This is a genomic window from Haloarcula rubripromontorii (genome assembly GCF_001280425.1).
In the GTDB taxonomy this organism is placed as follows: domain Archaea; phylum Halobacteriota; class Halobacteria; order Halobacteriales; family Haloarculaceae; genus Haloarcula; species Haloarcula rubripromontorii.
The window spans coordinates 277985-388036 of record NZ_LIUF01000003.1; the positions used below are offsets into that span (position 1 = coordinate 277985).

General features: G+C 63.3%; 118 protein-coding genes and 3 tRNA genes (2 of these 121 only partly in view). 62 read left to right on the forward strand and 59 right to left on the reverse strand.

The window, feature by feature from the left end; translation table 11 throughout:
- Positions 1-1681, forward strand: partial view of a CDC48 family AAA ATPase gene (locus AMS69_RS11030; protein WP_053968128.1) — the 3' portion only. Its footprint begins 437 nt before the window's first position; 1681 of the gene's 2118 nt are visible here — the last part of the coding sequence; its start codon lies beyond the left edge, outside the window; the stop codon is at positions 1679-1681.
- 271 nt (positions 1682-1952) lie between these two features.
- Here AMS69_RS11030 and AMS69_RS11035 read toward each other — a convergent pair whose 3' ends face one another.
- The 5 genes from AMS69_RS11035 to AMS69_RS11055 form a co-directional block, all read right to left on the reverse strand.
- Positions 1953-2966 carry a DUF4349 domain-containing protein gene (locus tag AMS69_RS11035; RefSeq protein ID WP_053968129.1) on the reverse strand — a complete coding sequence of 338 codons (1014 nt, stop codon included), beginning with the start codon at positions 2964-2966 and terminating at the stop codon, positions 1953-1955.
- 78 nt (positions 2967-3044) lie between these two features.
- Positions 3045-3863 (reverse strand): carbon-nitrogen family hydrolase, encoded by an 819-nt coding sequence (locus AMS69_RS11040; protein WP_053968130.1) that lies wholly within the window; start codon positions 3861-3863, stop codon positions 3045-3047.
- On the reverse strand, positions 3860-4291 hold the full coding sequence (locus AMS69_RS11045; RefSeq protein WP_053968131.1) for an SRPBCC family protein: 432 nt from the start codon (positions 4289-4291) through the stop codon (positions 3860-3862). Before AMS69_RS11045 ends, AMS69_RS11040 begins: the two co-directional genes overlap by 4 nt.
- Positions 4292-4358: 67 nt before the next feature.
- Complete coding sequence (locus AMS69_RS11050) at positions 4359-4586, reverse strand: DUF7123 family protein (protein ID WP_004592831.1); 228 nt, start codon at positions 4584-4586, stop codon at positions 4359-4361.
- A gap of 63 nt (positions 4587-4649) precedes the next feature.
- A complete protein-coding gene (locus tag AMS69_RS11055; protein ID WP_238378383.1) occupies positions 4650-4880 on the reverse strand; it encodes a DUF7525 family protein in 231 nt (76 codons plus the stop codon).
- Positions 4881-4967: 87 nt separating this feature from the next.
- Here AMS69_RS11055 and AMS69_RS11060 point away from each other — a divergent pair, with 87 nt between their 5' ends.
- Complete coding sequence (locus AMS69_RS11060; RefSeq protein WP_053968133.1) at positions 4968-6149, forward strand: LEA type 2 family protein; 1182 nt, start codon at positions 4968-4970, stop codon at positions 6147-6149.
- A gap of 117 nt (positions 6150-6266) precedes the next feature.
- Here the strand turns inward: AMS69_RS11060 and AMS69_RS11065 are convergent, their stop codons facing one another.
- The 5 genes from AMS69_RS11065 to AMS69_RS11085 all read right to left on the reverse strand — a co-directional run bounded on the left by AMS69_RS11065 (position 6267) and on the right by AMS69_RS11085 (position 10871).
- Positions 6267-7301 carry a phosphate uptake regulator PhoU gene (locus AMS69_RS11065; protein ID WP_004592822.1) on the reverse strand — a complete coding sequence of 345 codons (1035 nt, stop codon included), beginning with the start codon at positions 7299-7301 and terminating at the stop codon, positions 6267-6269.
- A 98-nt stretch (positions 7302-7399) separates the two neighbouring features.
- Positions 7400-8470 carry an ATP-NAD kinase family protein gene (locus AMS69_RS11070; RefSeq protein ID WP_053968134.1) on the reverse strand — a complete coding sequence of 357 codons (1071 nt, stop codon included), beginning with the start codon at positions 8468-8470 and terminating at the stop codon, positions 7400-7402.
- A gap of 196 nt (positions 8471-8666) precedes the next feature.
- A complete protein-coding gene (locus AMS69_RS11075) occupies positions 8667-9362 on the reverse strand; it encodes a competence/damage-inducible protein A (protein ID WP_053968135.1) in 696 nt (231 codons plus the stop codon).
- 80 nt (positions 9363-9442) lie between these two features.
- A tRNA-Glu gene (locus AMS69_RS11080) sits at positions 9443-9517 on the reverse strand.
- Positions 9518-9656: 139 nt separating this feature from the next.
- On the reverse strand, positions 9657-10871 hold the full coding sequence (locus tag AMS69_RS11085; RefSeq protein ID WP_053968136.1) for a helix-turn-helix transcriptional regulator: 1215 nt from the start codon (positions 10869-10871) through the stop codon (positions 9657-9659).
- A gap of 318 nt (positions 10872-11189) precedes the next feature.
- Between AMS69_RS11085 and AMS69_RS11090 the strand changes: the two genes are divergently transcribed.
- The 4 genes from AMS69_RS11090 to AMS69_RS11105 are packed head-to-tail and all read left to right on the forward strand — an operon-like array spanning position 11190 to position 15160.
- Complete coding sequence (locus AMS69_RS11090) at positions 11190-12305, forward strand: branched-chain amino acid ABC transporter permease (protein WP_053968137.1); 1116 nt, start codon at positions 11190-11192, stop codon at positions 12303-12305.
- Entirely contained in the window at positions 12302-13585 is a 1284-nt protein-coding gene (locus AMS69_RS11095; protein ID WP_053968138.1) for a branched-chain amino acid ABC transporter permease, read from the forward strand. Before AMS69_RS11090 ends, AMS69_RS11095 begins: the two co-directional genes overlap by 4 nt.
- Entirely contained in the window at positions 13578-14408 is an 831-nt protein-coding gene (locus AMS69_RS11100; protein WP_053968139.1) for an ABC transporter ATP-binding protein, read from the forward strand. The genes AMS69_RS11095 and AMS69_RS11100 overlap by 8 nt, the downstream gene beginning before the upstream one ends.
- A complete protein-coding gene (locus AMS69_RS11105; RefSeq protein ID WP_053968140.1) occupies positions 14405-15160 on the forward strand; it encodes an ABC transporter ATP-binding protein in 756 nt (251 codons plus the stop codon). Before AMS69_RS11100 ends, AMS69_RS11105 begins: the two co-directional genes overlap by 4 nt.
- Positions 15161-15182: 22 nt before the next feature.
- Here AMS69_RS11105 and AMS69_RS11110 read toward each other — a convergent pair whose 3' ends face one another.
- The 3 genes from AMS69_RS11110 to AMS69_RS11120 all read right to left on the reverse strand — a co-directional run bounded on the left by AMS69_RS11110 (position 15183) and on the right by AMS69_RS11120 (position 18947).
- A complete protein-coding gene (locus tag AMS69_RS11110) occupies positions 15183-16568 on the reverse strand; it encodes an ABC transporter substrate-binding protein (protein WP_053968141.1) in 1386 nt (461 codons plus the stop codon).
- A gap of 187 nt (positions 16569-16755) precedes the next feature.
- Positions 16756-17367, reverse strand: a complete 612-nt coding sequence (gene sod, locus AMS69_RS11115) for a superoxide dismutase (protein WP_053968142.1) — start codon at positions 17365-17367, stop codon at positions 16756-16758.
- A 182-nt stretch (positions 17368-17549) separates the two neighbouring features.
- On the reverse strand, positions 17550-18947 hold the full coding sequence (locus AMS69_RS11120) for a cryptochrome/photolyase family protein (RefSeq protein ID WP_053968143.1): 1398 nt from the start codon (positions 18945-18947) through the stop codon (positions 17550-17552).
- Between the two features lie 106 nt (positions 18948-19053).
- Here AMS69_RS11120 and AMS69_RS11125 point away from each other — a divergent pair, with 106 nt between their 5' ends.
- Both AMS69_RS11125 and AMS69_RS11130 read left to right on the forward strand, forming a co-directional pair.
- Positions 19054-19848, forward strand: a complete 795-nt coding sequence (locus tag AMS69_RS11125; protein ID WP_053968144.1) for an enoyl-CoA hydratase/isomerase family protein — start codon at positions 19054-19056, stop codon at positions 19846-19848.
- 148 nt (positions 19849-19996) lie between these two features.
- On the forward strand, positions 19997-20515 hold the full coding sequence (locus AMS69_RS11130) for an Lrp/AsnC family transcriptional regulator (RefSeq protein WP_053968145.1): 519 nt from the start codon (positions 19997-19999) through the stop codon (positions 20513-20515).
- Positions 20516-20573: 58 nt separating this feature from the next.
- On the opposite strand, the gene AMS69_RS11135 is transcribed toward AMS69_RS11130, so the two are convergent.
- Together AMS69_RS11135 and AMS69_RS11140 are read right to left on the reverse strand one after the other, a co-directional pair.
- Positions 20574-20855 (reverse strand): UPF0058 family protein, encoded by a 282-nt coding sequence (locus AMS69_RS11135; RefSeq protein WP_004517945.1) that lies wholly within the window; start codon positions 20853-20855, stop codon positions 20574-20576.
- 71 nt (positions 20856-20926) lie between these two features.
- Positions 20927-21142, reverse strand: a complete 216-nt coding sequence (locus tag AMS69_RS11140; protein WP_004517946.1) for a ribbon-helix-helix domain-containing protein — start codon at positions 21140-21142, stop codon at positions 20927-20929.
- Positions 21143-21401: 259 nt separating this feature from the next.
- Between AMS69_RS11140 and AMS69_RS11145 the strand changes: the two genes are divergently transcribed.
- Both AMS69_RS11145 and menD read left to right on the forward strand, forming a co-directional pair.
- Positions 21402-22739 (forward strand): isochorismate synthase, encoded by a 1338-nt coding sequence (locus tag AMS69_RS11145; protein WP_053968146.1) that lies wholly within the window; start codon positions 21402-21404, stop codon positions 22737-22739.
- Positions 22736-24514, forward strand: coding sequence for a 2-succinyl-5-enolpyruvyl-6-hydroxy-3-cyclohexene-1-carboxylic-acid synthase (gene menD / locus AMS69_RS11150; protein ID WP_053968147.1), 1779 nt, complete (start codon positions 22736-22738; stop codon positions 24512-24514). The genes AMS69_RS11145 and menD overlap by 4 nt, the downstream gene beginning before the upstream one ends.
- Before the next feature lie 4 nt (positions 24515-24518).
- Here menD and AMS69_RS11155 read toward each other — a convergent pair whose 3' ends face one another.
- Positions 24519-25472, reverse strand: a complete 954-nt coding sequence (locus tag AMS69_RS11155) for a J domain-containing protein (protein ID WP_053968148.1) — start codon at positions 25470-25472, stop codon at positions 24519-24521.
- 34 nt (positions 25473-25506) lie between these two features.
- Entirely contained in the window at positions 25507-25764 is a 258-nt protein-coding gene (locus tag AMS69_RS11160) for a hypothetical protein (protein ID WP_053968149.1), read from the reverse strand.
- 89 nt (positions 25765-25853) lie between these two features.
- On the opposite strand from AMS69_RS11160, the gene AMS69_RS11165 reads away from it, so the two are divergent.
- Entirely contained in the window at positions 25854-26771 is a 918-nt protein-coding gene (locus AMS69_RS11165) for a 1,4-dihydroxy-2-naphthoyl-CoA synthase (RefSeq protein WP_053968150.1), read from the forward strand.
- A gap of 21 nt (positions 26772-26792) precedes the next feature.
- Here AMS69_RS11165 and AMS69_RS11170 read toward each other — a convergent pair whose 3' ends face one another.
- From AMS69_RS11170 to AMS69_RS11190, 5 genes are read right to left on the reverse strand one after another with little or no spacing between them, the layout of a single operon-like run.
- Complete coding sequence (locus AMS69_RS11170; RefSeq protein WP_004517952.1) at positions 26793-27143, reverse strand: helix-turn-helix transcriptional regulator; 351 nt, start codon at positions 27141-27143, stop codon at positions 26793-26795.
- Positions 27144-27170: 27 nt separating this feature from the next.
- Positions 27171-27908 (reverse strand): NRDE family protein, encoded by a 738-nt coding sequence (locus AMS69_RS11175; protein WP_053968151.1) that lies wholly within the window; start codon positions 27906-27908, stop codon positions 27171-27173.
- Positions 27909-27956: 48 nt separating this feature from the next.
- Positions 27957-29456, reverse strand: coding sequence for a class I adenylate-forming enzyme family protein (locus tag AMS69_RS11180; RefSeq protein ID WP_053968152.1), 1500 nt, complete (start codon positions 29454-29456; stop codon positions 27957-27959).
- The gene (locus AMS69_RS11185; RefSeq protein WP_053968153.1) at positions 29449-30495 is read right to left on the reverse strand and encodes a mandelate racemase/muconate lactonizing enzyme family protein; all 1047 of its coding nucleotides are present in this window, start codon (positions 30493-30495) and stop codon (positions 29449-29451) included. Before AMS69_RS11185 ends, AMS69_RS11180 begins: the two co-directional genes overlap by 8 nt.
- Positions 30492-31451, reverse strand: a complete 960-nt coding sequence (locus AMS69_RS11190; protein WP_053968154.1) for a 1,4-dihydroxy-2-naphthoate polyprenyltransferase — start codon at positions 31449-31451, stop codon at positions 30492-30494. The genes AMS69_RS11185 and AMS69_RS11190 overlap by 4 nt, the downstream gene beginning before the upstream one ends.
- 134 nt (positions 31452-31585) lie before the next feature.
- Between AMS69_RS11190 and AMS69_RS11195 the strand changes: the two genes are divergently transcribed.
- Positions 31586-33205 (forward strand): long-chain-fatty-acid--CoA ligase, encoded by a 1620-nt coding sequence (locus tag AMS69_RS11195; protein ID WP_053968155.1) that lies wholly within the window; start codon positions 31586-31588, stop codon positions 33203-33205.
- 157 nt (positions 33206-33362) lie between these two features.
- On the forward strand, positions 33363-35609 hold the full coding sequence (locus tag AMS69_RS11200) for a hybrid sensor histidine kinase/response regulator (RefSeq protein WP_053968156.1): 2247 nt from the start codon (positions 33363-33365) through the stop codon (positions 35607-35609).
- Positions 35610-35717: 108 nt separating this feature from the next.
- On the opposite strand, the gene AMS69_RS11205 is transcribed toward AMS69_RS11200, so the two are convergent.
- From AMS69_RS11205 to AMS69_RS11220, 4 genes are all read right to left on the reverse strand, one after another.
- Positions 35718-36152: a hypothetical protein gene (locus tag AMS69_RS11205; protein ID WP_053968157.1), complete on the reverse strand. Its 435-nt coding sequence runs from the start codon at positions 36150-36152 to the stop codon at positions 35718-35720.
- A 187-nt stretch (positions 36153-36339) separates the two neighbouring features.
- Positions 36340-36642 (reverse strand): hypothetical protein, encoded by a 303-nt coding sequence (locus AMS69_RS11210; RefSeq protein WP_053968158.1) that lies wholly within the window; start codon positions 36640-36642, stop codon positions 36340-36342.
- On the reverse strand, positions 36635-37651 hold the full coding sequence (locus AMS69_RS11215; RefSeq protein WP_053968159.1) for a DUF7490 domain-containing protein: 1017 nt from the start codon (positions 37649-37651) through the stop codon (positions 36635-36637). Before AMS69_RS11215 ends, AMS69_RS11210 begins: the two co-directional genes overlap by 8 nt.
- A gap of 76 nt (positions 37652-37727) precedes the next feature.
- Positions 37728-38510: a DUF2797 domain-containing protein gene (locus AMS69_RS11220; RefSeq protein ID WP_080508826.1), complete on the reverse strand. Its 783-nt coding sequence runs from the start codon at positions 38508-38510 to the stop codon at positions 37728-37730.
- A 47-nt stretch (positions 38511-38557) separates the two neighbouring features.
- On the opposite strand from AMS69_RS11220, the gene AMS69_RS11225 reads away from it, so the two are divergent.
- The gene (locus tag AMS69_RS11225; RefSeq protein WP_053968161.1) at positions 38558-39013 is read left to right on the forward strand and encodes a YbhB/YbcL family Raf kinase inhibitor-like protein; all 456 of its coding nucleotides are present in this window, start codon (positions 38558-38560) and stop codon (positions 39011-39013) included.
- 6 nt (positions 39014-39019) lie between these two features.
- Here AMS69_RS11225 and AMS69_RS11230 read toward each other — a convergent pair whose 3' ends face one another.
- The gene (locus AMS69_RS11230; protein ID WP_053968162.1) at positions 39020-39946 is read right to left on the reverse strand and encodes an NAD-dependent epimerase/dehydratase family protein; all 927 of its coding nucleotides are present in this window, start codon (positions 39944-39946) and stop codon (positions 39020-39022) included.
- A 117-nt stretch (positions 39947-40063) separates the two neighbouring features.
- Here AMS69_RS11230 and AMS69_RS11235 point away from each other — a divergent pair, with 117 nt between their 5' ends.
- The 13 genes from AMS69_RS11235 (at position 40064) to AMS69_RS11295 (ending at position 49675) form a co-directional block, all read left to right on the forward strand.
- Complete coding sequence (locus tag AMS69_RS11235; protein WP_053968163.1) at positions 40064-40717, forward strand: DsbA family protein; 654 nt, start codon at positions 40064-40066, stop codon at positions 40715-40717.
- Positions 40714-41256 carry a tRNA (cytidine(56)-2'-O)-methyltransferase gene (locus AMS69_RS11240; RefSeq protein ID WP_053968164.1) on the forward strand — a complete coding sequence of 181 codons (543 nt, stop codon included), beginning with the start codon at positions 40714-40716 and terminating at the stop codon, positions 41254-41256. Before AMS69_RS11235 ends, AMS69_RS11240 begins: the two co-directional genes overlap by 4 nt.
- Before the next feature lie 55 nt (positions 41257-41311).
- Positions 41312-42664: a sulfatase gene (locus tag AMS69_RS11245; protein ID WP_053968165.1), complete on the forward strand. Its 1353-nt coding sequence runs from the start codon at positions 41312-41314 to the stop codon at positions 42662-42664.
- Positions 42661-43218, forward strand: coding sequence for a dihydrofolate reductase (locus AMS69_RS11250; RefSeq protein WP_053968166.1), 558 nt, complete (start codon positions 42661-42663; stop codon positions 43216-43218). Before AMS69_RS11245 ends, AMS69_RS11250 begins: the two co-directional genes overlap by 4 nt.
- 182 nt (positions 43219-43400) lie before the next feature.
- A complete protein-coding gene (locus AMS69_RS11255; RefSeq protein ID WP_238378384.1) occupies positions 43401-43568 on the forward strand; it encodes a hypothetical protein in 168 nt (55 codons plus the stop codon).
- 174 nt (positions 43569-43742) lie between these two features.
- Positions 43743-44273 (forward strand): transcription factor E, encoded by a 531-nt coding sequence (tfe, locus tag AMS69_RS11260; RefSeq protein WP_004592762.1) that lies wholly within the window; start codon positions 43743-43745, stop codon positions 44271-44273.
- Complete coding sequence (locus AMS69_RS11265; protein WP_053968168.1) at positions 44273-44944, forward strand: DUF2110 family protein; 672 nt, start codon at positions 44273-44275, stop codon at positions 44942-44944. Before tfe ends, AMS69_RS11265 begins: the two co-directional genes overlap by 1 nt.
- Positions 44945-44953: 9 nt before the next feature.
- Positions 44954-45736, forward strand: a complete 783-nt coding sequence (locus AMS69_RS11270) for a DUF5803 family protein (RefSeq protein ID WP_053968169.1) — start codon at positions 44954-44956, stop codon at positions 45734-45736.
- An 80-nt stretch (positions 45737-45816) separates the two neighbouring features.
- Complete coding sequence (locus AMS69_RS11275; RefSeq protein ID WP_053968170.1) at positions 45817-46659, forward strand: NOP5/NOP56 family protein; 843 nt, start codon at positions 45817-45819, stop codon at positions 46657-46659.
- Positions 46656-47288, forward strand: a complete 633-nt coding sequence (locus AMS69_RS11280; protein ID WP_053968171.1) for a fibrillarin-like rRNA/tRNA 2'-O-methyltransferase — start codon at positions 46656-46658, stop codon at positions 47286-47288. Before AMS69_RS11275 ends, AMS69_RS11280 begins: the two co-directional genes overlap by 4 nt.
- A gap of 106 nt (positions 47289-47394) precedes the next feature.
- Positions 47395-48474 carry a glutamate--cysteine ligase gene (locus AMS69_RS11285; protein ID WP_053968172.1) on the forward strand — a complete coding sequence of 360 codons (1080 nt, stop codon included), beginning with the start codon at positions 47395-47397 and terminating at the stop codon, positions 48472-48474.
- Between the two features lie 90 nt (positions 48475-48564).
- Entirely contained in the window at positions 48565-49116 is a 552-nt protein-coding gene (locus AMS69_RS11290) for a winged helix-turn-helix domain-containing protein (protein ID WP_053968173.1), read from the forward strand.
- 70 nt (positions 49117-49186) lie between these two features.
- Positions 49187-49675 carry a phosphopantetheine adenylyltransferase gene (locus tag AMS69_RS11295; protein ID WP_053968174.1) on the forward strand — a complete coding sequence of 163 codons (489 nt, stop codon included), beginning with the start codon at positions 49187-49189 and terminating at the stop codon, positions 49673-49675.
- Here AMS69_RS11295 and AMS69_RS11300 read toward each other — a convergent pair whose 3' ends face one another.
- The gene (locus AMS69_RS11300; protein ID WP_053968175.1) at positions 49676-49984 is read right to left on the reverse strand and encodes a cyclin; all 309 of its coding nucleotides are present in this window, start codon (positions 49982-49984) and stop codon (positions 49676-49678) included.
- A gap of 86 nt (positions 49985-50070) precedes the next feature.
- On the opposite strand from AMS69_RS11300, the gene AMS69_RS11305 reads away from it, so the two are divergent.
- From AMS69_RS11305 to AMS69_RS11325, 5 genes are all read left to right on the forward strand, one after another.
- Positions 50071-50155, forward strand: a tRNA-Leu gene (locus AMS69_RS11305).
- Between the two features lie 481 nt (positions 50156-50636).
- Positions 50637-50906 carry a hypothetical protein gene (locus AMS69_RS11310; protein WP_053968176.1) on the forward strand — a complete coding sequence of 90 codons (270 nt, stop codon included), beginning with the start codon at positions 50637-50639 and terminating at the stop codon, positions 50904-50906.
- Between the two features lie 2 nt (positions 50907-50908).
- Complete coding sequence (locus AMS69_RS11315) at positions 50909-51247, forward strand: hypothetical protein (RefSeq protein ID WP_053968177.1); 339 nt, start codon at positions 50909-50911, stop codon at positions 51245-51247.
- Between the two features lie 19 nt (positions 51248-51266).
- A complete protein-coding gene (locus AMS69_RS11320) occupies positions 51267-51623 on the forward strand; it encodes a hypothetical protein (protein WP_053968178.1) in 357 nt (118 codons plus the stop codon).
- A 170-nt stretch (positions 51624-51793) separates the two neighbouring features.
- On the forward strand, positions 51794-52021 hold the full coding sequence (locus AMS69_RS11325; RefSeq protein WP_238378385.1) for a DUF7511 domain-containing protein: 228 nt from the start codon (positions 51794-51796) through the stop codon (positions 52019-52021).
- A gap of 136 nt (positions 52022-52157) precedes the next feature.
- On the opposite strand, the gene AMS69_RS11330 is transcribed toward AMS69_RS11325, so the two are convergent.
- Positions 52158-52242: transfer RNA gene (locus AMS69_RS11330), tRNA-Leu, on the reverse strand.
- A 131-nt stretch (positions 52243-52373) separates the two neighbouring features.
- On the opposite strand from AMS69_RS11330, the gene AMS69_RS11335 reads away from it, so the two are divergent.
- The 3 genes from AMS69_RS11335 to AMS69_RS11345 are packed head-to-tail and all read left to right on the forward strand — an operon-like array spanning position 52374 to position 54631.
- Positions 52374-52877 carry a helix-turn-helix domain-containing protein gene (locus AMS69_RS11335; RefSeq protein WP_053968180.1) on the forward strand — a complete coding sequence of 168 codons (504 nt, stop codon included), beginning with the start codon at positions 52374-52376 and terminating at the stop codon, positions 52875-52877.
- A 38-nt stretch (positions 52878-52915) separates the two neighbouring features.
- A complete protein-coding gene (locus AMS69_RS11340; protein ID WP_053968181.1) occupies positions 52916-54043 on the forward strand; it encodes an acyl-CoA dehydrogenase family protein in 1128 nt (375 codons plus the stop codon).
- Between the two features lie 45 nt (positions 54044-54088).
- Positions 54089-54631 carry an HAD family hydrolase gene (locus AMS69_RS11345; protein WP_053968182.1) on the forward strand — a complete coding sequence of 181 codons (543 nt, stop codon included), beginning with the start codon at positions 54089-54091 and terminating at the stop codon, positions 54629-54631.
- Here AMS69_RS11345 and AMS69_RS11350 read toward each other — a convergent pair.
- Positions 54610-54837, reverse strand: a complete 228-nt coding sequence (locus tag AMS69_RS11350) for a DUF5822 domain-containing protein (protein WP_053968183.1) — start codon at positions 54835-54837, stop codon at positions 54610-54612. The two genes, AMS69_RS11345 and AMS69_RS11350, sit on opposite strands and share 22 nt — an antisense overlap.
- 97 nt (positions 54838-54934) lie before the next feature.
- On the opposite strand from AMS69_RS11350, the gene panB reads away from it, so the two are divergent.
- Positions 54935-55744 (forward strand): 3-methyl-2-oxobutanoate hydroxymethyltransferase, encoded by an 810-nt coding sequence (gene panB / locus AMS69_RS11355; protein ID WP_053968184.1) that lies wholly within the window; start codon positions 54935-54937, stop codon positions 55742-55744.
- A 22-nt stretch (positions 55745-55766) separates the two neighbouring features.
- On the opposite strand, the gene coxB is transcribed toward panB, so the two are convergent.
- Positions 55767-56486 carry a cytochrome c oxidase subunit II gene (gene coxB, locus AMS69_RS11360; RefSeq protein WP_053968185.1) on the reverse strand — a complete coding sequence of 240 codons (720 nt, stop codon included), beginning with the start codon at positions 56484-56486 and terminating at the stop codon, positions 55767-55769.
- Between the two features lie 177 nt (positions 56487-56663).
- Between coxB and AMS69_RS11365 the strand changes: the two genes are divergently transcribed.
- Both AMS69_RS11365 and AMS69_RS11370 read left to right on the forward strand, forming a co-directional pair.
- Entirely contained in the window at positions 56664-58946 is a 2283-nt protein-coding gene (locus AMS69_RS11365) for a DUF6789 family protein (protein ID WP_053968186.1), read from the forward strand.
- Positions 58947-58949: 3 nt separating this feature from the next.
- Complete coding sequence (locus AMS69_RS11370; protein WP_053968187.1) at positions 58950-59474, forward strand: hypothetical protein; 525 nt, start codon at positions 58950-58952, stop codon at positions 59472-59474.
- A 17-nt stretch (positions 59475-59491) separates the two neighbouring features.
- Here AMS69_RS11370 and AMS69_RS11375 read toward each other — a convergent pair whose 3' ends face one another.
- Positions 59492-60307, reverse strand: a complete 816-nt coding sequence (locus AMS69_RS11375) for a cytochrome c oxidase subunit 3 (protein ID WP_053968188.1) — start codon at positions 60305-60307, stop codon at positions 59492-59494.
- Positions 60308-60412: 105 nt separating this feature from the next.
- Between AMS69_RS11375 and bioB the strand changes: the two genes are divergently transcribed.
- From bioB to bioD, 4 genes are read left to right on the forward strand one after another with little or no spacing between them, the layout of a single operon-like run.
- Positions 60413-61528, forward strand: a complete 1116-nt coding sequence (bioB, locus tag AMS69_RS11380; RefSeq protein WP_053968189.1) for a biotin synthase BioB — start codon at positions 60413-60415, stop codon at positions 61526-61528.
- Between the two features lie 2 nt (positions 61529-61530).
- Positions 61531-62613 (forward strand): transcriptional regulator, encoded by a 1083-nt coding sequence (locus AMS69_RS11385; RefSeq protein ID WP_053968190.1) that lies wholly within the window; start codon positions 61531-61533, stop codon positions 62611-62613.
- Between the two features lie 21 nt (positions 62614-62634).
- Positions 62635-63837, forward strand: a complete 1203-nt coding sequence (locus tag AMS69_RS11390) for an aminotransferase class I/II-fold pyridoxal phosphate-dependent enzyme (RefSeq protein WP_053968191.1) — start codon at positions 62635-62637, stop codon at positions 63835-63837.
- The gene (bioD, locus tag AMS69_RS11395) at positions 63834-64562 is read left to right on the forward strand and encodes a dethiobiotin synthase (RefSeq protein ID WP_053968192.1); all 729 of its coding nucleotides are present in this window, start codon (positions 63834-63836) and stop codon (positions 64560-64562) included. The genes AMS69_RS11390 and bioD overlap by 4 nt, the downstream gene beginning before the upstream one ends.
- A gap of 194 nt (positions 64563-64756) precedes the next feature.
- Here bioD and AMS69_RS11400 read toward each other — a convergent pair whose 3' ends face one another.
- Together AMS69_RS11400 and acs are read right to left on the reverse strand one after the other, a co-directional pair.
- A complete protein-coding gene (locus AMS69_RS11400; RefSeq protein WP_053968193.1) occupies positions 64757-65833 on the reverse strand; it encodes a phosphotransacetylase family protein in 1077 nt (358 codons plus the stop codon).
- Complete coding sequence (gene acs, locus AMS69_RS11405; protein ID WP_053968194.1) at positions 65830-67935, reverse strand: acetate--CoA ligase alpha subunit; 2106 nt, start codon at positions 67933-67935, stop codon at positions 65830-65832. The genes AMS69_RS11400 and acs overlap by 4 nt, the downstream gene beginning before the upstream one ends.
- Before the next feature lie 133 nt (positions 67936-68068).
- Here acs and AMS69_RS11410 point away from each other — a divergent pair, with 133 nt between their 5' ends.
- Together AMS69_RS11410 and dpsA are read left to right on the forward strand one after the other, a co-directional pair.
- On the forward strand, positions 68069-68458 hold the full coding sequence (locus tag AMS69_RS11410; RefSeq protein WP_053968195.1) for a hypothetical protein: 390 nt from the start codon (positions 68069-68071) through the stop codon (positions 68456-68458).
- 178 nt (positions 68459-68636) lie between these two features.
- On the forward strand, positions 68637-69170 hold the full coding sequence (gene dpsA, locus AMS69_RS11415) for a DNA starvation/stationary phase protection protein DpsA (protein WP_053968359.1): 534 nt from the start codon (positions 68637-68639) through the stop codon (positions 69168-69170).
- Positions 69171-69309: 139 nt separating this feature from the next.
- Here dpsA and AMS69_RS20630 read toward each other — a convergent pair whose 3' ends face one another.
- A complete protein-coding gene (locus AMS69_RS20630; protein ID WP_004961340.1) occupies positions 69310-69459 on the reverse strand; it encodes a hypothetical protein in 150 nt (49 codons plus the stop codon).
- A gap of 148 nt (positions 69460-69607) precedes the next feature.
- Here AMS69_RS20630 and AMS69_RS11420 point away from each other — a divergent pair, with 148 nt between their 5' ends.
- Together AMS69_RS11420 and AMS69_RS11425 are read left to right on the forward strand one after the other, a co-directional pair.
- Entirely contained in the window at positions 69608-70192 is a 585-nt protein-coding gene (locus AMS69_RS11420) for a DUF7547 family protein (RefSeq protein WP_053968196.1), read from the forward strand.
- 78 nt (positions 70193-70270) lie between these two features.
- Positions 70271-70750: an HTH domain-containing protein gene (locus AMS69_RS11425; RefSeq protein WP_053968197.1), complete on the forward strand. Its 480-nt coding sequence runs from the start codon at positions 70271-70273 to the stop codon at positions 70748-70750.
- A gap of 148 nt (positions 70751-70898) precedes the next feature.
- Here the strand turns inward: AMS69_RS11425 and AMS69_RS11430 are convergent, their stop codons facing one another.
- The 4 genes from AMS69_RS11430 to AMS69_RS11445 all read right to left on the reverse strand — a co-directional run bounded on the left by AMS69_RS11430 (position 70899) and on the right by AMS69_RS11445 (position 74486).
- On the reverse strand, positions 70899-71279 hold the full coding sequence (locus tag AMS69_RS11430; protein WP_053968198.1) for a Zn-ribbon domain-containing OB-fold protein: 381 nt from the start codon (positions 71277-71279) through the stop codon (positions 70899-70901).
- Positions 71276-72427 carry a thiolase family protein gene (locus AMS69_RS11435; RefSeq protein ID WP_053968199.1) on the reverse strand — a complete coding sequence of 384 codons (1152 nt, stop codon included), beginning with the start codon at positions 72425-72427 and terminating at the stop codon, positions 71276-71278. Before AMS69_RS11435 ends, AMS69_RS11430 begins: the two co-directional genes overlap by 4 nt.
- A 64-nt stretch (positions 72428-72491) precedes the next feature.
- Positions 72492-73319: a DUF7551 domain-containing protein gene (locus tag AMS69_RS11440; RefSeq protein ID WP_053968200.1), complete on the reverse strand. Its 828-nt coding sequence runs from the start codon at positions 73317-73319 to the stop codon at positions 72492-72494.
- Between the two features lie 6 nt (positions 73320-73325).
- Positions 73326-74486, reverse strand: a complete 1161-nt coding sequence (locus AMS69_RS11445; RefSeq protein ID WP_053968201.1) for an ABC transporter substrate-binding protein — start codon at positions 74484-74486, stop codon at positions 73326-73328.
- 143 nt (positions 74487-74629) lie between these two features.
- Between AMS69_RS11445 and AMS69_RS11450 the strand changes: the two genes are divergently transcribed.
- Positions 74630-74815, forward strand: a complete 186-nt coding sequence (locus tag AMS69_RS11450; RefSeq protein ID WP_053968202.1) for a DUF7836 family putative zinc-binding protein — start codon at positions 74630-74632, stop codon at positions 74813-74815.
- Here AMS69_RS11450 and AMS69_RS11455 read toward each other — a convergent pair.
- The 3 genes from AMS69_RS11455 to AMS69_RS11465 are packed head-to-tail and all read right to left on the reverse strand — an operon-like array spanning position 74812 to position 77453.
- On the reverse strand, positions 74812-75123 hold the full coding sequence (locus AMS69_RS11455; RefSeq protein ID WP_053968203.1) for a hypothetical protein: 312 nt from the start codon (positions 75121-75123) through the stop codon (positions 74812-74814). The genes AMS69_RS11450 and AMS69_RS11455 overlap by 4 nt on opposite strands.
- A 1-nt stretch (position 75124) precedes the next feature.
- Positions 75125-76708 (reverse strand): acyl-CoA carboxylase subunit beta, encoded by a 1584-nt coding sequence (locus tag AMS69_RS11460; RefSeq protein WP_053968204.1) that lies wholly within the window; start codon positions 76706-76708, stop codon positions 75125-75127.
- A gap of 1 nt (position 76709) precedes the next feature.
- The gene (locus AMS69_RS11465; RefSeq protein ID WP_053968205.1) at positions 76710-77453 is read right to left on the reverse strand and encodes a beta-ketoacyl-ACP reductase; all 744 of its coding nucleotides are present in this window, start codon (positions 77451-77453) and stop codon (positions 76710-76712) included.
- Between the two features lie 217 nt (positions 77454-77670).
- Here AMS69_RS11465 and AMS69_RS11470 point away from each other — a divergent pair, with 217 nt between their 5' ends.
- Genes AMS69_RS11470 through AMS69_RS11495 form a run of 6 tightly spaced genes read left to right on the forward strand, consistent with a single transcriptional unit; the run spans position 77671 to position 85419 of the window.
- Complete coding sequence (locus AMS69_RS11470; RefSeq protein ID WP_053968206.1) at positions 77671-78834, forward strand: alpha-1 4-glucan-protein synthase; 1164 nt, start codon at positions 77671-77673, stop codon at positions 78832-78834.
- 55 nt (positions 78835-78889) lie between these two features.
- The gene (locus tag AMS69_RS11475) at positions 78890-80074 is read left to right on the forward strand and encodes an extracellular solute-binding protein (RefSeq protein ID WP_053968207.1); all 1185 of its coding nucleotides are present in this window, start codon (positions 78890-78892) and stop codon (positions 80072-80074) included.
- A 1-nt stretch (position 80075) separates the two neighbouring features.
- Positions 80076-81698, forward strand: a complete 1623-nt coding sequence (locus AMS69_RS11480) for an ABC transporter permease (protein WP_053968208.1) — start codon at positions 80076-80078, stop codon at positions 81696-81698.
- Positions 81698-82828 (forward strand): ABC transporter ATP-binding protein, encoded by a 1131-nt coding sequence (locus AMS69_RS11485; RefSeq protein WP_053968209.1) that lies wholly within the window; start codon positions 81698-81700, stop codon positions 82826-82828. The genes AMS69_RS11480 and AMS69_RS11485 overlap by 1 nt, the downstream gene beginning before the upstream one ends.
- The gene (locus tag AMS69_RS11490; protein WP_053968210.1) at positions 82825-84831 is read left to right on the forward strand and encodes an ArnT family glycosyltransferase; all 2007 of its coding nucleotides are present in this window, start codon (positions 82825-82827) and stop codon (positions 84829-84831) included. The genes AMS69_RS11485 and AMS69_RS11490 overlap by 4 nt, the downstream gene beginning before the upstream one ends.
- A gap of 9 nt (positions 84832-84840) precedes the next feature.
- Positions 84841-85419 carry a gluconate 2-dehydrogenase subunit 3 family protein gene (locus tag AMS69_RS11495; RefSeq protein WP_053968211.1) on the forward strand — a complete coding sequence of 193 codons (579 nt, stop codon included), beginning with the start codon at positions 84841-84843 and terminating at the stop codon, positions 85417-85419.
- A gap of 27 nt (positions 85420-85446) precedes the next feature.
- Here the strand turns inward: AMS69_RS11495 and AMS69_RS11500 are convergent, their stop codons facing one another.
- The 13 genes from AMS69_RS11500 to AMS69_RS11560 all read right to left on the reverse strand — a co-directional run bounded on the left by AMS69_RS11500 (position 85447) and on the right by AMS69_RS11560 (position 99866).
- Positions 85447-86160: a dolichyl-phosphate hexose transferase gene (locus AMS69_RS11500; protein WP_053968212.1), complete on the reverse strand. Its 714-nt coding sequence runs from the start codon at positions 86158-86160 to the stop codon at positions 85447-85449.
- 49 nt (positions 86161-86209) lie between these two features.
- A complete protein-coding gene (locus AMS69_RS11505; protein ID WP_053968213.1) occupies positions 86210-86986 on the reverse strand; it encodes a helix-turn-helix transcriptional regulator in 777 nt (258 codons plus the stop codon).
- Between the two features lie 431 nt (positions 86987-87417).
- Entirely contained in the window at positions 87418-88470 is a 1053-nt protein-coding gene (trmB, locus tag AMS69_RS11510) for an HTH-type sugar sensing transcriptional regulator TrmB (RefSeq protein ID WP_053968214.1), read from the reverse strand.
- Between the two features lie 176 nt (positions 88471-88646).
- Positions 88647-90023 carry an ABC transporter substrate-binding protein gene (locus AMS69_RS11515; RefSeq protein WP_053968215.1) on the reverse strand — a complete coding sequence of 459 codons (1377 nt, stop codon included), beginning with the start codon at positions 90021-90023 and terminating at the stop codon, positions 88647-88649.
- 275 nt (positions 90024-90298) lie between these two features.
- A complete protein-coding gene (locus tag AMS69_RS11520; protein WP_053968216.1) occupies positions 90299-91363 on the reverse strand; it encodes a glucose 1-dehydrogenase in 1065 nt (354 codons plus the stop codon).
- Between the two features lie 40 nt (positions 91364-91403).
- Positions 91404-92480, reverse strand: coding sequence for a Gfo/Idh/MocA family protein (locus AMS69_RS11525; RefSeq protein ID WP_053968217.1), 1077 nt, complete (start codon positions 92478-92480; stop codon positions 91404-91406).
- Positions 92481-92509: 29 nt separating this feature from the next.
- Entirely contained in the window at positions 92510-92713 is a 204-nt protein-coding gene (locus AMS69_RS11530) for a hypothetical protein (RefSeq protein ID WP_005534343.1), read from the reverse strand.
- A 1-nt stretch (position 92714) separates the two neighbouring features.
- A complete protein-coding gene (locus AMS69_RS11535) occupies positions 92715-93911 on the reverse strand; it encodes an ABC transporter ATP-binding protein (RefSeq protein WP_053968218.1) in 1197 nt (398 codons plus the stop codon).
- Between the two features lie 4 nt (positions 93912-93915).
- Positions 93916-94917 (reverse strand): carbohydrate ABC transporter permease, encoded by a 1002-nt coding sequence (locus tag AMS69_RS11540; protein ID WP_053968219.1) that lies wholly within the window; start codon positions 94915-94917, stop codon positions 93916-93918.
- Between the two features lies 1 nt (position 94918).
- A complete protein-coding gene (locus tag AMS69_RS11545) occupies positions 94919-95899 on the reverse strand; it encodes a carbohydrate ABC transporter permease (protein WP_053968220.1) in 981 nt (326 codons plus the stop codon).
- Between the two features lie 78 nt (positions 95900-95977).
- Positions 95978-97507, reverse strand: a complete 1530-nt coding sequence (locus AMS69_RS11550) for an extracellular solute-binding protein (protein WP_053968221.1) — start codon at positions 97505-97507, stop codon at positions 95978-95980.
- 232 nt (positions 97508-97739) lie between these two features.
- Positions 97740-98816, reverse strand: coding sequence for a TrmB family transcriptional regulator (locus AMS69_RS11555; protein WP_053968222.1), 1077 nt, complete (start codon positions 98814-98816; stop codon positions 97740-97742).
- A 60-nt stretch (positions 98817-98876) separates the two neighbouring features.
- Positions 98877-99866 (reverse strand): aldo/keto reductase, encoded by a 990-nt coding sequence (locus tag AMS69_RS11560; RefSeq protein WP_053968223.1) that lies wholly within the window; start codon positions 99864-99866, stop codon positions 98877-98879.
- A 95-nt stretch (positions 99867-99961) separates the two neighbouring features.
- Here AMS69_RS11560 and AMS69_RS11565 point away from each other — a divergent pair, with 95 nt between their 5' ends.
- The 5 genes from AMS69_RS11565 (at position 99962) to AMS69_RS11585 (ending at position 103772) form a co-directional block, all read left to right on the forward strand.
- A complete protein-coding gene (locus AMS69_RS11565) occupies positions 99962-100798 on the forward strand; it encodes a hypothetical protein (RefSeq protein WP_077067788.1) in 837 nt (278 codons plus the stop codon).
- 326 nt (positions 100799-101124) lie between these two features.
- Positions 101125-101763 (forward strand): transcriptional regulator GfcR, encoded by a 639-nt coding sequence (gene gfcR, locus AMS69_RS11570; RefSeq protein ID WP_053968225.1) that lies wholly within the window; start codon positions 101125-101127, stop codon positions 101761-101763.
- Between the two features lie 106 nt (positions 101764-101869).
- On the forward strand, positions 101870-102067 hold the full coding sequence (locus AMS69_RS11575) for a DUF5800 family protein (RefSeq protein WP_004518030.1): 198 nt from the start codon (positions 101870-101872) through the stop codon (positions 102065-102067).
- Positions 102068-102222: 155 nt separating this feature from the next.
- Positions 102223-103389: a thiolase domain-containing protein gene (locus tag AMS69_RS11580; protein WP_053968226.1), complete on the forward strand. Its 1167-nt coding sequence runs from the start codon at positions 102223-102225 to the stop codon at positions 103387-103389.
- Positions 103386-103772, forward strand: a complete 387-nt coding sequence (locus tag AMS69_RS11585; protein WP_053968227.1) for a Zn-ribbon domain-containing OB-fold protein — start codon at positions 103386-103388, stop codon at positions 103770-103772. Before AMS69_RS11580 ends, AMS69_RS11585 begins: the two co-directional genes overlap by 4 nt.
- Position 103773: 1 nt before the next feature.
- On the opposite strand, the gene AMS69_RS11590 is transcribed toward AMS69_RS11585, so the two are convergent.
- The 3 genes from AMS69_RS11590 to AMS69_RS11600 form a co-directional block, all read right to left on the reverse strand.
- Positions 103774-104715: an alpha/beta fold hydrolase gene (locus AMS69_RS11590; RefSeq protein ID WP_053968228.1), complete on the reverse strand. Its 942-nt coding sequence runs from the start codon at positions 104713-104715 to the stop codon at positions 103774-103776.
- 101 nt (positions 104716-104816) lie between these two features.
- Complete coding sequence (gene meaB, locus AMS69_RS11595; protein ID WP_053968229.1) at positions 104817-105869, reverse strand: methylmalonyl Co-A mutase-associated GTPase MeaB; 1053 nt, start codon at positions 105867-105869, stop codon at positions 104817-104819.
- On the reverse strand, positions 105866-106288 hold the full coding sequence (locus AMS69_RS11600; protein ID WP_004592670.1) for a cobalamin B12-binding domain-containing protein: 423 nt from the start codon (positions 106286-106288) through the stop codon (positions 105866-105868). Before AMS69_RS11600 ends, meaB begins: the two co-directional genes overlap by 4 nt.
- Positions 106289-106560: 272 nt before the next feature.
- Between AMS69_RS11600 and AMS69_RS11605 the strand changes: the two genes are divergently transcribed.
- The 4 genes from AMS69_RS11605 to AMS69_RS11620 are packed head-to-tail and all read left to right on the forward strand — an operon-like array spanning position 106561 to position 109493.
- Positions 106561-107235 carry a glycosyltransferase family 2 protein gene (locus AMS69_RS11605; protein ID WP_053968230.1) on the forward strand — a complete coding sequence of 225 codons (675 nt, stop codon included), beginning with the start codon at positions 106561-106563 and terminating at the stop codon, positions 107233-107235.
- A gap of 2 nt (positions 107236-107237) precedes the next feature.
- Positions 107238-107624: a DUF2304 domain-containing protein gene (locus AMS69_RS11610; protein WP_053968231.1), complete on the forward strand. Its 387-nt coding sequence runs from the start codon at positions 107238-107240 to the stop codon at positions 107622-107624.
- Entirely contained in the window at positions 107617-108474 is an 858-nt protein-coding gene (locus AMS69_RS11615) for a polysaccharide deacetylase family protein (RefSeq protein WP_053968232.1), read from the forward strand. The genes AMS69_RS11610 and AMS69_RS11615 overlap by 8 nt, the downstream gene beginning before the upstream one ends.
- Positions 108471-109493 (forward strand): lysylphosphatidylglycerol synthase transmembrane domain-containing protein, encoded by a 1023-nt coding sequence (locus tag AMS69_RS11620; protein WP_053968233.1) that lies wholly within the window; start codon positions 108471-108473, stop codon positions 109491-109493. The genes AMS69_RS11615 and AMS69_RS11620 overlap by 4 nt, the downstream gene beginning before the upstream one ends.
- A 26-nt stretch (positions 109494-109519) precedes the next feature.
- Here the strand turns inward: AMS69_RS11620 and AMS69_RS11625 are convergent, their stop codons facing one another.
- Positions 109520-110052: the final stretch of an ArnT family glycosyltransferase gene (locus AMS69_RS11625; protein ID WP_053968234.1), read on the reverse strand. It continues 1255 nt past the right edge of the window; only the last 533 of its 1788 coding nucleotides appear in the window; the start codon falls outside the window, past its right edge; its stop codon occupies positions 109520-109522.

Genomic DNA, 110052 nt, shown 5'->3' on the forward strand with positions numbered 1-110052 from the left:
GGGGCCGGTTCGGGTCACCGGCACGACGGCAGTGACTGTGCTGCCCGGTCTCGACGGCGGCAGCGATACCGGCCAGTCGTCATCTGATGAGGTAACAGCGGCGAACACACCGACCGCCGAGACGGAGTCCGGGGTGAGCTACGAGGATATCGGCGGCCTCGACGAGGAACTGGACCGCATCCGCGAGATGATCGAGATGCCCCTCTCGGAGCCCGAGGAGTTCCGCCGACTGGGCATCGACCCCCCGAGCGGCGTCCTGCTCCACGGCCCGCCCGGAACGGGCAAGACCCTCATCGCCCGCGCCGTCGCCAACGAGGTCGACGCCTACTTCGACACCATCTCCGGCCCCGAAATCGTCTCGAAGTACAAGGGCGAAAGCGAGGAGCGCCTGCGCGAGGCCTTCGAGACGGCCGAGGCGAACGCGCCGGCTATCCTCTTCGTCGACGAAATCGACTCCATCGCGGGCTCTCGTGACGAAGACGCCGACATGGAGAACCGCGTCGTCGCCCAGTTACTCACACTGATGGACGGCCTCGAAGACCGGGGTCGGGTCGTCGTCATCGGGGCGACGAACCGCGTCGACGCCATCGACCCGGCGTTGCGCCGCGGCGGCCGCTTCGACCGCGAAATCGAGATCGGCGTCCCCGGCGAGGGCGGCCGTCGCGAGATCATGGATGTTCACACGCGGGACATGCCGCTCCACGAGGACGTGGATCTGGACCGCATCGCCGCACAGACCCACGGCTTTGTCGGGGCGGACCTCGCGTCGCTGACCACTGAAGCCGCGATGGCCGCACTCCGGGCGGACCGCGATGACGGTGATGTCCACCAGGACGACTTCGAAAGTGCACTCGCCACCGTCGACCCCAGCGCGATGCGGGAGTACGTCGCCGAGTCGCCGACGGCGACGTTCGACGACGTGGGCGGCCTGTCCGAGGTCAAACAGACGCTGACGGAAGCCATCGAGTGGCCGCTGTCGTACGGAGAACTGTTCACCGCGACGAACACCGACCCACCGAGCGGCATCCTGCTGTACGGCCCGCCGGGGACCGGCAAGACGCTGCTCGCCAGAGCCGTCGCCGGCGAGAGCGATGTGAACTTCATTCACGTCGCCGGCCCGGAAATCATGGACCGCTACGTCGGTGAGAGCGAGGAAGCCGTCCGGGAACTGTTCGAGCGCGCGCGACAGACTGCCCCGAGCATCATCTTCCTCGACGAAATCGACGCCATCGCCAGCCACCGCGGCCAGGGCAACGAAGTTACCGAGCGCGTCGTCTCGCAACTGCTTGCCGAACTGGACGGCATCACCGAAAACCCCAATCTGGTCGTGCTGGCCGCGACCAATCGCCGGGACATGATCGACGACGCGCTACTGCGGCCGGGCCGCCTCGAACAGCACGTCGAGGTCCCGAACCCCGACCGGACGGCCCGCGAGGAGATTCTCGCCGTCCACACCACCGGGAAACCGCTCGCTTCTGACATCGATATCGGAGACCTCGCCGAGGAGACTGACGGTTTCTCTGGCGCAGAACTGGAGGCCGTCGTCCGTGAAGCGTCGATGTTGGCCATCCGGGAGGTGGCGTCCGCCTACGGGCCTGAAGAAGCCACCGAGAACGCCGATGAAGTGACGATTACGCTCGCACACTTCAGCGAAGCGCTGGAACGGGAACGCGCGCGGTAGCCACGAGCGACACGGTCGGGTTACGCCGTTTTACCGCAACTGCTGGTGAGTGGTATCTTCTGGCGCGGTCATCTGAAAGGCGAGGAGAGGCGAAAGGGTCGACTCCGGGAGAGGAGTGAAAAGGCTGTCCGGACAGCCTTGGCGGACGAGCGACGCCGAGTGGCCGAGCAGCGAGACGGGCGTTAACGCCGGCATCGACGTGAAAAGCGCCTTGCCGGCAGCTACTCGTAGCGAGTCGACACGCAAAAAAGGCCCGGTTGTCGGGTTCCGACTACGCGTCGTCGTCCGGAGACTCTTCAGTCGGTTCGGCAGTGGGTTCCTGCTGTGGGTCGTCACCGCTATTATCGTCGTCCGCTGTAGTTGATTCCGACCCGCCCCGTTGGCCCAGCAGCGGGAGCGACCGACTGCGAAGGAGTCGCCGGCCGCCGACGACTGGAACGGCGAGAACGACGAGCCACGGCGCGAGGCTCGCGGCAGTCACCAGCAGGCCTCGGGTGAACACGTACACATCTGTGACTGACGAGAGGAACGCAGCGACCAGCGACCGCTCGTGGTACGGCACTTGCTGCGCCGACGGTTCCGGGGCTGGCTCGTGGATTTCGACGCGTAGCGTCGAATAGGCGACCCGCTGTTCGAGTGAGCGTTTCTGAGCTTCGAGACGTTCGATGTCACTCTGAACGGACGACAGCTCTTCCTCGATACGGAGCAGTTCCTCCGTGCTGTTTGCCCGGTCATAGAAGGTCCGCAATCGGTCGCGGCGCTCCCGGAGGTTGGTCAGCCGCGCTTCGAGGTCCACCAGTTTGTCGGTCACGTCTTTCGTCGTCGTCTCTTCGGAGCGGACCGTCCCCTGTTCGGCCACCATCGATTGGGTCGGCTCGTACTCTTTGCTTGGCACTCTGACGACAATGTATCCGGTGTACCACGTTTCGCCGTCGTCGCGGTGGAGTTCGCGGTTGGAGTCGCTCACGTACCCGCCGGACGTGCGAGCGCGGGCGGCGATTGCATCGGCCGTGGTCGAGTAGTTTTCCACCTCGACGACCATCCGGCCGTTTCGGATGATGGCCCGGTCGGCCGCCGCGTCACCGGCCTGAATGTTTTCTGCATCGCCAGCGCCCGCGCCTTGGTCCGCTTCGACGGGCTGACTTGAGCCGCCGTCACCGCCGGACATCTGTGCGCCGTCACCGCCGCCCTGTGCCCCGCCTGCGTCGCCGCTCCCACCCAGACCAGCACAGCCGGCAAGGAGGATGAGGGCGACGACAGCGAGGACCCTAACTCGCGAAACCATACGGGATGGAATCGTCCTGACGACGGTATAATGACAGCGGACGCTCAAAAACCGCTTTTTGTCAAACAGCGACTGCAGTTACGCCCAGTCCGTTCGGCGGTCCGCAAGCGCCGGAAACTCCTCGCGCACCTGTTCGACACGGGCGGGGTCGAGGGTGGCAGTCACCAGCGCGGGGTGGTCATCGGCGCTGGCGAGCGTCGTTCCCCACGGGTCGTACACCGTCGACCGCCCCAGCAGCTCCGCGTCCTCGAACTCCCCGACGCCGTTCGCTGCGGCGACGTACAGCTGGTTCTCGACTGCGCGGGCGCGACCGAACAGTTTCCAGTGCTCGACGCGCGGATACGGCCACGCACTGGGCACGAGTGTCAGCGTCACGCCTTTATCGACGAGGTGGCGGTACAGCGCCGGGAACCGGAGGTCGTAGCAGGTGGTGACTCCCACAGTGAACCCCTCGAAGTCGACAGTCGGAACCGTCTCACCCGGCACCATTAGCTGAGATTCCGCGGAGTCGTAGCCAAACAGATGCTGTTTGCGATACACTGCCCGTCGCTCCCCGTCATGGTCGAAGAATACGGCGGTGTTCGCCAGTCCGTCATCGGCGGGCACGTCGAACCCGGCCTCGGCACTCGTCGCCAGGTCCTCGACGACGCTCCCGGCCAACACAGCCACGTCGTGGTCCGCAGCGGTGCTACGGATTCGACTGAGCGTCTCGCCGTCCAGCCCCTCCGCTTCGCGGGCGTATCGGTCGAACGCGAAATAGCCGACGTTGAACAGTTCCGGAAGCACGACGAGGTCCGCGCCGTCCGCGGCCGCGTCCCTGATGGCGGTCGTCGCGCGGCCGACGTTCTCGGCCACCGAACCGGACGACACGTCTATCTGGGCGAGTGTGAGCCTCATGCTTCGACTTCGAGGTCGTCCCGCAGCGCCTGTTCGAGGTTCTGCATCTCGTCATCGAGGTTCCGCTTGAAGAACCGCTCGACGCCCGGGAGCTTGCCGTCGACGATGAACCGGTTCGTCAGCTTCGTGCCGCCGTCGGCTGTCTCTTCGAGTTCGTGTTCGCCCTGAACGGTCATCACCTTCGAGCGACCGATGAAGCGAGCGTACTCCGGGCGACGCTGTTCGACGTCCTCGGTTTTCACCGTCATCGTCTGGTTGACCACCGGAATCGGGAGTTCGATCGACCAGTTCGCGTGTGTGTCGTCGATGATATCCCAGTCAGTGACGACACTAATCGGCTGGGCCCGTTTATCCGGGTCGGTGATGAATTCCCAGACACGTTCCGGTGTGGCCGGCACAGTCATCGTTCGTTCGACCCGGACAGTCATGGAAGGTACTGAGGACTACTGGCCGATGAATCCACCGATTGTAACAGTGTGCAAAATCCGGCTGCGGCTATCCAGTCGGCGTGACGCGCCACGTCGTCGACCGTGCGCGCCCCCACTTCTCGATCTCGACCTCGTCGGCCTCTTCAGCTAAGCGTGGGAGTCGCGCACCCACTTGCTTCGACGAGAGGCCGAGCTGCTCAGCGATGTTCTTCGCGCGGAAGTAGCTCTCCCCGCGCGAGACGCTGTCCCGGAGATATTCGAGAATGCGTCGGTCTTCCTCGCTGTAATCGGCCATACAAGAGATACGGTCTCAGCGTTTTTAACGGTTCCCTTCACAGTCTCGCAGCTGATACCGGTATCAGGCGTCGTAGGCGTGTATCGCCACGATAGCCACGGCCGCGGCGAGCATCGCGACCCCGAACGCGCCGCCGGACGTCACGAGCAGGTTCCCCGTCTCAAGCTCCTGTGCGTGCAAAACTGCGTAGTTGTAGCTGTTAGTAGCTGTGAACAGGGCCGCGCCGACCGAGACGAGCCCGAACAGCAGGGCCAGCCCCATCCCCATGTCGCTTTTGGACGCCTTGGAACTCATGTACGACGCTTTCGGTGTTGCCCACTTAGTTCATTCGGGCTGGGGCCACAGGACATATATCGACCCGTCGAAGATGGGTGTACAATTATGGGAAAGTTGAAAATAGTTGGTGTGCTGATTGTCGCGGTCGCCGCTGTCGCAGGAGGCAGTGTCGCGCTCGGTGTTCTGGGGACACCGAGCGTCGCGTCCGTTGACAACCACTTCGCGGACGTGTCAAACCGGACGACCACCGTGGCGACGAACCTGACTGTGACCAACCCCAACCCCGTCGGCATCCAACTGGGCGGTGTTGGGGTCAATTACACGATCTCGATGAACGGCGTCGAGATGGCACAGGGGACCAAGCAGGGCGTCGGGCTTGGTACCGGCAACTCGACGCTGCCGTTCACCACCGAGATGCAGAACGACCGTATCCCGCCGTGGTGGGTCACCCATATCGACAACAGCGAGACGACGACCGTAGGTATCGACGCTACCGTTCGGTCCTCGACGCTCGGCGGTCGGTCAGTGTCCTTTAGTCAGGACCGGACTATCGAGACGGACCTCCTCAGCCAGTTCAACAGTAGTGAGACGCGCCCCGTCGAAGCGAACCAGCCGCTCGTGTCGGACCCTGTCCTCTACATCAACGAGACTCGCGGCGCGTGGGACCAGACGAATCTCACACAGTCCGAGACGCCGCTGAACCTCGCCTTCGACGTGTACAACCCAAAGCCGTACCCGTACACGATTACCAAAGTCGGGTACACCATCAGGATGAACGACGTAACCGTCGGCGAGGGCGAAACGGATCGCGGTTACGTCCTCTCGCCCGGGGCGGAAACGACACTCGAAGCGAACACCGCGATCCAGAACGAAAATCTGGATCGCTGGTGGGTGAGCCACCTCCGGCGAAACCAGCGGACAGACCTCTACATCGATTTCTACCTCGTGGTCGAGGGCGGCGGCGAGCAGTTCAGGGTCGACCTAAATGCCATCGACTACCAGCAGGACATCGAGACGGACATCTTCGGCAACAAAGCGCAGTACCCGACCGGTAATCGGACTGCTGACGGCTCCAGCGACAGGTCCGACAGTTCGACAGCCGACGAGCCGACGGCGACCCCAACACCGACCCCCACAGAAACTGAAACAGACGGCGGACTGCTTGGCGACGGGGGCACAGAGACGGATGATGGCTTGCTTGATGGCGAAGCGACGGAAACGGAGACCGAAACTGAAACGGCCACGCCGACTGAAACCGAGACAGACGACAGCGGCCTCCTCGGGTAGCCAGTACTGTTTTTATAACAGCCGGTGGCGGTAGTGAACCGGTTTAATCAGCTGATGACAGAGTCCAGAAAACGGGACTGTCGCTGCGAACCGCAATCGCGGGCAGCGATAGCCATCTCACTCGATGGTCGTGTGCTCGGACTCCTCGTTGAGCGCGAGGTTCGTCGCAATCTCGGCGCTCCGGACCGCGAACTCGGCGGTCTGCTGGAGACTGACGAGCACTTCGCGCACTTCCAGCAGCGCCTCGTTATCCATTTCGGGCAGATCGTCGAGGATTTCGTGTTCCTTGTCGCCGATATCCTTGTACAGCTCGCGGACCTGAATCGCGGTGTCGTAGTTGCGGTCGACGGCTGCCTGTACCGCCAGCTCAGTGATGTCGTTGACCTGATCAGTGAACTCGCGGATACGCCGCATCGTCGAACTGTCGACGTTGAGGGAGTGGTCGTCGGTCTCCAGCGCGATTTCGGCGATGTCCTCGGCGTTGTCCGCCGTCAGTTCGAGATTCTTCGCAATCGAGCGGTAGCCGATAAGCGGGAAGCCGTCGTTGAGGCCGATAGCCCGCGCGAGGTTCGGATTCTGGTAGGCCGTGAAGATGAGCCGCAGTAGCAGGACGAAAATCTTGTTGGCCTGGCGCTCGCGGTTGAGCGCCCGCTGGGCGAGGTCGGGGTTGCCGTGGGCGAGTGACTTCACCGCCTCGTTTCGCATCGTCGAGCCGGTCGATTCCAGCCGTTCGAGGAGGTTGTTGAGCGTGAAGTCCTCCGGGTCGACGGAACAGCGAATCGCGATCCTGTCGGGTGTCTCCTCGATGACGCCGAGCCCCATCAGCTGGGTTTCGGCGTTGTAGACGGCGTTGATGTGTGAGGATTCCAGCGTCTCGCCCTCTGGGGCTTCGACGTGGATGACGCGCCGGCCGAGCACGTACTGGGCGACGATAGCCCGCTCGACAGACGCAGCATCGAGGTTCTCCGCGTGGATGATAGCCTCTGACTCTTCGGTCTGGACGGACTCGGGCATGACTGTCAGCGTGCCTTTGCCGCCCATCCGTAGCGACACCTCGTCGCCTTTTTCGACGTCGTGCGCACTGGCCCACTCCGCCGGCAACGTCATCGCGAGCGTCGACGGCCCCAATCGCTGTACTTTCCGTGTTTCCATATGTCCTTTGTGGGGCGTGAGATACCTTAATCTTGACTATACATGATAAAATACCGCGGGCGATATATCATGGCTTGTTGTCCTCGACTGTGGAAGCGTCAGACTACTTCGACAAGTCTCCGCTCGTGACGCCCGACGCGAACCCGCAGCCAGCCGCGCAGTTCCTCGTCTAACTCCGGGTCGCCAGTGTCGACACGGAGCGTGCCGATGCCGTCCAGTTTCCGACGCGAGGCGACCACTTCGAGGTCACACTGCCTGATGACTGCCGGCGATAGCTGCTGATTTCCCCGGCCGAACACGAACCCCTGTCCGCCGATGGGCGAAACGACGATGATGTTTCGGTCGCCGAGAGCATCGAGAATGTCCGACTCGGCGGCGTCGCTGGCAAGCACCTCGCCGTCGCGCCACACGTCTACACCGAGTGTCGTTCCGTCGAACCCGAACTGTTCCTTGATAGCGCCGACAGTGCTCCCCGGCCCGAGGACGTAGGTGACATCCGGGTCGGCGGCGTCGGCGACGCTCTCGGCGAGCGATTCAACGGTCCCGCCGCCCAGTTGCTTGGCGGACTGTCGCTGGTCGGCGACGGGGACCTCCGCGACGGCCCGGAGTTCAGTGACCACCTCCCCGCCCCTGAAGGCGTCCTCGTCGATGTCGTTGACCTCCGCGCGCTCCGTCTCGGAGAAGCGGGCGACGATTCGCCCGGCCGCGCGCGGCGACACGCCGAACACGGAGGAGTACACCTTAACACCGGCCGGAACGCCCAGAATCGGGATGTCAGCGTGCAGTTCATCGAGGGTCGTGGCGACGTCGACAGCCGTTCCGTCGCCGCCGACGAACAGGATCGCGTCCACGTCCGCCTCGACGAACGCCCGGACTGCATCTCGGGTGTCCTCGCTGCTTGTCTCGTTGGCGCTTGCTGGAGCGCCGACGACGGTCGGATCGAACCCCGCTTGGCGAGCGATATCCGCCCCCATCGGGTCACCGTACGTGAGCAGTTCCACAGCCGCCCCAATCTCGGCGAGCGATTCCAGCGCAGTCCGTGCGCGGTCCGGTGCGCGTTGCTCCGCACCGCGGCGGCGCGCCTCCGCAACCTTCCCGTCAGTGCCCTTGAGGCCGACGCGGCCGCCCATGCCGGCGATGGGGTTGACCACGACACCGATTCGTCGCATTCGCCGTCACTACGCGACCCTGCGGCAAAAGCGGCCCGGGAGCGTGCCTTTCAAGCCACCCCACGCAGAACGCACAGCTATGTCAGTCGTACTCCAGAGTGGCGTCCAGACAGGAATTATCAACGCGTCCGGCGCAGTCATCACGCTCGGTGGCCTGCTGCTTACGTTTCTCTGGCTGAACCACCTCTACCGATAGTCACTCCGCCGTTGGCGAGTCGACGCGCTCGCTGAACCACGCTGCTGCCTCCTCGACCAGCGTCTCCTCTGTCCCCTCGAACCGGACGGTCACGTGGTCGCCCGGATAGCTACCGACCTTGACCGGGAACTGCTCCTGCACCTCCGCGAGTCGGTCGAGCAGCGCGCTCTCGGGCTCATCGGCGTCGACAGTGCGAACGTACCGCTGCTCGCCGGTGAACTCGTCGGCGACCTCCTCGAACATCCGCTTCATCTCGGCCGGCACGCCCGGCAAGACGTAACAGCTCTCGACGACACAGCCGGGCGCGACGCCCTCGTGGTTAGGCAAGACACGGGACCCCTCCGGCACCTCGCCGGTGCCATCGGTCAGGTCGTCGCGCGTGTACCCGCCGTGTTCCTCCAGCCACGCGAGAGCGTCCTCGCTCTCGACGACGTCTCGCCCGAACGCCGCGGCGACGGCTTCGATGGTTTTGTCATCGTGCGTCGGTCCGAGGCCGCCGGTGACGATGACGGCGTCGAACTCCGCGTGGTACTCGTTGACCACGCGGGCAATGTCCGCGATCTCGTCGGGGACGACCGTCGTCCGCCCGACAGTGACGCCGCGCTCCGCGAGCTGTTGTCCCAGCCACGCAGCGTTCGTGTTGACCGTCTCGCCACTGAGCAGTTCGTCTCCGACGGTGACTACCGCGACGCGCATACCGCCTGATTGGACTGGGAGACACAAATACTGTCGGTCACAGACAGCGGTCACTGTGTATTCGTTGAATCGCAGAGAAATGCTCCGTCAGGGATTTGAACCCTAGTCATCACCGTGAGAGGGTGATATGATTGGCCGGACTACACCAACGGAGCGTACACAAGTTTGTAGCGAGGAGATACGTATAATCATTGCGTTTCAGCCCTGCCCTGTGCTGGTTTATCATACTGTTTGGTGTAACTATTACCAGCTCTCTGCGGTAGCGAAATGCCCACGTATCCACAGCCGACCGTATCACTCGTCGTCAAACGGTGACCCAGCGGCGTCGGGTTCCTGACCAGCGAGGCTGATTATGTTCTCGCGGCCGACCCTGAGCTTCGAGATGTCGCCGTCGTCTTCCATGTCCGAGAGGAGCATGCTCACCTTCGACTTCGACCAGTCGGTGCTGTCGACGATGTCCACTTGCTTCATCCGGCCGCCGTTCTCCTCCAGCAGCTTGCGGACGCGGTCACTGTCGGTGAGTAGTTCCTCGTCAGAGACGGCCGGTTCGTCCGTTGTGTCGGTGTCCGTTGCCGTATCGGTCGGTGGAGCCGTCGACGGCTGCTCAGTGTCGCCTGTAGCCGACGGTGTCGGAGCAGGCGGTTCGTCGTTGTCGGTTCCCAGCACCCCTCCCAGCGCGCCGGACCGCCACGCGGCCACACCGCCAGCAACGACAATGAGACCGACGATGGCGGCCGGGAGCATCCACGACGCCCCACCGGCAGCCTCGGCAGGTGTGTCCCCTCCTGCTGTGGTGCGCTGCTCAGTACCAGCGCTCTGCCCGGTTTCGCGCGGTTGCAGTTCCACGTAGGGCCGGCGGTCGTTGAACGACTGCTCGCCGTTCCACGTGACGCTCTCGCTGTTTTCGAGCGAGTCGGGAGCGCTCTGTGAGTCCGGTTCCGGCCGGACATCGACGAACGTCAGTTCGGGGCCGCGCTCAAAGACGAACGACTGGCTCGACCCGATGTAGAACCCACCGTCGAACACGTCGCTGACAACCACTGAATCGCCCTCGACGACCGCGAAATTGTGCCAGCGGAACGACATTTTCACCGTACCAGTGTTCTGGAGCGGGTCGACCGTCGCCGACCGGTCGTAGTTGGTCGCACTCATGTTCCGGCCGGTCACGTTTGTCCCGTACTGCGTCAGCAGCGTTGACTGCTTGACGAAGTTCTGGTATAATGGCTGCTCTGACTGCTCGAACTCTGCGGCGAACTCCTCGAACTGCTGTTGCTCGGATTCGTTCGTGAGTGGGGTCCGATGGAGGATAGCCCACTCCGCGGACCCGTTCTGATACAGCGTGACCTGGAACGTCGTCCGGTCGAACCTGTCAGGCGTCTGGACGCCGACGCTCTCGTCGGTCGGCTGTGCCACCGCCAGCGGCGCGGCACCGCTGCCTAGCAAGAGAACCAGCACGAGACTGGCGACGACCAGGCGTACCATCTGTCGTATATCATCGATGGACCGCATAAAAGCGCTGTGAATAGCACCGTTCTCAGTCAGTATCGGGCCGGTATCCGGTGATTTCTCGCGAGTTGAACAACGAAGGTGCTGGTGACCGAAATCGGTGTCGCGCGCCGTGCGGGCGCTCTGTCAACACAGCTTTCATGGGTCCGAAGTGGTGGCAATCGTCACTCTGTCCCGTGGTATCGATTGTCTCTCTTCTAACACGTGACCATGGGAGGGGGCGATTCCTGTTTTGACACCGGTGTCTTGGCTTCTACAGCGGTATTTCGCATAAATTTCCGGTGGGTTATTTAGAGAGGAGGGTCCAACGAACGGTAACCTATGGGAATTGCTGAGTTCGCAAGAGACGGCCGCGTCGTGGTGGGCGATCGGCCGGGCGCAGCAGTGGTAGCCGCTGTAAGTGGCTTCCTCTTGCTGGATTTAGTTGCAAAGCTCGCTGGGACAACCGTGTTCTTCCTCGGAACCAAGTTGCTGGGTGGCTCCCTCACTGTGGGCTCGCTGCTCTCGATGGTGGTGGACGGGCTGCTCGTCGGACTGGCGGTCGGACTCGCCGGAATCGGCCTGTCGATGACATACAGCATCCTCGACTTCGCCAACTTCGCACACGGGGACACGGTGACTGTCGGGGCGTTCCTGGGGTGGGTCGCCGCGTATATCACCGCTGGCCTCGGGACCGGAGCCCCGATTTCAGAACTGTTCATGCTCAATTCGGGGCGGCAGTTGAGCACCGTTTCGACGTTCGGTCCGGTGCTTCTGGGACTCATCATCGCTGGCGTCGGGTCCATCGGTATCGTGTTACTTATCGACCGTCTCACCTATCGCCCCATGCGTGACACGGACAACATCTCGTTGTTGATTGCGTCAATCGGCGTTGCGCTCGCGCTACGCTATCTTATCGCGTTCGTCTTCGGCACGCAGACCAGTGGGGTCGCGAGTGGCGGGCTTCGGGTGACCGTTTTCTCGATGATTTCGGTGACCGACAACGAAATCACTCTGTTGGTGGTATCGGTCCTGCTGATGCTCGGCGTCCACCTGCTGCTACAGCGGACGAAACTGGGCAAAGCAATGCGGGCGATGGCTGACAACGAGGATCTCGCACGCGTGACCGGGATTCCGACTGAACGCGTGATCCGGCTCACCTGGATTCTCGGCGGCGGCCTGGCAGGCATCGGCGGCTACCTCCTTGTTCTGGAAAGCGGCACCATCGCTTTCAACTTCGGCTGGATCCTGCTCCTGCTCATCTTCGCCGCCGTTATCGTCGGCGGTATCGGCTCGATATACGGGGCGATGGCTGGCGGCGTCCTCATCGGACTGGTCGACAGTCTGGCCCTGATCTGGTTACCATCCGGGCTGACCCGGGCTTCCGCGTTTCTGGTGCTCATCGTCGTCTTGCTGTTGCGCCCGTCCGGCATCTTCGGGGGGGTGTCGACAGCATGAGCACTGTTGATACTGTTCGAGACCGTCTGGACACGCTCCCGGACGTGGGGCTTGTAGTCGGCTTCATCGGCGCTATCTGGGCCGTCATGCTCGTGCTGGCAATCGCTGTCGGCGGTGCGAACTGGACGAACCTCGCCGCCGGCTTCGTCGGCAGCGTGACCGTCCTTATCGGTGGCTACGCCATCCTCGCGCTGGCGCTGAATCTCCAGTGGGGGTACACCGGCCTGTTCAATATCGGCATCGCGGGATTCATGGCTGTCGGCGCGTACACGACGGCGGTTCTCACCGCACCAACTGACCCGGCCGCCGGGGCGGTCCCCGGCCTCGGCCTCCCGCTGTGGGTCGGCCTCATCGGCGGCATGGTGATGGCCGCTATCGTCGGCGGTCTCGCGGCGCTGCCGGCGCTCCGACTGAAAGCAGACTACCTCGCCATCGTGACAGTTGCGTTCTCCGAAATCATCCGGCTTATCGTCAACTGGAACGGCCTCGCCGAGGTCTCGCTGTTCGGTGTGCCGTTCGGAACCGGCGGCGCGACCGGGATCTCGTTTAAGTCCGCGAACGAGGTGGCGTCGACGCTCGTTAACGGCGTCGGGCAGCCCATCGTTACCGCTGCGGAGGGCGTCGGCATCTCCGGGCCGAACCTGGCGAACCTCACGTACGGAATACTCCTCTTGCTGGTCGTGGCCGCGAGCTACTGGGTGCTCGCTCGAATCACCAATTCGCCGTTCGGCCGCGTGCTGAAAGCGATCCGCGAGGACGAGACCGTGACCCAGTCATTGGGCAAGGACACTCGCCTGTTCAAGATCAAGACGTTCATGATCGGCTGTGCGCTGATGGGGCTGGCCGGCGTCCTGTTCCGCGGACAGGCGGGTTACGTCAGCCCACAGCAGTTCAGACCGACGATTACGTTCTACGTGTTCGCGGCGCTCATCATCGGCGGCTCCGGCTCCAACACCGGGAGTATCATCGGCGCAGCGACGTTCTCCGGGCTGCTGTTCTACCTGCCCGCCCGGCTGGGCGAGAACGTCTCTCTCGGCGGCACTCGCGCACCCGGCAGCATCATCGACGCCGTCGCAGGACTCGGATCGCTAGATCCGCTTCCCCTCCTCGCATACACCATTAGCAACGTCAGTACGCTCCGGTTCGTTCTCATCGGCGTCGTCCTGATATACATCATCCAGAACCAGCCGGAGGGACTGCTGGGCCACCGGAACGAACCCGCGACGAGCGTGAGCCTGGACCGACCACAGTCCGGGTCGGGAGGTGAGGCAGATGAGTGAACCTGACGCTGCACCGCGACAGGAGGCCGCCGTCACGAGCGACGCGATCGAGTCGCCGCTGCTGGAAGTCGACGGCCTCCGCAAGGAGTTCGGCGGCGTCGTCGCGGTCGACGGGGCGACGTTCTCCGTCGCAGAGGGGTCGCTCACTGGCCTCATCGGTCCGAACGGGGCCGGCAAGTCGACGACGTTCAACTGCATCACGGGCATTCACGAGCCGACTGGCGGCCGGGTTACCTTCGACGGCCAGAATATCACCGGGCTCGCGCCGTACACGCTCGCAAACCGCGGGCTGGTCCGGACGTTCCAGATCGCCCGCGAACTGTCCGACATGACCGTCATAGAGAACGTAATGCTCGCGCCAGGCGGGCAGGTCGGTGAGTCGGTCGTCCGGTCGGTGACGCCGGGACTTCGCGACGACGTGATCGCGGACGAGACTGCCGTGCGCGACCGCGCGTGGGAGACGCTGGAGTTCTTCGAGATCGATCACCTCGCCCACGAGAACGCCGGTAATCTGTCGGGCGGCCAGCGGAAGCTGCTTGAGATGGCGCGGGTCCTGATGACCGACCCCGAGATGATTCTGCTGGACGAACCGCTCGCCGGCGTCAATCCGACGCTCGAAGAGAAGTTGCTGGAGCGGATCCACGAACTCCGCCAAGAGCAGGGGCTGACCTTCCTGCTCGTCGAACACGACATGGATGTCATCATGAACAACTGCGAACACATCATCGTCATGCACCAGGGGAGCGTCCTCGCCGAAGGGGACGCCGAGACCATCAAGTCCGACGAGCGGGTACTGGAGGCGTATCTGGGGGGTGACGTATGAGCCAGCGTGCAACGGAGTCCGAGACTGTCACGCTCCCCAGCCCGACCGAGCGACTTCTCGCCATCCGGGATCTCGATGCGGGCTACGGCGACCTGCAGGTTCTCAGCGACGTTCACATGGACGTTGCCGACGGCGAGTACGTCGTCATCGTCGGCCCGAACGGGGCCGGCAAGTCGACGGTGATGAAGTCCGTCTTCGGCCTGACGACGTACATGGGCGGGGAGGTAATCTTCGACGGCACCGACATCAGTGAGCGAAACCCCGACGAGATCATCTACGAGGGCATCAGCTACGTGCCCCAGACCGGCAACGTGTTCGGCTCGCTGAGCGTCCGCGAGAACCTCGAAATGGGCGCGTACATCCTCGACGAGGTCCCGGAGGACCGCATCGAGGACGTGTACGAGCGGTTCCCGATTCTCCGCGAGCGGTCCGACCAGTCGGCCGGGACGCTGTCGGGCGGCCAACAGCAGATGCTCGCCATGGGGCGGGCGCTGATGCTCGATCCCGACCTGCTGTTGCTCGACGAGCCGTCTGCCGGGCTCGCTCCCGACCTCGTCGACGATATGTTCGACCGCATCGACCGCATCAACGACGACGGGACGGCCATTCTGATGGTCGAGCAAAACGCAAAGGAGGCACTCCGGCGGTGTGATCGGGGCTACGTGCTCGTACAGGGGCAGAACCGCTACGAGGACGACGGGACGGTGCTCCTCAACGACGAGCAGGTTCGCCAGGACTTCCTCGGCGGATAGGTTAAAAGACGCTGCGGGCCCGTTACTGGTTCATCGCGCTGTTGATCTCAGACGTGTAGGAGGACTGCTGTTGCTCGAAGCCGACCTGATTGACGATGGTCCCGCCCTCCGCTTCGAACGCGCCGGCGAACGCTTCCTGCAGCGCCTGGCCGTAGCTGTTGTTCACGTACAGCGTCGATGCGGTCTCGGCACCGAGTTCGCCCACGCCGACTTGCGCAAGGACCTGTCCCTGCAGGGCGTCGCTGGGCGGGGTACGGAACATGTAATCGTTGTCTTCGAGGTCGGTAATCGTCGGCGAGGTGGACGCCGGCGAACAGCCGACAACGCCGCTGTCGATGAGCACGTTTCTGGCGACCTGTATCGACGTCTCGGAGCTGGCCGCCCCGGTGATCGACGGATACCCTGCGCTGACCAGTGAGTTGGCCGCGTCGATGCCTGCCTGTGCTTGTGTCTGCGTGTCACCGACCTGATAGTCAAACTCGAAGTCGACCTCGCCTTCGAGTTGCAGGGCCGGGAGCAGCGCCCCATCGCGGATCGGCCTGCCGAGCGGCCCGAGGTCGCCCGTTTCGGGCATCAGCACACCGAACCGGATCGTCCGTCCGGAGTCGCTCCCGGAGCCGTTCGGTTCTGGCTGTGGGATGTCGCTGCCAGCGTTGAAATCGACGGTGCTGAGGGATTCGATGCCACCGCCGTCCTGAAAGCCAAAGACCTGATACTGCGCGGAGGCCATGTCCCCGTTCTCGTCGAAGTTGACCGCACTCGACGCCCCCTCGTACTGGATGTTCTCGCCCGCGGCGGCCGCTTCGACGGCTGCTGGCAGTTCAGAGGGACCGTACGTGTCACCCCCGGGGTTGGCGACGACACGCATATGATTCCGGACGGCTTGCCCGTCGTTTTCGCCAGCCAACACGTTCGCGAGGATCTGAACCGCCGTCGCGTCGTAGGCCTGTGACGTGAACACGCCGGCCTCGTCGTAGTCGAACTCGGAGGTGAACAGGTCCGTGAACGTGTCGACGCCCGGCCCGGCCGCCGACGGGGCCGTACCACGGGCGTTCGACATATCGTTGCCCACGTTGCTCGGAAGCTCCCCGTCCTGCAGTCCGTCGGTGACGAGGATGTCGGCGGCGTCGTCGCCGTAGTCGGCATAGAAGTCTTTGAACAGTTGGACACCGCTCTGGGGGTAGCCGACGACCATCAGCACGTCCGGCGACTCCGGACCGCTGTCGCCACCGGACTCGGTCCCGGTTCCGGTCATACCCCCATCGCCCCCGTCTCCGCCGTCTCCGCCGTCCCCGCCGTCTCCGCCGGTCTGTTCAGTCGAACAGCCTGCTAATCCGCCAAGCAGACCGACAGTGCTTATCGCCCCGGTGCGCTTCAGGAACGCTCGCCGATTGGTATCGCGAGACATACCACTTACCAGTGATGCACATCTTATAAAACTATATCCTCCCGTAACCCTGCTGTTCCGTAGTCTGCTACGAGCGCATCGATATTTTTTGTTGTCGTAGTTAGATATTAACGCCGAACGACTCGCTGGCAGCCCAGATAGCACTCAGAGGACCGGCACCGCCACAAAAAACGTCGAGGGTCGTCCCTTACTCGAAGTGACTGACCGACTTCTCGTACTCTTCAGCAGCCTTGTCCCAGTCGACAACCTCGAAGAAGGCGTCGATGAAGTCACCGCGGGCGGGACCGTAGTCGTAGTAATAGGAGTGCTCCCAGACGTCGAGCGCGAGGATGGGATGGGAGCCCCAGAGCGCGCCCTGATCGTGCTTGTCGACCGGCACGTTGCGCAGTTGCTTGGCAACGGGGTCGTACACGAGCAGCGCCCAGCCACCGGCGGCAGATGCGGCGGCTTCGAACTCGCCTTTCCAGCCTTCGTAGGAACCGAAGTCCTCCTCGATGCGGTCGCGGAGGGCGCCCTCCGGCTCACCGCCGCCGTTGGGGTCCATGTTCTCCCAGAACAGCGTGTGGAGATAGTGACCACAGCCGTTGTGGGTGACGTTGCCCATCGCAGCCGCGCTCGAACCGAAGTCACCGGACTCGCGGTTCTCGGCGAGCGTCTCCTCGGCCGATTCGAGGCCGTTTACGTACCCCTGATGGTGGGTATCGTGGTGCCAGGTGAGCACCTGCTCGGAGATGTGTGGCTCCAGTGCGTCGTAGTCGTACGGGAGCGGTGGCAGTTCGGGATTTGAATGTTCGGACATATGAAAACGCCTCCATCAATATGTGTCGCGCGGCTGCCTGTTAAACGTTTAGGAGCCATTCGTTATCACCCTGCATGGACAGCGGGACGGAGCCATGACGGCCCGGGAGATTGACGCTACACAGCGACTGCGTTACGCGTGTAAACACCCAGGAGAATTCAGTGAAGCGGAACGAAGGCGCTCTAGTCGTCTCCTCTGGCCTGCTCGAACATCGTGAGGGCTTGCTCGCGTCGCTCACTGTGGTCGACAACGGGGTCCGGGTACTCCGGCGCAGCGTTGCGCCGCTGTGTGAGCGAGCAGTCGTTCCAGTCGTGGATAACTTCTGGCGCAGCGTCCCGTAGCTCCGGGACGTACTCCTTGATGTACTCGGCGTCCGGGTCGTAGTCTTCGCCCTGTGTCATCGGATTGAAGATACGGAAATAGGGCTGCGCGTCGGTCCCCGTGGAGGCCGCCCACTGCCAGCCGCCGTTGTCGTTGGCCGTGTCGTGGTCGACCAGTTTCTCCCGGAACCACTCGTAGCCGTGCCGCCAGTCGATGAGCAGGTCCTTCGTGAGGAAGGAGGCGACGATCATTCGGACCCGGTTGTGCATGTACGCCTCCGCTCGGAGCTGTCGCATTCCGGCGTCGACGATTGGATACCCTGTCTCGCCGTCTTTCCAGGCCTGCAACAGCTCTTCGTCGTTCTCCCACTCGATTGGATTCTCGTAGGACTTGTAGTTCGAACTGACGACGTGGGGATGGGCAAACAGCACTTGCGTGTAGAACTCCCGCCAGGCCAGTTGGGACTGGAACTCGCGGACGGACTCGCGGCGGTCGCCGCCGGTCCCCTCCTTGGCGTCCTGTGTACGGTCGTAGACCTCCCGAATACCGATGGTTCCGAACTTCAGATGGGCCGAGAGTCGGGACGTGCATTCGTCAGCCGGGAAATCCCGACGCTCTTCGTACTCGTAGACGTTCTCGTCGAGGAAGTCATCGAGCAGGGCGCGCGCTTCGTCGGTTCCCGCCGCGGGCACGTCCGCTTCTGGCTCCTCGAACCCGAGGTCGGCCAGTGACGGGAGCGCATCGCCGTCGACATCGGCCAGCTCGTCGGTTGACGGCGAGTCGTAGGGGGCTTCTTTCTCGCGGTCGTGCCACTTCCGGCCAAAGTAGGTGAAGACGCTGTAGGGGTCGCCGTCGTTCGTCGTAATCTCGCCCGGTTCGTGCAACACAGCGTTCTGGACGGCCTGGCGGGCCACGTCCACGTCGTCGAGCGCCTGCCGAACGGCGGCGTCGCGTTCGCGGGCGAGCCCGGAGTAATCCTTGCCCCAGGTGACTGTCTCCGCGTCGTACTCGCCCGCCAGTTCCGGTAGTACGGACGTGGGGTCGCCCTCAGCTACAATCAGGTCACTCCCGCGGTCGCGGTACCACTCGCGCAAACTGTCGAGCGCGTCCAGCATGAACGCGACCCGGGGCGGGCCGGCGTGGTCGAGAACAGCCCTGTCGAAAACGAACACCGGGACAACCGGGTCGGACGGTGTCGCCGCGGCGAGGCCGGCGTTGTCCGTCGCGCGGAGATCACGGCGATGCCAGTGCAGGCGCATATGTAGTACACGGACCAGCCCGGTCAAAAGGTACTGCCCAACGATGTTGGTCTGACAGGCGCTGACGGACACCACTGTTATCTTGCCGCCGGTCAAGGGCCAACGTATGGAAGACGCGACCGTGACGCTGTCTGTTGACGACGGGATCGCCACAGTGACGCTGAACCAACCGGAGTCGCGAAACGCGCTGTCGGCAGAGTTGGCCGACGCACTCACCGCGCAGTTTGAAGCGGTGACCGACAGCGACGCCCGGTGTGTCGTCCTGGAGGGTGCGGGACCGGCGTTTTGCGCTGGCGGAGACATCAATGCGATGTTACAGGGCGTGAAACACGAGCGACCGCCGGCCACACAGGTCGAACTGGTGGTTTCGTCGCTCCACGAAGCGATTCGGACCGTCCATAGCTGTCCGCTCCCGGTCGTCGCGAAAATCGATGGCCCCGCCTTCGGTGCCGGCGCAGGACTCGCGCTGGCCTGTGATATGCAGGTCGCAAGCACTGCCGGCCAGATCGGCTTTGGCTTCCGCCAGGTTGGACTGGCGTGTGACTCCGGCGTCTCTTATTTCCTTCCGCGAATCGTCGGCCCGAACAAGGCCAAGGAACTCCTGTTTACCGGCGAACTGCTGGACGCTGAGGCGGCTGCGGAGCTGGGGCTGTTTACCCGAGTGTTCGATGCAGAGACGTTCGAATCGGAGTTGTCTGCGCTTGTCGCGGACATCGCCGCCGGACCGACAGTCGCACTCGGCCATGCCAAGCGGCTGGTCAACCGAAGCCTGGACAGTTCGCTGGAACAGGCACTCGAAAACGAAGCCACCGCGCAGGGTGTCGCTTTCACGACTGCCGATCACGAGGAGGGGACGACCGCGTTCGTCGAGAAACGCGACCCGGAGTTCAAGGGCCAGTAAGTTGATCACTGTAAACGACGCAACCACTGAGTCAACAATCGGTAGTTAGCAGACAGATAATGTCTACGAGTTTTCCAACACAGATTCGACCGGCCATCAGTACCGTGACTGAGCGAGTCTGTCCCTCCGCTGGGACGGGAGCCCCGACATGACCGACGACCCACCGGACTGGGAGTTCAGCGAGCGGGATATGTACATTCTGCGAGAGCTCTCGGCGGATCCCCAGCGGTCGTCCCGCGAGCTTGCGGACCTGCTGGAGTCCGAGTACGACATCGACGTGTCTCACGTAACGGTCAGCGAATCGATACGAGGAATGCGCGATGCGGACGTTTTCCGGGAGACCATCGTCCCGAACGAGGAACTGTTCAATTTCGCACTGTTCGAGTTCAAGTTCAATCCCGAACACTTCGCTGACTCCTGGCACGACGCGATGGTGTCCATCCGGGACGACCGGCACACGCTGTTTTATTTCCTCTCCGACGGTGAATATCAGTGGAAGTCAGTGATGATGTTCCCGAGCCGAACGGCCGAATCGCGGTGGATACACGACTTCTATAAGGAACACGGCGACGTGATTCAGAACGTCCGGAACTCGGTCGTTCACAATGTCCTGAAGTTCAAGACAGATCCGGAGCTGTTCACAGAACTCAACGGGAAGCGGTCGTAGCCAACGGGAGAGACAGATCGAAGTAAAGACGAGAGAACCCGACGCAGGGCCGGCCTGCTTACAGTTTCCGCTCGGCGTCCTCGGCCAGTTCCTTCATCCGCTTGCTGACACGGCCCGCGTCAGAGAATTCGTCTTCGCTCATCGCCGTCGCCAGCGAGTTACCGAGTACGAACACGGCGTGTTTGTGCTCGCTTTTCGACTTGTGGACGTCCGATGGCCGCACGTCGAGTTCCTGGTAGGCGTCGAACAGATCCGGATCGACCGAGTCCATGTCGTCGCGGAAGTACTCCATAATCGTCACCATCTGCTCGTGTAGTTCGAGAAGCTCGTCTTTGTGCATGGCTACAGTATACGGTGGCACGTCTATAAGAATTGCTTGAGAAGGGATACCAGACGCTCACGCCTGTATTTTCAGAAGACGTACTCGTCGTCGTGGCCCATCATGCCGTCTTCTTCGAACCCTGGCTCCTCGTCTTCGTCCTGTGGTCCGGAGGTTTTGTACGCCTTGAGCCCGGTCGACAGGAGGTCCTCGATGGCTTCCTCGCGGTTGAGGAACTCGCCTTTTTCGACGAGCTGCGCGATCTGCATCTCCAGGTGTTCCGGGATATTGATCTCTACCTTAGGCATCGCAACATAGGGGGCTTCGACTATGCCCTATTTAAACTTGACGGGGGTATGTTCGGAGATTGCAGAATTACAATTGTAGAACTGAGAGAGGAAGTTCGTAAACTCAGATATTAATTTCCGCGAATCGGAATCCAGGTCCTGTCACGTCGCGTGGCAGGTCAGAACGGCGAGAAATCGGCGGCTCCAAGTGGCGGTCCGATTGTGTACGGAATCGAGCGTATAGTTAGGCTCAAAGGTGCGCAATCCTAAGGCATGGCTGATGGAACCACTGCGTGGTGACGGGACGACGGTTGGTGAGACAACGGTCGTCGCACGCGGGTGTCGCCTCGACGATGCACCGGTGCGAGCGGTACTGGAGACAGACGCTCGCCCCCGGTTCTTCTGGGCGGCCGGTACAGAATCAATCGCAGCCCGCGGGAGCGCGGCAACCGTGACTGCCGACGGGCAGTCGCGGTTCGACGATGTGCGGACAGCGCTCGAAGCGCTGTTCGATGACTGCTCAGTTCCCGACAGCCTTCCGAGCATCGCTCGCCCGCGAGCGTTCGGTGGGTTCGCTTTCCACAACGGAACACACGAAGGGGAGGACTCTCCCTGGGATGGGTTCCCCAGCGCGGCGTTTTTTCTCCCCGAGATACAGGTGACAAGGAGGGACGACGACGCCTGGCTCACGGCGGTCGCGACAGGCCCCGAGGCTGCGACAGAAGCCGAGGCGCTACTGGGGAAGTGGCGCGACAGGCTAGCCACAGACATCGAACCCGGGCCGGGCACCCCGCCCGGAATCTCACACCGGGAGCGCACGCCAACACAGGCGGGCTGGCGCGAGCAGGTGTCGGCCGCCCTCTCCAGCGTCGACTGCGGCGACCTCCAGAAGGTCGTCCTCGCACAGAGCCTCAGGGTCGCGCTGGAGACCGACCTGTCAGTCCCGGACGTGATGGCCCGCTTGTCCCAGACGTACCCGGACTGCTACCGGTTCATGCTGTCGCCCGAGGCCGGCGGCACCTTCTTCGGAGCCACGCCGGAGCGGCTGGTCTCGGTCCGCGGCCGAACCGTCCGGACAGAGGCGCTAGCCGGCTCGACGGGCCGGGGCGACACGCCCGCCGAGGACGAGTGGCTCGCCGCCGAACTCCTCGACAGCGAGAAGGACCGCCACGAGCAGAAGCTCGTCGCCGACGCGATACGCGACCAGCTGGAGCCGTTCGCCTCGACGGTCCGCATCGGCGACCGGACCGTCCGTCGGCTCGCCACCGTCCAGCACCTCCGGACCTCGATCACGGCCGAACTCGGGACCGACGAGCACGTCCTCTCGCTCGTGGAGGCGCTCCACCCGACGCCGGCCGTCGGCGGCCTGCCGCCGGACGCCGCGTTGCGGACGATTCGCGAGACCGAGGCGTTCGACCGCGGCTGGTACGCCGCCCCTATCGGCTGGGTCGACGCCGCCGGCAACGGGACCTTCGCCGTCGGCATCCGCTCGGCCGTCGCCACGGAACGGGAGGCGACCCTGTTCGCGGGCGCGGGCATCGTCGCGGACAGCGACCCCGACCGCGAGTGGGACGAGGTCCAGCTCAAGTACCGGCCGATGCTGGACGAACTGGAATGACGGCTCCGAACGTCAACACGCTGTGGGCGGAGACGCTCGTGGGCGAACTCGTCGCTGGCGGCGTCGACGCGGCGTGTCTCTCGCCCGGCAGCCGCTCGACGCCGCTGACGGTGGCGTTCGCCGAGCATCCCGATATCGAAGTGTTTTCCCACCTCGACGAGCGGTCGGCGGCCTTCTTCGCGCTGGGACGCGCTCGACGAACCGGCGAACCGACGCCGCTGGTCTGCACATCGGGAACCGCTGCGGCGAACTACCACCCGGCGGTCATCGAGGCGAACCAGTCGGGCGTCCCGCTGCTCTTACTGACGGCGGATCGCCCGCCCGAACTCATCGACAGCGGGGCCAACCAGACCGTCGACCAGGAGAAACTCTACGGCGACGCTGTCCGGTGGTATCAGGACATGCCCGAACCCGAGGCCGAGCCACGGAAGGTGCGGATGCTTCGGACCACTGCGGCCCGCGCGCTCGCCGAAAGCACCGGCAGCGACCCCGGGCCGGTCCACCTGAACTGTCGGTTCCGGAAACCGCTGGAACCGACACCGATGCCTGAGGACGACCCGGCGGGCGTTCCGGCCGACTGGGCGGGCGGTGACAAGGCGGCCGAAACCGGCCGTGACGGCCCGTTCGTCTCGACGAGCGAGGGCGTCGCCACACCGGACGAGCAGACGGTTCGTCGGGTTCGAAAGTCGCTCCGGACCGCCGAACGGGGCCTCGTAGTCGCTGGTCCCGCCGATCAAGGGCTCAGCGCAGAATCGCTTGAACGGCTGGCATCAGCAACGGGCTTTCCCGTCCTCGCGGACCCGCTGTCTGACCTGCGCTTTGGCCCCCACGTCGACCGCCTCGACCTGCCGGTCTGTGGCGGCTACGACGGCTATCTCGGAAGCAGCGGCGTCAGTGAGTGGGACGACCCCGACGTGGTCGTTCGCTTCGGCGCGTCGCCGACCTCGAAGCCGCTGCGTCACTACCTCCGGGACGCCGACTGCCAGCAGTTCCTCGTCGACCCGGCCGGCGGCTGGTCGGAGGCCGAATTCACGGCGACAGACCTGCTCGTCGCTGATCCCGACGCCACCGCGGACGCGCTCGCGGCGGAGCCGTTGGATGGCGTGTCGGAGTCGTGGCGCGAACAGTTCGCCAGGGCTGAGCGGGTCCACTGGGACGCCGTCAACGATGCTGCCGCCGAAACCTACTGGGAGGGGGGCGTCCTCGCAGACGTGGCGGCACTGGCCCCTGACCCGGCCACGCTGTTCGTCTCAAACAGCATGCCGATACGGGACATGGACCGCTTCGGGCGGCCCCGCGACGCCGACCTGACCGTGCTGGGCAACCGCGGTGCTAGCGGTATCGACGGCATCACCTCGACGGCGCTCGGGGCCGGCAGCGCGACCACAGACCCGCTCGTGCTCGTCACCGGCGATCTGGCGTACTATCACGACATGAACGGCCTGCTCGCGCTCGGGCGCTGTGGCGTGGACGCGACGGTCGTCCTGATAAACAACGACGGGGGCGGCATCTTCCACATGCTCCCAATCGAAGACCACCCCACCTTCGAGTCCCAGTTCCGGACGCCACACGGCCTCGATTTCGAACCCACGGAGGCGCTGTATTCGCTTGAGTTCGAGCGGGTTGCCGACCGCCGGGAGTTCCGCGAGCGATTCGGCGAGTCAGTCCGAAGCGATGGGACACAGGTCATCGAGGTCCAGTTCGACGCCGGCGACAGCCACGCAGTCAGAGACCGGCTTGCCGAACAGGTCGCCGAGACCCTCGCTGGCGACTAACTTTTCAGAGCCGCAACACGGACGCCGTCAGGAGCGACAGCCCGAACGGGAGCCACGTTCCCGACAGCGCGAGCGCCCCAATGAGCGAGAACGCACTGATGTTTAAGACCACCAGCAGCACCGCCGTCGTCAGACTCCAGCTCCCAAACACCAGAATCGCAATCGTGGGCTCAGACTGGAGGTAGCCGATCATGAAGAGCGTACAGACCCCGATTGTCAAGTTGACCCACAGCGGGAACGCCGGTAGCAGCGCGCTGAACAGCAACACCGGGTAGAGTGCGAAGGTGATCCCGAACAGCGTGAGCTCCCGGCCGGTGGGCATCTCCAGGAGCGACCCGCGGGACGGCGTGCCGGTCTGGCGAACGGAGTATGTGGCCGACGAACTCCAGGTGGCCCCGCTGCCGTCGTTGTCGCTGAAGTCGCTGGTCCCAGCGGTCCCGGAGCGCCGGGTCGACCCTGCGTTCGACGCGGCCGCCGTCCCGCTGGTCGCATCGGTCGACTGTTCGTCGCTCGACGACCCATCGGTGTCGGTCGTCGAGCGGTCGGCTCTGTCCTCGGCGACGCGCTCCCTCGCAGCCCGTTCCCGTCGTTCTCGCTCCCGGGCGCTTGTCCGAGACGTGGCCTGACCAGCGCTTGCTTCGGTCCGGTCGCTACCTGACGGAGATCTGCCGTATCCCGCCCGCTGTGCCGCTTCGGCCACGTCACTGCTGTCCGCGTCTGCTATATTTCTCTCGCCCGCAACGTAGGCGTCGTGACCGAGCCGGTCGTATCGCGCTCGCTCGTCCTCGTCGGTGAGTACGTCCCGGGCTTCGATGAGCCGCTGTGTCGCCTCGCCGGCGTCAGCAGCGTCGCTCACGTCGGGGTGTGTCTCCTTCAGTCGTTCCCGATAGGCCGTTTCGATAGCCGCCGTCGACGCGTCAGTTGAGACGCCCAGTACCTCGTAGAACGTCTCGCTCATACCGGCCGAACCACCCGTCTGCGGCTCTGTTCGGTCACTCGTCTTCCACGCCTCCGTCGGTCTCCGCGCCGCGGTCGGACGACTCCCGGTCCCGTGCGAGTCGTTCAAGCGCCGTCGCGATGCGTTCAAGCGTGAACACGAACCGCACGATTAGATACAGGACCCAGGGGACAACGGCCACTAGCAGCCCGAGGAGAATCTGCTGGACAATAAGCAGGCTGTACAGGACGATAGCTACGGAGAGGGCTGCCAGTATCCCTATCGCCGCTTTTCTGTTCGGGTTGGAGGGCATCGCTAGCCCGTTCACGCCCGCGGAACCAAAGCGTTTGCTCCCGCGTGGATACGAGGAATCTTTTTGCGAGGGCCGTCCCGAGCCACGGTATGGTCTCTGAGCTATTCGACCCGGAGCGGTGGACCGCCATCGACCGGTTTGACTTCACCGACATCACCTATCACCGCTCGACCGACACGGGCGCGGTCCGCATCGCCTTCGACCGGCCGGAGAAGCGCAACGCCTTCCGGCCGGAGACGGTCGACGAACTCGCGACAGCGCTGGATCACGCCAAGCGCCAGACCGACGTTGGCTGTGTCCTCCTGACCGGGAACGGTCCCTCCGAGAAGGACGGCGGCTGGGCCTTCTGTTCCGGCGGGGACCAGAGCATTCGAGGTGAAAGTGGCTACGAGTACAGCGGGTCCGAAGAAGCAGCTGAAAGTGACGGTGTGGAGGATGACGCCCCCGAGAACGTCGGCCGGCTTCACATCCTCGAAGTCCAGCGCCAGATTCGCCACATCCCCAAGCCCGTCGTCGCCGTTGTTCCGGGGTGGGCCGTCGGCGGGGGGCACTCGCTGCACGTCGTCTGTGACCTCACGCTCGCCAGCGAGGAACACGCGAAGTTCCTCCAGACGGACCCCGACGTGGGGAGCTTCGACGGCGGCTTCGGTTCGGCGTATCTCGCCCGACAGGTCGGCCAGAAGAAGGCCCGCGAGGTGTTCTTCCTCGGCAAGACCTACGATGCTGCGGAAGCCGCCGACATGGGGATGGTCAATGACGTGGTGCCCCACGAAGATCTGGAAGACACCGCTATCGAGTGGGCCGAGCGAATGAACGAGAAGTCACCGACGGCGATGCGGATGCTGAAATACGCGTTCAATCTCGACTCAGACGGCATGGTCGGCCAGCAGGTGTTCGCCGGCGAGGCGACACGGCTGGCGTACATGACCGACGAGGCTCAGGAGGGGCGGGACGCGTTCAACGAAGGGCGCGACCCGGACTTCGACGACGTGCCGTGGCACTACTGACTCACGCCACCTGCCTGTCGGTCAGTCCTCGTAGGCGAGGGTCATGACCCACTGCGAGAAGGTGTCGTCGTGGGGGTCGACTTCTTCATCGCCGATAAACGGCGAGAGCTGGTCGCCGGCCATCAGGAGCGAGAAATCGAGGTCGCGGGCCGCAGGCGTCAGGTAGTACGTGTTGTGTCCCTCGTACACCGTCTCCTCACGCTGAATGAGGTCCTTCTCGAACAGGGACTCGACGATGCGACTCCCCTTTCGCGAGGAGACGTCGAGTTCCTTCCAGAAGTCGCTCTGGTGGATGCCACCGGACTCCCGAATCAGTTCAAGCCCGGCCCGCTCGCCATCAGAAAGGTCCGCCTCCGACGCTGCTGAACTCATGTATTACTCATACCGTGAGTCGGCCGCTTAAATCTGACCTTCGACCGGGCGGTACGGCGTCCGGCATGGCGGCCCGGCCGCGTGCTGATACTCGTAGTCGGCACCCAGTGTGATAAGCGACGACGACCGCGTCCCGAATCCGTCACCGTGGACGCAGACGCCGTACTCGTGGTCGCTGATGGTCTCGCCCGCGCGATCTATCCACTCGGCGGCGGCCTCGCCGGGTTCCGGCACCATGGCCTCGTGTAGCCGGGCCGCGTTGGTCGCCTGCGCCTCGCCGTCGTCGGGCCGACGCGATGGAATCCGGTAGTCGCCGTCCGCGCCGACGTTGACGACGACGTGGACGCCGGGCTGGAAGTTCCGGACCGCGAGCTGACCGTCCCATTCCAGCAGCACGGCGGCGTTCTCGTCTGCCAGCAGAAGATTGAATCCCGAGTATTCGGCCTCTCTGGTCGCCTGTTCGACAGCGCGGGCGGCTGACTCCGCGCTCTCGTGACTCAGCGCGTCCCGGACGAGCAAGCCGCGTGAGCGCTCGCCGGCAAGATCAGTGTCGAGCCAGCGGTTCGTCACCGCTGCCAGCAGGCCGTGCTCGTTGTAGCCGATCCACGTCCCGTCAGCTTCCTCGTCGGCGGGTGCGACGACGCGACTCCCCCAGTGGCGCTGCCGCGGCGGCTGTGACGGCCTATCGAGTCGCTCGTCGCGGTTCGCCGCGACCGCGACCGGCGTGCCGTCGAAGACCTGCCACGCGAGGACGATTGTACACACGGGACCACGTAGGCTACCGACGGGCAAAACGGCTTGGCTCGCGGAGGCTCACCCGGGCCGCTCGTGGGCGTCGCCCGCTGTGAGCCGCGACCGGACGGCCTCGCGGTCGACGGTCCCCGAGGCAGTCCGCGGAAGCGCGTCGTCGACTCGAACTGTCTTCGGGACTTCGTACGGGGCGAGTCGCTCGGCACAGTGGTCGCGAACCGCCGTAGGCGATACGTCCCCAACGACCAGTGCGGCGACCTGCTGACCCCACTCTTCATCCGGAAGGTCCACGACGGACACGTCCTCGACCGCGGGATGGTCCCGGACCGCCGCGGCAACCGTGTTCGCGTCGACGTTCTCTCCGCCAGTCACAATCTGGTCGTCGACGCGGCCCTCGACCCAGAGGCGACCGTCGGCGTCGCGGTAGCCGAGGTCGCCCGTCCGGAACCCGAACTCGCCGAACGCCGCGCCGTCGCCGCCCAGGTAGCCCGGCGTCACCGTGGGCCCGTCGACGGCTATCTCGCCGGGTTCGCCGGGGCCACAGGGCTCCCCGTCGGCGACGACCGTCACCTCGGTGAACGCGAGCGGCTGGCCGACGGTGCCGGCGTGCTCGAAGGCGGTCTCGGGCCGTGCGGTCGCTATCTGGGACGCTGTCTCGGTCATCCCGTAGGTTGGACAGACCGGCACGCCCCGCTGCCGACAGCGCTCGATAAGTGCCTCGCTGGCCGGCCCGCCACCGAGGAGGACGAACCGGAGCGAAGCCGGCGGTTCCCAGTCGGCGTCCAGTAGCCGCGAGAGCATCGTCGGCACCAGCGAGACGCCGGTCACCGACCGGTCGGCGATGACTTGCCGGGTCCCGTCGGCGTCGAATGAACGCTGGACGACGACCGTCGTACCGTACAGCGCGCTCCGGACGAACGGGGCCAGCCCGCCCATGTGGTAGGTCGGCAGGCAGACGAGCCAGCGGTCCGTCGGCAGGACGCCCAGCCGGTACGACGACGCGACGGCGCTGGCGACGAGGTTGCCGACGGTCAGCCGGACGCCTTTCGGCTCGCTCGTGGTCCCCGAAGTAAAGATGACAAGTTGGGTGTCCGTCCGAGAGAGGCGCGCCGGCGTCACGTCGGCCCTTCGGTTGGGGCCTGCCCCGTCCGGCCGGACCGGCAGGTCCGCCACCGAAACGACCGGGCAGGTAGCCGTCTCCGCGGCGAGGTCACGCGTCGACGGCCCACAGACCAGCAGGTCCGCATCAACCGTCGAGAGCTGACTCCGGAGCGTCGCCGCGTCGAGTTCGACGTGCAGCGGCGCGAGCGTCGCGCCCAGTCGCATCGTTGCGAACAGGAGCGTCCCGACTGCCGGCCGCGTCGGCAGGAGCGCCGCGACGGTAGCGTCCGTGCCGTCGAGTCGCCGGTCGAGGTCGGCAGCCACCGAATCGACGGCGGCATCGAGTTCGCGGTACGTCGTCTCGTCGCCTGCGTCCGCCGCAACCATCGCCGTCCGGTCGGGCGTGGCGCTCGCCCGGTGGGTCACGAGGTCTTTCGTCGGCCACTCGACGGGGTCACGCATCGGTCTCCACCTCAGTCGGGTCGATGCCGAGGCCGGCCGACTGGGGGACTGACATCGACCCGTCAGTCACCGTTGTCGGGTCCGGTGCGAGGTCGGCCGCCAGTCGGTCGCCGGTCGCCAGACCACACGCGGCCACGTCGGGAATCGCGGCGGCGACGTGCAGCGCCGCGAGACGGGCGACAACGGCGTCGATAGTCGTCGTGACAACCGGTTCAACGCCCTGTTCGCGGGCCCGGAGCGCCAGCGTGTGGGCGTTGCCGGGGCCGCCGAGTACCATCGGTTTCAGTATCAATACATCGGCCGCGTCGGCGTCGAGTACGCTATCGACCCGGCGGCCGACGAGCGACTCGTCGAGCGCGATACCGACGCCGTTGCCCCGAAGCTCGGCGTGGCCGGTGAGGTCGTCGGCCGGGAGCGGCTGTTCGACGTAACTCACGTCAAGTGGCGCGAGGCGGTCGATGGCGTCCGCGGCCTCCTCGTGAGACCACGCGCCGTTGGCGTCGGCTCGCACTGTCACGTCCTCGTCGACGCGCTCTCGGACGGTCCGAACACGCTCGATATCTTCGTCGACGGTTCGTTTCCCGACCTTGAGCTTACAGCAGTCGTAGCCGGCCGCGACCGCCCGCTCGACGGCGGCGGCCGTCTCGTCCGGAGGCCCGTCGCCGACCGTCGCGTTTACCGGGACGCGATTACAGTGCCTGTCGGAGTCGAACCACTGGTACAGCGGCACGCTGTCGGCTTTGGCGTCGGCGTCCAGTAGCGCGGTCGCGAAACCGTGCCGCGCGGCGGGAACCGACGCGGCGTCCAGCGAGAGGAGGACATCCGTGTGCCCGCCGTCGGCCGCGACCGTGGTAGCGTCGTCGAGTCCGCGTTGGCAGTCGTCGAGCGACTCCGTCCAGCCCGGGAGTGGCGTAGCCTCACCGACGCCGGTTTCGCCGCGGTGGTCGTAGCGGACGACGAACCCAGAGCGCTGGCTGATAGTCTCGCGGGCGGTGACGAGCGGACCCGACAGGGGGAGCGAGAACGGGTCGACGTTCATAGTAGCTGTGGGACCGCGAGCCCGAGCGCGAACAGGACGGAGTGGGCGAACAGCGTCTGGCCGACCCGTTCGAGCGTCGGATTCAGCGCGTCACCGCCGGTCTGTGTGAGGACTGTTTTCGAAATCGTCGCCGCCAGTGGCAGGGTCAACAGCGGAGCCAGTGCTGGCAGCCCGTACTGGCTGTTGATGGCGAAGACGACAGGGACGACGTAGGCCATCCCGACCAGCAGGAGAAATTCGACGCGACTCCATCCGTAGCCCATATAGACGGCCAGCGTCTTCTTGCCCGCGGCGCGGTCCGTCTCGCGGTCGCGGATGTTGTTGACGACCAGAATCGCGGTCGACAGGCCGGCCGCCGGGAGACTTGCCGTGATAGCGGCGGCAGTGACCGACCCCGGCGGGAGTGTCATCGGGAACGTGCCGATGCCGCTTGCGCTCGCAACAGCCTGCACGTAATATGTGCCGGTGACCGCGATGACGCCGAAGTAGACGAACACGAACAGGTCGCCCAGACCGCGGTAGCCGTAGGGGAACGGTCCGCCGGTGTAGAGAACCCCGGCGGCGATACCCGAGAGACCGACGACGACGATAGGAAGACCCCCGACGGCGACGAGATAGACACCGATGACGACGGCGAGCCCGTAGGTCGCTATCATCGCCCGCTTGACCTCGTCGGCGTCGATGAGGCCGCCAGCGGTCACGCGGGTGAACCCCTCGCGGTCGTCGGTGTCGGCCCCCTTCACCGCGTCGTAGTAGTCGTTCGCGAAGTTCGTTCCAATCTGGATGAGCAGCGCACCTACCAGCGCTGCGACTGCCGGCAATAGGGCGAAGACGCCGGCGTGGACCGCCAACCCCATCCCGACGATGACCGGCGCGGCCCCGGCAGGCAGTGTCTGTGGCCGCGCGGCCATCACCCACGCCTGCCGCTTCGAAACGTCCGCCGTCGCTGTACTCATTGGAGAAAACTGGGGACGCTATCCCCAAAGCGACTGTGGTTCGACAGACACCCGAAATATGACCCGTTCTGAGACAGCAAGATCAGGGGTGTATCACAACCACTTTATCATGATTAACCATACGATAGCCTGAGATGCATAAGCCACTGCTTACCACGGATTTTCTCGACCGTGCGCGGGAATACTACGGGGACAAAGAGGCTATCGTCGCTACGACCGGCGAGCGCTTCACATACGACGAATTCGGAGAGCGAGCCGACGGGTTCTCGGCGGCGATGGCCGCCCGTGGCATCGAGAAGGGGGACCGGGTGGCCGTGCTGGACCCGAACACGCACTACCAGCTCGAAGCGGCCTACGGGACCATGCAACTGGGCGCGGTCCACACGCCGCTGAACTACCGGCTCGTGCCGGACGATTTCGAATATATTCTCTCGGATGCTGAGGTCGACGCCGTCTACGCGGACTACGAGTACGCCGAGAAGATAGAGCCGATCCGCGACGAGGTGCCCACCGAAATTTTCGTCACCAACGACACGGACGCCGTCGACGGCGACTGGGAATCATTCGACGAGATTATCGAGGAGGCAGGGACCGACTACGAGCGCCCCGAGATGGACGAGGACGACCTCATCACCATCAACTACACGTCGGGGACCACCGGCGACCCGAAGGGCGTCTGCCGGACCCACCGTACCGAAACGCTCCACGCTTACATCGTCGCGCTCCACCAAGAGATCCGCGACGACGACGTGTACCTCTGGACGCTCCCGATGTTCCACGTCAACGGCTGGGGCCACATCTTCTCGGTCACCGGCATGGGCGCGAAACACGTCTGTACCCGCGGCGTCGACGCCGAGGGCATCTTCGACGCCGTCAGGACCGAAGACGTGTCCTACCTCTGTGGCGCGCCGACGGTGCTGAACATCCTGGCGGACCGCTACGACGACCACGACGGCAACATCGAGACGACCGGTGCCAACGACGTGCGTATCGCGACGGCCGGCAGCGCGCCGCCGGAAGCCGTCATCCGGACTGTCGAGGACGAGTTCGGCTGGTATCTGAAACACGTCTACGGTGCGACCGAAACCGGCCCGCTTGTCACGACCTCCGACGCTCGCCGCTTCTTCGAGGACGGTAGCGACGCCCGGTTCAGCGTCAAGAAGCGCCAGGGCATCGGCTACCTCGGAACGGACGTCCGTGTCGTCGACGAGGACGGGAACGACGTGCCACACGACGACGAGACGCTTGGGGAGGTCGTCGTCCGCGGCAATCAGGTGATGGACCGCTACTGGAACAAGCCCGAACAGACCGAGGAGGCCTTCTCGGACCGCGTCGAGGGCTACTACCACATGGGTGACCTCGCGACGGTCGACGAAGACGGCATGATCGCCATCCGCGACCGCAAGAAGGACATCATCATCTCCGGCGGCGAGAACATCTCCAGCATCGAACTGGAGGACACGCTCTACGAACACGACGCCGTCAGCGATGTCGCGGTCATCCCCGCGCCGAGCGACGAGTGGGGCGAGACCCCGAAGGCCTTCGTCGTCCCGAATTCGGGCGATCCCGACAACCCCGGTGTGACAGCCGAGGACCTCCGGACGTTCACCCGCGAACAACTGGCGACCTACAAAGTCGTTCGTCGGGTGGAGTTCGTTGAGGAACTGCCAACGACAGCGACCGGGAAAGTCCAGAAGTACGAACTCCGCGAACAGGAGTGGGAAGACGAGGACGAGATGGTCGGCCAGGGGTAGCGACCCGCGCCAGCCACACAGAGGTGTAGATTAGGGATACCTACGCGAGCCTATGATAACACACGTCGGTCGTAAATAACGTGGATGTGTTACCTTCCGATTCCAGAGACGGTCTTTTAACTCAGCGACCTGTAACGTGTGACAACTAGCCAAACCTATGACGCATATTGCTGCCCCGATCCGTATTCTTCACGTCGATGATGAGCCGGGGTTTGCCGACATGACGGCGACGTTTCTCGAACGCGAGGACGACCGGATAGACGTCCAGACTGCGACGAACGCCACAGCGGGGCTGGAGATTCTGGCCGACACCGACATAGACTGTGTCGTCTCTGACTACGATATGCCCGAGCGGAACGGCATCCAGTTCCTCGAAGCCGTTCGCGAGGGGTACGATTCTCTGCCGTTCATTCTCTACACTGGCAAAGGCTCAGAGGAGATAGCCAGCGACGCGATTTCGGCCGGCGTCACCGATTACCTGCAGAAAGAGAGCGGCACGGACCAGTACGCGGTGCTCGCGAACAGAATCACGAACGCTGTGGAGTCCCAGCGAGTCAAGCGAGAGCGGAACCGCCAGCTCGATGCCATCGAAACCGCACAGGAGGGAATCAGCATCCTCGACGAGGACGGGCGGTTCATCTTCGTCAACGAAGCGTACGCGGACCTCTATGGCTACGATCCGGCTGAAATGCATGGACGGCACTGGGAACTACTGTATCGAGAGGCGGATATTCCTCGCATCTACAGCGACATTATCCCGGCTGTCGAGGAGAACGGCTACTGGACGGGCACGACGATTGGACTCCGTGCCGATGGAAGTACGTTCACTGAAGACCACGTGCTCGCGCAAACCGACCGTGGTGAACTGGTCTGTACTGTCCGTGATATCTCCGACCAGCGAGACGGTGAACAGGAACTCTCCCGGATCAAACGCGCTATGGACGAGGCACCTATCGGTATCGTGATCACCGGTCCCGAACAAGAAGATACGCCGATAATCTACACTAACCGTCGGTTTCTGGCACTGACCGGCTACACAGAGTCGGAGGTACTCGGCCGAAACTGCCGGTTCCTGCAGGGCGAGGCGACCGAGTCCGAGTCGGTCGATGCGATGCGGACAGCCATCGACGAGGAGGAGCCCGTGTCGGTCGAACTCCGGAACTACCGGAAGGACGGGACCATGTTCTGGAATCAGGTGACTATCGCCCCTGTCCGCGACGACGACGGAACGGTCGTCAACTACGTCGGATTCCAGCAGGACATCACCGAGCGAAAGGAACACGAATACCGCCTGAAAGCTCTCAGTGAGTCGGCCAAAGACTTGCTCCGGGCTGACACGCGCGAGAACGTCGCCGAGATCGGCGTCGAAACGGCGCGCACTGTACTGGGACTCGAAGCGAACACGATTCACCTCTTCGACGAGGACGAACGGACTCTCGAACCGGTCGCCGCCTCCGACGCGATATATGAGCTGATAGACGAGTTGCCGACCTTCACACCCGGGGAGAGCATTGCGTGGCGCGTCTACCAGTCCGGCGATGCTCTGGCCGTCGACGACGTCCATACTGACCCGGACATCTACAACCCGGACACGCTGATCAAAAGCGAACTGTATCTTCCGCTTGGCGAGCATGGCATCCTGCTGGCCGGCTCGGAGACGGCCGCGGCGTTCGACCAGCGGGATGTCGTCCTCGGAGAGATTCTGGCCGGACATGTCACCAGCGCGCTCAAACAGGTCAAAGGGACCGAACAGTTACGCGACCGTGAACGGGTCCTCGAACAACACAACGACCGGCTCGAAACGTTCACCAGCGTCGTCTCACACGATCTCCGGAATCCGCTGAACGTCGCCCAGGGACGGCTCCAGCTGGCACGCGAGCAGTGTGAGAGTGAGCATCTGGCCGCTGTCGAGCGAGCACACGAGCGGATGGACACGCTGCTGACTGATCTGCTCACGCTGGCACAGGACGGTGAGACCGTCACCGACCGCGAACCGGTCGCGCTCGCGTCGCTCGCCGAAAACTGCTGGAAGACTGTCGAAACGGCCGATGCGACACTCATCACCGATATCGACCGGACCGTCTTGGCAAACGAAAGCCGCCTGAAGCAGTTGTTCGAAAATCTCGTTCGGAATGCGGTCGAACACGCCGGGACGGACGTGACAGTAACAGTCGGGGCGGTGGACGACGGGTTCTACGTCGCCGACGACGGCCCCGGTATCTCCGAAGACGAGCGAGAGACAGTGTTCGAAGCCGGCTACTCGACGAGCCCGGAAGGAACTGGGTTCGGACTCAGTATCGCCCAGGAGGTCGCGTCGGCACACGGCTGGGAGATCAGCGTTCGAGACAGTGCCGATGGTGGCGCACGGTTCGAGATTACCGGCGTCTCGTTTTGCACCTCGTAGCGACTGGGGACGCGTCCGTCTGGGGTCTCGTTGGCACCCGTTCGAATGGCCTCGCCGCCCCGCCGCTGCTCGGTGTCGTTCGCTAAACCGTCAGCAAACTGCGTTCCGTTAGTCTTCGAGCGCGTCGGCGATGCGGTCGAGCGACCGTCGCATGTCGTGGACTTCGTCCCGGAGCTTTCGCATCTCGCGCGTGAGTTCCTCGTTGTCGCTGCCGCCCGATTCCTCGTGCTGCCCTGGCGGGCCGCCGCCCATGCCGCCGGGGCCGCCCGGACCGGGGCCACCGGGGCCGCCGCCCATCATGCCGCCCATCATCTGTGCGAATGGGTTACCGCCGCCCATGCCGCCGGGGCCGCCGCCACCGCCCATCATCTCTTCCATTCGCTCTTCGCGGCTCATCTCTTCGCCGTCACCCTCGCCTTCTTCGCGCTCCTCGGCGCGCTGCTGTCGGATCTCCTCGACCCGCTCGCGGAAGGACTTCTCCTCGCCGCCTTCCTCGGTCGCGTCCGCAGATTCGTCAGCGTTGTCAGGTTCATCGTCTGCCATACGCCCGGTTTTGGTTGGGCCGCTGAAAAGGGTTGTCGTCCCGAGATAGTCCGTGTATACGGTCGGTCAGCGAGCAACGCCAATCCGGAGAATCGCGCCGTCGTCGGGTGACTGGCTCGCGAAGTTTCGGACTTGGATTACTGAAACGTCGACTGTGGGTGCCTGATACGGCTGGTGACAGTCCGTCTCAGGCGAGCCGTCGGACCAGCACCGAGAGGCCCAGCCCACAGGCGAGCACCACGGCGAGGTTGAACGCCGCGTTGAACAGCGGCCGGTACCTGTCGGTGACGAACGTATCAATCGCTGACGACGCGGAGAAGTAGAACTGGAGTGTCGCGATGAGCGCCACGAGCGTGAGAATAACGAACACTGCCCACTGTGCGTAGATCGCTATTGCCGGTCCGGTGTCGTCGTCCGGTTCGTCGACAGCGTCGCCGGTCTCTGCGCCGGTATCCTGTGCCACTGCGTCGGTGGTGGAGGTGTCACTCATTGGTCTGTCTCCGTGTGATGAGGAGGCCGCTTGCGAGGACGGCAATCAGGCCGAGTAGCGCCGTGAAGCCGGGACCTTCCCCGGCCGCGGTCTGCTGTGGTCCGTCCATCTCTCGTTCTTCGGGCCGGTCCTGCTCGAAATCGCTAGACTGGAAGCCGACTTGCTGTCTGGTTTCGTTCTCCTGCAGACGCTCCGTCGGATGGAGGTTCGCCGGGGAACTCTCGGTCCCGACGATGACGCCGTCAGAGAGCAACATCCCGTCAAGCCAGTAGTTGTAGTCGTCAGGCACCGTCAGTTGCGTTCTGACAATCTCCGTTCGGCCGGGGCGAATCTGGCCGACCCGAACGGTCGACTCGTCGGCGATGACGTTCGAGTCGGCCTGCCGCGCCCGGAGGCGTAGCGAGAGGTCATCAGACGGACTGTTGCCGGCGTTCGTGACGTACACCGAGACGTTCAGGGTCGTCTGGTTGTTCGAGACGCTGTCAATCCGGTAGGTGATGGAGTCCAGCGGGACGCCGGCGTTCTCGAACCGCTGGAAGGTCACGGTACTGCGGGCGTACGCCGGTGTGAGGGCGTCGACGTTCTGGACCGACTGCTGACCGGTCTCGACGCGGTTACCGTCCTCGTAGACGATTGTGTCGATCCGATAGCCGCCCGCCCGCTCGACTGTGATGTTCGACCGCACCGATACTTCTCGTTCCCCTTCGATTGTGCCGACTGACTGCCGCGTCGTCGTCGCGACGAGGCCGGTGTCCGCGTCGATGGCCCGCGTCTCCACGGTGACGTTCTCGGCTGGGCCGCCACGGTGTGAGAGGCGGGCGTCGATGGAGAGCGTCACCGTCTGGCCGTCGACCGACGCCGGTTCGATGGTCGTCTCGCGGAGGTCGAGATAGCTCTCGCGAACGTTGTCTTCGGGTTCGGAGAGCGCGCCGGGGACCGCTGTTGCACCGATGAGCATGGTCAGGACGACCACGACCACGCCACCGGTCAGGAGGGTTTCACGTCGCACACGAGGATGGCCAACAGCCGCCATTAAATGTCTTCTGTACTTCAAATGCAGATTACAGCGACGGCAGTCTCCGGCGTTACCCGAACGCGCCGAGGCTCGACTGCAGATCCCGGTCGGTTCGGCCGTCTATGAGTTCGTAGCCGACGAGCTGGCGGAGGTCCACGGCGTAGATGCTGCCGTTGTTCGCAAGCACGGCGACTCGTCCTTTCGTCCCTCGGACGGTCCCTGTCGCCAGGGTTTCGGCCATCGGTCGGTCCGACAGAGTCAGACCGTACTCGAAGTCGTAGGTCGCAAGCGGGTCGTAGCGCTCGCACAGCGATGCCCACCAGTCGGTGTCGACGGACTGGTCGAAGCCAGATATTTTCGTGGGGACCCTGACCCGGTCCCCCAGTTCGGCGGCAATGTCGGCCTCGACTTGCCGGGCGATGCGGCCGTCGGCGACGGTCCGGAGGTGGGCGGCCCTGTCGGCCCCCTGCTCGCGGAGCCGCGTCTCCAGCCGCCAGGAGCGAGTGACGCCGACCTTGATGATATCGGGCGCGAACGCCGCCAGATACACCGCGTGTTCCTCATCGCAAGTGTCGAGTGGTTTGTTGCAGTCCCCGGTACAGCGGGCACACGGCCAGATGTCGGTGTGTTCCGGGCAGTACGGCGCGGGGTCGTTGTCACAGCGGAAGTGGCGGTCGCCGTCGACTGCACCGGCACAGTGGCGCTCGCCGAGCGTGTACGAGAGTTCGGTGTCCGGGTCCAGTCGCTCAGTGGTCACGCTCCCGTTCTCGGCCAACAGGAGCGCGGCGTGTTCGTCGACCCGCGCACGGTAGCCCACGACCTGCACGTCCGGCGCTTCGGTGCGGAGCCGCAAATGGCTGCCGGGACGATTTTTTGTGCTTGGCTGTCATATTCCCGGACATGCCAGAGCTACACCTCCGAAGCCCGGCGTTCGATGACGGTGACCGTATTCCCGAGGAACACGGCTATTCGGCGGCGAACACGAACCCCCCGCTGGAGGTCGAGAACGTCCCGCCGGACGCGTCGTCGCTCCTCCTCATCGTTGACGACCCCGACGCCGAGGAACCGGCCGGAAAGGTGTGGGACCACTGGCTCGTCTGGAACATCCCGCCAGATGTCGGCCGGATTCCGGAGGGATGGGTGCCTGACGAGGCGACAGAGGGACAGAACGACTTCGGCGAGGTGGGGTGGGGCGGTCCGAGTCCGCCCGACCGGGAACACACCTATCGGTTCCTCCTGTACGCGCTGGATACGACGCTCGACCTCTCCCCGGCAGCAGACAAAGATGACGTGTACGACGCGGCCAGCGGCCACGTCGTCGAAAAGGCACAATTGAACGGTACGTATCCGGCCTAAGCCGCCTCAGAGTTCTTCGAGCAGTTCGCGGGTCGACTGCCGTACCGCGTCGTCGCTCGACTGTTCGGGTTCCCAGCCGAGCGCTGAGAGCTTGTCGATAGAGAGGCGCATCCGCGGCACGTCGCCGGTCCAGCCGCGGTCGCCGCCGGTGTACTCGTACTCGGGGTCGATATCCATCTCGTCGGCGACGATGCTGGCGATGCGGTCGACCGAGGTGGTCGTCCGCGTGCCGAGGTTGAACACGTTGTGGTCCCTGTCGGCGTGTTCGACGGCGAACAGCATCGCGTCGATGCACTCGGAGATGTGCATGTAGGATTTCTCTTGGCGGCCGTCGCCGAGAATCGTCAGCGTCGACGGGTCCTCGGTGAGTTTCTCGATGAAGTCGGGAATGACCGCCCCGCGCAGGCGCGGGCCGACAATGTTCGCAAACCGGAACACCCACGACTGGATGTCGTGGCTGTGGGCGTACGTCGAGACGAGTGACTCCTCGGCGAGTTTCGTCGCGCCGTAGACGCTGATCGGCTCAAGCGGCGCGTAGTCTTCCGGTGTCGGCCGCGGCGCTTCGCCGTATACTGTGGACGACGACGTAAACACCAGATTCTCGACGCCAGCGTCCTGCATTCGTTCGAGGATGTTGTACGTGATGTCGCTGTTGTCCTCGAACTGCCGGCGGGGCGTGTCCGTATCCACCAGTTTCGACGCCGCGAGGTGGACGACGAGGTCGACATCGCTCGTGATGGCCTCGGCGACGACATCGGAATCAGTGAGGTCACCATCTAGATAGGTTGCGTCCTCATGAACCCATTCGGATTGTCCGCTCGCTTCGTTGTCGACGACCAGTACGTCGTTGTCCGGAACGAGGCGCTCGACCAGATGTGACCCGATAAAGCCCGCCCCGCCGGTGACGACTATTCGCTTCTCTGATACGTCCATAGTTGCGATGTTTCGTATGCGAGGTAAAACGTTGCGGTCGCGGCCGATTCCAGTGGAGACGGTAGCCACGTAACGGATGACAACGTCGTTTTATAGCTTCCCCTGTGAGAGTCGGCTATGACTCGATTCACTCGCCGCGGCTTCCTCTCGGCGACGACTGTCGCTCTCGGCGCGCTGGCCGGGTGTGTCGGTGGCGGTTCCGAGTCGGCCGGAACGGAGACGCCGACCCCCGCACCGGGCCAACCGCTCTCGACGCCGGTCGCGGGCGACCCCGAGGCTGACGTTACGGTCGCGGTGTACGAGGATTACGCCTGTCCGCACTGCGCGACCTACTCGGAGTCTGTCTTCCCAGAGGTTCAGGACGACTACCTCGCTGATGGAACCATCCGCTACGAGTTCCACGACTTCCCGATACCGGTCGACGAAGAAGTATCGTGGCAGGCCGCAAGCGCCGCGCGTGCCGTACAGGACACCGTCGGCGACGACGCCTTCTTCACCTACTCCAAGCGCCTGTTCGCAAACCAGACCCAACTGGGGCCAGACACCTACGCCGACCTGACGGAGGGACTGGACGTCGACGGCGAGGCTATTCGAGCGGCTGCGACGGGGGAACTGTACCGCCCAACGGTCTCCGGCGACCGCGAGGCCGGTATCGACCGGGGCGTTCAGGGAACACCAGCCGTGTTCGTCAACGGCGAGCAGGTCGAGTGGAGCGAAATCGCCTACGAGCCCGTACGGGCAGCTATCGAAGCGGCACGGAGCGACGAATGAAGGACTCGCCGCAGGTGACGGTGCTTCGGCTGGGCCACCGGCCCGGTCGGGACGAGCGGATGACGACCCACGTCGGGCTGACCGCACGCGCGCTCGGGGCCGACAAGGTCGTGCTGGCAAACGCCGCCCGCAATCAGGCCGACACCGTCATCGACATCACCGACCGGTTCGGCGGCCCCTTCGACGTGGCCTCGACGGAGGAGCCAAAGCGGCTCATCCGCGATTTCGAGGGTCGCGTCGTCCACCTGACGATGTACGGCGAGCCGGTTCAGGACATCGAGGCCGATGTTCGCGAGGCCCACGCCGAAGACCCGCTGCTGGTCGTCGTCGGCGCGGAGAAAGTCCCCTTCGAGGTGTACGAACACGCTGACTGGAACGTCGGCGTCACCAACCAGCCACACTCCGAGGTCGCCTCGCTGGCCGTCTTCCTCGACCGCCTGTTCGAGGGCCGGGAGCTGGACCGCGAGTGGGAGAACCCCGACAGGGTGGTCGTCCCGCAGGAAACCGGCAAGCGGGTCGTCGACCCCGACGAGGAGTGATACCCACGCAGTTGTGCCGCGGGCCTTTTACCGCTCGACGCTAACTCTCGCGCAGATGTCGCGTCACAACGTGTTGCTCGTCGTCGCCGACAGTCTCCGCGCCCGGAACACCTCCGTCTTGGGCTATCGGCGGGAGACCACGCCTTTCCTCGACGCCTTCGCCGAGGAGGCGACGGTGTACACGCAGGCTCGCAGCCCGAGCAACTGGACCGTCCCCAGCCACGTCAGCCTGTTCACGGGCCACGAAACCCACGAACACGGCGTCGACCACACCGCGAGACTCGACGCCGGCCACACAATCTTCGAGGAACTGGCAGCAGCGGGCTATGACACGGGATTGTTCTCCGACAATCCGTTCCTGACCGACCACGAATCAGGACTCGATGACGTGTTCCAGACGGCTGTCGGCTCGCCCGAACAGTACGATTCGGCCTACGAGACCAACGGCTCGCTGGGCGACTGGCCGAACGGCTTCTGGTACGCCGACCGGACGCTCGAGTGGATCTCTGAGCGGGAGAGCGACTGGGCAGCCTGTATCAATCTAATGGACACCCACCGCCCGTACGAACCGCTTCCCGAGTACGACGAGTGGAGCGACGAACGCTCCCGCGACATGCAGGAGTCGATGGGATTCAAGTGGCACTGGGAGTTCCTCTCCGGGAATCTCTCGCTTGGCTTTGCTGGCATTCTCGAACAGATATACGACGGCGCAGTCCGGCAGGCAGACGCCATCTTCGAGACCCTGATCCGCGGGCTGGACGAGCAAGGTGCCCTCGACGATACGCTGGTCGTCTTCGCCGGCGACCACGGCGAGGGCTTCGGCGAGCCAACGGCGATTCCTTCGGAGCCGCCGGCGGTCAGCCATCGCATCGGAACACACGACACAATGTACCACGTCCCGCTCGTCGTCCGCGCCCCCGGCCAGCGCGAGGGACACCGCGTCACCGATCTGGCGACCCTCAGCCGATTCCCAGACGCCGTCCGCGCGATGGCGCTCGGCGACGGCAACGCCGACGGCCCGATGTTTGCGTCGCCGAACGGGACTGTCGTCGCGTCACAGGCCCCCATCGGCCCGGCGATGCGCGAGGAAGCCGAACGGGTCTGTGGGGACGCCGCTCCGTTCGCAAAACACGCCAGACTGGTCTATCACGACCGGCCCGGCGACGAAGTGCGAAAACGGGCGGCGTGGGGCGACAGTGCCCACGAATCCATCATCAAAGGCTGTGGCGGCACAGCCGAGGATAGCGATATCGATGCCGCCATCGTCCAAGATCACTTCGACAGCGACCGGTACACCGACGTGGATATTGCGACGCCGCTCGACGGCTACACCGAGTTCGAGGATGCGTCCGACACGCAGTTTGCCGGGGACCTCGACGAGCGACTGGAGGCGCTGGGATACAAATGACGACGATACCCGACACCGAACTGGTCCTCGTGGTCGCCGCCGACGAGAACAACGTCATCGGCCTGGATGGTGGTGTCCCCTGGCACTACCCGGAGGACGTGCGTCAGTACAAGGCCCGCATCGCCGGCCACCCTATCATCCTCGGCCGGCGGACGTTTGAGTCGATGAAGCCTATTCCGGACTGCTACACCGTCGTCCTGACCAGCGACGACAGCCGGAGTGCCAATTCGGAGACAGTCGAGTACGCCACGACGCCTCAGATCGCTGTCGAAGCCGCCGCCCGCGCCGGTAACACCGAGGCGTTCGCCGGTGACAGCGCGGGCACAGGCGACTCGCCGCCTATCACTTACGTCATCGGCGGCGAGGCGGTGTACGACCTGTTTCTCCCGTTCGCTAGCCGGGTTTTCCTCAGCCGCATCCACGAACGCAACGAGGGCGACCGGTATTTCCCGGATATGGGTTCAGAGTGGACAGAACTGTCCCGAGAGTCGTACGACGGGTTCGATGTCATCGAGTACAAGCAGGCGTCGCCACGGCCGCTTGACGACCTATGACCGTTCACGGATAAATCAGGCGACCCGGAACTGTCCGTGGTTTGAAAACCATAGCTGTTAAAGTAATCCAACTGACTACTATTCGGCAGCAACTCGCGATGCTAGACAAAATCAAAAAATCTGTATCAAACGTACTCTCGGGTGGGAAGCAGCAGTCAGACACCGGACCACAGGCCGGAACAGTGAGTGATAAACGCATTCAGGCTAGCTCTGCCGGCGACGACGGTGCGGATGCGACCGGGGAACCCGAATCGAATCTCTACGAGTGTCCGTCCTGTGACTCCGTCTTCGTCGCTATCGACAAAGAGACGTGTTCCTCCTGTCGGACGCCAGTCGAACGGATCGAATAGCGGAGTGTAGCTGTTGGTACGGTTTCAAGAGGTGGCGGAAACCATTGCTCACCGCCGCTGTTGCTGAACATCGGGCACGAGAGCGCTCCGAACCAGCAGCACGGTCCCGGGCGTCGGCGTTCGAGAGAGGACGACCCGATGGTTTTAACCACGTGACTCCCGGATGTGCGGGTAATGGCTTTTGAGGAACTCTTGGAGGACCCCGTCATACAGAAGTACCTCCACGAGCTGGTCGGACCGAAAGGGATGCCGGTCGCCGCCGCGCCGCCGGACGGCGAAGTGACCGACGAGGAACTGGCCGAAGAGCTCGGGCTCGAACTGAACGACGTGCGCAGAGCGCTGTTTATTCTCTACGAGAACGACCTCGCGACCTATCGTCGACTCCGGGACGAGGATTCCGGATGGCTCACGTACCTCTGGACGTTCCAGTACGAGAAGATCCCCGAACAACTGCAAGAGGAGATGCACCGCCTGCTTGACGGCCTCGAAGAGCGCCGCGAGTACGAGCGGGAAAACGAGTTTTACCTCTGTGAGCACTGTGGCATCCGCTTCGAATTCGGCGAGGCGATGGAGTTCGGCTTCGAGTGCCCCGAATGTGGCAATCAGGTCGAGACGATGGAGAACACTCGTCTCGTCACCGCGATGGAGAACCGCATCGAGGAGCTCAGAGACGAACTGAACGCCGACGTGGACGTGGAAGCCTGATGGTCGTTCTCGGTACAAAAGTGTACGTCGCCGGCGACGCCCGGGACCGTACGCTCGACGGACTGCGCTCGATGGTCGGCAACGAACTCGGCGACCTCGATGTGGAGTACGACATCGGCCTCCGGGACGACGAGTTCCCGTCGGTGACCGTCGACGGCCCCGACGAGACCGTGGCACGGAACCTCCTCCGCGAGGAGTTCGGCGAGCTGGTCGCCGACCACGAAGAGGGAGAGACGTATGTTGGCACGCTCGACAGCTGGGACGAGGACGGCTTCGTTCTCGATGTCGGATTCGGCCAGACGGTCCGGATTCCGGCCGAGCAGCTCGGTCTCGGGCAGGGGACGCCGACACAGATACGTAAGCGCTTCGGGCTGGTCCAGCACCTCCCGCTCCGGTTCGTCGCCGGCGACCCGCCGCGGCTGGCCGACGAGGAGCGGGACCGGCTCTACGAGTGGACCCGCGGCAACGGCCGCATCAACGCAAACAGCGTCACCCGCTCGGAGGCGCGTGCGACTGTCAACCGCGCCGGCCACGCACAGGATATCGTCACTGTCGAACGTATCGGCCTGTTGGAACAGAGCATCATCTGCAACCCGGACACTGACCCGCCGGGACTGCTCGCCGATATCGGGCAGTACATGCCGTCGGAGCTACTGGCAATCGTGCCCTGATTTCGAGCTATGAAACGCCGCCACCTCCTGTTGGTCGCCGTGCTCGCACTGGTCGCCCTCTCGGGCTGTACCGGCTTCTTCGGCTCCGAAGAGGTCGACCCGGAGCGGCTGAACGAGAACGCGAGCTACGACTGGAACACCGCTGCTGACGGGACCATCGTCATCGAGGAGTCGAAATACACAGCCGTCTACGCCGTCGAAAACGAGACGACGTTCGACGTGTACACCGTCGACGGCCTCGGGCGCGAGCGGAGCGTCCCTATCAGCGCGCTCCGGTTCAGATATCCCAACGGGACGGTCGTTAGCGCAAACGAATCTTCGCTGAGTGCCTCGGAGACTCGCCAGCGAACCACTATCTCCTTCCCGGGGAACGTCTCCGGAAAAGTGGGGTACTCAGTTGGGCGGACCGGCAAGCGCTTCGCCTCTCCGACACTCGGCGGGGAGGGCTCGTACACGGTCGTGCTCCCGCCCAACACGGGGGCCGGGATACCGTTCCTTTCGCGGATCAGCCCCGGCGGCTACGAGTCCGAGACCGTCGACGGCCAGCAGGTCATCCGCTGGGACGAGGTGAGCTCCGATCAGATTATCGTCCGGTATTACCTCGACCGTGACCTGTGGCTGTTCGGCGGCCTGTCGGCCATCGCCATCGTCATCGGCGTGGTGGGAACGCTGTACTACTACCGACAGCTACAGGCGGTGATTCGCCGACGCAAGGAGGCCGGTATCGACCTCGAAGAAGAGGACGGCGACGACGACCCGCGGGACCGCGGTCCGCCGCCAGGAATGCGCTGAGGCCGGCTCAAAGTGAGAGCGAGCGCGTTTCGCAGACGCTAACCGGGCCACTTTTTCGCATCGGGCGTGCACACACGGCTATGAGCAACGGGTGGTTCGCCGGGCTGGACCCGGACGACGACGCGGTCGCTGTCGAACAGATAGCGGCCGGGCGAGCCGACACGCCGGAAGACTGGCCACAACAGGCCGTCGCGGCGGGGTTCGCAAACGACGAAGCGGCCTACTACGACCGGCTGCACGAGGTGACGATGGCGGCCACCAGCGCGGCGGTCGCCGAACAGGAGGGCGCTGACGACCAGCAGCTGGTCCACGCGGTGCGGGCGATGGCCGACTGCGAACGCACGGCGAATGAACTCTCCGAACGGGTCGCTGAATGGGGCGGGAGCCGATACGGCGATAGCGGAAGCGGCGTCGAGTACGCCCGCTCGCTGGCCGACCGGAACGGGGAGGACGAGGGCGACCGCGCGCTCCGGTCGCTGGCCGAGCAGACGGCCGCGCTGGCCGACGAGGCGGATGCGCTCCGGGCCTACATCGAGCGGACCGCGCCCGCTGTCGCGCCCAACCTCTCGATGCTGGCCGGGCCGGTGCTGGCGTCCCGGCTCATTTCACTGGCCGGCGGCCTCGAAGCGCTGGCGAAGAAACCGAGCGGGACGGTACAGGTCCTCGGAGCCGAGGACGCGCTCTTTGCCCACCTCAAGGGGTCGGCCCCGTCGCCGAAACACGGCGTCATCTTCACCCACGAGTACGTGCGCGGGACCCGCCGCGAGGACCGCGGGTCGGCCGCGCGAGCACTCGCCGGGAAGCTCTCGATTGCCGCCCGAATCGACCACTATAGCGGCGACCGCCGGCCGGACCTGCAGGCGGAACTCGATGAACGAATCGAACGGATTCAGGCACGAGCCGAGGAGGGAGACGACGAATGACGCTCCCACGCGGCGTCGAGCGTCACGCCTTCGGCGGCGAGACGAGCCTCGCCACGCAGGGCCAGCCGGTGTACGGCGAGCGGACCGACGGCGACTGGCGGCGGTGGGACCCCCACCGCTCGAAGCTCGGCGCAATGCTCGAACAGGGAATGGACACCGGCCTCGACGGTGGTGAGACCGTGCTGTATCTCGGTGCGGCGGCCGGGACAACCGTGAGTCACGTCGCTGATTTCGGCGGGCCAACCTACGCCGTCGAGTTCGCGCCCCGGCCGGTTCGAGAACTGCTGGACGCTGCAGAGAGCCGGCAGAACCTCTTTCCGCTGCTCAAGGACGCCCGCAAGCCCGGGAGCTACGCCCACGTCGTCGAACCGGTCGATGTCGTCGTGCAGGACGTGGCGACAAGAGGGCAAGCCCGGGTGGCGGCGCTCAACAAGCGGTTCCTCGGAGACGACGGTCGGCTCCTCGCGGCGATCAAGGCCCGGAGCGAGGACGTGACCGCCGACCCCGACGCCGTGTTCGACAACGTACGCGAGGAACTCAGCGCCGAGTACGAATTGCTTGAGACGGCGCGTCTGGACCCGTATCACGAGGACCACCTCGGTATCGTTGCCCGGCCCCGCGAGGACTGATTCGGTCCGTTCTGTTCACGCGACTCACTTCAGGAGCGGACCAATTATGCGGGCTGTGCGGGCAGGGACGGAAGGCTTTACCGGGTCGATTCCGATGTGCTGAGTAATGGACGCGACGGGTTCTGCCGAGCATTTTACCCGGATGGGGACGCTCGGCATCGAGGAAGAGTTCTACGTCGTCGACGAGTTCGGTCGCCCGACGTCTGGCACAGACGAGCTCGTCTACGAGACGGAGCCGCCAGCGGTTCTCGACGGCCGGCTCGACCACGAACTGTTCAAGTGCGTTATCGAGACGCAAACGCCGCGGATCGACGACCCGGCGGACGCCGGTGACCACCTCCGGTCGGTCCGGAACGCGCTGGTCGACCACGCTGACGCGAACGGGTTCGGGATCGCCGCCGCGGGCCTGCACCCGCTGGCGAAGTGGCGCGAACTCGAACACGCCGAGAAGCCTCGGTACAAGTCACAGCTGGACCGCATTCAGTATCCACAGCACCGCAACACGACCGCTGGCCTGCACGTCCACGTCGGTGTCGACGACGCTGATAAGGCCGTCTGGGTGGCGAACGAACTCCGATGGCATCTCCCGCTGATGCTCGCGCTGTCGGCCAACTCCCCGTACTGGAACGGCTTCGACACCGGGCTGCAGTCTGCCCGCGGGAAGATATTCGAGGCGCTTCCCAATACCGGAATGCCGACGGCGTTCGACGATTACGCCGCCTTCGAGGCATACGAGCGGCGGATGCTCGAAACGGGGAGTATCGATGACCGCGGCGAACTCTGGTTCGACGTGCGGCCCCACTCCGGCCACGGCACCGTTGAAGTGCGTGCGCCGGACGGGCAAGCAGACCCGGACCGGGTGCTTGCCTTCGTCGAGTACGTCCACGAACTTGTGATCGACCTCGCTGAGCGCTACGAGGACGGAGAATCGGGCCGACGACTCCGCCGAGAGTTCCTCGACGAGAACAAGTGGCGCGCGATCCGCCACGGCCAGTCCGCGGACCTGCTGTCGCGTGATCTCTCGACCACACGCTCGGTCGAGGAGCTAGTCGAAATCGAGAGTGACCGACTGGATATCGATGGGCTGTGGGAGCTGTACGACCGCGAAAGCGGTGCAAAGCGACAGCGCCGGCTTCGCTCGGAGGAGGGCGTCATGGCGCTTGCGGACTCACTGCGACTGGCCTGACCTGGGAGCGGAACCGGCTGATTGACACGGCAGAGAGCCATAGCCAAGGTTTTTATCCAGCTGTAGCTTTTGTCCTCACAGAGACAACGTATGTCTGCAGACGACAACGACCACGACGACCTGGAGGACACAGACGATGTCCGTGACCGAATCGAGCAGGAGGCAGATCGCGCGGTCGAGCAGTTCGACGAAGGGATTGTCGACCTGCTAGCGTGGGTCCTCGACACGGAGACGCGGGCGCGGATCTACGTTCACCTGCGACAGCAGCCCGAAAGCACCAGCGAGGAGATAGCCGAGGGGACCGGCCTGTATCCGAGCACTGTCCGCGAGGCCCTGGCCGCGCTCACCGAGGAAGAGGTTGTAACGCGTCAAAAGCGTGAGAGCGACGGTGCGGGCAACAACCCCTACGAGTACAGTGCCATCTCGCCGAGCGACCTCGTCAACACCATCGTCGGTGACATCCAGTCGGAACTGAACACGGTGTTCAACCTCGACGATCACATCGGCGGCGAAACGACACTAGAACCTGACGACGAGCCGGTTACGATCTCTGTCGAGGATGCGAACGACGACGACACAAGCGAGGAGAGTGGCAGCGAAGAGGACGGGTCCGAGAACGAAAACGACGACGCCGACGTGTAGTCAACCCCGTCTCCAGCAGGCTGTTTCGCAAGTCGATATTACTAAACCTGCCCGTGCCGTTGCCCGGGATATGAATGTCGCGCTGGGGGGAACGTTCGACCCGATTCACGACGGCCACCGCGCGCTGTTCGAACGCGCATTCGAACTCGGGGACGTGACAGTTGGCCTCACCAGCGACGACCTCGCGCCGAAGACGCGCCACGACCAGCGCCACGTTCGCCCGTTCAGCGAACGGCAATCCGCACTCGCCGACGAACTCGCGACGCTCGCCGCTGAGAAAGGGCGCGAGTGGGAGGTCCGGGAACTCACCGAGCCAACCGGCATCGCCACAGAGCCGCAGTTCGACACGCTCGTTGTCTCGCCCGAGACGGAGACTGGCGGCCGCCGCATCAACGAAATCCGCGAGGAACGAGGTCACGACCCGCTCGAAATCGAAGTCGTCCCGCACGTCCGCGCCGAGGACGGCGACATCATTTCTTCGACCCGGATCGTCAAGGGCGAAATCGACGAACACGGGAACCTCACGCCGAACCGCACTGGTCGTCAAAACCTTCCGTAGCTACCAGCCCGGCGCTTCGAGTCCGGCTGTCTCCAGCAGGTCCTTCCAGCGTTGCTGAATCGTCAACCGGGAGACGCCCGTCGCCTCTGCGACGGCTGACTGGGAGCGCTCCTCACCGGCAACCAAGGCACCGACGTACACGCTGGCCGCCATCGTCGCCTGTTTCGACCGGTCCTCCTCCGGGACTGTCGAGAGAAACAGATCGACCGCGTGGGACCGCGCCGCCGTCCCGAGGTCGAGCCTGTCCGACGCCGCCTCGATATCGGAGAGCCACTCTTTGTGCTCGATTCGGTTGCTGGCGCGGTACATACGAGTTCGTTGTCCCCCATCCTACCTAAACCTTCGTCGCCCGCAAGCGAAGGGTTCTTGATGCCAACGCGGATATCGACTGGTGCGCGCGGGTTGCCGAGCCAGGCCAAAGGCGTAGCGCTTAGGACGCTATCCCGTAGGGGTCCGCCGGTTCGAATCCGGTCCCGCGCATGAGCGAACGAAGTGAGCGAAGAGCAGGACCGGAACGAACCCTGCAAGGAACGCGCAGCGAACTGCTGTGAGCGAGCATTTCTTGCTCCGGTTCGAATCCGGTCCCGCGCATTTTGCGGCGAACAACTCGTGAGCCGCAAATGGGTGCTGAGGATTCTAAGCACGGAACGAGCGAACGGAGTGAGCGACGTTCAGGCGGTTCGAATCCGGTCCCGCACACTATGTGTCTCTACCTCGTCCCGTGGTTTTCTGACTCATCCGACGATATTTGATTGCGGAGTACGGTGCCAGAAGTTTCAAAATCTCTATTCGTGTTGCGACCAGTCGCATAATATAGTCTCATTCTGAAAACGAGATGTTTCAAGTTACTTTCACGAGTGCGGGTGTGGAATTGCATTGTTAGACCGAGGTTCGCGTATCCTCTGGCCTAATTTGTCGGCTGAGAAAAAATTTAATATGCTGGCATTTGAGCGTCTCCACAATGGCAATTGTTAGCAAGGTAATCAGCTTAGACCCAAAGCGGAGCCAAGACATTAAACCAACTTCTGGAGGGATAGAAATAACATCAATTGTAACTGAAAATGATATTGGTGTGAAATTTATTAATCATCAAGGCGACGAAACGGAGGTTGGACTTAAGGGGGGGTCGGAACTTGATACTAGCATTTTAATTGATTCGGAAACTTATATTGCAGTTGAGTCAACACACAACTCTGATGAGCGGTCCGCGTTCCTCAGTATGGAGAAATAAAAATGCCTGTCACCGCAATCGACTGGATTGACTCCGTAGATGAAGTAGAGACTACTACTATAGGCGGCGAGACGGAGGTGATACTATACACTGAGGAGGAGGACCCCCTCACAATTCGCCACAGGGTATCTCTTTCCGATTTCAAGAAGATATTTAAATCCGTCTTTGATACTGCAGAATCAGTCGAAAGCATTTCAGCAGACGATTTCCGACATGCCGCTGATCAGAACCCCGATGCTGACGTGGAAATACGACGGACAGATATTGGTTACGACGATGTGATAGATTACTGGGAAGAACACGATGTTTTTGAGAACGAAAGTGGGGGGTCACTTTACTAACTGGGCACGGATTGAGACAATGCAGTCGCAAACTGATGTGCTGATGCAACTTCTGAGCGTTATCGCGCTTGCCTTACCAGCCTTGATGATTCTTTCTGACTCATTAGGCCTGACCGATTCAGATGATATCAGTAGTGACGTTGAGTTAGTGCTGAGCCGTCACTCTTTGTTCAGCTTTTTTTTATTGGTAATTGTACTTTTTGGAGTTTCCCTTTATTTACTTTTTTCAAATATCGCTTTTGATATATGCCAATCTTCCACCTGTAATAGCATAGTATATTCAATTATACTGGTATCCTTTATTGCTTCTTTTGTGCCGCTTCTCTATGGCGTGGGAAAATTTCTGTCCTCTAAGGAGTATTTTATCTGGCAGTGAGTCCGCAATACTTACTGCCACTCTGATGGTACAGTTTCAGATAGGAGATGTTGCTTAACGCTATCCCGTAGGGACCGCCGGTTCGAATCCGGTCCCGCGCAGTCTTGCTACAAACGCGGACGACAGGTTCTGGTCTGATTCTCACACCGCAGGAATTGCAACTGCCGCTTATGAGGAGTGTCCACTTCGTTCCAAATGAGGGACTGACGATGTCGGTGTATGACCCACTCCGTGACTCGTCTGTTCGCCCCGCAGAATCGACTCGCGTCGACTATGCGGTCGACGATGCGGACAATCCGACGGAGCTTACCGTCTTCAGCGATCAGGACGACGAGCTCCCGACGCACTGGATTTCGGTCGACATCGAGCACGCTGTCGCGCTCGACGAGATGCGGTGAGCGAGGCGTGAACTCGCTCAGGACGCGTCTATTGGTTTCTTGAGAACGGACTGGACAGCCAACGCTCTGGAAGCGTTGTGTCCGAAGTAAGTTTGCGTGGGTGCAGTCCCAAGGGAATGCACCTGCACTCTGAGAGTGCGTGGGACCGGATTCGAACCGGCGGACCCCTACGGGACAGCGCCCTCAACGCTGCGCCGTTGGCCTGGCTTGGCTACCCACGCGCGCTCTTGCTTAGTGCATTCAATCGTTCCCGGTGGGATAATAAAAGCGCTTTCGTTTGGACCCGCCCCGGGAGGGTGTGACACTCGGTCGAACCGGACGTTTGAAATATCACGAAACCGCTACGGGGGGCATGGCCAAATACTCGACCGGCAGTGGTGGCGACAGCGCCGGCGGGAGCTGTGAGCTCTGCGGTAGCGACGGCGGCGACCTCCAGACCGCAAACGTCGCTGGTGCGACCCTCCAGGTGTGTGACAGCTGTGCGCGTGACCACGGGGAAAACGAGCGAACGACGGGCAGTGACAGCTCGCGCGACGAGCAGAACCGGAAACGCAAAGCCGCACAGAACGCGGCGAAGCTACAGGACGCACAGCAAGCCGACACCTCTCACTGGGAGGACGGCGCTGATTACGACGACGACCAGCTTCCGTACCTAGTCAGCAAGTACGGCGAGCGCGTGACGGAGGCGCGCCAAGACGAGGGACTACAGACGAGTGAGCTGGCCGAGGAACTCGATCTGGACGAAGCGGATATCCTCGCTGTCGAACAGGGGCGCGCGACGCAGGCGAACGTCGGCGGGTCGACGATCAAGGCGCTCGAACAGTATCTCGACATCGACCTCGTCGAGTCCAGCTGACCCCCTGATATTTTGCCGGCTCCGGCGTAACGGTCGGTATGGATCTCTCCGCTGAGCAGCGAGCCATCCGCGACACCGTTCGAGAGTTCGCCGTCGAGGACATCCGGCCGAAAGCTGCTGATGCCGACCGTGAGCAGTCCTTTCCCGAAGAGTGCTGGGACGGGCTCGCAGATATCGACATCACTGGGTTGACGACACCAGCCGAATACGGCGGCTTCGACGCCGACAAGCCGACGTACGCGCTGGTCAACGAGGAACTCGCGTACGGGTCGCTCGCTGTCGCGACGGCGCTGTCGGTCCACTGCCTCGCGACCTCGTGTATCGCACAGTTCGGCTCCAAAGCAGTGCAAGACGACTGGCTCCCGGAGATGGTCGACGGCCGCCCGGTCGGCGCGTTCGCGCTCTCGGAGCCACAGGCCGGGTCGAACCCGCGGGAGATGTCGACCACCGCCCGACGGGACGGTGACGAGTACGTCATCAACGGCGAGAAGCAGTGGATCACCAACGGCAAGCGGTCGGGCGTCGTCATCGTCTTCGCGAAGACCGACCCGGACGATCCGGATTCGATAACGCAGTTTTTGGTACCGAAAGACACCGACGGGCTCACTGTCGGCGAGAAAGAGGACAAGCTCGGGCTTCGCGCGAGCGACACGACGCCGCTCCAGTTCGACAATGTCCGTGTTCCCGAGCGGTACCAGTTGACCGAGGAAGGCAAAGGGCTGGCCGCAGCGCTGTCGATTCTGACGACCGGTCGGGTCGCTATCGCCGCTCAGGCGGTCGGCCTCGCACAATCCGCGCTCGACGAGGCCCTCGACTACGCACAGGAGCGCGAGCAGTTCGACCAGCCGATCAGTGATTTCCAGGCGATTCAGCACAAACTTGCGGACATGGCGACGAATGTGCAGGCAGCGCGGTTACTGACGTGGAATGCCGCACAGCAACTGGAACGCGGCGAGCAGCCGAGAGCGGCAGCGAGCATGGCGAAGTACTTTGCGAGCGAGACGGCTGTCGACGTGGCGAACGAGGCGATCCAGATCCACGGCGGCTACGGGTACACGACTGACTATCCCGTCGAGCGCTTCTACCGCGACGCGAAGGTGACGACCATCTATGAGGGGACGAGTGAAATCCAGCAGAACATTATCGCGCAGGACTTGCTGGAGTAGGTCGGAGGGGAAGCGGTTTTGCAGGCGTCGGCCCTAGCAGTGGGTGTGACACACGACGCCGTCATCTACGACCTTGACGGGACGCTCGTCAGGCTTGCTGTCGACTGGGGGACGGTGACCAGCGACGTTGCGACGGTCCTGCGCGACCGAAACGTCGACCCTGGGAACCGCGACCTCTGGGAGCTGCTGACGCTGTCCTCGGAGACTGGCCACCGTGACGCCGTCGAGGCGACGATCACCGATCACGAGCGGACCGGTGCGCACGAGTCGGAGCGACTGACGCTCGCGGACGGCCTCCCACACAGCGTCCCAGTCGGCGTGTGCTCGCTCAACGCCGAGGAGGCGTGTCGAGCGGCGCTGGATGTGCATGACCTCGACAGTCACGTTGGCCCGGTCGTCGGCCGTGACACCGTCGCGTCATCGAAACCGGACCCGGAGGGACTACTGGCGATTGCCGAAGAAATCGGGGTCGATCCCGGTGCAGCCATATTTGTCGGCGATTCAGAGAGCGACGCGACGGCCGCCCGGCGGGCCGGAATGGCCTTTGAGTGGGCGAGCGAGTTCGATCAGGCCCGGTACCGCGCGTAGAGATAGACGCAGATGGCTGTCAGGAACCAGATGAGCGCGCCGACGCGGACCGCGAACAGCGCCCGCGCGGTCCATGTCTGAAGCGTGACCGCGGTCGACGCGAGGACGACGAGCGGCGAGCCGACGAGAATCGTCGTCACGAACGTGACCTGCATTACCCACCCGAAATCTACGCCGTCCGGGTCCGTCTGCTCGACTGTTGGCACGTCCGATGGTACAGCTAGGTGCGGCAAGCGCCTTGCGATTTCCTGACCGAGTCGCGCAACCCGAACAGGTAAGGCGCAGGCGCGCCCCCGCTCGGATATGCCAACTGTCCGGGATCTGCAGGCGATGGCTGGTGAGGAGCCGATCACGATGCTGACAGCGTACGACGCCGTGACCGCGAGCATCGTAGATGACACCGGTGTGGACATCATTCTCGTCGGCGACAGTATGGGGAACGCCGTTCTCGGCCATGACGACACACTCCCGGTCACGCTCGATGAGATGGCATCGCGGGTCGGCGCGGTCGCACGCGGCGCGGACGACGCGCTGGTCGTCGCCGACATGCCGTTTCTCTCCTTCGGCGCGGACGAGAGCGAGAGCATCCAGAACTGCGGACGAATGCTGAAAGAGGAGGGCGCGAACGCGGTCAAACTCGAATCCGGACCGCACACGGTCGAACTGACCGAGCGGCTGACGGAGCTGGGCATCCCGACGATGGCCCACCTCGGGCTTACGCCACAGAGCGTGAACCAGACCGGCTATACGAGACAGGCGACGGACCGCGAGGAGGCCGAAGAAATCATCGACCTCGCACGGGAACACGAGGCGGCCGGTGCGTTCGCGCTGGTGCTCGAACACATCCCGGCGAACCTCGCCGCTCAAATCACCGAGACCGTCGACATCCCGACTATCGGTATCGGAGCCGGCGGCGACTGCGACGGCCAAGTGCTCGTGTTCACCGACGTGGTCGGTCTCTCGGAGCGGAGTCCACCCTTCGCCGAGCAGTTCGGTGACGTTCGCGGTGAGGTGGCCGACGCTGTCGACGAGTATATCAACGCCGTCGAGTCCGGCGAGTTCCCGGCTGAGTCACACAGCCACACCGAAGACGAACTTGAGGACCTGTACTGAGCGGCCACACCGGTTGGCCGACCTATCCGGCCGCTGCAGTTCGATTTTCGACCCAGGCGTCGTACGCGGACTGGTTCTTGACGACGACGGTGGCGTCCATCTTACTGTGGCCGGCCCCGCACATCTCGGCGCAGTACAGCCGGTACTCGCCGGGTTCGGTCGCGCGGGTTCGGGCTGTCATCGTCCGGCCGGGGAAGATGTCCTGTTTGACGCCCAGTTGCGGGATGTAGATCGCGTGAATCACGTCCGTCGTTTGCAGCCTGAACGTGACGTTCTCGTCGGCCGGGATGACGAGCCGTTCCTCAGTCGTGACGTTCGTATCGGCATATGAGAACTCCCACCCCCACTGGTAGGCAAGGACATCTATCTCCGTATCGTCCGCGAAGGCGTCGCCGTCGGTGGATGCCTCGGCTGCTGCGGGCGTGATGTAGGGATTGGCCATCACCACAAACGCCGAGACGCCGACGAAGACGAGTATTGCCCCTGTCGCGGCCGTCCAGGTCACCTCTAGCGCCGGGTCGTCGACCGTCGGCTTCGGGTCGTCGTTGTTCCGGAACCGGTAGATCACGTACACGAGTGTGAGTTCCACGAACAACGTCAGCGGCAGGGCGACGTACAGGAGCTGTTCGTTGAGGTCGTCGATAGCTGCCCTGTTGACCGACTGCGCTGCGGCCGGAGCAGCAAATAGCGAGAGCCCGACCACGACAAGGCTCGCCTGAATCACGCGTCGTCGAAGACGCATTGTCACACCGTACCAACCCCCATGTCAAATAACTTGCCCAAGACCGGAACATCGAAGCGGTGACCGCCACCGGACCCGAGCCTCCTGCGTAGTTTTATGAGCGTGGCCGTGTCAGAAATTGGTAACGTATAGCATGGCGACACGAGCAATCGTTCTGGGACGGCACGTTACACACAGATGCTAAACAGGGCCATCGTCGAAGGGACCGCGCTGACTGTGCTGGCGCTGTCAGTGCTTTGTCTGTGGCTCCGGGAGCGGCAGAAAGCACGACCGGAGAGCGACGGCGGCTACACGACCCGAGAGGAGATCGGATTCGAAATCGGTCGACTCCAGTCTGAACTGTCCCGCTGGCTGACGACGACGGACCACCGGGACATCGGTCTGCTCTACATCGCTTTCGGCACTGCCGCCGGTCTGTGGGGCGGTGTCGACGCGATGATGCTCCGGACGGAACTGCTGACGCCGCCGGCGGACATCTGGACGCCGGAAACGTACAACGCGCTGTTTACAACGCACGGGCTGACGATGCTGATATTCTTCGTCCTGCCCGTGTTCTTCGGCATCGGGAACTACGTCCTGCCGCTGCTCATCGGGGCCGACGATATGGCGTTCCCGCGAGTCAACGCCATTGGGTTCTGGCTCCTGCCGCCGGCGCTGATTCTGGTCCGGATGGGACTCATGCTACAGGTGCTCGGTCAGGTACTGAATCTGGTCCTCCCGGCCGACGCCATCCGGTTTTTCCTCACGATGCGAGAGGTGAGCGTCGGCTGGACGCTGTACGCCCCGCTGTCGGTCCAGCAACCGAACCCACAGATTGACCTGCTACTGCTCGGGTTGCACCTGAGCGGCATCGCCACCACAGTCGGGGCCATCAATTTCATCACCACAATCGCCTACGAGCGCGGCGAGGGTGTCAGCTGGGCGAACCTCGACATCTTCTCGTGGAATATGCTCGTCACGAGCGGGATTGCGCTGTTCGCCTTCCCGCTGCTCGGGAGCGCGCTCGTGATGCTCCTGCTCGACCGGAACCTCGGAACGGCCTTCTTCGCCACGGAGGGCGGCGGTGCCATCCTCTGGCAACACCTGTTCTGGTTCTGGGGCCATCCGGAAGTGTACATCCTCTTCCTTCCGGCAACGGGGCTGATGAGCCTCATTCTGCCGAAGTTCGTCGGCCGCAAACTGTTCGGCTACCAGTACATCGTCTACTCGACACTGGGACTGGGCGTCCTCTCCTTTGGGGTCTGGGCACACCACATGTTCACGACGAGCGCAGACCCGCGGGTCAAACTCTCCTTCATGGCTGTCTCCATCGCCATCGCCGTCCCGAGCGCGATCAAGGTGTTCAACTGGATCACGACGATGTGGGAGGGAGACATCCGGCTGACTGCGCCGTTCATCCTCTGTGCCGGCGGCATCGGGACGTTCATCATCGGCGGCGTCACCGGCGTGTTCCTCGCCGTCATCCCAGTTGACATCCTCTATCACGGGACGTACTACGTCGTCGGGCACTTCCATCTCATCGTCGTCGGCATTATTCCGTTCCTGATGATCGCCGCGAGCTACTACTGGTATCCGCTTATCACTGGGCGGTGGTATGACACGCGGATGGCGAGGTTTCAGGCGCTGCTGATCGTCTTTGGCTCGTTCGTGACGTTCATGACGCTGCTGGTCATCGGCGGGCTGGGGCTCCCGCGCCGGCAGGCGATCTATCCGCCCGAGTACCAGTTCGCCCAGCAGATCGCGACCGTGGGCGGGTACGTCATCGGCCTGAGCGCCCTGCTGTGGCTGTACAACATGCTCGTCTCCTACTGGCGGGGGACGCCCGTGACGACGACGGACCCGTGGGGCCTGAAAGCGACGAACCAGTTCACCCGTGAGTGGCAGTGGTTCGAACAGCGTATGATGGACAAATACGACATGGAGCCGACTGAGCCGGAGACGACGCGGCGCTCCTACGCCCCTGAAGCCGAACCGGCCGGGCTGGCCGGCGGCGTCGGCACGGTCGCCCAGACGGTCTCTCGGAACGCCTGGATGGCCGCAGCCGGCGGCTTCGTCGGCACGGTCCTGATGAGCGGCGGGCTCATCACGGCGATACTCATCGGCGTCCTCGACCCGGTTTCCTTCGGTGAAATCGCCGAACTGGTCGGCCTGCCCGCGAGTCCGGCCATCGGGGCTGGCCTGTTTCTCGTCGGCGGAACCGTCACATGGCCGCTCCTGTTCCTTGCCTTCTCTGACTACCTCCCCGGTCGCTTGCTGTTCGAAACCGGGCTGGTGTTCGCCACACTCATCTCCAGCGGGTTCGCAATCGCCTTCTACACCGGCCAGAGCGGGCTCGCGTTCGTCGGCTATCTCACGTTCGTGCTTGTTTCCCACTGGGCGTACGGCATCGGGCTGACCGTGACCTTCCAGTACCTCAAATCGGACGAGGTGCTACAGAGCCGGAGCGATGGGGGCGGCTGACAGATGAGCGACGGCGCTGACTCGTTCGTGTTCCAGTATCTCGCGCCCTTCGTCGGCGTCCTGCTCATCGCGGTCGGCATCGCCGGAGCGGTGCCCGGCGGGTACGCACTCATCGAGCCAGATTTGGAGAACTGCGGAAACCCGACGATCGGCGTGGAAGGGCCGGAGGAGACCGCAGAGCGGTTCGGCGAGGATGAGCCGGGACCGCGGCTCCCACAGGTAGCCTTCGAAGACCTCTCTTCGGCCGAACAGACGGCGTTTCTGACGGCTGTAGACGACCCGGTCGGTGAGGAGCAGGTCGTCGGTAGCGTACCCAACGCCGACGCCTTCCGTCGCGGAGCCATCGTTACCTACGAGGGCGAACGGTACTACGTGACTCTCGTCGCCGAGAACACCTGTTTCGCGGCCGCGCCGCTCCAGTTCCCGCTTGGCGTGTTCGCCATTGCGCTGGGGTTCCTCGGCGTTCTAGCTCCGCCGCTGTACCGGCGGCTGGTACGGCTTGAACAGCGGGCCGGCCGGTCGGAGTAGCGGCCTCCGGCTTGGGCTCAGAGCGCAGCGCCGACGTACAGCACGACGACGAGGAACACCCACACGAGGTCGACGAAGTGCCAGTAGAGCGACGTGGTCCTGATAGCCGTGTCCCGCTCGGGCGTGTAATGGCCCCGGAGCGCGCGACCGAACGCGATACCGAGCAGCAGGACGCCGAGCGCGACGTGCAGGCCGTGGAGGCCGGTCAGGCCGTAGAACGCGCTCCCGAACGCCCCCGAGCCGATGCCGAATCCCTCCACGGAAACGAACTCGTAGTACTCGTACACCTGTCCGGCGAGGAAGACGACGCCGAGCGCGAGCGTCACTCCGAGCAGGCCGAGGAACCGTTCCCGGTTTCCGTCTTCGAGCGCCTCGTGCCCGTAGTGGAGCGTCACACTGCTAGTGAGGAGGAGCGCCGTGTTGATGACCACCAGCGAGCCAAGCAGCGGCGGGAGGTGAGCCGGCGGCCACGACCCGGCCCGGATGACGGCGTAGTAGACGAAACCGGCGGCGAACGTCGCTACGTCGGAGACGAGAAACAGAATCATCGTCGTGGTGTACAGTTCTGCCGCCTTCCCCTCTCCCCGTTGCAGGTACTCCGCGATGAACGCCTCGTTGGCCCACCCGGCGAGTCCGGTCAGCAGACCAATCGCACCAGCACCGCCAAGGACAGTCGGGACCACAGACGGAACCAGATCAAGTCCGACAAACACCAATCCAACGCCCAGATACAGCGACGCGGCACCGAGTGCAGCGACGAGCGGCCACCGGCTCCGGTGTTCGTGGCCGTCCTCGGCGGGGTGTTCGGTTCCCGTCTCCGTCGAACCAGCCATGTGATCCTGTAGCACTGGGGCTGGTAAAACGGTACCCCCGCGACTGACACATCCATCGCCGGACTCACCCGAATCTTTATCAGACCGTCAACCGACACCGAGAGTGTGGTTTACGAGACGGGCAACCAAACGGTAGACGACGCCGTCGCCCGCGTGCTGGACGGCGAGCGCCTCGACCGACGGGACGGGCTGGCTCTCATCGCACAGCCGGTCGACGACCTGGCGGCCGGGGCCGACTACGTGCGCACGCAACTGGGCGACGACACGGTCGACGCGTGTTCAATCGTAAACGCCAAAGCCGGCAACTGCGCGGAGGACTGTGGCTTCTGTGCCCAGTCGGTCCACTTCGACACCGGCATCGACAACTACGGCTTTCTCGGTCCGGAGAAGATACTCGAAGCCGCAAAGCGTGCCGAGCGTGACGGCGCACAGCGGTTCGGTATCGTCGTCGCCGAGAAAGGCGTCTCGAAGGAGAACCGCCCTGAAGAGTGGGCGGAGGTCCTCGAAGCCATCCGCCTCGTCCGGGACGAGACGGACGTGGAAGTCGACGCCAGCCTCGGCATCCTCACGGAGGAGGAGGCCGCGATTCTGGCCGACGAGGGGCTGAACCACTACAATCACAACATCGAGACCTCGCCGCGGTACTTCCCGGAGGTCGTCCAGACCCACACCTTCGAGAAGCGGGTCGAGACGCTTCGAGTCGCCAAGGACGCTGGCATGGACCTCTGTGCCGGCGTGATTCTCGGTATGGGCGAGTCCCCGACGGACCGGGTCGACGCGGCGATGGCCCTGCAGGATATCGGCATCTCCTCGCTCCCGGTGAACATCCTGAACCCGGTCGCTGGGACCCCCATGGCTGAACAGGGGCTGCCCGACATCACGACCGAGGAGGTCGTCAAGACCATCGCGGTGTATCGCCTGCTCCATCCCGAGTCCCGCGTGCGCCTGACCGGCGGGCGCGAGGTCAATCTCGATACAGACGGACAGGTGGCCGCACTGGAGGCCGGCGCGGACGGCATCCTCACCGGAGATTATCTCACCACCGAGGGACAGACGGCAGCCGACGACCTCGAAATCATGGAGGAGGCGGGGCTCGAACCGAACACCGAAGCCAACGAGTTCGACCCCGAGGCGGTCAAAGAACGCGCGACCGACGAGACAGACACCGAGACGGCAGCAGGGACAGCACAGACCAAATCAGAGCTCAAATCCGACGACTGACAATGGACGACATACGCTTTGCAGTGCTTGGAACCGGTGGTATCGGACGGCGGACGCTCGAAGTCTCACAGCACAAGGACGGCCTCACCGCCGTCGCGGCCTGTGACCGCAACGGCGTGGCTATCGACCACGACGGGCTGGACGTGGACGAACTGCTGGCGGCGACGGAAGGCAACATCGCGAGCGGGCCAGAAGACGGCGTACCCGACGACGACGTTGCGACCGATGGCGGCGCGGCCGCCGCCAAAGCCGACGGCGTCAAACAGCACGGCGAGGAGGCCGGCATCATCGCAAGCGAACAGGGGAAACCAACAGAAACGCCCATCGACGACATCATCGACGAGAGCGACGCGATCGACGCCGTTCTGCTGGCGCTGCCGAACCTCGAACACGATTTCATCCCGCGCGTTGCCGAGCGCTTCGCGGAAGCCGACTACGAGGGCGTCATGATAGACGTGCTCAAACGCTCCCGCGTCATCGGCATGCTCGATGCCCGCGAGGAGACGCTGAAAGAATCCGGCATCACGTTCGTCTGCGGTGCCGGCGCGACACCGGGCTTCCTGACCGGCGCGGCCGCGCTGGCCGCTCAGTCGTTCGTCGAGGTCGAGGAAGTCGAGATCTGGTGGGGCGTCGGCCTCAAGTCCGGCTACGAGGACAACCGCGGCACCGTCCGCGAGGACATCGCCCACCTCGACGGCTACGACATCGAGACGGCCCGCGAGATGAGCGAAGCGGAAATCGAGGCACTCATCGACGAACACGACGGCGTCCTGGAGTTCCACGACATGGAGCACGCCGACGACGTGCTACTGGAGCGTGCGGGCATCTGTGACGCCGAAGACGTCCACGTCGGCGGCGTCCTCGACGTGCGCTCTGACGAGAAACCGACCACGACGACGGTCAGCGTGACGGGTACAACCTTCGACGGGGAGACGGGAACGAACACCTTCGAATTGGACGACGTGACGAGCATGGAGGCCAACGTCAACGGGCCTGCGCTGGGCTACCTGAAAGCCGGTGTCCGGAACAACCGCGCCGGCCACTACGGCGTGTTCGGCCCCGCAGACCTGATGCCCGGCTTCTGAGACCGCCTGATTCTGCTTTTCATGACTCACGGCTTCGACTTGCACGACCGACTCGAACAGCGCGACGCACAGAACCTCCGCCGGCATCTGGAAGTCGCCGAATCCGTCTCGGCACGGACCAGATTCGCCGACGACCCGAAAGGAGAACCACCGGAGTTCGGCGACGAGGAGATCGTCTTCGCCGCGAACAACTACCTCGGACTGGCTGATGACAGCCGGGTCCAGCGAGCGGCCGAACTGGGCGCGCGGACTGTCGGGACCGGCGCGGGGGCCTCGCGATTGATCACCGGCGACACGCAGGTCCACCGTGGGCTGGAGCGCGACCTCGCGGCCTCGAAAGGGACCGAGCGAGCCCTGGTGTTCTCGTCGGGCTATGCGGCCAACATCGGGACTATTGACGCGCTGGCCCCGGATGTCGTCTTTTCGGACGAACTGAACCACGCCTCGATTATCGACGGGTGTCGCGTCGGGGCCAGCGAGACAGTGGTGTACGACCACTGCGACCCGGACGACCTCCGGGCGAAGATGGCCACGCGAGCGGCCGATGTCGACGGGGACGAACAGTGGCTCGTGGTCACCGATTCTGTGTTCTCGATGGACGGAGATATCGCGCCCCTGTCGGCTATCTGTGACGCCGCCGACGAGTACGGCGCGTGGCTGATGGTCGATGAGGCACACGCGACGGGGTTGTTCGGCGACAGCGGCGGCGGCGTCGTCCAGAAGGAGGGGCTGAGTGACCGCGTCGACGTGCAACTGGGCACGCTCTCGAAGGCGCTCGCAAGCCAAGGCGGCTACATCGCCGGCGACGAGGTGCTTATCGAGTACCTGCTGAACGCCGCGCGGTCGTTCGTGTTCTCGACCGGCCTCTCCCCGCCGAACGCCGCGGCGGCCCGCGAGGCGCTACGAATCGCTCGGGAGACCGACCGCAAGACGGAACTCTGGGACACTGTGGCGACGCTCAGGGACGGTCTGGCGACCATGGGCTACGAGGTGCTTGGCGAGACGCATATTCTCCCAGTCGTCGTCGGTGACCGTAGCGATGCGCTGGAACTGGCCGACCGCCTGCGCGACCACGGTATCGTCGCCCCTGCGATTCGGCCGCCGACGGTACCAGAGGGGACCGCTCGTATCCGGGTCGCGCCGATGGCGACACACACCGCTGACGACATCGCGCAGTGTCTCGACGCGTTCCGAACTGCCGGCACAGAGGTGGGCGTGCTGTGAGCGAAACGAGCGACGATGTGAGGCCCGGAACCGGCCACATCGCTGCGGACGGTGTCTTCGTCGTCGGCACCGACACCGGCGTCGGCAAGACGGTCGTAACCGCCGGGCTGACTGGCTGGCTGCGGGATTCGGGAACCGACGCGGTCGCGGTCAAGCCCTGTCAGACCGGCTATCCGCCGGACGACGACGCGGCGTTCGTTGAGTCCGTCTGTGGGACCGCCGACGCTGCAGTCTGTCTGGAGCGGTTGTCACCACCACTGGCACCGGAAGTGGCCGCGAGAGAAGCAGCCGAGGCTGTCACGCTTTCCTACGAGTCGATTCGCGACGGGGTCGCCGATGTCGTGGCAGAAAGCGAGACAGCTGTCGTCGAAGGTATCGGCGGCCTGCGTGTCCCGCTGGCAGACGGTCGAGAGGTCATCGACCTCGTTGGAGATGTCGGGCTTCCTGCGCTGGTCGTCGCCCGTTCGGGCCTCGGCACGCTCAATCACACGGCGCTGACGGTCCGGGCGCTCCGCCGGAGAGGCGTGCCAGTCGTTGGTGTCGTTCTCAACGAGTACGAGGGCGCGACGACCGCAGAGCGCACGAACCCGGAGGTAATCGAGCAGATGACTGGATGTTCCGTCTGGTCCGTCCCGCCGCTTGACATCGAACCGGCAGGCTGCGTGATTGACGGCTTCAAAGCGCATCTCCCGCAGTCGGTGTTACAGCCGGCTCTCAAGCAGTAGCTGGTGGTGCGTTGCCCAAGGGGATAGAACGGGGGCAAACCCCCGTCGTGTGACACTACGGAGCCGGTGAGGCTCCATCTGATGCTTGACTACCGACCACTAAAATAGTAAGGCACGTTTCATCTGGAGATTTCCCCGTAGCGCGGGGCCGTGTTCCGTTAGGAACGGACTAACCCCCAGCCGAAACGACGGTCCTACAGATCGATTGACAGCAGCGTTTCGATATCGACACCGTCGTCGAGTAGCGTCCGCATACGGTCGACTGTTGCCTCATTCCGTGTCTGCCCGGTTCGGAGTACCTCCTCGACTCTGTCTATCGTCGTCCGTGTATCCGACTGGACTGACAGCACTGGGACGTTTTTCTCGGTCGCCTGTCCGATAACCGCACTGGGGGGCTGGAACCCACCTGTGAGAAGGAGTGCTTTGATACCCGACGCTTCGAGCGCTGCGGTCTGGACCTCCGAGCGGTCACCGCCGGTGACGACGACGGCGTCGCGCGTCCGGCGGAAGCGTTCGAGTGCGCTGCTCCCGCTCATTGCGCCGACACTGAACCGTTCGACGTGGATGTCCGTGTTGGCATCGCCAGTGAGGATGTCCGCGCCGAGACTGCGTGCGAGGTCGGCGACGGTGACACCGGCGAGCGCGCGGTCTCGCGGCAGAATTCCGTGGACCGGAATCCCTTCGCTCTCGAGGAATGGAACCACGTCGTCGGCGAGTTCGTCGACTGTTGCGTCGGTGACGCCGTTGAACAGGACGCCGTCGAGTCGGTCGCCGATCGCCCGGGCCGCAGACAGAATTTCGTCCGTGTCACTGGCCGTATCGTAGCCGGTGACTAACAGTACGCGGGCGTCGAGTAGCTCCGCGATATCGATGTCGGTGAGATCGACGATACTGCCGGTCGCCAGGTCGCTGCTCCCCTCGACGAGGAGCATGTCAGTTCCCTCCGAACACGTCTCGATGCTTTCCTGCAATCGCTCGCGGAGGTCGTCGGGGTCCTCACGCCCGCGGATGGCTTCTTGGATGAACGTCGGTGAGTAGACGATAGGCTCCATCTCGTGGAGGTCGGTCTCCAGATCGAGCAGTTCGCGGGCGAGCATCGGGTCCTCGTCCCGCGTCTTGCCGACCGCGCTCCGCAGGCGCGTCCCCTTGGGCTTCATGTAGCCGACGTCGTAGCCCGCGTCGTGGGCGCGCGTCGCTAGCGCGAGCGTGATAGCCGTCTTGCCGATACCTTCCTCAAGTGATGTAACGAGTAGCGTGTTCGTGTCGGTCATAGTTTCTCCTGGTCGAGGGTGAGTCGCAGGTCGACCGCCTGCACCCCGTCGGGCGTCGCGACGAGGGGGTTGATGTCCAGTTCCACAATCGCGGGGAAGTCAGTGACGAGTTGCGAGAGCCGCTGGATGGTCTCGACAAGCGTGGCTTCGTCGACGGGGTCGCGGCCCCGGGCACCGCGCAGCAGCGGCGCAGAGTCGATATCGTCGAGCATCCCCTTCGCCTCGTTCTCGCTGACGGGGGCGACACTGACAGTGTTGTCTTCGAGCACCTCGACGAAGATACCGCCGAGACCGAACAACAGCAGCGGTCCGAACTGCGGGTCGCGGTTCATTCCGAGAATCGTCTCGACGCCGTTGTCGAGGTCGACCATCTCCTGTACCTGGACGCCGAGAATCGTCGCGTCCTCCTGATAGTTCCGTGCCCTGACGACGAGGTCCTCGTAGGTGTCACGGACCTCCTCGACAGGGACGCCGACCTCGACACCGCCGATGTCGGACTTGTGCAAGATGTCCGGACTGACGATTTTCATCACCACGTCGTCGCCGATCTCCTCCGCGATAGCCTCCGCTTCGACGGGTGAGGAGACGACATCGCCCTGCGGTGTCGGAATCCCGTACGCGTCAAGCAGTTCCATCGCTTCCACGCCGAGCCGGTTCGACCCGCGCCGGGCACCGGATTCGAGTATCTCGCGGGCCCGCTCGCGGTCCACGTCGAAGGTCGTCGGCTCCTCGTACTCGGTTGCCCTGATCTCACGATAGCGTCTGAGCGCGTCGAGGCTCCCGACGGCCCGCGCCGGGTCGAAGTAGTTCGGCACGCCCGCTTCACTCAGGACGTTCGCCCCAGCGTCGACGGACTGCCCGCCCATCAGTGTCGCCGCAACGGGCTTTTCGAACCGCTCTTGCTGTTCGACGATACGCTCTGCGAGGTCTTCGAAAGAGAGGACCGCCGTCGGGCAGGCGACGACGACGGCCATCGAGACACTGTCGTCCGCCAGTACCGTTTCCAGTGCTGTCTCGAAGCGCTCCGCGGGAGCATCGCCGATGATATCGACCGGATTGTAGATGTTGGCCTCGTCTGGCATCTCCTCGCGGAGCCGGGAGAACGTCTCGTCACCGAACTGCGCGAGCTGCAGGTCCGAGTCGCCGACCGCGTCGGTCGTCATCACGCCGGGACCGCCAGCGTTTGTCACGATAGCGATTTCGTCTCCGTCCGGGAGCGGCTGGCCCGCGAGAATCTGGGCGTAGTCGAACAGTTCCTGCACGGACTCGACGCGGAGCGTCCCGGCCTTGTCGAGACCTGCCTCGTAGGCCCGCTCCGAACCGGCCATCGCACCGGTGTGAGAGGCGGCCGCGCTTGCACCCGCGTCCGTCCGGCCGGACTTGACGAGGACAATCGGCGTGTCCTGTGTCACCTCTCGGGCCGTCTGGACGAACGATGACCCGTCATTGATATCCTCAAGATAGCCCAGAATGACGTCAGTATCGGGGTCGTCGCCCCACTCGGCGACGAAGTCGCTCTCGTCGAGTACTGCCTTGTTCCCGAGCGACACGATGTCTTTGAAGCCGACATCGCGTTCGGCGGCCCAGTCTAGCACGGCGGTGATAAACGCGCCCGACTGGCTCATAAAGGAGATGTCACCGTCGCTGGCCATCACATTGCCGAAAGTGGCGTTGAGCCCGACGGGTGTCGACATCACGCCGAGGCTGTTCGGGCCGACCAGATTCAGGTCGTATTCGCGAGCCGCCTCGCGGAGCCGTCGCTCGCGTTCGGCCCCGTCACTGCCGGTCTCACCGAAGCCAGCAGTGATAACCACGACGTTTTCGATACCCGCTTCCCCGGCGTTCTCGATGACATCGACCGCCACCGTCGGCGGCACGACGACGACGGCAACATCGACCGACCCAGGGTCTTCCAGGCCGGCGAGGTTGTCGTAACACGGCAATCCATGTACTGTCTCTTTGTTCGGGTTCACGGCCACGACCTCCCCTGCAAAGGAATCAAGCAGGTTCGTGGTGACCGCGTGACCGACGGACCCCTCCGAATCGGTCGCCCCGACCACTGCGACACGTTCCGGCGCAAACAACGTCGATAATCGTCCCATGCCTCTACTCGGTGGTTACGGTGGGGACCGAATATAGATGTGGGGAACTCCCAGCGAGCGGGAATCTAGACGATTCATTACCGTGATTTCGGTGTAGCGGTGCTTTTGTTCGTCACCCCCGTAGCGGCGTTCGATGACTGACCCAGCACTCCTGGCACCGTTTGACGACAAGGTGATCCGTGGAGTTGCGGAGGCGAACAGGGTCGACGAGGAGCAGTTACGATCCGCGCTCGCCGATCACCAGCGGACGATGCGTGAGAATCCGGGCGTCGAGGACCTCGTCTACGAGTGGCGAAAGCGGTTCGACGACGCAGTGCTACACCGCACACCCGAGACGTTCTTCATGGCTGTGCGAGAGAGCGTCTGGGAAGAGTACGGTACGTATCTCGGACTTGACGACTACCTACTCGCCGCAGTCGTCGCAGTCCATCAGGAGCAGGTCCTCCGTGAAACAGCAGTCGAGAGCAGCGCTATCGGTGACAACGCCGTCGCGCTGGTTGTTTCCCGGCCGTCGGCGCAGTAGGCGTCTTCCCTCTTATATCAGGTGCCGAGTCCGTGCAAAAGCGACAGTTGTGATTACTGGATAATATTTCAGTTCAAGTAACCAGCCATTCCATCTGAGAATATAATTTTTGGGTTCCCGAAAACATATTTTCACAAAACAATCTTTAAGTGGCTTCCACTTATACGATAAAATGACCATGCCAACACAAGAGCACGTCCGACGCGAGTTCGGGGAAGTCGAAGAGAACGAACTCCGCCTCGACAAGGAGAAGTCCGAGCAGGTAATCAACGCGCTGAATCAGGACCTGGCGGACACGTACACGCTGTATCATCAGGTCAAGAAGCACCACTGGAACGTCGAGGGCGCGGAGTTCCGCGACCTCCACCTGTTCCTCGGCGACGCCGCCGGACACGCCGAAGAAGCGGCCGACGAACTCGCAGAGCGAGCGCAGGCTCTCGGTGGCACCCCCATCGCTGGCGGCAAGGCACAGGAAGAGCACGCATCGGTAGAACCGGAGGGACAGGACGTCTACGACATCCGGACGTCGCTCGAAAACGACCTCGAGATGTACGGCGACGTCATCGAGTCGCTCCGTGACCACATCGACCTCGCGGAGAACCTCGGCGACCACGCCACGGCCCAGATACTCCGGGAAATCATCGTCCAGACCGAGGAAGACGCCCACCACATCGAGCACTACCTCGAAGACGACACGCTCGTCATGGACTAACTCGGCACAAGCCTTTCTCTCTCAGTTTCTTTTACTGGATAGTCCCACCACCCACGATTATCCAGCGTGAGGTGAGCCGCTCCGGCAGGAAGCAGTCCGAAACGCGAAAGAATGAGAAACGCGAGCGGGGACGAACGGACTATCGTCGAAGGTCAACGGTTACGTCGGTCGAAATCCAGCCGTCTCGGTTCCCGTCTTCGGTGAACACGGTTCTGTCAGCACCACTGTCCAGTGCTGCAACGTCCGGGCGATCCTCGGAGGTCTCGACATCGTCCGTCTGTGATGGCATTATCAGAGTTAGGCACCCCTAAAGCTAAAAGGATTTTGGTTGGCCTAATCACCTGTGGACACCAGTCGCCTGCAACGCGACGGAGGCACCCGGACGCTGGCCGCTGCCACGGCGCGGCCTTTAGTACCCGAGGCGACAAGAGAGAGATATGAGTTCGGACGACGACCTTACCGCTCTGATTACGGACCTCGTTACGACGCTACAGGAGCTTGAGACGGAGGTCGAGCCCACGACGGACAGCGGCCTGCCGCGCCCGCCGACGCCGGGTGAACTCCTGCGGTTCACCAGCGACGTGACCATCCCCGCAGTCATCCTGGTCCTGAAGACCAACATCGAGGCGCTGAAAATCCTCCGGCGCGCCCTCCGGATGGCCGAGGGACGGCCGACATCGACCGGGTCCGCCTCTGGCGAAGTACGACAGCGTGCGAGTGAGTTGAGTCGGGCAACGCTCTCCCGTCTCGACGATGCGTTGACCGACCTCCAGCGCGCTGTCGAAGGGACACCGGAAGACGAGGAGGCCCGCGAACTCGTTCACGAAGCCCAACAGTTACGCGGTCAGATACAGGAGCGACTGGCCGAGGAGACGGGGGAGAATGAAGCGACTCACTCCGAGCGGGTTACTGACGTGCCCGTGGACGTAGATGCCGAGTTACGGTCGATAAAGGACGAAATCGATGGTCCGGACAGGGACGACGACGGTACTGAAAACGGCGATGGAAGCGATGAGGAATAACAGATTCAGTGTGGTGTGAAAACCATCCCTCATCAAACATAATGATTTATTGTGGTACAAGTGTATGTGTGAATACCCATGTCCAGCTCTACCGCTCCGGGTGGTCGCCGGGCGACCCTGTTCGTCCGGTCTGACCTCCCAGCGCCGTCACAGAAACGCTGTACCGCTATCGAACGTGAGCTACAGGAGCTGGTGTGTCGTGGCGTACTCAACGAGGCCGAGACAGTCGAGTGGGCGAAACGCGTGCCGCTGCAGGGCTCCGGTGACGGACCCGAGCGGACACTCTACAACGAGTTCGCGGAGTGGGCCCGCGAGTCAGGGGTCTGTCTCGCACCGTTTTTCGACACCCGGCTCTGTTACAGTTCAACGACGGGTGAGAAACGCCGGGAACTCGTCATGCCGGCCGTCTGCCTCGCAGTCTACGAGGGCGACGAGCTGGTGCAGGTTGCCCCCTTCGCCGACGCGGGTCGAGCGGAGTCCGTCGAAGAATGTATTGCAGAACTGGCCGAGACAGGGACCCTCCCGGACACATACTCGGCAACGGTCTCGACCGTATAACGCTCTCTGACCTGTTTGCTTCTATGTTACCGTCTCCTCGAACGAGGGCGCGCTCCTCTCCGACCTCGTCATAAAGACAATCGAAGAAGCGGGAACGATTTCGCCGACGACGGAGGAACGCATTACCCGGCAGGGCGAAGGGAGCTAATCAGACGGGGTCCCAGCGGTAGCCGTCCCAGTCCTGGCTCTCGGGCACTTTGATGCCCACGTCGGGGTCGCGGAGTTCCTCGACGTAGACGGGTTCGACCGTGTCCCCGGTTTCGACCTCGTCCGTGGTCACCTGGCCGAGCGCGCGGACGAACTCGTCGCTCGCGCCGTCGATGTCCGTGATGTCGAACTCGACGATAGCGAGCGTGTTCGGCTCGCGGACGCCCGGCGGCGTCGCCGTCGAGTGGGTCCAGGTGACGACCTCGCCGGTCCGGTCCGAGAGGTCGAAGGTCTCCTCCTGCGGTTCGCCACACTCCGGACAGAGCGGATGCGTGGGGTACGAGACGTGACCGTTCGAGCACATCCCTGCTTCCAGCGTCATTCTGCGGCCTCCATGATGGTGGTGATGACACAGTTGCCGAACCCGCCGACGTTACACGCCAGCGCGGTGTCGGCCTCGACCTGCCGCGGCCCGGCCTCGCCGACGAGCTGTTCGTAGATTTCGACCCCCTGCGCGACGCCGCTTGCCCCCAGCGGGTGGCCCTTCGATTTGAGACCACCGGAGGTGTTGATCGGCAACTCTCCGTCCTTTGCGGTGGCTCCGTCCATCGCCATCTCCCAGGCCGTTCCCTGCTCGGCGACGCCGATACCCTCCAGTTGCAGGAACTCCAGAATCGTGAACATATCGTGCAGTTCGGCCACGTCGAGGTCCTCGGGACCGAGGCCGGCCATCTCGTAGGCCTGCTCGCTCGACTCGACGACCCCGCCCATGACTGTCGGGTCGTCCCGCTCGTGGACGACGTGGGTATCGGTCGCCCCGCCGATGCCGGAGACGACGGCGTACTCGTCGGCTATCTCCGCGGCGCGCTCCTCCGTCGTGAACATGAGCGCGGCGCTGCCGTCCGTGATGGGACAGAAGTCGTACAGCCGCAGCGGGTCAGCGATAATCGGCGACTCAAGCGCTTTCTCCATCGTAATCTCCTTCTGGAACTGCGCGTTCGGGTTGTCCACGCCGTTCTTGTGGTTCTTGACTGCGACCCGAGCGAGCGACTCCCGCGGGGCGTCGAACCGCTCCAAGTAGTGCCGGGCGGTCATGCCGGCGAACGACGGGAGCGTCACGCCGTGTTTGTACTCGTCGGGGTGGGTAATCGAGGCGATGATGTCGGTCGCCTGACCCGTCGTCTTGTGTGTCATCTTCTCCGCGCCGACCAGCAGCGTCATCTCGCTGGCCCCGCTGGCGACTGACTGCCAGGCCTCGTAGATACCGGCCCCGCCAGAGGAAGAGGTCTGGTCGACCCGTTCGCTGTAGGCCGGAAGCACCCCCAGGTCGTGCGCCAGCAGGTTCATGATGCCCGTCTGGCCCTCGAACTCGCCGCTGGACATGTTCGAGACGTACAGGTGCTCTACATCGTCGGGTGTGACGCCGGCGTCCGTGAGACACTCCTCACCCGCCTGTGAGAGTAGCTCACGGATCCAGGCGTCGCGTTGCCCGAACTTCGTCATTGACGCGCCGATTACTGCGACTCCCATACCTGTGCCGTCACAGGGGTCTGGTGTATGTATTACGGTCTGACCTATAGAACGAGTGGAATGTTCAGGCAGTCGTCGTAACGACCGACAGTCCCTCGGCGGGTTGGTCGCCGGCCAGTGAGACGAGTAGCCGCCAGCCGTCCGCAGTTCGCTCCGCTTCGGCCATCTGTGGCGTGATGCTCGTCCGGCGCAGTAGCTCGACTGCAATCGGCAACACCGGACAGCGAAGGTCCGACAGCGTCGGGCGATAGTTCTGTAATGTGATATATCTGGCACACCGGCCGGGACCGACAGCGGCGGGTTCGATTGCTGCCTCGTCGACAAGCCCCGCTGCTTCGAGGTCGGCGATGGCGTCCCGAACCGGCTCAGGGCCACTTGGCTTTCTCGGCAGCTGTCCGGCGGCTTCGCGGAGGGTATCCGCCTGCATCTCTGGGTCAAGGTGTTCGGCCAGTGCCGTGGCCATGCTTTCGAGCATCGCCAGACAGAGTCGCTCGCGGTTCTCGGTCTCCTCAGCCGCTTCGAGATAGCTGTCGATGACTGCCTGCTCAACGGACCGATGACGGCCCGACAGCACTTCGAACAGCGACCCGGCGACCGTGTGACAGTACTCCGGGAGCGACGACGGACCAGTCCTGACGGCGTCGGTCCCCCACGGCGCTTCACAGACGATGAGGCCGTGCACGGTGACACGTGGGTCGTAGCGCCGGAGAGCGCTTCGGTAGGCAGTCGCTACGCTGGCCGCTTCGGCGGCCGTCTCACGGTCCGGAAACTGCATGCCTGACACCGGGAACGGCGGTGTGCCCGTTCGGGCGCTGACGACGCGATACGGCCCGACAGCCACACTGAGCTCCGAGAGCCTGTCACGGATGTCTGCGAGCGTTCGTCCGACCATGAGTCCTTACAGGTCTCCGGCGATGATGTCGGCGACGCGCTGGCGGTCGAATAGCTCCCGGTCCACGTCGTACACCTGCGATGCGGCCCGTTCGGTGACGACGAGATTCGTTATCGGTCCCTGGTACAGCGGCCCACCGCGGAACACGTTCCCGTTCTGTACTGCCGTGAGTTCGCTTCCGGTCTCATCCGATTCGAGGAACCCGACGACTGTGTCCTCGAACTCCGAGCGTGTCTTTGCTTCGTGTCCGCGCAGGAGCATGTACTCTGGGTCGATGTCAAGCAGCGTCTCGAAGTCGACCTTGCTCCGGTCGGCGTGGAAGTCCCTGACATCAGTTTTCGCGAACGCGTCGCGAACGCGCAGGTCCCGCCACTGTTTGAAACTGGTCCCGTCCTCGATGAGATACGGCGAGAAGCTCGTCGGCTCGTTGCCCCCGGCCCACATGATGGCCACTTCCGGTCGATCGGAGTTCGAGTCCGGAACGATGTCAGCCAGACTCGCCCGGAACTCCTCGTGGAGGGACTGGAACGCCTCGAACCGGTCGGTCCGCTGGAACGCCCGGGAGAGTTTCTCGAAGGCTTCGTACAGCGTGTAGTAGGTGTAATCGTGCCACGTGTAGCCCGTCGAAAAGATGCTGTTCCCGAAGAAGGGGGCGATCTGGGATTCGATTTCATCGATGTCCGACTGCTCCCAGGACCCGCGGCTCTGCAGGAAGTTCGGGTCCATGACGTGGATATCGGCGTCTATTTCGTAGAACTGCTCTTTGCCGACACCGCTGTCACCCCACAGCTTCCGGATCGAACTCCCATCGACGCTGACACCCGGTATCTCGTCGTAGTACTGGGTGTGGTACCGTGAGGGGAGCCAGACTCCCTCGGGTGCATCGAGGCCGAGCGCGATTCCCATATCGGCCCAGCTTCCGTTGTTTGCGACCCAGACCTCCGGCACTGACTCGAAGGAAACCTCGCCGACTGGCTCCATCGAGACGGAGTAGCCCGTATCCGTCGGTTCTGCGCCCGCAGTCGACCCTCCGCCCGACGTACCGGACTCCGTTCGATTGTCAGTCGTACCCTCACTATCGCTCCCGGCCTCCGACTGCCCTGAACACCCGGCGACGGCACCTGCCAGCCCGGCACCGGCCGCAACGATGTACTCTCGTCGGTCCATATATTTTTAGGCTTGCCTAATTGGTTTAAATCTTCCTATATTTAGGCAAGCCAAAAACGCCCTGAATCGCCAAACGGCACCACAGCCTCCGGCAGTGAGAATCCACACAAAGTATATGGGTGTGTGCTAACCACACACGAAATATGCAGGAGGCTTGGCTCCAACTACAATGTCCGGCGTGTTCGGTTGCCTGGGAAGCGCAAGTAACTGATCTCTCTGCCCCGGAGACGCAGTTCGCCTGTGACGACTGTGGCACGGAGCGGTCGCTGTCGGAGTTTATGCGGACTGCTCGCGACCTTGAAGTGCTGCAGGAGTTTACCGAATCCTAGTATCGCGCCCGCGCCGCCGCCTTCCACTCTTCGCCGCGTTTGACCTTGCTCGGAAGGCGGCGTTTGCCCACACTCGCCAGCCGTCCGGCGAGCGTCCACTCGTCGGCGTATTCAACTGTCTGGCGCTGTGCTGTTGCCACAGCAGCCCGTTGGCGGGCAGTCACGTGGGCGCTAATCGCAGCGGCGATAGCCGTCGCCTCGGTCTCTGATGCGTCCGCCGGTATCGACAGCGACAGGTCGGCAGAGTTCGCGCTGTCAGTGAGTGGGGCCGTCTCCGTGTCCGACTGTGGTGTCTCCCGAGTTGCCATGTTACAGCGGGATGTTGCCGTGGTCTTTCGGCGGCGTATCCTCGCGCTTGCGCTGCAGGAGGTCGAGGTCCTGAATGAGGCGCTTGCGCGTCTCTTTCGGTTCGATGACGTCGTCGAGATAGCCCCGCTTCGCCGGCCCGTACGGATTGGCGAACTCGTCGCGGAACTCGTCCATCAGTTCCTGACGCCTGGCGTCCGGATCGTCGGCCTCCGCGATCTCGTTTCGGTAGAGGATATTGACGGCACCCCGCGGGCCGAGTACTGCCATCTCCGACCCGGGCCAGGCATAGTTCACGTCGCTGCCAAGGAACTTCGAAGACATGACGATGTACGCACCACCGTAGGCCTTCCGCACGACGACCGACAGCAACGGGACCGTCGCCTCGGCGTAGGCGTAGATGAGTTTCGCGCCTCGCCGGATGATACCGTTGTGCTCCTGATCTGTGCCGGGCATGAACCCGGGCACGTCGACGAGCGTGAGGATGGGGATGTTGAACGAGTCACAGAAGCGGACGAACCGGGCCGCCTTCTCCGCCGCGTCGATGTCGAGCGTCCCCGCGCTCACGCGTGGCTGGTTGGCGACGACGCCGACCGACCGGCCGTCCATCCGCGAGAATCCCACCACGACGTTACGCGCCCAGTTGCCATGGACCTCGAAGAAGGAGTCCTCGTCGACGATGCTGTCGATGACCTTCGTCATGTCGTAGGGTTTGCGCGGAGCCGACGGGACGGTATCCGTCACGCCGGGAATCTCCCTCTCGGGATCATCCCACGGCTTGACCCGCGGCGGGTCCTCCATGTTGTTCGCCGGGAGATACGACAGGAGGCGGCGGATGTTTTCGAGGGCTTCCTCCTCGGAGGGGTACGAAAAGTGGGCCACGCCGGATTTCGTCGAGTGCGAGCCCGCACCGCCGAGTTCCTCCTTGGACACCTGCTCGCCGGTTACCGTCTCGATGACGTCCGGCCCGGTGATGAACATGTGGCTGGTGTCCTGCACCATGAACGTGAAGTCGGTCAGCGCCGGGCTGTAGGTGGCCCCGCCCGCACACGGCCCCATAATCGCGGATATCTGTGGGATGAGCCCGCTCGCCTTGGTGTTGCGCTCGAAAATCTTGGCGAATCCCACCAGCGAGTCGACGCCCTCCTGGATGCGCGCGCCGCCGGAGTCGTTGAGTCCGATGACGGGCACACCGTTCTCGATGGCCCGGTCCATCACCTTACAGATTTTGTCGGCGACGACTTCGCCGACCGACCCGCCGAGTACGGTGAAGTCGTGGGCGAACAGGAACACTTTCCGACCGTCAATCTCACCGTAGCCGGTGACAACGGCGTCGCCGGCGAAACGCTTCTCTTCCATCCCGAAGTTCGTCGATCGGTGTTCCACGAACGGGTCGACCTCGTTGAACGTCCCATCGTCGACGAGAAAGTCGATGCGCTCGCGGGCGGTCATCTTGCCCTTCTCGTGTTGTGCTTCGATACGGGCCTCGCCGCCTCCGAGTTCAGCTTCGGCTCGTTTCTGTCGCAACTCTTCGACTGCGTCGTCAGGTGCCCCAGTCTCGTCTTCTGGTTCTTCCTGTTGACTCATCCTACCACTCCATCCCGCCGTTGACACCAAGTACCTGTCCTGTCATGTAGCTCGATTCCTCGCTGGCAACGAACCTCACGATGCCGGCGATGTCTTCGACGCGTGCGAACCGGTCGAGCGGAATCTCCCGCAGAATCTTCTCCTGAACGCGTTCGGGCACCTCCTCCAGCATATCGGTCTTGACGAAGCCCGGCGCGACGCAGTTCGCGGTTGACCCCGTGTGTGCTAATTCAAGTGCGAGCGTCCGTGTAAATCCGAACAACCCCGATTTCGTCGTCGCGTAGTTAGCCTGCCCGATGTTCCCCTGCTGACCGACAACGCTTGAGATATTTATCAGTCGGCCGTGTTCGGCGTCGCGGATGTCGTCGTAGAAGGCTTTCGTCCCGTTGAACACGCCGCCAAGGTTGACATCGATCACCGTCTCCCAGTCGTCGCGGCTCATGTTTTCGAACTTTTTGTCGATAGTGATCCCAGCGTTGTTGACGAGCACGTCTGCGGAACCGAACTCGTCGGCCACCTTCTCACGCATCGCCCGGACCTCATCGAGTTTCGCCACGTCGGCCTGGGCCGCGATAGCGGTGCCGCCGCTGTCGCGGATGTCCTCGACGACGGCACGGGCTTCCGCGTCCGAGGACCGGTAATTAACGACGACGTTAGCCCCGTGAGCACCGAGGTCTTTGGCGATTCCGCGGCCGATACCGCGTGAGGACCCAGTGACGACACAGGTTTGATTATCCAGGTTCATTTGTGGTTGATGGGAGCCCTGTTGCTTCGTACGCTCATCACCTAATCTGGCAAAGCACAGCCAAATAATAGTTCGCCTTATACAACATTAAACGACAGATTTAGAATTTAATGACCTCGGTGTTACACGAAAAGTGATGGGCAGAAAACAGACTCACGAAGGTAGCAAAGAAGAACGCCAAATATTTTAGGGTTGCCTAAAGAGATACGGGCAGCACATGACAGCCGACATCTGCGTAATGGTGCCGACGATTCGAAACCACGAATGCATGCGGTCGTACTTCCAGAACGCCCGGGACCATGGGTTCGATCTGGACCGACTGTTCGTCGTCCTCATCACCGAGGACTTCTGTGACACCGACGCGATGGAACAGATGCTCGACGAAGAGGGCGTCGACGGAGCCGTCTACGACGGAACCGCCCGCGAGGCGTGGTTCGAGACCCACGGCGCGGGCGAATACTCGCATCTAATCCCCGAAGCAAGCCACGCACAGACCTCGTTTGGCCTCCTGTACATGTGGGCCAACGACTACGAGTACGGCGTGTTCATCGACGACGACACGCTCCCACACGAGGACGCCGACTTCTTCGGGACGCACATGGAGAACCTCGCCTACGAAGGCGAGATCGAGACGGTCAGCTCCGACGAGCAGTGGGTCAACGTCCTCTACCAGAACGAAGACGAACACGGCCTCTACCCGCGTGGCTACCCCTACGCCGCGATGGACGAAGCGGTCGAGACCGAGACCACCGAGGTTGACGATGTGGTCGCCTCGCAGGGCCTCTGGACGAACGTGCCCGACCTCGACGCTGTTCGTATCCTGATGGACGGCGACCTGCAGGGACAGGCGCAGACCCGCACGACTGCTGCGGACTTCGGTGAGGACTTCGTCGCCGCCGAGGGGCAGTACCTCACCGTCTGCTCGATGAACCTCGCCTTCCGCCGCGAGGTCATCCCGGCGTTCTACCAGCTCCCGATGGACGACAACGAGTGGGACGTCGGCCGCTTCGACGACATCTGGTCCGGCGTCTTCCTCAAGCGCGCCTGCGACGTGCTGGGCAAGCAGATCTACAACGGCGACCCGCTGTGTGAGCACAACAAAGCGCCTCGCTCGACGTTTTCGGACCTCACAAACGAGGTCCACGGACTCGAACTCAACGAGCACGTCTGGGAAATCGTCGACGAGGCCGGTGCGGACGCAGACTCCTATGCCGAAGTGTTCGACGCGATCGGCACGGCGATGGCCGACGGCGATTTCAGCGACTGGGAAAACGGTGCCTTCCTTAACTACTGCGGCGAATTCATGCTCGACTGGCTGGAATGCCTCGACGAACTGGACGACGCCGCGACGGAACAGGTCCCCGCAACCGCCGACGACTAGAAAGGCATAAGTTGTTTAGGCAACCCTAAATCAAATAATGAGTGATTCTAACGATATGACGGGACGTAACTCGACGCAGTCACGACGACGCTTCCTCGCCCTCAGTGGCACCACCGCGACAGCAGCGATTGCCGGCTGTTCCGGTATTCTCGGTGGAGGCGACGGCGGCGATGGCGGAAGCGACGGTGGAACCGGTTCCGGGACCGGACAGCTTTCCCTCTCGGACTTCCGTGGCTCCGGCCCGCTGGTGGCACAGCGAGACGCCCCTGGCGGGACATCAATCGAGGAGCTGCCGGACCTCAGCGGCGAACTGACGCTGTACCTCGGTGGTGGCGAGGGTGGCCTCTACCTCGACCTCATCGAACTGTTCGAACAGCTGTATCCTGATTTCTCCGCGAACCACCGGCTCGAAGCATCCAGTGACCTCGCGAACACCATCATCGAGGAGAACGAGGCGGGCGCGAGCCCCGCCGACGTGTTCATGTCAATCGACGCCGGCTCACTCGGTGCCGTGGCAAACGCCGGGGCGACCGCGAGTCTCCCCGAAGAGGCGCTGTCGACGGTCCCCGACGCCTATCAGGACAGCGAGGGCCGCTGGGTGGGCATCGCCGGCCGCGCCCGAGCGATTCCGTACAACACGAACCAGATCTCCGAATCCGACATCCCGTCGACGGTTCAGGAGTTCCCCGAGGCGGCCGCCCTCGAAAACAGCATGGGCTGGGCGCCGAGCTACGGCGCGTTCCAGTCGTTCGTCACCGCGATGCGACTCATCCGCGGCGACGACGAGACGCGGGCGTGGCTCCAGGCGATGCAGGACCACGGCATCAGCACCTATGCTGACGAGTTCCGCGTCTCCAACGCCTGCGCCGACGGTGAACTGACCGCCGGCTTCGCCAACCACTACTACACGCTCCGGGTCCAGTCCGCCCGCGAGAGCGCGCCCATCGGCCTCGCGTTCACCGAGGGCGATGCCGGGGCACTCGTCAACGTCTCGGGCCTCGAAATCATCAACGGCACCGACAACGCGGACCTGGCAGCGAACTTCGTCCGGCACGTCCTCTCGGCGGAGGCACAGGAGTTCTTCGCCACCCGAACGTTCGCGTACCCGATGATTCCGGGCGTTGCACCGGTCGGCGACCTGCCGCGTATCGACGACCTGAACCCGCCGGACATCAACCTGACCGAGCTGGCTGACGTGGCCGGAACCGTTGACTTACTTCGGGACGCTGGCGTCCTCTAACATGGGCACAAAAGACCGCTACGAGCGGCTTCGGGAGCAAGCGACGACGTCGGAGAGAGACTCGTCTCCGCACACGCTGCTCGCAGTGGTCTCGCTCGCAATCTCGCTGCTGTTACTGGCACCGCTGATTTGGGTGTTTCTCCGAGCAGGTGAAATCGAGTTCGCGCGTGCGGTAGAACTACTCACGAGCGACACGACCGTCTCGGTGACGCTGAACACGCTGGCGCTGGTGACCGGAGTCACCGTCGCGTCGATTCTCATCGGCGTCCCGCTGGCGATTCTCACCGCCCAGACGGACCTGCCGTTCAAGCGGTTCTGGACGATCACGTCCGCGCTGCCGCTGGTCGTCCCGAGTTACATCGGGGCCTTCGCGTTCGTTTCAGCGTTTGGCCCTCGCGGCGTCCTCGCGGACCTGCTCTCGCCGCTCGGCATCGAGCAGATCCCGACGATATACGGCCTGCACGGCGCGATACTTGTGCTGACACTGTTTACGTACCCGTACGTGTTCCTGACCACGCGCGCGTCGCTGCTGTCGTTCGACGGGACCGTCGTCGAGGCCGCCCGGACGCTGAATCACACGCGCTGGGAGGCGTTCCGCCGCGTCACGTTGCCACAGATCGCGCCGGGCATCGCGGCCGGTGCGCTGCTGGTGGCGCTGTACACGCTTTCGGACTTCGGCACACCGGCGATTATGCAGTACGACGTGTTCACGCGGATGATCTACAACGAGTTCGGTGCCCGCCGGCTCGACTACGCCTCCGTCCTCTCGATGCTGTTGCTCGTGATGGCGCTTGGTATCCTCGCCGTCGAGTCCCGCCTCAACGCCGGGCGAGACGGGGCCTACGTCAGCAGCGGCTCGCGCCGGCCCGGTCTCATCAGGCTCGGCTACTGGAAGGGGCCGGCGCTGCTGTTTTGCGGCGCTATCGCGTCGCTGTGTCTGGTGCTTCCGGTCGGCATCCTGCTCCAGTGGCTCCTCCGGTCAGGTACGGGCTACAGCGGCGGCGGGTTCACCTTCGATGCGGCCTACGCCTGGAACTCGGTCGGCCTCGCCGCAGCCGCGGCCGCCATCTGTGTCGTGGCAGCGCTCCCGATAGCGTATCTCTCCGCGCGCGGTAGTTCGGGCTTCTCGTCGCTCCCCGAGCGGGCCACGTACGTCGGCTACGCCGTTCCCGGTGTCGTCCTCGGTCTGGCGCTCGTGTATCTCGGGCTCCGGTACGTCCCCTTCCTGTACCAGAGCGTCATCCTGCTGGTGTTTGCCTACGTGATTCGGTTCCTCCCGCAGGCCGTCGGGACGACCGAATCCTCGATTCTGCAGGTCGATCCGAGCTATATCGAGGCGGCGCGGTCCCTGGGCTACCACCCACTCTCGGCGTTTCGGAAAGTCGTCTTACCGCTCGTTGCCCCAGGTATCGCCGCCGGGGCCGCGCTAGTGTTCCTGACGACCATGAAGGAATTGCCGGCAACGCTGATGTTACGCCCGACGGGCTTCGAAACCTTCGTCACGTACATCTGGCTCGTCCAGGGTGCCGGCTACTACGGACAGGCAGCGGTCCCGGCTCTCGTGCTCGTCGGCCTTTCCGGACTCTCGATGCTGGTCATTCTTCGACGGGAGGACACAAGCTAATGTCTCGACAAACACGCACACAGCAAACATCGGACTTCGACGACGTGGACGCAGCGGTAGCAAACCCGAACCGGACCGTCCTGGAACTGGACGATGTGTCCAAAGATTACGGACACGAGGTCGCCGTCGAGAACCTCTCGCTCGATGTGAAAGACGGCGAACTGCTGACACTACTTGGGCCATCCGGTTGCGGGAAGACGACGACACTCCGGATGATCGCCGGGCTGGAACGCCCCTCTGACGGCCGGATATCGATTGCTGACGAAGTCATCGCCGATGGCTCCTCGTTCCGGAAGCCAGAGGAGCGCAACATCGGAATCGTCTTTCAGGACTACGCGCTGTTCCCGCATCTCACCGTCGCCGAGAACATCGCCTTCGGACTGACCGAGATGGACGAGCAGGCTGTCACCGAGCGGGTCGACGAACTGCTGGAACTTGTCGACCTCTCGTCCCATCACGACAAGATGCCGAGCCAGCTTTCCGGCGGCCAGCAACAGCGCGTCGCGCTCGCGCGCTCGCTGGCTCCGGAACCGGATGTTCTGCTGCTCGACGAACCGTTCTCGAACCTCGACGTGCGCCTGCGCGTCGAGATGCGCGAGGAGGTTCGCAAAATCCTGAAACGAGCCGGCGTTACCGCCATCTCAGTGACCCACGACCAGGAGGAGGCCCTCTCGATAAGCGACCGCGTCGCCATCATGAACGACGGGACCATCGCTCAGGTCGGTGACCCCGCTGAAGTGTTTGAAAACCCCGAGAGCCGCTTCGTTGCGAGCTTTCTGGGACAGGCGAGTTTCCTCTCGGCCCGGGTGACCAGCGATGTCATCGAGACCGGACTGGGCTCGTTCGACATCGAGTTGCTGAACGGGCCGGTCGAGGCCTACAACGGCGCGATGGTGGACGTGCTGGTCCGCCCCGACGACCTGCAGGCGATGCCGACAAACGAGTCCCAGGCCGACGGCTACGTCGTCCACCGCCAGTACAACGGGCCGTCGTTCGTCTACCGGGTCGAACTCCACAGTGGCGATGTCGTCCACTGTATGCACAACCACGTCGAGACCTTCGAACCGGGCCAGCCGGTCGAAGTTGATCTGGTCGCCGACCACGATCTGGCCTGGTATCCGACGGAATGACGCGACTGCGCCGGCCGGGGGTACAGGCGGGGCTGATAGCGTTGCTCGGCGGGCTCGCCGTCTTTACGCTCGCCCACGTCGTCTTTCCTCATCATACGACCAACCATGACGAAGGCGTCTACCTTCAGCAGGCCGCCATGCTGCTTGAGGGGCAACTGTTCATGTACCCGCCGGTCGAGGAGTCGTTCCGACCGTGGTTCTTTGTGGCCGACGGTGAGCGGTTGTATCCGAAATACGCCCCAGTCCCGGCGGCGATGTTTGCCGTCGGGAAACTGCTCGGCGGCTACCGCGTCGCACTCGGCCTGATTGGGACTGGCGTCCTAGCGCTGACCTACCACACCGTCCGCGAGGCGTTCGACGCCCGGACGGGGGTGGTTGCGACACTTCTCATGGTCGGATCGCCGCTGTTTCTCATCGAGGCCTCGGTGTTTCTCTCGTACGTGCCGGCGACGCTCTGGAATCTCGGGTTCGCCGCGGCGTATCTCCACGCCGACCGGACCGGAAGCCGAAAAACGGCGGCGGCTGCCGGGCTCTCCATCGGCGTCGGCTTCTTCGCACGGCCGTACACGGCGGTGCTGTTTGCGACGCCGTTCATCCTCCACGCGCTGTGGTCGCTCCGGACGCTCGACCCGGCGCGGTTCACGCGCCTGTCAGTGACTGCTGTCGGCGGGCTTACCGGTGTCGCTGCGACGCTTGCATACAACCACGTCGTCACCGGCTCAGCCCTACTGTTCCCGTACGAGGTGTTCGCCCCGCAGGACGGGCCGGGCTTTGGCCACCGGGAAATTCTGGGCTACTCGCGAGAGTTCACGCCGGCGATGTCACTGGACGCCAATGCCGAACTCCTCTGGAAGCTCCTCACCCAGTGGCTCGTCGCCGGGCCGCTGGGAACGGCGGCGGCAGCCGTCGGCCTCGGGGCCGTCGTGCGTCGTGGGATAGACGGCCGGCAGGCGGCGCTGGCAGGCGTCCTCCTGACGGTCCCGCTCGGCAACGGCTACTTCTGGGGCACCGTGAACATGCTCGGCGACCTCTCGGACCCGACGGACGGCCTAGTCGCTTTCCTTGGGCCGTTTTACCACGTCGATATGCTCGTCCCGCTGACGGCGTTCGGTGCCGTCGGTGTCGTTACCGTTGCCCGATGGACACGGCTGCTGGTCACCGACCGGGTCAGCGCGGATCGGGTCCGTCCAGTCCTGATCACTGTGGCGCTCTGTGGCGCAGCGCTTGGCGGCGGTGCGGCCATCACAACGGCGGCCGAGCCGGTCTCGGACAACTACGAAGTGACCCAGCAGCTAGAGCAGGCTTACACGCCCTTCGAGGAGCGAGACCTCGACAACAGTCTCGTCTTACTCCCGACACCGTACGGCGACTGGCTGAATCACCCCTTCCAGTCGGTTCGTAACGATCCCGGCTTCGATGGCGACACGGTCTACGCGATGCAACACCGCCAGTTCGAGGTCATCGACGCCTACCCCGACCGGACCTACTACCGCTACGCGTTCCGCGGCGAGTGGGTCCCGTTCCTGGGACTGCCCGTCGAGCCGCGGCTCCAGCCGGTGTCGGTCGCCGAGGGCGAGACGGTCCAGACGGACGTGTCGGCGTCGGTCCCGGAACAGGCCGCGCTGGTCTCGATTCGGCTCACCAGCGACGGTGAGAACGACTACGCGACCGTCACCGGGACCGACCGGCTGGACCTGCGGCTCTCGACGGCCCGGAACCGGACGCGGCTTACCGGCGATGGGATCGAGGATCAGGTCAGCGTGCCGACGCCGGACGACGGGACGGTGACGCTGATTATGTTCGTCGACTACGGTACTGGTGCGGGCTTCGAGTACCGGGCAGAACTCCCCGTCGACCGGACGGACGAGGGCGTGCGGACGCTGACGCCGCGGCTTGAAGTCTGTAAGGATCAGCGCCGCTGCGGCGGCGAGGCGGCGTACGTCCCGGGCACGCACCGCGACGGAATCAGCATGAACGCGACCACGACAGCGGAAACCACGTGATACGTACTGATGACTGACTACGAACTCACCAGACGCGACGCGCTGAAAGCCCTCGGTGCGGCGGGCGTCACCGTCGGCGGCGCGGCGGCGCTCACCTGGGACCGGTCCGAGGACGAACCCGCCGAGAGGAGCGAGGACGAGACCAACGACACCGAATCGGAGTTCGGCGACCACGAGCGCGAGACGTATCGTGCTGTCGCCGCTATTGTCTATCCGAGCGAGGTAGCGGGCGTCCGGGAATTCGTCGACAGCTACGTCACCGGCCGGGTCGAGGCAGACCCTGAGCGAGCGACAGAAATGACGACCGCTGTTGCGGACCTCGACGCGTACACCCGAGAATGGGAGGACACAGTCTTCACTGCGTTGGACACAGACACACAGGAAGAAACGCTGCGGGGAATGGGCGTCAAGGCTGCCGACCCGGACCCACATGGCGACCCGAGGCACCGCGTCCGCTACTACCTCGTCAACGACCTCCTGTTCGCGCTGTACAGTTCGCCGACCGGCGGCGAGCTTGTCGGGATCGAGAATCCGCAGGGCTACCCCGGCGGAACGAGTAGCTACCAGCAGCCACCGAACAACCGATAGGTCGGACCCGTCCCCGATTTCGTCGTGTTATCGGAACCGTTCTTCGAGCGCGACCCGGACGATAGACTTTGCGATGGCAGCCCCGCCGGAGAACGGGTCGAGTTTCGTCTCACCTTTCCGCTCGTCGTACTCGATAGGCCGTTCACGCACGTCGTAGCCGCGCATCAGCGGCCGCATGAGCAGTTCCGCCGAAAGCCCAGTGTTCTCGGTCCAGACGACCTTCTGGAGGACCTCGCGGCGGTAGGCGCGCATTCCGGTGGTCGTGTCGTGGACGCGCTTGCCCATGAGCACACTCGCGAGTAGGGCGAACAGCTCGTTCCCGAGTTTGTTCATCGCCGGCATCTGTTCGGCCCCGTAGTACAGCCGGTCGCCGCTGACGACATCGGCCCCGTCGTTTATTTCTGCAAGGAAATCGGGGAGACGTTCCATCGGGTACGTGTCGTCACAGTCCGTCGTGACGACGACCGGCCGGTCCGGCGTCAGCACGGCTTCGCGGACCGCCACGCCGTACCCTTGCGGTTCCTGTTCGATGACTGTCGCACCGTGTTCTCGTGCGATTTCCGGCGTCCGGTCGCTGGAGCCGTCGACGCAGACGACCTCGGCACGGCCGTCGGTCACTGTCGCGATATCGTCGAGAACAGTGCCGATTGCTTCTTCCTCGTTGTACGTCCCCATGACGACCGCGAGGTCGTCAAACGTGTAGCCGGCTGAATCTTCAGCCCGCGAGCCCTGAATAGCCATTGCTCATCCGTCAGAACCCACGGTTCTTGAATGTTTAGGTTTGCCAAAATCAGTGACCGTCGAGATACATTTCTACCGGGGTTGCATCTTCCCAGAGGTGCGTAAACAGGTCCCGTGCCCACGAAATAGCGCCGTCCGTCTCGGAGATTATCTTCGCCGACGGCCAGGCACCGTCGAGTTCTGGAAGCGTGATGATCATCCAGTTGTCGGCGACGGCGAGTGCATACGGGACGGGCGTGACACGAACGGTCGTTTCCTCGAACCGATTTATATCGAGCGAGACGGACTCCGTCTCGAGCATCTCGTCGATTACAGCACAACTGACCACTAGCCGCGATTCGTCGTTGTCCGGCATCGCCGACTCGTACTCGGGGTGGTAGACGGGCGAGACGACATCGCAGTGAGGGACGCTTTCGACGCGGGACACGACTTCCCGGACCGGTCGGTTGATGTCGGTTTGCGTGCCACGGATGACCGTGTAGTCATCAACTTCAGGCAGTCGACACCGGAACGGCTGTGGTAGCACTGACGTGTCGTGAGACTCCCAGTACTGAGAGTCGACGGCGAAGAGTTCCTCAAGCCGTTGCTGGCGGTGAATCGTATCCGCGACGAGGCGGCCGGTACCGGTAAGTCGCCACCTGTCATCCATCGAGGTAACCAGGCCACGGCCTTCGAGGTTCGAGAGCGCGTCGTAAATCGCTGATTCGCTCGCAGTAACTGCTGACAGCAGTTCGTTCGTGGCTTTGGCTCCGGGACACAGCGCGCCGATGATGTCCGTCCGGACAGACGACGTTCGGACGTACTGAATTAGCGATTCTACGCCCATACTGTCCCCATATTCAGTAGGTCACAGTTTTCCCACATATCAGTTTCCATTTGTAACGGAATCCTCTTCGAATAGGCCACTATTCTCTCGAGCGTGGGATATTATTCCAGCCAATGTGTCCATCTTTTTTATCGCTCACGACGCAGAGACTGTTGCTGTCCACGTAAGACCACGTCCCCGCTGAACGCAATGGAGCACGTTGGTCTTGTGGAGTTGCCACGTTCGGGCCGGGCGATGTCGTGCCTCTGACATATGTCGCCAGCCCGAAGGGTCATGCAATCACCGTGGGTTGCCCGCCCACGGTGCTCATTGTCTCCGCTGTCGGCTCGTCCAGCCAGGTAGTTGTTACAGACTGCTGTCTCTCGGCTCCGCATCAACCGTCCGCAGTCTGGCAGTCATCGCGAGAACCAGCCTCGGCCGATAGTATTGGATCAGTTCTCGGGCGGTTCGTCTGTCCCGATTCGAATCTCGTAGGCCTCGATATCTTCGAACGCAGCGACCTGCCCACCGACCTCGACCGGCCCATCGGCCGTTTCAACGACCAGCGTCGCGACCTCGCGGTTCGAACTGAACGACGCCTGGTCGACTTTGCCTTCAACGACCCGGTGGTCGCCTGTCTCGACGTCCCGGCCCTCGATAGTCGCGTAGAACTCCCCGTCCAGCGTCACCAGATCGGAGATACAGCGCCTGATCGTCCCGTAGCGGCGCGGGAACGGCAGCCCGTCTCCATCACTGGCGATTGTTTCAGCAGTCGTCCACAGCACCGTGTTGAGGAACCCGGAGACCAGGAACCCGAGTTCCGAGCGATTGAAGATGACGCCGTATCGGTCCGTGTCACCGCGGACGCTCTCACGGGTCGCGTACATCGAGTAGTTCCCATCGGCGACGGCGACGACCGGTGTCGTGATACCGCGGCGGGCCTTCACCGTGGTCGCGATGGACTCGTAATCAAACCGCGCCGGGTCGGGAGCGTCCACACCCGGTGAAATGAGAATTTCAATAGCGATGCCGGACTGCTTCCGGGCCGCGAGTCTGTCTTCGAACCGCTCCAACAAGGCCGGGGTCAGGGACAGAGTCAGTTCGTACTCGGCCGTCTCGATGATATCTTCGAGGTATCGGAGTATCGTCGGCCGAGATTTGACGAGTGAGACAGCTTCGGGCTCCCGTGCGGGTGCCGTATAGCGCGAGGACAGGTCATCAACAAGGTCATCGAGCGAGTCCTGTATCCCCTCGAAGGCTTCCCGCGGGTCGATAGCCAGGACTTTCATCGGCCGGGACTCCTTGAGTTCGACCAGTCCGACGTCGCTGAGGCTCCGGACCGTATCGTACACCCGCGGCTGTGGAATGTCCGTGTTCTCCGATATCTCCGACGCTGTCAGCTCACCGTGTTGTAACACGGCCAGGTAGGCTGAAATCTCGTACTCGCCGAGATTGAACCGCGCAATTACCTGTTCGAGCGATGCTTCCAAGTCGTCACTAGACATAGTGGGGCGTTTGCGAGTCGAGTACTAAGAACTTCGGCACTCTCTTCAGCAGACAGTTTCAGGACCAGGCGCGTGGCTATTCGCTATTGTTCGCTATCCCATCATAGCGACCCGCTACCCTGTAGACTTCGACTGTTCGAGTCGCCGCGGCGAAAAATGTGCGCTGTCGGTGTGGTTTAGTAGGCGTTGGAGATCTGGGAGACGACGTCCGCGGGCGCAGCACCGGAGTTCAGTGATGAGATAGCGGATTCGAGCGAGGACTTGACTGCCGGCGGGGCAGCCAGGCCGTGTGCCACCGACGGCGGCTGGGCATCGCTGTCCTGGAAGTCTGCTATCTGATCTTTGGAGAAGTCGTTGAACGGGTCGGTATTCACGTCAGTTCGCGGCGGAATTGAACCCTTCTTCGGGTTGAAGATCTCCTGTGCCTCCGCCGTGCCGACGAAGCGGCACCACAGCGTGGTCGCTTCCGGCGACGGGTTGTTGACCGGATACGGGAACGAGTCCATGTTGAGCGCGTAGTAGCCGTCGGTACCCGGGAACGTCACGTGGTCCCACTCCTCGCCGTACGCGAGGTCGTTCGTGATGTACGTTCCGGCCGCCCAGTCTCCCTGGTGGAGGAACGCCGCTTCGCCGTTGATGACCTGGTTGTTGGCCTCGGTCCAGGAGATCGAACCGGCGTCGCTCGGGATGTAATCGAGATAGGACTGTGTGGTCTCGACTGCCGACTCTAGAGCGTCGCTGTTGGCGTCGATCTCACCGTCGACGAAGATAGCGCTGTAGGTCTCGGCGTCCGTTTCGCCGAGGAGAACAGTCGCAAACATCTGGAAGCTGGACCACGGCGCGCCGGTCTGGTGTGCCATTCCGGTGTAGCCAGCATCGCTGACCGTCGCCAGCGCGTCGACGAGATCAGACGGCGTTTCGAGGGCTGTCGGGTCGACCCCGGCGTCCTCGACGACCTCGACGTTGTAGAAGAGGTTGTTGATCCGGTGGATGTTGAGCGGGACCGTCACATAGTTCCCTGCAGGCTGGGCCGCGTCCTTGACACCCTGGAGGTATGCGTCCTCCATGCTGTTCTCTGACCAGACGGAGTCGCCGATGTCCTTCAGCAGGTTTGCATCGGTGAAGGGGAGTAGATTGTTCCCGGGCCAGGACTGCCACGTACTTGGATGGTTGCCGTTCTGTACCCGTGTCCGGATATTCGCCTGCAGGTTGTCACCCGCACCGCCGGCGATGAGGTTCTCGTCGAACGGAACGTCCGGGTGTTGCTCCTTGAAGGCGTCCATAACGGACTGAATCGCTTCCAGTCCGTCGCCTTCGCCCCACCAGTGGGCGACCTCGAGTGTCCCATACTGTGGCCCGCTGTCGGTGCTGTCGTCACCGCTGCTGCCGTCGCTACTGGTACTGTCACCGCCGTCACCGCTGCTGCCGTCGCCACTGCTGCCATCACCACCGTCACTCCCACCGCAGCCAGCCAGTGAGGCCGCACCTGCTGCGCCAGCAATCCGAAGAGCGTTACGCCGCGTCAACCGTTTATTTGAGTTGTCGTCAGTCATGGTTGCACCAATACCTCATAATTCCTTATTGAAGATTCGCACTTAATACTTCTGTATAGGGAAAGTCACCATTTGACATTCGTATCGATCCCGGTAAATCATCTATGTTCCACGATTTCTCGGGTTTGAGCGGGTGAACAAATTAATCGTATGTGAGTAAATACCTCACTTATTTACATCTATTATCTTATATATTCCCGAAATCACCCCTGCCAGAGGGAGTATATCAAGCTCATATTGCGAGAAAAAGCTCGGGCGCGGTTCGACTCGGGGAGCTACAGCGAATCGAACTCGACGACTGCTTTTATCTGGTCGTCCCCGTCCGTGAAGGCCGCCTCGACATGCTCTGGGTCGGTAACCGTCGTTACCAGATCGTCGAGCAGCCACTCCGGAAGGTCCTGTAAGGTCTCGACGGCGTCCTCGAAGTGCGAGATGTGTGAGTTGACAGTCCCGATGAGACACTTGTTGTGCAGGACAATCTCGTTGTGGAGCGAGCCGCCATCGACTTCAAACTCCCACGGCTCCGGGATGCCGAGCAACACGCCGACACCGTTCTGGTCGAGCGCCTTGACTGTCTGGAACGCATGCGGGGCAAACCCGGTTGCCTCGTAGATGTAATCCATCGCCTCGTAAGCCTCCGGGAGTTCATCCGCCGGCGTCTCACGGGAATCGACGTACGTGCTCCCGATCTCGTCGATGATGTCGACCGTCGGGTCGGGCCGGTCGCGCCGACCGACACAGTACGTCCGGTCGTACTCCTGTTCAAGCATCCACAGCGTCAGCAGTCCGAGCGAGCCGTTGCCCAGCACGCAGGCCGATTCCGGCCGCCAGTCGAATGGCTCCCGCGTGGCGTACGCGTGCTCGTTGGCCTTCTCGGTGATCGAGAGCGGTTCGACGAGGAAGCCGTACTCTGCAACCGACTCAGGGACGGGAACGAGGAAGTCCGCCGGCGACGTGAAGTACTCGGCCATGAAGCCGTGGTCGCCGACAATGCCGCGTTCCGTGTACTCGCCGTCTGGAGCCATGTCGGGCTCGCCCCGACGGAAATACTCGTTCGTTTCGCCGTCCGGTTTCCGCCGGACGGTCGGCGCGACGACCTGCCCCGCCTCGAGCCCCGTGCCATTGGGCTCTTCGACGACGCCGACCGCCTCGTGTCCGAGAACCATGTGGTCTGCCCCGTCGGGGAATCCACCGTGGGACCCGTTCAGGACTTCGTGGTCTGTGCCGTCAACACCAACGCGGAGTGTCCGGACGAGTGCCTCGCCCGGGTCAGGCGACGGTCGCTCCCGCTCTAGGAGCTGTGGGCCGTCGTCGTCCCGCGTAACACCAATCACTTTCATGCCAGGCAGAGAGTGAGAACACTGGGGATTAAGTCTTTCTTCAGGTCTCTGTCTCGCTGACGCTGACAGCCGTGCCAGTTTCGCTGGAGCGGTAGATTCCGTCCATCACACGCTGGACTCGCAGCGCCTGCTCGACGGTGTTTACCGACGGTGGCGTCCCGTTCCGAACCGCAGAGATGAACCGTGCCTGCTCCGTTCGCTGTGGGTCCGACCGCTGTGTCTCGACATCGGTCGTTCGATGGTGCATCCGACCGGTGTCGGCCGTCTCAAACAATGTCAGCGACTGGTCCGCGAGGTCGAGTTTCGCGCCCGCATCGGTTCCGCGGACGTAGTACGCCTGACTGTCCGGCCGGTTCGCTGCCCACGCCACCTCTAAGGATATCGTCGTGCCGTCATCACAGCGGATGAAAGCACTCGCGGAATCGTCGACGCTGAACTCGGCTGCACCGTGGTCCTCGCCCCACATCTCGACGTACGCGTACTCCTCGTCGACGCCGAACTGGGCACGGGTGTCACCTGACACCTCCACGACGGCCGGATGACCGGCAACGTGCAGCGACAGGTCGATAGCGTGAGCCCCGATATCGATGAGCGAGCCGCCGCCGGCCACGTCGTTGCGAGTGAACCATGACCCCCGTCCTGGGACGCCGCGACGCCTGATGTAGTTCGCCTCGATATGAGACACATCGCCAATATCGCCCGCGTCGCGGTAGCCCACGAGCGTCTGCACCGGGTCGGCAAACCGGTTGTGGAAGCCGACCATACAGAACCCGTCGGCCGCTTCGGCGGCCGCGGCGATCCGCTCAGCGCTTTCGAGCGTGTGTGCAAGTGGTTTCTCGACGAGCACGTCCAAGCCCGCCTCAAGCGCCGCTACGACGTACTGCTCGTGGTATCTGTTCGGTGTCGTCACCAGCGCGGCATCGACGGACCCGAACATTGCCGACGCCTCCTCGTACGCCGTCGCGTTGTACGTCTCGGCGAACCGGTGGCGCGCATCGGCATCGATGTCGACGCCCGCCGTTATCGAGACCGGTTGGTCGAGCTGACGGAGGTTCGTACAGTGGATGTCCGCGATGTTCCCCAGTCCGATGATGCCTATCCGAACGGTCTCAGTCATGATTCTCGAAGGGTGTGGCCGGGAGCGCGTTAATACAACTGCTGTTCACGCTCTTCGCGTTCTTCTTCCTGTTCTTGCTTTGCCTTCTCTCGCCGTCGACCGCGCCGATACTGGATGATGCCGGGGACGATCTTGTTCTTCAGGTCGAGGACGAACGACACGATACCGTATGCCCAGAAGAAAAACAGCACGAGCATCCCGCTCCAGTACAGCATCGCGAGGTGGCTACTCATTTCAGTCGTCTGATTCTACTTCGCTACTGGATGCAGTACCTTCGGCCTCGTACGGAATGAGGTCGTGGACAATCGCCTCGCCGGTGGCCGAGTCGAACAGGTGGACGTTCCGTCGGTCGATAACGACCCCAATCTCGTCGTCTTCTTCGAGATCAGAGTCGGGGTCGATGCTCATCAGTAACTGGTCGTTCGTCGCCAGTTCCTGCGACATCGACGTCTCGCCGTCGCCCAACAGCAGGTAGGCGAATATCTCGTCGCCCATGGGTTCGAGAATATCGGTCCTCGCGGTAATCATTCCCGATGGGTCAGGGACCTCCGCCTTGAGGTCACCCGGATAGATGTCCTCTGGACGGATGCCGAGTGTCACGTCGTCACCGACCCCAACACCTTCGATGGACGACGGATTGAACGCAAGCGAGAAGTTCGGCGTCTCCAGGGCGTTCTCGGTGACTTTCCCCTCGATGAAGTTCATCGACGGCGAGCCGATGAACCCGGCGACAAAGAGGTTGTCCGGCTCGTTGTAACAGGTCAGCGGCGGGTCGATCTGCTGGAGCTGCCCCGAATCGAGGACGGCGATGCGGTCGGACAGCGTCATCGCCTCCTCCTGGTCGTGGGTCACGTAGATGATGGTCGTGTCCAGTTCCTTGTGCAGGCGCTGGAGTTCCGTCCGCATGTGGACCTTGAGCTTCGCGTCAAGGTTCGCCAGCGGCTCGTCCATCAGGAACACGTCGGGCTCTCGCACGATAGCGCGGGCGATAGCGACGCGCTGACGCTGTCCACCGGACATCTCTTCGGGCATCCGGTTGAGCATCCCCTCTAGCTGGACGATATCCGCAGCCCGCTCGACCCGACGGTCAATCTCGTCCTGTGGGTAATCCCGTAGCCGCAGCCCGAAGGAGATGTTGTCGTACACGTCCATGTGCGGGAACAGCGCGATGTTCTGGAACACCATCGCGATGCCGCGGTCCTTCGGCGGCAGGTTCGTCACCTCGCGGTCGCCGATGTATATCTCACCCTCGGTTGGGATGGTGAGCCCGGCGATGGTCTCCATCGTCGTCGACTTCCCACAGCCGGATGGGCCGACGAAACAGATGAACTCGCCGTGGGCGATATCGAGGTTCATGTCGTCGACCGCGGTGACCACATCACCCTGGTCGTCGTAGCGTTTCGTCACGTGTTCGAGTTGTACTCGTGCCATTGTGTTACTCCTTGAGTGCGCCTGAGGTCAGTCCGCTGACGATGCGTTCCTGTGCGACGATCACGAGGATGACGACGGGGAGGACCCCGACGATGCTCGCGGCCGCCATGAGGTTGAACTGCGTCGTGTACTGGGTCTGGTAGCTGAGAATCCCGCCGACGATAGGCGACCATTTGGCCGCCTCCGGCGAGGTCGCCATGATCGAGCTGAAGAAGTACTCGTTGTAGACGGCGATGAACGTCAGCACGGCCGCAGTCGCCACGCCCGGCGCGGACAGCGGCATGATGACGCGGAACAACGCGCCCAGTCGCGTCGTTCCTTCGACCCGTGCTGCGTCCTCCAGCCCGTCCGGAATCTGGCCGTAGAACGTTGTCAGGATGAAGATTGACAGCGGCATAAACAGCGCGCTGAACGGGAGTACCATCGACCCCGGCGTGTTCAGCAGCCGGGGTGGGGTAAACAGCGGAATGGACGTGAACGGTACCGTAATCGGCGCGTTGCCGGCGAACGCCTGGAACAGCGGGATGACGAACGCGGCCGGCGGGAAGTAGCTGATCGCCAGGATACCGAGCATCAGCAGTGCGCGGCCGGGGAACCGGAGACGGCCGAACACGTAGCCGGCGAGGCTGGCGACGAACAGCACGATGACCGTCGTCGTGACCGCCAGCGCGAAGCTGTTCAGCATGTACAGGTGGAACGGCACCTGCTCGAAGACTGTGACGAACGCGCCCGGATTGAACCCCTTGGGGACCGGCAGCGGGAACGTTCCGCTGACGCCGAAGAGGTTCACCGTCGGAAGGAAGCTGCCCGAGAGCAGGTTTCCTTCGGGCGTCACCGCCAGCACGACGAGCCAGTAGAAGGGGAACAGCGTCGTCACCAGGAAAAACACCATGGCCGCGTAGAACAACGCCCGGTACACTTTGTCCGGGTTCTGGATGGCGCTCTGTGTCCAGCGCTGCAGCGGTCCGTCGCTCGACTGCTCTTGGGTGTCCGTTGGCGTAGCCATGTTAGATCGCGTCCTCCCCTTGCCAGACGATGAGTCCCATCACGACCGTCCCGATGATGGCGGCCGTCACGAACGCGATGGCCGCAGATGTCCCCTCGCGGGTGGTAAACGTCGCGACGACCATACACGATAGCGATGGCACAACGGTACAGCTCGACACCGTATCGATGATGCCGTACACCCGCATCGCCTGCACCGAGCGGAACAGGACCGCGACCCCGATAGTCGGCAGGATGAGCGGGAACGTGATGAGCTTGAACTGCTGCCACTTCGTCGCCCCGGCGACCTTCGCCACGTCGTACAGGCCCCGGTCGATGCTCTGCAGCCCAGCCAGAATGAGCAGGGCCATGAACGCCGACGTCTTCCAGATGTCGGCGACGATGATGATGAACGTCGCACTCGGCGTGTCGTTGAGCGTGTTGGTCGGCGCGAGCAGGCCGAGATCCGCAAGCGGTGGCGTCAGGAACCCGACGTTTGAGTTGAACATCAGGAAGAAGATCATCCCCTGAATGACGATTGGAACGGCCCACGGGATGATGATGGCCGCGCGAATCCACCGCCGACCGTAGAAGTCCTGGTCGAGGATGAGTGCCTGCCCGAGACCGATGAGCGTCTCGAAGAGCACGCTCACGACGGCGAATATTATCGTGACGACCAGTGCGCTGTTCAACAACGCACTCATGCCAAATCCTTCGGGAAGGAACGTCGTTCCGCCCGGCAGGAACCGGTTTTTCTCGCCGGTGAACAGCTCGATGTAGTTCCCAGCGCCGACGAAGGTAGTGCTCGAAAAGTCCGCCGAGAGCGCGAACAGCGACAGCTCGAAGGTCCGCAACAGCGGGTACAGCGCGACGATACCCAACAGCACGAACACGGGAATCAACAGCAGATACGCGTACTGCGTGTCGCTGAGGTTCTCCATCCACCGCATCACGCTGACGAGTGCCCCCGAGCGTCTGGATTCACGGCCGGTTTCTGTACTCATTTGGTTACCTCCGTCCGTCGTTTGAATGTGTCATGGTAAATAATCACAGGGATGGTTTTGTAACGCTGGCCTGTGGCTTCAGGCTTGCTCGGTCTCTTCCAGCGCGGACTCAAGCGTCGCCATCGCGTCGGCCGAGGAGGCTTCCTGACCGACTGCGCGGTTCGCTTGCTGTGCGATCTTGCTGGACTGGTCGCTCCAGACAGCCGTCACCGGGCGCGGCATCGTGTTGTTACCGGCGACCTGCAGCGTGTCCATGTACCGGCCGACGACGGGCACGTTCTGGGCCTCGCTGGAGTTGAACAGTTCGGGCCGCGGCGGCAGCCATCCCTGAACGGACAGTAGCGTGAGCTGGAAGTCCGGCTGCATTGCGGCGCGAATGACCTGCGTCACGGCGTCTGTGTTGTCGCTGTTGGGGTTGACCGTCATATGCCAGCCACCGAGCGCGGCCGTGGAGCCACCCGTGCCGGGCTGTGCCGCCTCGCTCTCGGGCACAGCGTATGGAATCGGCATCGCACCGAGGTTTTCGCCGAGTGCCGGATCGTCTGTTTCCTCCGGGTTACGGCCGCCGAGTGCCAGCGAGTAGGGCCAGTTCCGGTGGAAGACGGCATTGCCGTTGACGAACGGCGCGCGAGCGTCTTCCTCCTTCCAGCCGAGGATTTCGGTCGGGGTGAAGCCGCCGCCGTAGCCCTCAAACTGGCCGCCGAAGTCCTCGTCGTGGACGAACTTCCGCATCATGTTCAGCGAGTTGATGACCTCGTCGTTGTTGACCGTAATCGGCCGCTCGCCGATGGGGCCAAAGAGGTTGTCGCGGCCGCCGAAGTACGCGCCGCCCCACGAGGACATGACTTCGTTGAACGTACAGCAGGAGGTCCCCTCGTAGATGTCCCACTGGGTCGTGAAGCCGAAGTCGACGTCGGCGTTGTCGTAGGTGTCCGCTGCGATGTTCGACCACTCCTCCCAGGTCATCGGCTCGGTCGCCCAGTTGTTGCTCTCGGGGCTGTAGCCGGCCTCCTCAACGAGGTCCTTGCGGTACTGCATCGTCGGGAAGTCCGGGAACACCGGGACGCCGTACAGGTTCCCGTTGCTCGGGTTCCGAGCCGTATCGGTAAACGCCGAGAAGTAGTTGTCCGAGACATCCGAGAGGAGTTCCTCCGGCAGCGTTTCGGAGAGGTTCTGTAGCTGTCCCCGCTGGATGAAGATGTTCGTCCAGCCGTTGTCCATCAGGAACATGTCCGGGTTCGTCTCGCCGGCCGAGAGCAGTCGGTTGTAGTTCGCCCGAGCCGCACCGGTGTCCTGGTCACGCGGAACGAATTCGATCTCGATGGAGTCCGGCAGGCCGTTGTCGTGCAGCGCCTGCTTGATTGCGGGGCCGTTGTTCTGGACGGCCACCGGGTCGAAGCCCCACTGCACAGTCGTCGTCTCCCCGCCGCTTCCGTCACCGGTCGATCCGCCGTCGCCGCCGTCACCGCCGCCACCATCGCCACCGCCGACGAAGTCAGCACAGCCCGCTAGTCCACCGACAACACCTGCTGCTCCGGCGGCACGGACGAACCGTCGCCGGGAGACGCCTGTTGAGTTCCGCTCGCCGCTTGTGCCATTGTCCGACATATCTATTCTGAGCTATCCCGGACGCACCTTAAAGGTTGTCCATAATTAACCACAGGTGTTGTTAACTGTCGGCCGCAGCCCAGCAGACGTGATATATTATTGACCAGTAGTCAGTGTATAAATCTTTCAGTATATATACGCACGGATAAGTCAAACAGCCGTTTGCTACACGGAGAGTCTCAAACGCGCAAACTGAGGGACAGTTTACTGCTCCGGAAAACCGGCGTCTGTGTCACTCGTACGTGACGTCCGTAATCGTAATTTCGGTCGCTTCGATTTCCTCGATGACGGCCCCCCAGCCGCCGACTTCGTACGTCCCGTTATCCGTGGCCAGCGTCGCGCTGATTCGGCCGGCCATCTGGGCAAGCGGGACCGGGTCCGTCCGTCCGATGCTACTCCCGGTGTAGTCGACGGCGGTGATGCGCCCGGTCAGATCGACCGACTCCTTCGTTTCCGTGTCGTACCCCCCGACGGTAGCCTCGATAATCGCGTCCTCATTCAACAGCGGTTCGATGTCGCGGACAGCGTGGCGAAGGTCGACGTACGTTGTCGGGGTTTCCGGCGTCCGCTCGGTGTACAGTGTGTCCCAGATCTCCCACAGACAGGTCAGGAAAAACCAGTGGAAGACGTAGGTGTGGGTCCGGTCCTTGACGAGCACACCGTACTCATTGACCGAGGCGTGATGGGGCGCAAAACACGTCCAGGTCCGGTCGACAAGCACGAAAAACGGGGCCGGAATCTCGCGATTCCGGGCCTCCGTACAGGTCCCTTCGATGTCGGAAAGCGGCGGGACTTCCTCGCCAGGACTCGTGCAGATGCTGAGTTTGATGTTCACACCGCGGTCGTGGGCGGCAATGAGTTCCTCACGAAGCGCGTAGAACTGCTCCGGGCCCACACCGACCTGAATCTGGTTTTCGGCCGCTTCGATGAGTTCCCGGGCCCGGCTGACGACCGTTTCGAACCGCTTGACGATACTGACCTCGTGCTCGGATATCTCGGGCTGGTTCCAGCGTTCCTCGATGGTCTCGGCCGCGTCGAGGTACTTGCTTGACCGTGACCGCAGGTCCTCTAACACCTCGTCGGGGTTGCGCGCGCGGGCGGTCAGGCTGTCTTGCTGGAACGTCTCGATGTACCCCTTCGACTCCAGGTCCCGGAGTACGTCGTATATCCGCGGGTCCGGAACGTCACAGGAATCGGCGATGTCCGTCGCCGATGCGGTCCCCAGCCCCAGCAACGCCACGTAAGCCTCCGCCTGATACGGAGAGAGACCGGCATCTTCGAGGACATCGGTTAGTTCGCTGTCGTCCATGTGTATACAGGGAAACTGAGTACGCAGTTAACGTGCATGGTTATCCATCGAGGTCACTCGTCAGTCCTTGCCCTCGACGGGCCACTGTGGTTGTTTCGGGGCCTCGATTCGGGCACACTCCTCGTCGGTCAGGTCGACATCGAGCGCTCCGACGTTCTCCTCAAGATGGTCCATCGTCCGCGGGCCGATTATCGGCGCGTCGACGACATCCTGCTGGCAGAGCCACGCCAGACTGACCTGCGCCGGCGTCGCGTCTTTCGCGTCTGCAATCGCCTGCACCTCGTCGAGGACCGCCCAGTTTTCGTCGCTGAACCGGTTCGCCGTGTACTCGTCCGTACTCGCCCGCCCTTCGGATAGATCGTCGTCGCGGTCGTACTTCCCGGCGAGGAAGCCGCCGGCCAGCGGCGACCACGGAATGACACCGACTCCCTCCATCTCGCACACGGGCAGGAGGTTTGCCTCCTCGTGGCGGTCGACCGCGTTGTACTCCGGCTGCATCGAGACGAACCGCTCGTACCCCTCGACGTCCGCGGTGTACAGCGCCTTCTGGAACTTCCAGTTGGCCATCGTACTCGCACCGATGTACCGGACCAGCCCTTCGTCGACGAGATACGTCAGCGCGTCCAATGTCTCCTCAATGGGCGTGTCGTCGTCCCATCGATGGATCTGGTAGAGGTCGAGATAGTCGACACCGAGGCGGTCCAGCGTGGCGTGACACTGGTCGATGATGTGTTTCTTCGAAAGCCCGCTGCCGTTCGGCCCGTCGTGCATGTCGAAGTACACCTTCGAGGCTAGGACCAGTTCGTCGCGTCGGGCGGAGTCGACAGCATCGCCGAGTATCCGCTCGCTTTCGCCGTTCGAATACGCGTTGGCTGTATCGAAGAAGTTGATACCCAGATCCAGCGCCCGTTCGAGTATTCGGCGGCTCTCGTCCTCGTCATTTACCATCCAGGGCTCGGCGCTCCCGAAGTTCATCGTTCCGAGACAGAGTTCGGACACGTCGAGGCCTGTCGACCCGAGCGTGGTGTATGTCACCGTCGAATCGTTCATGGCACTTCGTACCACAGCTGTTGTTAAAGAATTTTGGGACTGCATATCGTTGTCCAAACGTGAGCCGGAAATCCCCACCGAATAGTCCTACTCCGATGGACGCACTCGAAACCCTCAGAGACGAGTCCTACACCGGAGCGAACAGGTGCTGGCCGTGTACGGTCCTGAATCTCGGCCTCGTTGGAGCGCTTGTCATGTTCCTGCGCGGCCGCCGTCCGCGGTCGAGCCTACTGGTCGCCGTTGTCGGCGTCGCGATTGTCTATCTCCGAGGGTATCTGGTCCCGTACACGCCCGAATTTGCCCCGCGGCTGGTGGCGGCGTCACCGGTACCGGACGAGTGGTTCCACGGAGAGCCAGCACACGGAGAGACATCCCAAGACGACGTGACCCGACGGGAAAACGAGTCGCTGGCCGACGACGTAGAGATAGACGGCGAAACCGTCTTCCGGGAGCTTTCGGCAGCCGGCGTCATCGAAGCCGAGGGAGAACAACTGTTTCTCACGACGACTGTAGACACGGCGTGGCACGAGCGGATGGCCGAGCTGACCGACGACTCGCTTGACGCCCTCGCCGCGGCGCTGCAGGCGTCACTTCCAGAAGTTGACGCTGCTGAACCGTACGTCGACGACGCGGAGTGGATCGCACTCGGCGCGGACCACACGCAGCTCCTCCCTCGTCCGGTGGTCGTCGCCGAGCTCGCAGCGTACGAGGTCCTCGGCGAACGTCTCGACGACGAGCGGCTCAGAGTCGCCGGCGCGGAAGCGTTCCGGATGTTCCTCGACAGATGCCCAGTATGTGACTCAGAGCTGGTCGAGTCGTCGGCGGTGTCGTGCTGTGGCGGCCATCTCGGACCGCGTCAGGACCCCGACGAGACGCTGGTCTGTCCGACCTGCGAGCAACGACTCTACACGTTTGAACTGAGCGATTCCTGAATCCAGTCACTCAAAGCTGGGGACCGGCTAGTCGGCATTCAGGACGCGCTCTGGGTTCGGAGCTAAGCCAATGGACGACGAACGGGGGGAGGCCCCGCCTGACCGCTGGTGCGTGCGGTCCCGTGGACAACCATGCTGCGTGGCAGACAGGTAACGTCGGCCGGGTTGGGGGTGGTGGGAACGATGTGATCAAACAGCGGCCTCACATAGTTCCGGACTGCAGGGGGAATGTACCCAGCCATTAGAATGCTACAACTGCTGTTGTAAATAGATTCCGGTGGCTGAAGAACACTGCCTATTAAATCCTCGCACACGGAGATGATGGTATGAAGAACATTGACGACCTCGTCGACAGCGCGTCCGACTTGGCACAGCGTGGCCTCTCTAAGGGCGAGATTGCTGACGAGCTCAACGTCTCACGGGAGACGGCAAGTTGGCTTGTCGAACGCAGCGGCACCGGCACGGAACCGGACACGAGCGACGACGGCGGTCCCCACGACATCCACGTCGACTGGTCCGCTGTCGGACGTGACAGCAACCGGCTCTATCACGCGGGCGCGGCGATGGCGGACCTGCTCTCGAAGAAAGGCGACGACGTGGACCTTACTATCGGCATCGAGAAGGCCGGCGCGCCGCTTGCGACGACCGTTGCGCGGGAACTGGAAACAGACCTCGGGACGTACGCCCCGACCAAACACCAGTGGGACGACGACGAGAGCGAGACCACCGACGGCTCCTTCTCCCGGAACTTCGCCCAGATTCGGAACCGCGACTGCTACGTCGTCGACGACACCATCACGAGCGGCAAGACGATGGGCGAGACCATCGACGCGATCCACGAACAGGGCGGCAACCCCGTGGCCTGCGTCGTGCTGGCTGACAAGCGCGGTGTCGGCGACATCCGCGGCGTCCCGGTGTACTCTCTGTTGCAGGTCATCCGAGTCGGGAGCGACGGCGACTCGTAACGGTTCTGCCCGGCTGTTTCGAGCACGTTGTTCGCTGCCCGGTCACCGAACCGACGTGGCCGCACGAGAGACTATCCTTTTATTCGTGCCGTGCGTAATTCGTGGCATGACTGTACTGTCGTTTGACGAACAGGGCGTGGATGTCGTCTACGAGGGGACGGAGTTCCGCCTCGAAAAGGCCCTCATCGAGGATGCTATCCAGAAGTCGTATCCGAACGTCACCGACCACGAGGTGTTGCAGATGGTCGAGCCGGAACCGGCGCTGTCGGGAGAGCCACAGCGTATCGCCGAAATCGTGAACTGACACGACCTAGTTCCCTTGAGGGCTACAGTTCCGTTGTGAGAAGTAATTCTGGCCGAGAACGCATATCCCGTTTGCAGGCGTTTAAGCAGGCGAATATGCGCTAATTAAGCACCCGAGCAGTAGGCATTTAAGCCGTCAGCGCGCACTGGGTGATAATGTCAGACCCACGTATTGCCGGGGCTAGCGTAACACAGTTCGGGAAACACCCCGAACGGACCGGCCGAGACCTGTTTGCCGAGGCCGGACTCGAAGCGCTCTCGCAGGCTGGAATCGACCCAGAGGACGCTGAAGCCCTCTATTACGGCAACTTCATGGGCGAACTCGCGGAACACCAGGGCCATCAGGGCCCGCTGATGGCCGAGGCTATCGGGCTGGACGTTCCGGCGACTCGTGTCGAAGCAGCCTGTGCATCCGCCGGGACAGCCGTTCGTGAAGCCGTCAAGACGATTCGGAACGGCGAGGCGGAGGTTGTCGTCGTCGGCGGCGCGGAACGGATGACCAACATCGGGACGGCAGCGGCGACAGACGCGCTCGCCATCGCCGCCGACGACCTCTACGAGGTCCGTGCCGGGATGACCTTCCCCGGGGCGTACGCGCTGATGGCCCGGTCGTACTTCGACCAGTACGGCGGTTCTCACGAGGACCTCGCTCACATCGCTGTCAAGAACCACGAACACGCGCTGGTCAATGAGCACGCCCAGATTCAACAGGAAATCACAGTCGAGGACGCAATTGAGGCCCCGACGATTGCGGACCCGCTCGGCCTGTACGACTCTTGTCCGATTACAGATGGCGCTGCGGCCGCCGTCCTGACGACGGAGGCCTACGCCGAGGAACACGACTTGGACGCCCCGGTGGCCATCACCGGGACCGGGCAGGGCGGCGACAATCTCGCGCTACAGGACCGTCCACATCTGGCACAGACGCCCGCCGCCGACAAGGCCGCGGAAGAGGCGTACGGCGACGCCGGCGTCGGTCCCGACGATGTCGATTTCGCCGAGGTTCACGACTGTTTCACCATCGCTGAAGTGTTCGCAATCGAATCGCTTGGCTTCTACGAGCGCGGCGAGGGCATCGCCGCGGCCCGTGACGGCGAGACGACCCGCGACGGTGACCGCCCGATAAATCTCTCGGGCGGGCTGAAAGCCAAAGGTCATCCGGTCGGCGCGACTGGTGTTGCCCAGCTGGCGACGGTCACCTGGCTCCTCGACGGGTCGCACCCGCGGGCCGACGCCGTGCCGGACAGCACCGTCGGTGTCGCACACAACGCGGGCGGCACGGTCGCGTCTACGACCGTCCACGTCATGGAGGTGCAAGAATGACAGAATCCGCACAGGACGGCGAGTACGACGCGTGGCTCGACAGCATCGAATCGGACGACGGCTACTACCTCGAATGTTCGAACGGCCACGGCTGGCTCCCGCCCCGGCGGGTGTGCCCGCGCTGTCACGATCAGGACCTCGCGCGTGTCGACCTGCCGGAGTCCGGCGAAATCGCGAGCTACACGACGATTACCGTCCCGACGCCGCAGTTCGAGGACGACGCGCCGTATGTCACCGCTATCGCCGACTTCGGCCCGGTTTCGGTTACAGGACTTGTCCGTGGTGTGGACCCCGACGATGTCGCTATCGGCGATGTGGTCGGCCTCGATGTCGGCGAGCGTGTGACGACCGGCGAGAGAGTCGTCGTGTTCCGGCCGCGCTAACTCAGTTCTCGACCGTTACCGACGTTACTCTATCACGGACTACGTCGACGAACTCACCGGGGTGTTCGACGTGGGGCAGGAGCAGCGAGTCACCGAACACGACGAGCATTGCATCCGCCTGTTCGGCCAGGTCACGGCCCTTCGACAGTGGCGTAATGTCGGCATCCTCGCCCCAGACCAGCGTTATGGGCACGTCGAGGCTGGCCAGTGTTTCCCCGAGGTCGTCTTCCGGGTCGAGGAAGCCGGAGACGAACGACGCCGGCGCGAACCGCGCGCCGGGCTGATGACCGCTCTGCCACTCGTAGTCGACAACGTCCTCGGTGAGGTTGTCCATGTCGTAGTAGCCGTGGTCGGCGTGGAAGTGGCGGATGGAGGGCTTCGAGACGGTGAGGTTGTAGATTGCCTCTCCGATGACAGGGGCGCGCAGCAGCGAGCGGAGCCAGACAGTACGATTACCCATCGAACTGTCCGTCGGGCAGACGAGGACGAGTTCCTTCACGTCGACCTCCTGTGCCGCGCTGGCTGCGTATGCCCCCGTCAGCGATGACGCAACGACGGTCGCGTCGGTGGAGTTATCGGCGGTAAAGTCCCGTACGAAGGCCGTATACAGCGAGGCCGAGTACAGCAGCGGCGGCCGGTCCGTGTGCCCGAATCCCGGCAGATCAGGGGCGATGACGTGGTAGTCCTCCGCCAGCGTGTCGAACACTGTGTGGAACTCGTGACTGCTGCCAGCGGCGTTGATGCCGTGAAACAGCACGAGGTCCGGGTCCGACGGGTCGCCAGCCTCGGTGTACGCAATGTTGAACCCGCGCCAGCGGTACGTCCCCTGTTCCCCGTCGAGCATCGGTTCGAACGCACCGGCCCGCGACTGCAGCACGCGGTTGGCAGCGGCTGTCGCACCGACCGCTCCGACGACCGTACCGAGCGCCTTGCGGAGTTTCATATTGGTGACTTGGAGCCCCGAGTATGTTATACATGCTGGACGAGCGTCAGATGCCTGTCGCTATCGGCGCGGATATAGCCGGGCGGGTGGCGGACCAGCACTCAGTCGCGACGCTCGTCCAGACACTCCCGGAGCGGCGCGAGAACCTCGTCAACGACGGTGTACGGGTCGGTGTGGCGCTCGATGACAGCGTCGACGTACTGTTCGATACCGCCGCGGCGGTCGAGTTCGCCGACCAGCAACTCGTTGGCGTCCTCCCGAAGCAGGGTTCGGATTTCGGCGGCGAATCGCTCCCGTGCCTGCCCCTCACGTCGGCCGGTTCGGTCCAGATACTCGCCGTGGTCGGCCAGCGCGTTCAGGAAGTCTTCGACGCCTTCGCCCCGGTTGGCAACCGTCTCCACGATAGGGGGGTCCCACGTCTCCGACTCGTCGTCCACATCATCGGCGTCGTCGGCAGGTGCGTCACCGTGGTCTGCAGCGAGTTCAGTCGCGCCGTGATGGCCGGAGTCCGGTCGTCCGCTCTGTCCCTGAAGCATCTCTCGGAGCTGCTGGACAGTCCGGTCGGCTCCGTCGAGGTCGGCCTTGTTGACGACGAACACGTCGCCGATTTCGAGGATACCGGCCTTGAGCATCTGCACGTCGTCGCCGCTCCCCGGCGGCACGAGGACGGCGACGGTGTCGGCGGTGCGGACGATGTCGACCTCGTTCTGTCCCGCGCCGACCGTCTCGACGATGATCTTGTCCTTGCCGAAGGCGTCCAGGGCGGTCACGGCGTCGGTCGTCGCCGTTGACAGGCCGCCCAGCGACCCCCGGGCCGACATCGACCGGAAGAACATGTCCATATCGCCCGCGTTCGAGGCCATGCGGATGCGGTCGCCAAGCACCGCGCCACCGGAAAACGGTGAGGACGGGTCGATGGCGATGACGCCAACGGTCTGGCCCCGCTCACGGTAGGTCGCTGCGACCTTGTCGACCAACGTGGACTTGCCCGCGCCGGGACTGCCCGTGACGCCGATAACGTCGGCTGTTCCAGTGTGCTGGTGGAGGTCGGAGATTATCTCCCGGTACCCCGTCGAGCGGTTCTCGATCTTCGTGATGACCCTGGCGAGGGCGCTGTGCTTGCCCGCGAGCAGGTCAGCGACGAGGTCGCTCATCGCTCGGGCGCGTTCTCGTGGATGTAATCGATCATCTCCTCCATCGACGCGCCCGGACCGAAGATTTCGTCGACACCCTGCCCGCGGAGTTCCTCCTGATCGTCGTCCGGGACGATGCCGCCGACGAGAATGAGACGGTCGTCGAACGCGTCGTACTCTTTCAGTCCGTCGAGAATCTTTGGAACGAGCGTGTTGTGTGCCCCCGAGAGAATAGAGATGCCGACGACATCCACGTCCTCCTGCACGGCGGCCTGCACAACTTCGTCGGGTGCTCGGTGGAGTCCCGAGTATATCACTTCGAAGCCGGCGTCTCGGAGCGCCCGCGCGATGACGTGCGCGCCCCGGTCGTGACCGTCGAGTCCGACTTTCGCCACCAGACACCTGATGGTCCGTTCCGTCTGCTCCTGCTCGACACTCATGCCAGTACGTACCGCGCGGTGTGTTTTCATTCTTGCCCTATTCATCATGACTGATGTCGAGTACGGCTCCCATCTGGGAGCGAAGATTGAGAGTGGTAACTTCACACCGCGTGTGTGAACCGAAGCCATTCCGGCCGCTCGGTCTGGAGTCGGCTGTGACCCACAGAGGCCTGTTTACCGTGCTTTGAGCGGTCAACGTCGGCCGACAGGTCAGCCTGGTACAATTCCAGAGAACGACAATTCTAAGTTCGCTGCTAGCGGCGTTTCCACCAGTGCGAACAGTCGCCGTCATCCCCGCGTACAACGAGTCGAGCACCATCGGATCGGTGATCGACGGAACGAGCCGCTACGTCGACGAGGTTGTCGTCGTCGACGACGGGTCGTCTGACGACACCGCGGCCGTCGCCCGGAAGCACGGCGCACATGTCGTCACGCACGTGTTCAACACCGGTGTCGGTGGGGCCGTCAGGACGGGCTATCAGTACGCAATTCGGCACGACTACGACTTCGTCGTGCAGGTCGACGCCGACGGGCAACACGACCCGGCGAAGATTCCGACCCTGCTGGACCACGCGGAGGACGCGGATATGGTCATCGGCAGCCGCTACCTGAACGAGAGTATCGAGGATTACCCGCTCATCAGACGGCTGGGCATCACGTTCTTCACGACTGTCGTTCGCAAACTCGGCGGTATCGACATCACCGACGTGACCAGTGGCTTCCGCGTCTACCGCGTGTCGGCGCTGCAGGACATCCTCCACCGCTCGGACAACCACTGGGCGGTCGAACAGACCCTCGATGCGGCCCAGCGCGGCCAGCGGATCGAAGAAGTATCGATTGAGATGCCGATTCGGGACGAAGGCGAGTCGCAATTCAGCCTCGACACGCTCGTACTGTACCCGCTACGCATGACTGACACGGTGTTTCGCGTCCTCCTCTTTCGCTAACCATGGTCTTTGGATTCGACTACTCACTGGTCAATCTCCTGTCGCTGGTCGTCGGCCTGGCCTTCCTCGCGAACGGGTACATCATCGTCAGAAGCGAACGCGAATCGCTGGAGTTGTTTGTGATGTCGCTGCTGCTCGGCACGGGACTCATCGTCGTCGCCGTCGTTCCCAACGTGTTCGAGGTCGTGGCGCGGCTGCTGGGGCTGGAATGGAAAGCCCGGGCTATCCTCGTCATCTCGAACCTGACGCTGTTCGTCGCGGTGACGTACCTGCTCAACCGAATCGGGCATATGTACGACCGGCTGTCGCGGCTGAACGAGGAGCTGAGCCTCCTGCGGAGCGAACTGGAGGAACACCAGCTACGGACCGAGGACGAGCAGGATGACTGACCGGGCGGTGCTGTCGATAGATTTTGAGCTGTTCACCCAGACACCGGCCTACCGGAGCGCGTCGGGGACGACCGACCGCGACGGCGTCGGCCTCGACGGCGGTCGATTTTTCAGGGACACGCTCGCAACGTACGACGCGACTTCGACCGCATTCGTGGTATCGGAAGTTGCCGAATCCTACCCCGACGCTGTACAAGCCCTGGCTGACGACGGGCTCGAAATCGCCTCCCATACGCACACGCATCAGTTGCTTTCGGACCTCGACAGCGACGGGCGGCGGGCGGAACTGACACAGTCGAAGGACGTGCTGGAGCGAGTTACAGACGAGCGGGTCTCCGGGTTCCGCGCGCCTGCCTTCGATATCACTGACGACCACTTCGACCTGCTTGCCGATACCGGATACACGTACGACTCTAGCGTCGTCTCCAGCCGGTCGATTCCGGGGTGGTACGGCGGCGAGTACGACATCCACGAGCCGGCTCCAGCGACAGCGGTGCACCCGGGCGCGCCGGACAGCATTACGGAGTTCCCGGCCAGCGTCATGCCGGGAGTCCAGCTGCCCCTGACCGGGACCTGGCTCCGGTTTTTCGGCCCGCGATACACGATTCTGGGCATGAAATTGCTAGCCCGTCGGGGCATCACGCCGATGCTGTACGTCCATCCGTGGGAACTGGTGGACCTGCCGGCCGTTGACGGCGTGCCGACGCGGGTGTACGTCAGAACTGGTGACTGGATGCGCCGGGCTATCGAACGGATTCTGCAGCAGGACTTCGAGTTCACGACCGTACGGGCCGTTTTAGCGGACGGTGAGACGGCCGCGTCACGGCTACACAGGGGCGAGACGCCGTGACGAGCCGGGCTCGTGATCTGGGCATCACGGTCGCCCAGTACGGTATCGCCGTCGTTGCGCTTTCGTGGTTGCTCACGCAGTTCGACATCACGAGCGCAATCGACCTGCTCGCCGGCGTCAAGACCGAGACAGCACTCGCGGTCATCGCCGTCAGCATTCTCGGCATCTGTGGCCGAGCCTACACATGGCACGCGGTAATCACCCCGCTGTCCACCGTCCGGTTCCGGACCGCCGCCGGGACGACGCTCATCGTGAACTTCGTCAATCAGCTGCTCCCCTCGCGACTCTCCGGACGGCTGGCCGCACCGTTCGTCCTTCGGAGCCAGACCGGAATGGACTACAGCGACGCCGCAGCTGCCTCAGCGCTTCACACCGCCGTCTTCGCGCTATATTACGGCATCGCGGCGACCGCGGGACTCGTACTAGCGATTCCACTGCTCCGCATCGAACTCCTCGTGGTGCTGGCGCTCGCGACGACCCTCTACTTCGTGGCCGGTCTCGCCATACTGTTCGGAGGCCTCAGGCTCACCTATCTGGACCGCCTTATCGGCTGGCTGTCCGGGGTCGCAGTCCGGGTTCCGCGCGTCGGCAAGGGGCTAGCAGAACGTCTCGACGGCCTGCTCGAATTCACCGATAGCTCGACCACGACGTTTCGGTCACTGGCGAGCGAGCCGGCGGTGTGGCTGCGCTACGCAATCGGCTGGGCCGTCGATCTCGTCCTCGCGCCCGGCGTCCGCGTCGGCTTGCTGCTGGGCAGTTTCGGCGTCGGGTTCGAGCCGCTGGTCGCGGTACCGCTGTACCTGCTGGTCGCATACACCGTGACACTCCTGCCGCTGACGCCCGGCGGCATCGGCATCACCGAAGCGACGGCGACTGCGGTGTTCGTCGCGCTGGGCATCCCGGCTGAGGTCATCATCCCTATCATCTTCGTCGACCGGTTCCTCAGTATCTACCTGCCGTCGCTTGCAGGCTGGTATCCCTCTGTTCGGCTCGACGTTACGTCACTGACGACAGAGTAGCCGGGAAGAGCTACGCAAAGGCGAACTCAGAACGGCGGATGCCGGCTCGTGTCGCACTCGCCGTCACGCTCCAGAATGAGCGTGTACTGGTTCGCCGCGAGTTCCTGCTCGTCGGCGAACTGGTCCGTGTGCGGGACAACGCCGAGTCGGAGCAGGTCAGTAAAGGAACCGGGCGTCGGCCGCTGGGGCACGAAGTTCGGCGGCCGCTCCCCGAACTCCGCGACGATCCGGTAGTTATACTCCTCGTTCAGGAGCTTCCGGAGGTAGACGGCCTGTGCGTCACCGTTCCGGTAGTAGGTATCTTCTTTGAGGTACAGAAGATCACGGTATCCGACCTGAATGTATCGCGGGCACGCCATCGCGTCCTCCGCGTCCGAGTCTTGGCCGGCGACGTGTCTGGCGGTCAGCGAGTGTGGGATAGCAGTGTCCTGGATGTGGACGCGATACGACTCCACCACGTCCCCCTCGTCGCTGTTGTCTTCGAGCCACGCTGTCGCCTCGTCCCGGGGCATCGACGCGAACTGGGCCGCCCCGATACCGGCGTAGACGGCCGTTGTTA

Excerpts from the sequence above, each read along its gene's own strand:
- AMS69_RS11085 (WP_053968136.1), bottom strand. The coding sequence starts at position 10,871 with ATGCGGTCCATCGATGATATACGACAGATGGTACGCCTGGTCGTCGCC.
- AMS69_RS11475 (WP_053968207.1), top strand. The coding sequence starts at position 78,890 with ATGACGGGACGTAACTCGACGCAGTCACGACGACGCTTCCTCGCCCTC.
- AMS69_RS11270 (WP_053968169.1), top strand. The coding sequence starts at position 44,954 with ATGAAACGCCGCCACCTCCTGTTGGTCGCCGTGCTCGCACTGGTCGCC.
- AMS69_RS11480 (WP_053968208.1), top strand. The coding sequence starts at position 80,076 with ATGGGCACAAAAGACCGCTACGAGCGGCTTCGGGAGCAAGCGACGACG.
- AMS69_RS11320 (WP_053968178.1), top strand. The coding sequence starts at position 51,267 with ATGCAGTCGCAAACTGATGTGCTGATGCAACTTCTGAGCGTTATCGCG.
- AMS69_RS11095 (WP_053968138.1), top strand. The coding sequence starts at position 12,302 with ATGAGCACTGTTGATACTGTTCGAGACCGTCTGGACACGCTCCCGGAC.
- AMS69_RS11155 (WP_053968148.1), bottom strand. The coding sequence starts at position 25,472 with ATGAGCGAGACGTTCTACGAGGTACTGGGCGTCTCAACTGACGCGTCG.
- AMS69_RS11545 (WP_053968220.1), bottom strand. The coding sequence starts at position 95,899 with ATGAGTACAGAAACCGGCCGTGAATCCAGACGCTCGGGGGCACTCGTC.
- AMS69_RS11190 (WP_053968154.1), bottom strand. The coding sequence starts at position 31,451 with ATGAGTACAGCGACGGCGGACGTTTCGAAGCGGCAGGCGTGGGTGATG.
- AMS69_RS11065 (WP_004592822.1), bottom strand. The coding sequence starts at position 7,301 with ATGGAAACACGGAAAGTACAGCGATTGGGGCCGTCGACGCTCGCGATG.
- dpsA (WP_053968359.1), top strand. The coding sequence starts at position 68,637 with ATGCCAACACAAGAGCACGTCCGACGCGAGTTCGGGGAAGTCGAAGAG.
- AMS69_RS11210 (WP_053968158.1), bottom strand. The coding sequence starts at position 36,642 with ATGAGTGACACCTCCACCACCGACGCAGTGGCACAGGATACCGGCGCA.
- sod (WP_053968142.1), bottom strand. The coding sequence starts at position 17,367 with ATGTCCGAACATTCAAATCCCGAACTGCCACCGCTCCCGTACGACTAC.
- AMS69_RS11310 (WP_053968176.1), top strand. The coding sequence starts at position 50,637 with ATGGCAATTGTTAGCAAGGTAATCAGCTTAGACCCAAAGCGGAGCCAA.
- AMS69_RS11500 (WP_053968212.1), bottom strand. The coding sequence starts at position 86,160 with ATGGCTATTCAGGGCTCGCGGGCTGAAGATTCAGCCGGCTACACGTTT.
- AMS69_RS11100 (WP_053968139.1), top strand. The coding sequence starts at position 13,578 with ATGAGTGAACCTGACGCTGCACCGCGACAGGAGGCCGCCGTCACGAGC.
- AMS69_RS11240 (WP_053968164.1), top strand. The coding sequence starts at position 40,714 with ATGAAGGACTCGCCGCAGGTGACGGTGCTTCGGCTGGGCCACCGGCCC.
- coxB (WP_053968185.1), bottom strand. The coding sequence starts at position 56,486 with ATGCGTCTTCGACGACGCGTGATTCAGGCGAGCCTTGTCGTGGTCGGG.
- AMS69_RS11485 (WP_053968209.1), top strand. The coding sequence starts at position 81,698 with ATGTCTCGACAAACACGCACACAGCAAACATCGGACTTCGACGACGTG.
- AMS69_RS11040 (WP_053968130.1), bottom strand. The coding sequence starts at position 3,863 with ATGAGGCTCACACTCGCCCAGATAGACGTGTCGTCCGGTTCGGTGGCC.
- AMS69_RS11130 (WP_053968145.1), top strand. The coding sequence starts at position 19,997 with ATGACCGACGACCCACCGGACTGGGAGTTCAGCGAGCGGGATATGTAC.
- AMS69_RS11425 (WP_053968197.1), top strand. The coding sequence starts at position 70,271 with ATGTCCAGCTCTACCGCTCCGGGTGGTCGCCGGGCGACCCTGTTCGTC.
- AMS69_RS11245 (WP_053968165.1), top strand. The coding sequence starts at position 41,312 with ATGTCGCGTCACAACGTGTTGCTCGTCGTCGCCGACAGTCTCCGCGCC.
- AMS69_RS11280 (WP_053968171.1), top strand. The coding sequence starts at position 46,656 with ATGACGCTCCCACGCGGCGTCGAGCGTCACGCCTTCGGCGGCGAGACG.
- AMS69_RS11610 (WP_053968231.1), top strand. The coding sequence starts at position 107,238 with ATGGTCTTTGGATTCGACTACTCACTGGTCAATCTCCTGTCGCTGGTC.
- AMS69_RS11160 (WP_053968149.1), bottom strand. The coding sequence starts at position 25,764 with ATGCCCTCCAACCCGAACAGAAAAGCGGCGATAGGGATACTGGCAGCC.
- AMS69_RS11340 (WP_053968181.1), top strand. The coding sequence starts at position 52,916 with ATGGATCTCTCCGCTGAGCAGCGAGCCATCCGCGACACCGTTCGAGAG.
- AMS69_RS11045 (WP_053968131.1), bottom strand. The coding sequence starts at position 4,291 with ATGACTGTCCGGGTCGAACGAACGATGACTGTGCCGGCCACACCGGAA.
- AMS69_RS11035 (WP_053968129.1), bottom strand. The coding sequence starts at position 2,966 with ATGGTTTCGCGAGTTAGGGTCCTCGCTGTCGTCGCCCTCATCCTCCTT.
- AMS69_RS11370 (WP_053968187.1), top strand. The coding sequence starts at position 58,950 with ATGAGCGACGGCGCTGACTCGTTCGTGTTCCAGTATCTCGCGCCCTTC.
- AMS69_RS11560 (WP_053968223.1), bottom strand. The coding sequence starts at position 99,866 with ATGAACGATTCGACGGTGACATACACCACGCTCGGGTCGACAGGCCTC.
- AMS69_RS11495 (WP_053968211.1), top strand. The coding sequence starts at position 84,841 with ATGACTGACTACGAACTCACCAGACGCGACGCGCTGAAAGCCCTCGGT.
- AMS69_RS11050 (WP_004592831.1), bottom strand. The coding sequence starts at position 4,586 with ATGGCCGATTACAGCGAGGAAGACCGACGCATTCTCGAATATCTCCGG.
- AMS69_RS11170 (WP_004517952.1), bottom strand. The coding sequence starts at position 27,143 with ATGAGTTCAGCAGCGTCGGAGGCGGACCTTTCTGATGGCGAGCGGGCC.
- AMS69_RS11250 (WP_053968166.1), top strand. The coding sequence starts at position 42,661 with ATGACGACGATACCCGACACCGAACTGGTCCTCGTGGTCGCCGCCGAC.
- AMS69_RS11435 (WP_053968199.1), bottom strand. The coding sequence starts at position 72,427 with ATGGGAGTCGCAGTAATCGGCGCGTCAATGACGAAGTTCGGGCAACGC.
- AMS69_RS11530 (WP_005534343.1), bottom strand. The coding sequence starts at position 92,713 with ATGAGTAGCCACCTCGCGATGCTGTACTGGAGCGGGATGCTCGTGCTG.
- trmB (WP_053968214.1), bottom strand. The coding sequence starts at position 88,470 with ATGTCTAGTGACGACTTGGAAGCATCGCTCGAACAGGTAATTGCGCGG.
- AMS69_RS11390 (WP_053968191.1), top strand. The coding sequence starts at position 62,635 with ATGACTCACGGCTTCGACTTGCACGACCGACTCGAACAGCGCGACGCA.
- AMS69_RS11440 (WP_053968200.1), bottom strand. The coding sequence starts at position 73,319 with ATGGTCGGACGAACGCTCGCAGACATCCGTGACAGGCTCTCGGAGCTC.
- AMS69_RS11125 (WP_053968144.1), top strand. The coding sequence starts at position 19,054 with ATGGAAGACGCGACCGTGACGCTGTCTGTTGACGACGGGATCGCCACA.
- AMS69_RS11225 (WP_053968161.1), top strand. The coding sequence starts at position 38,558 with ATGCCAGAGCTACACCTCCGAAGCCCGGCGTTCGATGACGGTGACCGT.
- AMS69_RS11135 (WP_004517945.1), bottom strand. The coding sequence starts at position 20,855 with ATGCACAAAGACGAGCTTCTCGAACTACACGAGCAGATGGTGACGATT.
- AMS69_RS11535 (WP_053968218.1), bottom strand. The coding sequence starts at position 93,911 with ATGGCACGAGTACAACTCGAACACGTGACGAAACGCTACGACGACCAG.
- AMS69_RS11575 (WP_004518030.1), top strand. The coding sequence starts at position 101,870 with ATGACTGTACTGTCGTTTGACGAACAGGGCGTGGATGTCGTCTACGAG.
- AMS69_RS11325 (WP_238378385.1), top strand. The coding sequence starts at position 51,794 with ATGAGGAGTGTCCACTTCGTTCCAAATGAGGGACTGACGATGTCGGTG.
- AMS69_RS11165 (WP_053968150.1), top strand. The coding sequence starts at position 25,854 with ATGGTCTCTGAGCTATTCGACCCGGAGCGGTGGACCGCCATCGACCGG.
- AMS69_RS11515 (WP_053968215.1), bottom strand. The coding sequence starts at position 90,023 with ATGACTGACGACAACTCAAATAAACGGTTGACGCGGCGTAACGCTCTT.
- AMS69_RS11400 (WP_053968193.1), bottom strand. The coding sequence starts at position 65,833 with ATGACCGACACGAACACGCTACTCGTTACATCACTTGAGGAAGGTATC.
- AMS69_RS11205 (WP_053968157.1), bottom strand. The coding sequence starts at position 36,152 with ATGGCAGACGATGAACCTGACAACGCTGACGAATCTGCGGACGCGACC.
- AMS69_RS11430 (WP_053968198.1), bottom strand. The coding sequence starts at position 71,279 with ATGACGCTGGAAGCAGGGATGTGCTCGAACGGTCACGTCTCGTACCCC.
- AMS69_RS11290 (WP_053968173.1), top strand. The coding sequence starts at position 48,565 with ATGTCTGCAGACGACAACGACCACGACGACCTGGAGGACACAGACGAT.
- AMS69_RS11450 (WP_053968202.1), top strand. The coding sequence starts at position 74,630 with ATGCAGGAGGCTTGGCTCCAACTACAATGTCCGGCGTGTTCGGTTGCC.
- AMS69_RS11295 (WP_053968174.1), top strand. The coding sequence starts at position 49,187 with ATGAATGTCGCGCTGGGGGGAACGTTCGACCCGATTCACGACGGCCAC.
- AMS69_RS11385 (WP_053968190.1), top strand. The coding sequence starts at position 61,531 with ATGGACGACATACGCTTTGCAGTGCTTGGAACCGGTGGTATCGGACGG.
- AMS69_RS11105 (WP_053968140.1), top strand. The coding sequence starts at position 14,405 with ATGAGCCAGCGTGCAACGGAGTCCGAGACTGTCACGCTCCCCAGCCCG.
- AMS69_RS11120 (WP_053968143.1), bottom strand. The coding sequence starts at position 18,947 with ATGCGCCTGCACTGGCATCGCCGTGATCTCCGCGCGACGGACAACGCC.
- AMS69_RS11265 (WP_053968168.1), top strand. The coding sequence starts at position 44,273 with ATGGTCGTTCTCGGTACAAAAGTGTACGTCGCCGGCGACGCCCGGGAC.
- AMS69_RS11555 (WP_053968222.1), bottom strand. The coding sequence starts at position 98,816 with ATGGACGACAGCGAACTAACCGATGTCCTCGAAGATGCCGGTCTCTCT.
- AMS69_RS11090 (WP_053968137.1), top strand. The coding sequence starts at position 11,190 with ATGGGAATTGCTGAGTTCGCAAGAGACGGCCGCGTCGTGGTGGGCGAT.
- AMS69_RS11180 (WP_053968152.1), bottom strand. The coding sequence starts at position 29,456 with ATGCGTGACCCCGTCGAGTGGCCGACGAAAGACCTCGTGACCCACCGG.
- AMS69_RS11185 (WP_053968153.1), bottom strand. The coding sequence starts at position 30,495 with ATGAACGTCGACCCGTTCTCGCTCCCCCTGTCGGGTCCGCTCGTCACC.
- AMS69_RS11580 (WP_053968226.1), top strand. The coding sequence starts at position 102,223 with ATGTCAGACCCACGTATTGCCGGGGCTAGCGTAACACAGTTCGGGAAA.
- acs (WP_053968194.1), bottom strand. The coding sequence starts at position 67,935 with ATGGGACGATTATCGACGTTGTTTGCGCCGGAACGTGTCGCAGTGGTC.
- AMS69_RS11375 (WP_053968188.1), bottom strand. The coding sequence starts at position 60,307 with ATGGCTGGTTCGACGGAGACGGGAACCGAACACCCCGCCGAGGACGGC.
- AMS69_RS11230 (WP_053968162.1), bottom strand. The coding sequence starts at position 39,946 with ATGGACGTATCAGAGAAGCGAATAGTCGTCACCGGCGGGGCGGGCTTT.
- AMS69_RS11520 (WP_053968216.1), bottom strand. The coding sequence starts at position 91,363 with ATGAAAGTGATTGGTGTTACGCGGGACGACGACGGCCCACAGCTCCTA.
- AMS69_RS11585 (WP_053968227.1), top strand. The coding sequence starts at position 103,386 with ATGACAGAATCCGCACAGGACGGCGAGTACGACGCGTGGCTCGACAGC.
- panB (WP_053968184.1), top strand. The coding sequence starts at position 54,935 with ATGCCAACTGTCCGGGATCTGCAGGCGATGGCTGGTGAGGAGCCGATC.
- AMS69_RS11460 (WP_053968204.1), bottom strand. The coding sequence starts at position 76,708 with ATGAGTCAACAGGAAGAACCAGAAGACGAGACTGGGGCACCTGACGAC.
- AMS69_RS11365 (WP_053968186.1), top strand. The coding sequence starts at position 56,664 with ATGCTAAACAGGGCCATCGTCGAAGGGACCGCGCTGACTGTGCTGGCG.
- menD (WP_053968147.1), top strand. The coding sequence starts at position 22,736 with ATGACGGCTCCGAACGTCAACACGCTGTGGGCGGAGACGCTCGTGGGC.
- AMS69_RS11055 (WP_238378383.1), bottom strand. The coding sequence starts at position 4,880 with ATGAGTTCCAAGGCGTCCAAAAGCGACATGGGGATGGGGCTGGCCCTG.
- AMS69_RS11145 (WP_053968146.1), top strand. The coding sequence starts at position 21,402 with ATGGAACCACTGCGTGGTGACGGGACGACGGTTGGTGAGACAACGGTC.
- AMS69_RS11565 (WP_077067788.1), top strand. The coding sequence starts at position 99,962 with ATGGACGCACTCGAAACCCTCAGAGACGAGTCCTACACCGGAGCGAAC.
- AMS69_RS11285 (WP_053968172.1), top strand. The coding sequence starts at position 47,395 with ATGGACGCGACGGGTTCTGCCGAGCATTTTACCCGGATGGGGACGCTC.
- tfe (WP_004592762.1), top strand. The coding sequence starts at position 43,743 with ATGGCTTTTGAGGAACTCTTGGAGGACCCCGTCATACAGAAGTACCTC.
- AMS69_RS11300 (WP_053968175.1), bottom strand. The coding sequence starts at position 49,984 with ATGTACCGCGCCAGCAACCGAATCGAGCACAAAGAGTGGCTCTCCGAT.
- AMS69_RS11070 (WP_053968134.1), bottom strand. The coding sequence starts at position 8,470 with ATGCGACGAATCGGTGTCGTGGTCAACCCCATCGCCGGCATGGGCGGC.
- AMS69_RS11060 (WP_053968133.1), top strand. The coding sequence starts at position 4,968 with ATGGGAAAGTTGAAAATAGTTGGTGTGCTGATTGTCGCGGTCGCCGCT.
- AMS69_RS11200 (WP_053968156.1), top strand. The coding sequence starts at position 33,363 with ATGACGCATATTGCTGCCCCGATCCGTATTCTTCACGTCGATGATGAG.
- AMS69_RS11110 (WP_053968141.1), bottom strand. The coding sequence starts at position 16,568 with ATGTCTCGCGATACCAATCGGCGAGCGTTCCTGAAGCGCACCGGGGCG.
- AMS69_RS11235 (WP_053968163.1), top strand. The coding sequence starts at position 40,064 with ATGACTCGATTCACTCGCCGCGGCTTCCTCTCGGCGACGACTGTCGCT.
- AMS69_RS11540 (WP_053968219.1), bottom strand. The coding sequence starts at position 94,917 with ATGGCTACGCCAACGGACACCCAAGAGCAGTCGAGCGACGGACCGCTG.
- AMS69_RS11465 (WP_053968205.1), bottom strand. The coding sequence starts at position 77,453 with ATGAACCTGGATAATCAAACCTGTGTCGTCACTGGGTCCTCACGCGGT.
- AMS69_RS11335 (WP_053968180.1), top strand. The coding sequence starts at position 52,374 with ATGGCCAAATACTCGACCGGCAGTGGTGGCGACAGCGCCGGCGGGAGC.
- AMS69_RS11455 (WP_053968203.1), bottom strand. The coding sequence starts at position 75,123 with ATGGCAACTCGGGAGACACCACAGTCGGACACGGAGACGGCCCCACTC.
- AMS69_RS11315 (WP_053968177.1), top strand. The coding sequence starts at position 50,909 with ATGCCTGTCACCGCAATCGACTGGATTGACTCCGTAGATGAAGTAGAG.
- AMS69_RS11550 (WP_053968221.1), bottom strand. The coding sequence starts at position 97,507 with ATGTCGGACAATGGCACAAGCGGCGAGCGGAACTCAACAGGCGTCTCC.
- AMS69_RS11075 (WP_053968135.1), bottom strand. The coding sequence starts at position 9,362 with ATGCGCGTCGCGGTAGTCACCGTCGGAGACGAACTGCTCAGTGGCGAG.
- AMS69_RS11420 (WP_053968196.1), top strand. The coding sequence starts at position 69,608 with ATGAGTTCGGACGACGACCTTACCGCTCTGATTACGGACCTCGTTACG.
- AMS69_RS11490 (WP_053968210.1), top strand. The coding sequence starts at position 82,825 with ATGACGCGACTGCGCCGGCCGGGGGTACAGGCGGGGCTGATAGCGTTG.
- AMS69_RS11525 (WP_053968217.1), bottom strand. The coding sequence starts at position 92,480 with ATGACTGAGACCGTTCGGATAGGCATCATCGGACTGGGGAACATCGCG.
- AMS69_RS11140 (WP_004517946.1), bottom strand. The coding sequence starts at position 21,142 with ATGCCTAAGGTAGAGATCAATATCCCGGAACACCTGGAGATGCAGATC.
- AMS69_RS11410 (WP_053968195.1), top strand. The coding sequence starts at position 68,069 with ATGACTGACCCAGCACTCCTGGCACCGTTTGACGACAAGGTGATCCGT.
- AMS69_RS11195 (WP_053968155.1), top strand. The coding sequence starts at position 31,586 with ATGCATAAGCCACTGCTTACCACGGATTTTCTCGACCGTGCGCGGGAA.
- AMS69_RS11275 (WP_053968170.1), top strand. The coding sequence starts at position 45,817 with ATGAGCAACGGGTGGTTCGCCGGGCTGGACCCGGACGACGACGCGGTC.
- AMS69_RS11615 (WP_053968232.1), top strand. The coding sequence starts at position 107,617 with ATGACTGACCGGGCGGTGCTGTCGATAGATTTTGAGCTGTTCACCCAG.
- AMS69_RS11600 (WP_004592670.1), bottom strand. The coding sequence starts at position 106,288 with ATGAGTGTCGAGCAGGAGCAGACGGAACGGACCATCAGGTGTCTGGTG.
- AMS69_RS11505 (WP_053968213.1), bottom strand. The coding sequence starts at position 86,986 with ATGGGCGTAGAATCGCTAATTCAGTACGTCCGAACGTCGTCTGTCCGG.
- gfcR (WP_053968225.1), top strand. The coding sequence starts at position 101,125 with ATGAAGAACATTGACGACCTCGTCGACAGCGCGTCCGACTTGGCACAG.
- AMS69_RS11470 (WP_053968206.1), top strand. The coding sequence starts at position 77,671 with ATGACAGCCGACATCTGCGTAATGGTGCCGACGATTCGAAACCACGAA.
- AMS69_RS11445 (WP_053968201.1), bottom strand. The coding sequence starts at position 74,486 with ATGGACCGACGAGAGTACATCGTTGCGGCCGGTGCCGGGCTGGCAGGT.
- AMS69_RS20630 (WP_004961340.1), bottom strand. The coding sequence starts at position 69,459 with ATGCCATCACAGACGGACGATGTCGAGACCTCCGAGGATCGCCCGGAC.
- AMS69_RS11590 (WP_053968228.1), bottom strand. The coding sequence starts at position 104,715 with ATGAAACTCCGCAAGGCGCTCGGTACGGTCGTCGGAGCGGTCGGTGCG.
- meaB (WP_053968229.1), bottom strand. The coding sequence starts at position 105,869 with ATGAGCGACCTCGTCGCTGACCTGCTCGCGGGCAAGCACAGCGCCCTC.